Source organism: Mycolicibacterium sphagni, from assembly GCF_002250655.1.
In the GTDB taxonomy this organism is placed as follows: domain Bacteria; phylum Actinomycetota; class Actinomycetes; order Mycobacteriales; family Mycobacteriaceae; genus Mycobacterium; species Mycobacterium sphagni.
Genome location: NZ_NOZR01000014.1, coordinates 1 through 114,708 on the forward strand (window position 1 = coordinate 1; position 114,708 = coordinate 114,708).

Consider the following 114,708-nt stretch of genomic DNA (forward strand, 5'->3'; position numbering starts at 1 on the left):
CCGGAAGCTAAGCCTGCCAGCGCCGATGATACTACCCAACACGGGTGGAAAAGTAGGACACCGCCGAACACAATTTAGTGAAACGCCCCCCGAGAAATCGGGGGGCGTTTCCATTTCTCAATCCGAATGCAATTCCTTTTAATATTGAATTGGCCGAATTGTGGCCGTCTCGGTGATGCCCGTATCCTTTACAGGTGGTCGATGACAGGCAAGGCAATTCCGGCGGGCGTCCGCCGCGTCGTCCTGCGGGAGCCGGCGGCGCGAGCCGCGACCGTCGGGGTTCCAATGCCCCGCACCAGTCGGGTCCGGGACGTGCCCGTCGGGCGCAGCCTGAGCATGCGGGCGACGGGCAGGAAAGCACGTCGACCCAGAGCGGCCCGACGATCCCGTCGACCATCGAGGCCAAGCAGCTCTCGCCCGAGATCCGTGGCGAGCTTTCAACTTTGGATCGTTCGACCGCCGACACTGTGGCCCGCCACCTTGTCGCGGCCGGTGAACTTCTCGATGACGATCCACAAGCCGCACTCGAGCATGCCCAAGCCGCCCGGGCCCGCTCGGGCCGCATCGCGGCCGTACGGGAGGCTGTCGGTATCGCCGCCTACCAGTGCGGGGACTGGGCCCAGGCCCTCTCGGAATTCCGGGCCGCCCGCCGGATGGGTAGTAAGTCGCAACTGTTGCCGCTGATCGCCGACTGCGAGCGCGGCGTCGGCCGGCCCGAACGCGCCATCGAGCTGGCTCGCAGCCCTGAGGCTGCGCAGCTCACCGGCGACGACGCCGACGAGCTGCGGATCGTCGCTGCCGGCGCCCGCGTCGACCTTGGACAGCTCGAACAGGCGCTGGCCGTCCTGTCCAGCCCCGCGCTCGATCCGTCGCGCACTGGTTCCACGGCCGCAAGGCTGTTCTACGCCTACGCCGAGACCCTGCTCGCACTGGATCGTGGTGACGAGGCGGTGCAGTGGTTCATCCATGCCGCCGCTGCCGACGTCGACGCCGTGACCGACGCCGAAGAGCGCGTCAGCGATTTGGCCTGACGTGACAACGCTTGCCCGGCAGCATGATTGCCTGCTGCTCGATTTGGACGGCACTGTGTTCCGCGGCCACGAGCCGACCGAGGGCGCCATCGCCGCGCTCGACGCAGCGCACACCCGCAAGCTGTTCGTCACCAACAACGCCTCCCGTGCTGCCGACGACGTGGCCGCCCACCTGCGTGAACTCGGTTTCACCGCGCACGCCGACGATGTGGTGACCAGTGCCCAGAGTGCGGCCCGGCTGCTCGCCGAACAGCTCGAACCCGGGTCGAAGGTGCTGATCGTCGGCACCGATGCGCTGGCGGGTGAAATCGAGGCGGTGGGACTGCGTGCGGTGCGTCAGTTTGATGACCACCCCGTCGCCGTGGTGCAGGGGCATTCCATCGCAACCGGCTGGGCTGACCTCGCCGAGGCGGCCTTGGCGATCCGCGCCGGCGCCCTGTGGGTGGCCGCGAACGTCGACCGTACGTTGCCCACCGAGCGGGGGCTGTTGCCCGGGAACGGCTCGATGGTCGCCGCACTGCGAACCGCGACCGACGCCGAACCACAAGTGGCCGGCAAGCCGGCGCCCGCACTGATGCGAGATGCGTTGGGCCGTGGCTCATTTGACGATCCGCTTGTCGTCGGTGACCGTCTGGATACCGACATCGCGGGCGCGAACGCCGCAGATCTGCCCAGCCTCATGGTGCTGTGCGGGGTCAGCACCGCAGCCGAGGCAGTGCACGCCGTGCCGGAGCAGCGGCCCACCTACATCGGTGCCGATCTCCGGGATCTGCACGAAAGCGCCGACACCTTGAAGGTGGCCGAGCAGCCGGCCTGGCGGGTGGAGGTTCGCGACGGTGTCATCACCGTGGCGGCTGCCGGCGGCGACCCGGGTGCCGACGGGCTCTCGGTGGTCCGAGCCACCGCCAGGGCGGTGTGGAACACCAAGACCGACGGCAGGCCAGTGGCGGTGCACGCCGGCGACGACACCGCACGCGCCGCGCTGCAGCGCTGGTCCCTGCTGACGGCGCCTGATCGGCTAGCGTGAGCGGTGACATGAGTACCGACCCCGAACAGATCCGCGCCGATATCGACGCCGTGCTGGCACAACTGCCCAGCGTCGACCCGGAGAGCGCCGACGTCACCGGTGTCGACATCGACGCCGTCGGACGACAGCTCGAGGAAGCGCACCAGATCCTGGTCAATGCGCTGGAATCGGTGGAGAAGGGCTGAGTTCGCGCATGACGCGGCGTGCCCGGGTTGACGCTGAGCTGGTCCGTCGAGGATTGGCACGGTCGCGCCAGCAAGCCGCTGAACTCATCGACGCCGGCCGCGTCAGCATTGACGGGATGCGGGCGGTCAAACCGGCGACCGCGGTGGCGGTTACCGCGAACCTCACGGTCGAGGTCAGCGAGGAGCGCACCTGGGTGTCCCGCGGCGCCCACAAGCTGATCGGCGCCCTGGACGCCTTCGGTATCGACGTGACCGCCCGGCGCTGCCTGGACGCCGGCGCCTCGACGGGCGGCTTCACCGAGGTGCTCTTGGACCGCGGCGCCTCCGAAGTCGTGGCCGTGGACGTCGGCTACGGGCAGCTGGCCTGGTCGCTGCGGTCTGATCCCCGAGTGGTTGTCATCGAGCGCACCAATGTGCGTGACCTCACCGCCGACACGATCGGCGCGCCCGCCGACGTCGTGGTCGCCGACCTGTCGTTCATCTCCCTGGGCACCGTGCTGCCCGCACTGACCGCATGCGCGTCGGCGGGCGCCGATATCGTTCCCATGGTGAAGCCACAGTTCGAGGTCGGGCGAGACCACGTCGGCGCCGGCGGCGTGGTTTCCGATCCGCAGCTGCGCACGGCTGCGGTGCTGGCTGTCGCCGGCCGAGCCGCGGATCTGGGTTGGCAGACCGTCGGCGCCACCGCGAGCCCGCTGCCCGGTCCGTCGGGCAACGTCGAATACTTCCTATGGCTGCGGGCCGAGACCGACCGCGGCCTGCTTGGAGACGATTTGGACGCCGCGGTTCGCCGCGCCGTCGCGGAAGGACCGCAATGACTTCTGAGCGGGTGATCCTGCTCGTCGTGCACACTGGCCGCGACGAGGCCACCGAGACGGCTCGCCGGGTAGAGAAAGTGCTGGGGCACAACGGGATCGGCTTGCGGTTGCTGTCCGCCGAGGCGGTCGACCGCGTGTCCTTGAATGCGGGTTCGACCATCGAAGTGGTCGACGCCGACGCCGACGCCAACGCCGCCGAGGGCTGCGAACTGGTGCTGGTGCTCGGCGGCGATGGCACCTTTCTCCGGGCCGCCGAACTGGCCCGCAATGCCGAGATCCCGGTGCTCGGAATCAACCTGGGCCGCATCGGCTTTCTGGCCGAGGCCGAGGCCGAGGCTATCGACACCGTCCTGGAACACGTGGTCGCTCGCGACTACCGCGTGGAGGAGCGGATGACGCTGGACATCGCTGTGCGCGCTGACGGGGACGTCATCGCCCGGGGATGGGCGCTCAATGAGGCCAGCCTGGAGAAGGGTGCGCGCCTGGGGGTGATCGGCGTCGTGCTGGAGATCGACGGCAGGCCGGTGTCGTCCTTCGGCTGCGACGGCGTGCTGGTGTCGAGCCCGACCGGCTCCACGGCCTACGCCTTCTCGGCGGGCGGTCCGGTGGTCTGGCCGGACCTGGAGGCAATGATCGTAGTGCCCAACAACGCTCACGCCTTGTTCGCCCGGCCGATGGTCACCAGCCCGACCGCGCTGATCGCCATCGAGATCGAGAACGACAGCCACGAGGCGCTGGTGTTCTGCGACGGCCGTCGCGAGATGCGGGTGCCGGCCGGAGGGCGGCTCGAGGTCACCAAGTGCACGACGCCGCTGAAGTGGGTGCGGCTGGACAGTGCTCCGTTCACTGACCGCCTGGTGCGCAAGTTCCGCCTGCCGGTCACCGGCTGGCGGGGGCAGTGAGCTGGCGATGCTGGCTGAGATCCGGATCGAGGCACTGGGCGCGATCAGCGCGGCAACCGCGGAGTTCGACCGCGGCCTGACCGTGCTCACCGGCGAGACGGGCACGGGTAAGACCATGGTGGTCACCGGGCTGCATCTGCTGGGTGGGGCGCGGGCCGACGCCACCAGGGTGCGCTCGGGTGCCGAGCGGGCTGTCGTCGAAGGCCGGTTTGCCACGGCCGAACTCGACGACGCGACCGCCGCCCAGATCGACGAGATCCTCGATTCCTCCGGCGCCGACCGCGACGACGACGGCAGCATCATCGCCCTGCGCACGGTCAGCCGCGAAGGCCCGTCGCGCGCCTACCTCGGTGGACGCAGCGTGCCGGCCAAGTCACTGACCACGTTCACCACCGGCCTGCTCACTTTGCACGGCCAAAATGACCAGCTGCGGCTGATGCGCCCCGAAGAGCAGCGGGCCGCACTGGATCGGTTCGCCGGGGTCGACGCCAAACTCGAGCGCTACCGGAAGCTGCGTGACCAGTGGCTACTGGCCCGGCGCGATCTGGTCGACCGCACCAACCGGGCCCGCGAGCTGGCTCAGGAGGCCGACCGGCTGAAGTTCGCGCTCACCGAGATCGACCGCGTCGATCCTGCTCCGGGCGAGGACGAGTCGCTGGTGGCCGACATTCGCCGGCTCTCCGAGCTGGACGCGCTGCGCGAGGCGGTCGCCGGCGCCCGCGCGAACCTGTCGGTAGACGACCTTGGTGACGGCGAACCCCGTTCGGCAACAGACACTTTGGGCCGTGCGATGTCGATGCTGCAGTCCACCGACGACCCCGCGCTCGGCGCGCTGGCCCGCCAGCTCGCCGACACCTTAACCGTCGTCGGCGACGTTGCGCGTGAGCTGGGTGACTTCCTTGGTGACCTGCCCGATGATGCCAGCGCGCTGGAGACCAAACTTGCCCGTCAAGCCGAGCTGCGCAGCCTCACCCGCAAGTACGCCGCCGACGTCGACGGAGTGCTGGCCTGGGCCAAGCAGTCCCGAGAGCGGCTCGCGCAGCTCGATGTGTCCGAGGATGCGCTGGCCGGGCTGGCCCGGCGGGTCGAGGAGTTCGCCGCGCAGGTGGCTACCGCCGCACTCGACCTGTCGAAGGTCAGGACCAAAGCGGCCAAGGGGTTGGCGAAGGCGATCACCGCCGAGCTCACCGGGCTGGCCATGACACACGCCGACTTCACCGTCGCGGTGTCGCCGATGCCGGCCCGCGACGATGACAGCGCACCGTTGCGGTTGCCGTCCGGGGAGACCGTGCACGCCGGCGGCGAAGGCATCGACCTGGTCGAGTTCGGTTTCACCGCGCATCGCGGCACCGATGTGCTGCCACTGAACAAGAGCGCATCCGGCGGCGAGCTGTCCCGGGTGATGCTGGCGCTGGAAGTGGTGCTGGCGGCCTCGGCGGAGGGCACCACGATGGTCTTCGACGAAGTCGATGCCGGAGTAGGCGGCCGCGCCGCGGTGCAGATCGGGCGGCGGCTGGCGCGGCTGGCCCGCAGCCACCAGGTCATCGTCGTCACCCACCTGCCCCAGGTCGCCGCCTACGCCGACAGTCATCTGGTGGTCGACAGCGCCGGGAATGGGGCAAGCGAGGTGCGCCGGCTCGACACCGAGGAGCGGGTCGCCGAGCTGGCTCGGATGCTGGCCGGGCTGGGGGAGTCGGACACCGGCCGCGCGCACGCCCGCGAGTTGTTGGAGGCGGCGCGGGAGGACCGGGTCAGCTGAGCCGGATGACTACGGCGTAGCCGGAAGGTGTTGGGGGAGTTGGGCGCCGTGGCTTCTTGGCCGCGCGCATCGCGGCCGGGAGCGGCCCGGCGACGAGCCGGGGCGGCGACCAAACCGTGTTACTCCTGTGACAAAATGTGACTTGTGGGGCAGTTGTTACGGCGCGCCTCCACTGATATGGGCCTGCACGCCGACAGAATCGGCCCATGAAGATGTCAGCACTTCTCTCGCGTAATACCGGTGCACGACCTGGCGTCGCGGGCACGGCCCGCGTCGACCGCGACATCGACCGCCTGCTGCGCCGGGTCGGCGCGGGCGACATTGTCGTGCTCGACATCCTCGACCTGGACCGGATGACCGCTGACGCTCTGGTCGACGCGAACATCGCCGGCGTTGTCAACGCCTCCCCGTCGATCTCGGGTCGCTACCCGAACCTGGGCCCGGAGGTGTTGGTAGCCAACAACATCACGCTGATCGACAGTGTCGGCACGGACGCCTTCAAGAAGATCAAGGACGGCGCGAAGATTCGGCTGCACAACGGTGGGGTGTACGCGGGTGACCGCCGCTTGGTGCACGGTGTGGAGCGCAGCGACGAAGAGATCGCCGACCTCATGCAGGACGCCAAGACCGGGCTCGTCGCCCATCTGGAGGCCTTCGCCGGCAATACTATCGAGTTCATCCGTAGCGAGAGCCCGCTGCTGATCGACGGGATCGGCATTCCGGAGATCGATGTCGACGTCTATCGCCGCCACGTGTTGGTGGTGGCCGACGGCCCGGGCGCAGAGGATGACCTCAAGGCACTCAAGCCCTTCATCAAGGAGTATCAGCCGGTCCTGGTCGGTGTGGAGGGTGGCGCTGACGTCCTGCAGAAGTGCGGTTACCGGCCGCAGTTGATCGTCGGCAACCCCGATCAGATGAGCGCCGACGTGCTCAAGAGCGGCGCACAGGTGGTGCTTCCCGCCGACTCCGACGGACACGCCAACGGGCTGGAGCGCATCCAGGACCTGGGTATCGGGGCGATGACGTTCCCGGCCGCGGGTTCGGCCGCCGACCTGGCGCTGCTGCTCGTCGACCATCACGGTGCCGCGCTGATCGTCACCGCCGGTCATTCAGCGAGCATCGAGGAGTTCTTCGACCGGTCCCGACAGCAGAGCAATCCGTCGACGTTCCTCACGCGGCTGAAGGTGGGCGAAAAGCTGGTCGACGCGAAAGCCGTTGCCACGCTGTACCGCAACCACATCTCCGGCGGCGCGATCGCCATGCTGATCCTTGCGGTGCTGATCGCGATCATCGCCGCGCTGTGGGTGTCGCGAGCAGACACCTTCGTCATCGACTGGATCGTGACCTATTGGAACCGCTTCTCGCTGTGGGTGCAGAGCTGGGTGACCTAACCACCAGCCGCTCGTCGAACTCAAGTCGGAAGGGGTCACCGCTGTGATTTCGCTACGCCAACATGCCATTTCACTGGCCGCGGTGTTCCTCGCGCTTGCCGTTGGAGTGTTCCTGGGCTCGGGGGTGCTCTCCGACACGCTGCTGTCCGGGCTGCGCAGCGAGAAGCAGGATCTCAACAAGCAGATCATTGCGCTCACCGACCAGCGCAATGCGCTGAACGTAAAGCTCGGTGCCGCTGACGATTTCGATAATCAGATGTCGAACAGGATCGTGCATGACGCGTTGGCCGGGAAGTCGGTGGTGCTCTTCCGGACCCCTGACGCCGACGATGACGACCTGGTGGCGATGAGCCGCATCATCGGCCAGGCCGGCGGCACCGTGACCGGCACGGTCGCGCTGACCCAGCAGTTCGTGGACGCGAATTCGGCGGAGAAGCTGCGCTCGGTGGTCAACTCGTCGATCGTGCCCGCCGGGGCTCAGCTGAGCACCACGCTCGTCGACCAGGGCTCCCAGGCCGGAGACCTGCTCGGCATCGCGCTTCTGATCAACCGCAACCCGGAGGTCAAACCGGCCGATGACGGCCAGCGCGACACTGTGCTCGCGGCGCTGCGCGACACCGGCTTCCTGACCTACCAGGGTGACCACCTCAGCGCGGCGAACACCGCCGTCGTCGTCACCGGGGGAGCGCTCGGCGACGACGCCGGCAACCAGGGCTCCACGGTCGCGCGCTTCGCGGCGGGCATGGCTCCGCACGGGTCGGGAACGGTGCTGGCCGGCCGCGACGGCTCGGCCACTGGGACCTCCGCGCTGGCAGTCACGCGATCCGACGCCGGCATGGCCGCCGACGTGACCACCGTCGACGACATCAACCTCGAGTCCGGCCGGATCACCACGGTGCTGGCATTGCAGAACATGATCAACGGCGCATCGACGGGCAAGTTCGGCGTCGGCCCCGGCGCGGCATCCGTCACCGTCCCGCAGTAGGGCTCAGCAGCAACTCGGCCGCGAGTAACCCAGAGGTAACCAAGCCCACGGGCGTGTTAGCGCCACCTTGTCGGCGTCGGTGTTAGGGTGAGATTCCGTGGGTCGGCAGGCCCCAGCTAGCTCACAGCGATCCCCTGCCCGTCGTCACGGAGGCCGCTCTTGCCACCACTGCGTAAGCATCCGCAGACCGCTACCAAGCATCTCTTCGTCAGCGGTGGGGTCGTTTCGTCCCTCGGCAAGGGGCTTACCGCAAGCAGTCTCGGTCAGTTGCTGACCGCGCGCGGCCTGCAGGTGACGATGCAGAAACTCGACCCGTACCTCAATGTCGACCCGGGAACGATGAACCCGTTCCAGCACGGCGAGGTGTTCGTCACCGAGGACGGTGCCGAAACCGATCTCGACGTCGGCCACTACGAACGCTTCCTGGACCGCAACCTGTCCGGGTCGGCCAATGTGACCACCGGTCAGGTGTATTCGACGGTCATCGCCAAGGAGCGCCGCGGCGAGTATCTCGGTGACACCGTGCAGGTGATCCCGCACATCACCGACGAGATCAAACGGCGCATTCTGGCGATGGCCGAACCCGACGCGACCGGCAACCGCCCCGACGTGGTTATCACCGAGATCGGCGGCACAGTTGGCGACATCGAATCGCTGCCCTTCCTGGAAGCCGCCCGGCAGGTCCGCCACGAGGTCGGCCGGGAGAACTGCTTCTTCCTGCATGTGTCGCTGATTCCGTATCTGGCGCCGTCGGGTGAGCTCAAGACCAAGCCCACCCAGCACTCGGTGGCCGCGCTGCGCAGCATCGGTATCAGCCCCGACGCGTTGATCCTGCGCTGCGACCGTGACGTGCCCGAGCCGTTGAAGAACAAGATCGCCCTGATGTGCGACGTCGACATCGACGGGGTGATCTCCACTCCCGACGCGCCGTCGATCTACGACATTCCCAAGGTGCTGCACCGTGAGGAACTCGACGCCTACGTGGTGCGCCGCCTCAATCTGCCCTTCCGTGACGTCGACTGGACGCAGTGGAACGACCTGCTGGGCCGGGTGCACGATCCCAAGGAGACCGTGCGAATCGCCTTGGTGGGCAAATACGTCGACCTCTCCGATGCCTACCTGTCGGTGGCCGAGGCGCTGCGCGCCGGTGGATTCGCCCACCGCGCCAAGGTGGAGATGCGCTGGGTAGCCTCCGACGACTGCGAGACTGACAGCGGTGCGGCCACGGCGCTCGGCGACGTGCATGCGGTACTCATCCCGGGCGGGTTCGGCATCCGCGGTATCGAAGGCAAGATCGGGGCTATCCGCCACGCCCGCCAGCGCGGGCTACCCGTCCTCGGATTGTGCCTAGGGCTGCAGTGCATCGTGATCGAGGCGGCCCGCTCGGTGGGGCTCAGTGAGGCCAACTCGGCCGAATTCGACCCTGCCACACCAGATCCGGTCATCTCCACGATGGCGGACCAGGAGCAGATCGTGGCCGGTGAGGCGGATCTGGGCGGCACCATGCGACTGGGCGCTTACCCGGCGACGCTGGACGCGGGATCGATTGTCGCCGAGGCGTATCAATCCACGCACGTGTCCGAGCGGCACCGGCACCGCTACGAGGTCAACAACGAGTACCGCAACACGATCGCGGAGAGCGGTCTGCGGTTCTCGGGGACCTCACCCGACGGTCACCTGGTGGAATTCGTCGAATACCCCCGCGAAGTTCACCCGTTCCTGGTCGGCACGCAAGCCCACCCGGAACTGAAGAGCCGTCCCACCCGTCCGCATCCACTGTTCGTCGCGTTCGTCGGTGCCGCGATCGATTACAAGGCGGCAGAGCGGCTGCCGGTGGAAATTCCCGAACAGCACCCCAACGGTAAGGAACATACGGACAAGGCGGCCCAGCCGCTGGCCGAGCAGTCGTCTCGTGGGTAGCCACGATTTCGAGACAGTCTCCTCCGAAAAGATCTATCGCGGAAATATTCTCGCCCTGCGGGCCGACCAGGTTCGCATGCCTGGCGGCAACATCGCCAAGCGCGAAGTCGTCGAACACTACGGCGCGGTGGCTGTCGCCGCCGTCGACGACACTGACCGGGTGGCCATGGTCTACCAGTACCGCCATCCGATCGGGCGGCGACTGTGGGAGCTACCCGCCGGGCTGCTCGACGAACCGGGCGAGGCTCCGGCGGCTGCCGCAGCCCGCGAACTGCGGGAGGAGACCGGGCTCACCGCCAGCCACTGGAGCGTGTTGCTCGATCTGATCTCCTCCCCGGGTTTCAGCGACGAGGCGTTGCGGGTGTATCTGGCCCGCGGCCTGACCGATGTCGGTCGGCCCGACGGCCACGACGAAGAAGCCGACATGACGGTGGAGTGGGTGCCCATCGCCGACGCCGTGCAGCGGGTGCTAGCCGGTGAGATTGTGAATTCCACTGCGGCAGCAGGCATTCTGGCCGCGCACGCGGTGATCGTTGGCGGTAAGCCCAACCGCCACGTCGATGCGCCGTGGGCCGATCGCCCGACCGCGTTCGCCGCGGGGAAGGCCCGCTCATGACGACCTTCTCAGCCGATGTCCCCGGTCACTCCGCTCCTGTCCTCCGCGCCGCACTGGACGGCCAGCTGCAGGGCTACCTCGACCACCTCACCATCGAACGCGGGGTGGCGGCCAATACGATCAGCTCCTATCGGCGCGATCTGCGCCGTTACGTCGAGCACCTGACTCAGCGCGGCATCGACGATCTGACCAACGTCTCCGAGAACGACGTCAGCGACTTCCTGGTGGCGCTGCGCCGCGGCGACCCGGACGCCGGCTCGGTGCCGCTGTCGGCGGTGTCGGCGGCACGGGCGCTGATCGCGGTGCGCGGATTTCACCGGTTCGCCGCCGCCGAGGGGATCATCGGTGTCGATGTGGCCAGGGCGGTCAAGCCACCCACCCCGAGCCGTCGACTGCCCAAGAGTCTGACCCTCGACGACGTGCTGGCCCTGCTCGACGGCGCTGGCGGCGACAGCCCGTCGGACGGGCCGTTGACGTTGCGCAACCGGGCGATGCTGGAGTTGCTGTACTCCACCGGCGCGCGGATCTCCGAAGCGGTCGGGCTGGATGTCGACGACGTCGACACCGAGGCTCGCTCGGTACTGCTGCGCGGCAAGGGCGGCAAGCAGCGGCTGGTACCGGTGGGCCGGCCGGCGATCGCGGCGCTGGACGCGTACCTGGTGCGGGGCCGTCCCGAATTGGCGCGCCGAGGGCGCGGGGGGCCGGCGATTTTCTTGAACGCCCGAGGCGGACGGTTATCACGGCAGAGCGCCTGGCAGGTGCTGCAGGACGCGGCCGAGCGCGCCGGTATCTCCGCGGCGGTGTCACCGCACACTCTGCGACACTCTTTTGCCACCCACCTGCTGGACGGCGGCGCCGACGTCCGCGTGGTCCAGGAACTGCTTGGGCACGCGTCGGTCACCACGACGCAGATATACACCCTGGTCACGGTGCATGCGCTGCGCGAGGTGTGGGCCGGCGCACATCCGCGGGCATGATGTCGCGGGTCTGCCATTCGCAGCGCCGACACACCGTTAGACTTTCGCGGATGTCCGCCACGCCGCCGAATCGCCTGATGACGGGGGGCACGGCGTGACCGACGAGGTAGACGGCGACGTCCCCATCGGTCTCACCGGCCGCCCACCCCGACACATTCCCGAACCACAGCCGCTGACTTCGCATGGGCCGGCCAAGGTCATCTCGATGTGTAACCAGAAGGGCGGCGTCGGCAAGACCACCTCCACGATCAACTTGGGCGCGGCGCTGGCCGAGTACGGCCGTCGAGTGCTGCTGGTGGACCTCGATCCCCAGGGTGCGTTGTCCGCGGGACTGGGTGTGCCGCACTACGAGCTGGCCAACACGGTGCACAACCTGATGATCGAGCCGCGGGTGAGCATCGACGAGGTACTGATCAACACCCGGGTCAAGAACCTGGATCTGGTGCCCAGCAATATCGACCTGTCGGCCGCCGAGATCCAGCTTGTCAACGAGGTCGGCCGCGAGCAGACCCTGGCCCGCGCGCTGCACCCGGTGCTCGACCGCTATGACTACGTGTTGATCGACTGCCAGCCGTCGCTGGGCCTGCTGACCGTCAACGCGCTGGCCTGCTCCGACGGCGTGGTCATTCCGACGGAATGCGAATACTTCTCCCTGCGTGGCCTGGCGCTGCTCACCGACACCGTCGAGAAGGTGCGCGAGCGGCTCAACCCGCGGCTGTCGATCAGCGGGATTCTGATCACCCGGTTCGACAACCGCACGGTCAACGCCCGCGAGGTGATGGCCCGCGTGCTGGAACGCTTCGGCGATCTGGTGTTCGACACCGTCATCACCCGCACCGTGCGCTTCCCCGAGACCAGTGTCGCCGGCGAGCCCATCACCACCTGGGCACCGAAATCGGCTGGCGCACAGGCATACCGATCGTTGGCCCGCGAGGTCATCGACCGCTTCGGCAAGTGACCGAACAGCCGGCGCCTACGAAGGGCTTTCGTGTCACGCTGACCAACTTCGAGGGTCCGTTCGACCTTCTGTTGCAGTTGATCTTCGCCCACCGCCTGGATGTCACCGAGGTCGCGCTGCATCAGGTGACCGACGAATTCATCGCCTACACCCGCGCGATCGGCCCCGAACTCGAGCTCGACGAGACCACGACGTTTTTGGTGATTGCCGCCACGTTGCTGGACCTCAAAGCCGCACGGCTGCTGCCCGCCGGTGAGGTCCACGACGAGGAGGATTTGGCGCTGCTGGAGGTGCGCGATCTGTTGTTCGCGCGGCTGCTGCAGTACCGCGCGTTCAAGCATGTCGCCGAGATGTTCGCCGAATTGGAGGCCGCGGCGCTGCGAAGTTATCCGCGGGCTGTCGCGCTCGAGGACCGCTTCGCCGACCTGCTTCCCGAGGTCATGCTGGGTGTCGACGCGATCACCTTCGCCGATATCGCCGCCGCCGCGTTCACTCCGCGCCCGGTGCCCACTGTCGGTACCGATCACCTGCACGCGTCGCAGGTGTCGGTACCCGAGCAGGCCGAGCGGCTGCTGGAATTTCTCTCGGCTCGCGGGGTGGGGCAGTGGGCGTCGTTCAAGGAGCTGGTGGCCGACTGCGACGAGCCGATACAGATCGTCGGGCGCTTCCTGGCGCTGCTCGAACTGTATCGGGCCAGGACGGTAGCATTTGAGCAGGCAGAACCGCTTGGTGTGCTCCAGGTTTCGTGGACCGGGGACCGGCAGGTAGACGAAGAGCTGGTCAGATCCGAGTGGGAAGAAGAGCAGAACCAACCATGACCGATGACGCAGGCGATGCACCCGACTTGGATCTTGGGGTCGAGCTGGACATCGACGTCGCCCATTCCGATCTGGATGACGACGAACTGGGCCGTGTGCTGGAGGCGCTGCTACTGGTGGTGGACACCCCGGTCAGTGCCGAGACGCTGGCCACAGTGACTGAGCAGCCGGTGTACCGCATCACCGCCAAGCTGGAGTTGATGGCCGGGGAGTTGGCGGCCCGCGACAGTGGCATCGACCTACGTGAGGCCGGCGGCGGCTGGCGCATGTACACCCGCGCTCGGCTCGCACCGTATGTGGAGCGGTTGCTGCTGGACGGGTCGCGTTCGAAGCTGACCCGGGCAGCGTTGGAGACGCTCGCCGTGGTGGCCTATCGCCAGCCAGTGACCCGGGCACGCGTCAGCGCGGTGCGTGGCGTCAACGTCGATGCGGTGATCCGGACGTTGGTGGCGCGCGGGCTGATCACCGAGGCGGGTGCCGACGAGGACACCGGAGCCACGATGTTCGCCACCACCGAGTTGTTCCTCGAGCGGCTCGGGTTGTCGTCGTTGACGGATCTTCCCGACATCGCCCCGCTATTGCCCGGCGTCGACGTGATCGACGACCTCAGCGAAAACCTGGACTCTGAGCCACGTTTCGCCAAGCTTTCCGCCGGCGCGGGTGCCGATGCGGCCATCGCCTTCGATGTGGACACCGATGCCTGAGCCAGAAGGGGTACGTCTTCAGAAGGTCCTGTCGCAGGCCGGAATCGCCTCGCGGCGGGTGGCCGAGCGCATGATCCACGACGGCCGGGTCGAAGTCGACGGGCGCATCGTCACCGAAATGGGCACCCGAGTGGACCCGGACACCGCTGACATCCGGGTGGACGGATCGCGAATCATCCTGGACGACACGATGATGTACCTGGCGATCAACAAGCCCATCGGCATGCATTCCACGATGTCCGATGACCGGGGCCGGCCGTGCGTCGGCGATCTCGTGGAGCATCGGGTGCGGGGCAACAAAAACCTTTTTCACGTCGGGCGGCTGGACGCCGACACCGAGGGCTTGCTGCTGCTGACCAACGACGGAGAGCTGGCGCACCGGCTGATGCATCCGTCGTACGAGGTGCCGAAAACGTACCTGGCGACGGTAACCGGCTCGGTGCCAAAGGGTTTGGGTAAGACGCTGCGGGCTGGTATCGAACTCGACGACGGGCCGGTCGCGCTCGACGATTTCGCGGTGGTCGACGCGGTGCCGGGCAAAACCCTCGTCCGCGTGACGTTGCACGAGGGCCGCAAACGGATCGTGCGCAGGCTACTGGCCGCGGCGGGCTTCCCAGTGGAGTCGTTGGTAAGAGTCAGTATCGGCGAGGTGACACTGGGCGAGCAGCGGCCGGGCAGCATCCGGGTGCTGAGCCGCAAGGAAGTTGGGGAACTGTACAAGGCGGTAGGTCTGTGAGTGGTCTGGTGGTGGCGGTCGACGGTCCCGCTGGGACTGGAAAGTCTTCGGTCTCAAGGTCATTGGCGCGTGCACTGGACGCCCACTACCTGGATACCGGGGCGATGTACCGGATCGCCACGCTGTCGATGCTGCGCGCCCACGTCGACCTGACCGATCCCGACGCGATCGCGGCGGCCTCCGATGTGCCGCTGTCGGTGGGCCACGACCCTGATGTCGATCGTGCTTACCTTGGCGGAGAGGACGTTTCGGCCGAGATCCGCGGTGACGAGGTGACTCGCGCGGTCTCGGCGGTGTCGGCCGTTCCGCAGGTACGCACCCGGCTGGTGGCCCTGCAGCGGGAATTGGCTTCCGGGCCGGACAATGTCGTCGTCGAAGGGCGTGACATCGGCACCGTCGTGCTGCCGGACGCCGACGTGAAGATCTTCCTGACCGCGTCGGCGGAAACCCGGGCGCGCCGGCGCAACGATCAGAATGTCGCGGTGGGCTTGGTCGACGACTACGAGACGGTGCTGGCTGATGTGCGTCGCCGCGATCACCTGGACTCCACGCGCGCGCTGTCACCGCTGCGCCCCGCCGAGGACGCGGTGATCGTGGATACCAGCGATATGAACGAAGCAGAAGTGGTGGCCCACCTGCTGCAATTGGTCGAGCAGCGAAGCGGGGCAGTGCGATGACCGACGACGGCACATGGTCGGACGAAAGCGACTGGGAACTCGGCGAGGAAGGCTTCGAGGACGAGGGTGAGGCGTTCGCGCCACCGCCGGTAGTCGCCATCGTCGGCCGGCCCAACGTCGGCAAGTCCACATTGGTGAACCGGATCCTTGGGCGACGTGAAGCCGTCGTGCAGGACCTGCCGGGTGTGACCCGCGATCGAGTGTCCTACGACGCGTCCTGGACCGGGCGGCGGTTCGTGGTGCAGGACACCGGCGGGTGGGAGCCCGATGCGAAAGGCCTGCAGCAATTGGTGGCCGAACAGGCGTCGGTGGCAATGAAGACGGCGGACGCGATCATCCTCGTGGTCGACGCCACGGTCGGCGCCACCTCCGGGGACGAGGCCGCGGCGCGGATCCTGCGCCGATCGGGTAAGCCAGTGTTCTTGGCGGCCAACAAGGTTGACAACGAGAAGGGCGAATCGGACGCGGCGGCACTGTGGTCGCTGGGGCTGGGGGAGCCGCACCCCGTCAGCGCCATGCACGGGCGCGGCGTGGCCGACCTGCTGGACGAACTGATCGCCGTGTTGCCCGAGGCGTCGGAGGTGGCCCCGGCACCCGGCGGTCCACGTCGGGTGGCGTTGGTGGGCAAGCCGAACGTCGGCAAGAGCTCGCTGCTGAACCGGCTGGCCGGCGCCGAGCGATCGGTCGTGCACGATGTCGCGGGCACTACGGTGGACCCAGTTGACTCGCTGATCGAATTGGGCGGCAAGACTTGGCGTTTCGTCGATACCGCCGGATTGCGCAGACGGGTCGGACAGGCCAGCGGGCATGAGTTCTACGCCTCGGTGCGCACGCATAGCGCGATCGACGCCGCCGAGGTGGTGGTGGTGTTGATCGACGCCTCGCAGTCGCTGACCGAGCAGGACCAGCGCGTGCTGACGATGGTGATTGAGGCTGGCCGGGCGCTGGTGCTGGCGTTCAACAAGTGGGATCTGGTCGACGAGGACCGGCGGTATCTGCTGGAGAAGGAGATCGACCGCGAGCTGGCACAGCTGCAGTGGGCGCCGCGGGTGAATATCTCGGCCAAGAGCGGGCGTGCGGTGCAGAAGCTGGTGCCGGCGATGGAGACCGCGCTGGCGTCGTGGGATGCCCGGATCTCCACCGGCCAGCTGAATACCTGGATCAAGGAAGTCGTCGCCGCCACACCGCCGCCAGTGCGTGGCGGTAAGCAGCCGCGGATCCTGTTCGCCACTCAGGCCACCGCGCGTCCGCCGACGTTCGTGCTGTTCACCAGTGGTTTCCTGGAGGCCGGCTACCGCCGCTTCCTAGAGCGCCGGCTGCGCGAGACGTTCGGTTTCGAGGGTTCGCCGATCCGGATCAACGTCCGGGTGCGCGAGAAACGCAAACTCAAGCCACGCTGAATCGGCGGGTTTGAAGCTCGTGAAGGGCTTGTGGCCAGTAGATTGCCAGGTATGGAGTTTGCCGCCTCGCTCGTGCCCACTCGCCGCCTGATCTACGGCGTTGCTGGCTTGATGATCGCCACGGCGCCCGCGATCGCCGTGTTCTCGGGTGCCTTCGATGGCGCCGCGCCGCGGGTGCTGGCCTGCTCGGAGACTGACACCGAGGATAGTTTCTCGATGGACTGCGCACCGACCGTCATCCCCGACACCAGCGACAACCTGACCGAGGCTGAGGTCGCGGAGCCGGGATTCAACGGCGGCGACCACGGTCCTGGCCCCACCGGCGGCCACCATTAGTCCTTGACCCACCGCTTTCCGTACGAGTCGAGGTGGACGACGTCCTCGACGGGCTTACGGGTGGTTGGCCCGTAGCGCCCCTTCGGCCACCCCAGGGGAATCACGCAGATCGGCGTCACCGACAGCGGTAGGCCGAGAGTCTTACGAGCCGAGGTGACGCTCCATAGCGGCATGGTGATCAGCGATGCGCCCAGGCCCATGGCGCGGGCGGCGAGCAGCAGGTTCTGCACGCTGGGGTAGATCGACCCGAAGTAGGACGATTCGCCGACGAAGGGTGTCGGCAGGTAGGGCAGGCGCATGCCGCCGCGCAGGCACGGGATGACCAGCACGGGGATCTCGCTGAAGTGCTCAACCTGCCACTTCACGGATCGCAGGATCTTGAGCATCGATTCGTCGCCGGCAGCTGCTCGCTCGCCGAGAGCCCCGTAGGCCGCCCAGCCTTGGCGGTAGCGCTTGCCGAGCTTGTCTTTGACGCGCTGGTCCTTGACGACGATGAACTCCCAGTTCTGGCCGTTGGATCCGGTGGGGGCGCGAAGTCCGAGTTCGATGCATTTGGCGACGAGGGCGTCGTCGACGGGGTCGGGTTTCACGCGGCGGATGGCCCGCTGGGTCATCATCGCGTCGAGCAGGGGCATGGACAGGGCGGCCAGCGCCTCGTCGGTACTCGGTATCTCGCTCATAGCGTCCGACAGTATTGGTCGCGGTAGCGGTCCGCGCCTGTGTCGTGGAACACATTGAGCGTCAGGATGTTTCGGGTCTTCCCGCCCGGGTGTGATGGGTTGTCGACATCCGGTTAGGGTTTTTTGGTGCCTGTTTCCCACATGATTGTGATCGCCTTGGCCGGCCTGGGAGCGGGGGCGATCAATTCGCTGGTCGGCTCGGGCACGCTGATCACGTTCCCGACGCTGGTGGCGCTGGGATTTCCGCCGGTGACGGCGACGATGTCGAACGCGATCGGTCTGGTGGCCGGCGGTGTGTCTGGGACGTGGGGGTATCGCAAGGAGCTCGGCGGGCAGGGGGATCGGCTGCGCTGGCAGATCCCGGCGTCACTGGTCGGGGCGGCCATCGGGGCGTTTCTGCTGCTACATCTGCCGGAGAAGGTGTTCACCGAGGTCGTTCCGGTGCTGTTGATCTTGGCGCTCGTGCTGGTGGTGATCGGGCCGCGGATCCAGGCATACGCGCGCGCTCGAGCTGAGGCGACGGGGCGGTCGGCTGAGCACGTGTCGCCGAAGCGGATGGCTGCGCTGGTGCTGGGCACGTTCGCGGTCGGGATCTACGGCGGGTACTTCACCGCCGCGCAGGGCATCCTGCTGATCGGTGTGATGGGGGCGTTGCTGCCCGAGGATATGCAGCGGATGAATGCGGCCAAGAATCTGCTATCGCTGCTGGTGAACATCGTCGCGGCGGTGGGCTACACGCTGGTGGCGTTCGACCGGGTGAGTTGGGAGGCGGCGGGGCTCATCGCGGCCGGGTCGCTCATCGGCGGGTGGCTCGGCGCGCACTACGGGCGACGGCTATCGCCGAACGTGCTGCGTGCCGTGATCGTCGTGGTGGGGCTGATCGGGCTGTACCGGTTGGTGACGGTGTGACGGGTGTGGCCGATTCGGGTGTCGGCGGGGGCCTACGGTAGGCTTTCGATCTGCTGCCGGGGATCCCGGACAGCGCCGCGGGCTGTGGCGCAGCTTGGTAGCGCACTTGACTGGGGGTCAAGTGGTCGCAGGTTCAAATCCTGTCAGCCCGACTGAGGTTCTTGCAGGTAAAGGGCGGTTTCCGGAAAATCCGGAGCCGCCTTTCCTATACCTGGTAGGGGTGCCGAGATCAGGGCTCCCGGCCCGGCGCCGTGTTCATCTCATCGCCTCGGCCCACTCAATGTGGCCCTCGAAACCCAAGTAGCTGGCCATGGTCCGGTAGCGATCCCGATAGTCCCGGTACCTATCCTCGTCGCCGTGGGCGCGTGCCAGGAGAGCGCGGAGTCGCAGCAGCCATATGTCGCGGATGGCCAGTCCGTCATCGGCTTGCGCGTCGGCCAAGCAGGTGATCGCAGCCTCGGCTTCGGCCACGTCGGCGTCGGTCCCGCGGTCGAGCAGGGTCTTCACCAGGACACCCGTCGCAGGAATGCCCCACCCCAGCAGCTGTCCGGCGCAGATCAGGTGGTCGAGGGCGGCGCGCATGATGGAGATGGCGTCATCGCGATCTCCACGCCGAGCATTCTCACGTGCCGAATAGGCCTTGACGCTGGGTAAATCGCACAGATTGTGTCCCCGCTGTTCGAACGCCTCGCCGACATCCGCAAGCAGCTGCCGTCCGCGCTCACGTTCCGCACCCGTTGGGCGGTGCACCAACGCAAAGCCCAGCGTCATCTGGGCGTGAGCCACCGCCAGGTCATCGCCGCATCGTTCTGCAATCCGTAGAGAATCCTCGATCTCACGAATCGCGCGATCGTCGGCCTTCAGCGCGCCAGCCGGAATGCCCAGGCCGTAGACATAGGTAACGGCCCTGGCATAGGAAGGAGCGTCAGCGCTATGGGCCATCACCAGGCCGTGGCGCAAGTCGTCGTGCCATCCGGAATGACCCATGCAGTACCGGGCAATACCCCGCGTCGCGAAGGCGACCGCTAGCGGAGACCCGATGATGAAGTTGCCTTTAGAGGGATCGCCGTCGGCCAGGTCGATGACCCGCTGTGACCACCGCAGCAGGGCAGGCCATTCGGCGATCTGAGCCTTGGCGTAGACCACTGGCACGGATAGCCCCACAGTCAGGGTCGGATCGCCTACCGATTCCATGAGGGCCATGGCTTCCGACGCCAGCTGCGACGCCTCGCGCACCTCGGCCTGGAAGGCGTGATCGGTCGCCAGCCCTGCCGTCGCGATGGCCAGCGACGCCATGTCTCCGGCGGCGACGCACAACTCCCGCAATTCCTCAAAGCGGTCACCGGTCAGATGTTCATGGACTCGCCAGGCGCTGCCGCACAACATGGTGCGGGGGGCGATACGCATGGCTGCCTGGTCGGGGTCATCGGCGGGGCGGCAATCAGCGATCGTTTGGGCACGCGCCCAACTCCGTCGCGCCGCGTTGATGTCGCGGTTGGTGGCCCACGTGGCGGCGCGCATGTGCCAGCTGTAGGCGATGTGCAGATCGCCGGCGGCCTCGAGGTGCTCAGCGATCAAGGTGGCATTCTCATCAGCAGCGCCCGGCTCACGGGTTTCGATCGCGGCGACCACCCGCCGGTGCAGTTCGGCGCGATCGGATTTCAGTTGGGATTCGTAAGCGACGTTACGGATCAGCGGATGGTGAAACACGTATTCGGGGTCTTGCGTGAAGCTGATTTGTTCGATGAACTCCCCGCCCACCAAGTCCGCCACGACGGGTTCGACGCCCAGTGTTTCCAGGAGGCCCCGGCTGAACTTCGAGCCGATGACCGCCGCCGCCCTCAGAGTGCGCTTAGCCGCCGCGTCGAGCCGGTCGATACGGGCAGCAATGGTGGCCTGCACCGTGGCGGGCATGCTGACCTCGGCCACGTCTGCCGTCGAGACGTAGCCGCCCGGCTGTCCCTGCAGCACACCGCGCTCGGCCAGGTCTCGCGCCATCTCCTCGGCGAAAAATGGGTTCCCAGCGGACCTTTCGACAATCACGGTGGCCACGGCAGTGACGGAGGGGTCCGGGCCGACCAGTTCAGTCACCAATGCCGTGATCTCTGGATCGCTCAACGGGGCCAGGGCGATGCTCGGGGCACCCTGCACCCGTGTCAGTGCCCCCTCGTACTCCGGGCGGTAGGTGATCATCACCAGCGAGGGGGTCTGCGGGATCACCGTCAGGAACTCGGCGAGCATCGACTCGCTGACCTCGTCGATCCAGTGGGCGTCCTCAATGACATAGACCGCCGGGGACTTTCGGGCGACAGAGGCGGTGTTGACCAAGGCGGTCAGTCGCCGCCGCCGGGCGTCCGGGTCGATTTTCGGCAGTGTGATGTCGGGATCGGCGATACCCAGCAGGTCCTCGAACAGCAGCAGATCCTCGGGGTCAGCGTCGGGAGTCCTTGCCCGAACTCGCGCACGGGCAGCCGGACCGTCCAGGCCCCGCAAGCCGGTCACGTCGCGTAGCAGCCGTGACACCGCGTGGAATGGCACTTGGGTGGTGTGGGACTCGCAGAAGGAATTGAAGACGTCAACCCCACTATCGGCGGCTGCAGCGGTCACCTCGCGCACCAGGCGGCTCTTGCCGATCCCGGGCGAGCCCACCACGGTCACCACCGCACCGTGACCGCCGGCGGCAGCCTCTAACAGGGCCTCGGCGGCAGCCATCTGCCAACGTCGACCCACCAGAGTCGACTCAGCACTAGTGGCGCGGTGATCCCGGTCTGGCAGGCCTACCAGCTGCTGGGCGGCCACCGGCTGGTCCGCACCCTTGATGTGGACCAGCTCCGGGTTGCCCAGGGACGCCACGCCTTCGACCAGGCGAGCTGTGGAGGCGCTGAGCATCACGCCACCCGGCGGGGCAACCGACTCCATCCGCTGAGCCAGACCCACCTGCTCGCCGACCGCGGTGTACCCGGTTGCACCCGAGCCGATCTCTCCGGCGATCACCTGCCCGGAGTTCAGCCCTATCCGAAGCTGAAAATTCATACCATCCCGGCGGGACACCTCCTCGGCCAGATCACTGATGCCGCTCCGGATCTCGAGTGCGGCCCGACACGCTCGCAGGGCGTGGTCTTCCAGTGCCACAGGTGCACCGAAGACGGCCATGATGCCGTCGCCGGTGAACTTGTCCACGGTCCCGCCGTAGCGGACCACCACCGCAGCGGCTCGGTCAAGAAGCCCGGCCATGATCTCGCGCAGCCGCTCGGCACCGACAGCCTTCGCGATGTCCATCGAGTGGACCACGTCGGCGAACAAGACGGTCACCTGCTTGTACTCGGCTACCGGGGGTGAGGCGGTGATTGCCGTTCCGCACTCGTCACAGAACTTGGCATTCTCGCGCAGTTCGGTACCACAGGTCGCGCACGCCACGATTGCGCCCATCAGACCTTCCCGCCTGGTCCGCACTGCCCTCACGCCCAAGGATAGGGTTCCCAGGCCGCTGTAGCCCGATAACGGAAGTTGGGTCAGACCTTTACCCGGTGCTGGAAGGCAGTCGGTAATCGGCGCTCACGTTGAGATCGGCTCCTGCTGACTCAGCATCATCGAAAGTTGGAAACCGACGCTGCGGCTGATCCCGAAAATCGTCTCGAAAGAAAGATGGAGAAGATGGAATTGAAGTGCTCGTTTGCTCTTCGCAAATTGGGATGGGGTGCACCGTCCAGACGCCGTTTGTGTGCGAAGACGGGAATGGAAACCCGATCGACGAGTCGATAGGAATCGAGCAGTCAGTTCACGCTTTTGGTAGATGCTGCGCCATAGCCGCGTAGACCAAACCGGGTTCCACCAGGCCAGCGGGGGCACCAGTGCACCCATGATAGAAAATCGTCGGTGAAGCCGAGCGAGGGCAAATCCAGCAATTGACCAGACGCCGCCACGTCCGCGATCGCTACGATCCGGATGTGAGACTGACGTCGGGGGAGCAGTTCGCAGGATTTCGTGTCATCGAGTCGCTTGGGACCGGGGGCATGGGCGAGGTGTATCTGGTTGGGCATCCCCGGTTGCCGCGTCGCGAGGCGCTGAAGGTGCTCTCTGCGGACTTCACCACGAATGAGGAATTCCGTCAGAGGTTTCTGCGCGAGGCGGAGCTGGCCGCGGCACTGTGGCACCCAAATCTGGTCACCATTCACGACCGCGGCGAAGCCGAGGGGCGACTGTGGATCTCGATGGACTACGTCGACGGCGCAGACGCCGCAAACCTGGTTCGCGGGCGCTATCCCTCTGGCATACCGGTAGACCAGGTAATCGCCATTGTCACTGCCGTCGCGTCGGCATTGGACTCCATTCACACCGCCGGCATGCTGCACCGCGACGTCAAACCGGCCAACATCTTGTGCGCTGAACAAGGGATGGGCGCGCGCCGGATAGCGTTGGCGGACTTCGGGATTGCTCGCCAGATCAACGACTCAAGCGGCATCACCGCGACGAACACGACCATCGGAACAGTCTCATACGCGGCTCCTGAACAACTCATGGGTAAGAGGTCAGACGGTCGGGCGGATCAATACGCGTTGGCGGCCACTGCATTCCACTTACTGACGGGTGAAGCGCCGTTTGCGGACTCCAACCCAGCAGTCGTTATTGGCCAGCACCTCAGTGCGCCACCGCCGCGGCTTGCTGGCATTCGGCCAGAACTGTCACAGCTTGACACCGCGTTCGCGAGAGCGTTGGCGAAAGATCCGGCGCAGCGCTTTGCCTCCTGTAGTGATTTCGCTGAAGCGCTCGCCGGTGCGGTCGACATGGCGGTAGTACAGGGAGGCAACACGATGGCCACGCCGGGATCGGCGGCCGCGCTTCAGGCGCCACAGACCGAACCCAAGGCCGCACCAGCATCGCCCCCGAAGCGTGCCTTGAGCCCGCCCGCGTTGGTCTTGACGGTCTTAGGCCTTGGCCTGATTGCAGCCGTTGTGTTCGTGGGTTGGCAGCTAGCGAATCGGCAGGAGAGGTCTGCCTCGACTCCGGCAGCACCTCTGTCCGTTACGACTACGGCAGCCCCGATATCGCCCCAGGCCCCAGTGACCGTCACGGTGTCGGCGCCCCAAAGCGCCGTCGTCCCAACGCCGGCCAGCCAGTCCGTGACCGCGGCGCCGATGGTGCTTGCCGATGCCGATGTTCACGGATTCGTGGGCTTCGGCGATGACGCACGCTGCAGTGGATATGATCGCGCGGTTGTTGTCATGCGCACGCCGCAGTCGGCACTAGTTGTCTGCCGGTCCCCCGGAGGGGGTGCGTACTACCGTGGCTTACGGCTTAGCGACATGGCAACGATTGAACTCACCAACATCGCTGTGACCGACTCCGGCTCGACGGTCGTGGTAACCAATAACTCTGACGGCACCCGATATGAGATCAGCAAAACGGGCCTTCAGATTGTCAAGAATGGCGAGGTGCTCAGCAGCGAGTCGGCGATCGAGTTCGCCACGCCGTAGGCCAGACCCCTCAGCGAGGATGCGGACGAATCGACTCCGGCAGAAAACTGCCGTCGTTCGTGCCGACTTCAGTGGCTATCAGCTGGTTCAACAAGGCGTTCATCCGCATTATGAGATCCCCATTCTTCTGAGGATCCAGCGCCAGATTGTGCGTCTCCAGTGGATCGACTTTCAGATCGAAGAGCTGGATATCGTTGTCGCGCAGAATCTCTTCCAGCGTTGTCGGCGTGTTGAAATTGTTCGGTGCGTAGTAACGCGCGAACTTGTACTGACCGTCGAACGCAAAACTCAGGAATCCGCGCTTGTTCAGCTTGCTTGCCAGGTCGGTCAACGGAGGTGCCGGCTTGTTCTGAAGCAGTTCCTTCATCCCCGCCACGCAATAGTCCGCATCGATGGTGAGCGGTCCGACGTAATTGAACAACGCACCGCGACGCACGGCTTGTGGGCTCGCTGTGCCGGCCGTCGCAAGTACGCCGGAGAAGTCGTGGCCGGGCAGACCCTTGATCGTCTCGGCACGTTGACTCTCAGGTACCTTCGCGAGTCCGGGCAGCGACGGCATCAGGTCGAGGTGGCTGGTCACGACGTCCGACGACTGGCCTTGGGGATAATCGGGATGCACGACGATCAACGGAACGTGTGAGTTGCCTTCATAAGCCATCGGACCTTTGCCGCGAATACCGCCGTGGTCGCCAGCCATCTCACCGTGATCCGCGGTGAAGATCACCACGGTCTCGTCCCAGAGAGAAAGCTCGTCCAGTGCATCCTCGAGTTGTTGCAAGCTGAGGTCCGTGTCCCGGATCATGTTCAGGTAGTAGTCATTAAAGACTTCCCACATATCGGGGCGATTCGTCGGAATGGTGCCGAGAACACCTTCCCATCCAGTGTGGTATTCCGCCAAGGCCGCCGGCATCCCTGGCGCAGAGAGCGATTCGGTCAAGGTCGCTGACGCAGCGGTGTGCCAGCGGTGGTCGTACAGCGAATTCTTCGGCGGTGTGACGATCGCTTCCTTCGAGATGCCCTGCTGTACCTGGGGTGTTCCAGGGACATTGGCGTCGGCATACATGATGTCGTGCGGATTCAGGTAGCTCATGATCAAGAAAAACGGTTGCCCCGATTCGCGTAGCTTGGGCACATTGCCGCGCAGCCAGCGGACACCTTCGCCTGCTGTATACACATCGGTGTCGTAACCCTGGTTGGGTGCGCCGGGTTTGTCGCCGTCCGGCTGATAGATGTCAAAACCGTAGGGCTGCAGTGCTTCGCTGTAGTTGACCGTCGGCTTGGGCGGGATGAGGTCGGCTTCCATTTCCCACTTGCCGAAGAACGCGGTCTGGTAGCCGAGCTTTTTCATCATCGAGCCCATGTTGGGCTGGTCTTTGGACAAATTCGGCACCCAGCCCGTCTCCATCTGGTCGAAGACCCCGTTGACTTGTGGTGGATGGCCGCTGTAGAACGCTGCGCGGGAGGGGGTGCACATCGCCGAAGCAATGTAGTGGTTGCGGAACGTAATGCCTTGCTGTGCAAGGCGATCCAGAGCCGGCGTGTTGTAGCCGGCCGCAGCAGGAATATCGAACCGGGTTTGGTCGCGGATCACCAGGATGACGTTCAACGGCCGGTTCGTCTGCCGAGCTGTCGCCGGAGATGCGGGCCCGGTGACGTCGCGCGAGGGACTCTGCTGGTGTTTGGCAATATCCGAGCCGCGTACAGCGGTGGCGGCAGCCGCCCCCGCGGCGGCACCCAGACCGAGAAGCCCCGCACCACCGAGTAGGTTCCGTCTACTCACCCGCGCTGACGGCCGCCCGTCTGGCTCAGGCGGCGTCGATGGAACGTCGGGCTTTTCGGTCATCTGACGGCCACCTTCGCATCACGACGTGTACGTGCGATCACATTCATGGATACGTCCCCCCGACGAGGCAATCCCGATCCGTCGTGCAACAGCTTAGTTCGAATGATGGTCGCTTGATCAGCTGACGCAGGCCTAGTGCGTCATGTGTCGAGTACCTGCTTGCAATAGGCCGACCAGGAACGAAAGCTCTGAGCCATCAGCTCCCGAAGCAGTCATGGATTTGGCGGATGGCCATCGACCCTCCGCCGACCGCGGAGGCCACCCGCTTGACCGAGCCGCTGCGCACGTCTCCCGCCGCGAAAACGCCGGGTTGACTGGTCTCCAGCGTCATCGCCTGACGTGGTGTCCGAACCGGATTGCCATCGGTGCCCGGGTAAACCGCGGCTAGGCCCGTCGGGATGAACCCGCGGTCGTCGAGCCGAATGGCACCGGCGAGCCATGCGGTATTGGGATCCGCGCCGATGAAGACGAACAGGGCGCGGGTCTGGATCGTGTCCGCTCGCCCGTTCGTCTGTCCTCGGTCACCACCGCGCTGAGTGCACCGTTTCCATGCACCTGCCGGACTTCGGTGCACGACCGGACAGTCACGCGGGGGTTTTGGATGATCTGGTCGACGAGATATCGCGACGTATTTTTGTTCAGGTCGTCGCTGCGAATCACCACGTACACCCGGGAAACCTGCGTGGCTAGGAAAACCGCCGCCTGGCCCGCAGGTGCAATCTCGGTGGGCCGGTTCGGCCTCACAGGTCAAAGAGGACCCCGTGCAAGGTTTTTGCCGCAGGCCGGTATGAAGAGGGTGAAGGTGGTAGGGGTCCGGTTGCGGAGATACAGTCGGCCGCCCTCGGATTCGGCGATGTTGCGCGCCAGCGGAAGCCCAATTCCGTGGCCGCTGGCGGGGCCGCGGCAGAACGGGTCGGTGTGGTCGCTGGGGAGCGCCCCTTCATCGGATACGTCGATCGCAACGGCGGCGTTGGCGTCGCGCGCGTAGACGGTGACCCTGCCGGTGCCGTGCCGGGTGGCGTTGTCGATGAGCACTGCGAGTGTCTGGCGAACGGCCGCCGCTGATGCCGGTGAGCGGGGGAGGTCGCGGTCGGTGCGGATTCGAAGGTCGCGCCCGTTCTCGGCGAGCAGGGGATGCCAGGTCTCGGTCATCTCGTCGAGCAGCGCGTCAAGGTCCAGTGGCTCGGTGGCGTGGGTGGTGCCGCGTGCAAGAGCGATCAGATCGTCGATGGTGTGGTCGAGTCGTTCAGTGGTAGCGATCGCGTCAGCGATGGCTCGGCGGTGATCAGAGCTGGGCGAGTCCAGGGCCGCTTCCAGGCCGAGGCGCAGCCCTGTCAGGGGGGTGCGCAGTTGATGAGAGGCGCTTGCGGTGATGGTGCGTTCCCGGTCGATGAGGTCGCCGATGCGGACGGCTGTCCGATTGAGCGTCGTGCTGACCGCGTCGATCTCGGGGATACCGCTGGGCTGAGCGCGAACGCGAAAGTCGCTGTCCCCCAGAGTGCCGGCGGCGGTGGAGAGGTATTCGAGCGGGCGCGCCAGGCGCCGCGCCTGCCAGCGGGCCAGCTGCCAGGTCACCAGAAGGACAAGCGCTCCCAGGGCGATCATGAGTGCCCAGGTGAGGTGGATCCTGCGGTAGACCTCGGTATCGGAGGTCGTCGCGCGGATCGCGTACGCGGCGTGCGCGCCTTCGGCGACGGGTACCGCGGCAAGGAGCTGGTCGCGGTCCCTGTCGTAATGGACGGTGTTGTCCGCCAGGGTCGCGGTGACGACGGGATCGGCCGTGCCCGGCCCGTGACCGCCCAGGAGTCGGCCGCCGGCGTCGTAGATCGCGAGCTGGGCGCCCCGGGGGCCCTTGGGAAGGTCACCGGCGAAGCGGCCGTGGAACAAGTCGGCGGCCACGTCGACCGCGGCGGCGTCGGCGACGCGTTCGAGTTCGGCGGATTGCTGGGACCGGTAGTAGTGCGCCGCAAAGAGGGCCAAGGGGACGGCGAACATGCTGGTCGCCAGGGTCGCGGCCAGCATTGCGAGGGTTACGATGCGGTTCCGCATTCGTGGCTCTGCTCGCCGGACACAAATTTCGCGGGCGAGTTCACGGGCATTGATCGGGGGGAGTCGAGGCGATATCCGTAGCCGCGCAGGGTGGTGATTCGGGGTGCCCCCGCCGGGTCGGTGCGGTGGTCGGCAATCGCAGTGGCGAGTTTTCTGCGAAGTATTGCGATATGCACGTCGAGGGTTTTCGTGGAGCCGTACCAGTTTTGATCCCACACGTCGGCGATAAGAGTTTCGCGGGTGAGCGCGAAGTCGGCGTCGGCGGCCAGCCGTGCGAGTAGGTCGAATTCGCGTGCACGCAGGCTAATGGGGTGTCCGGCGAACGTGCACATCCGCGCGGCGGGTTCAACTACCAGCTCACCGATGACGTGGGATTCTGCTGGCGCGGCGGGAACGGGTCCGCGGCGGAGGTGGGCGCGAATGCGGGCGAGCAACTCGGCGTAGCGGAACGGTTTGGTCAGGTAGTCGTCGGCGCCGGCATCCAGACCGACCACGGCGTCGATCTCGGCGTCGCGCGCGGTGAGGATCACCAGGACACAGCCGGGCTGGGTGGCGCGCAGCTGGCGACACACCTCGACGCCGTCGAGGTCGGGAAGGCCGAGATCCAGTAGCCCCAGGTCGAAATTCCGTCGTTCGGCCTCACGCAATGCGGTCAATCCTGTGCGGCTCCACGTCACGTGGTGGCCGTTGGTCTGCAAGCCGTCGGCGAGCAACTTGCCGATCGTCTTGTCGTCCTCGACGAGCAGCAGCTGCGCCATCGTGGACCTCCTATCGATTACTGGTCGCCGGCTGCTGGGGTCGCAGTGCCGTCTCACAGGTCATGCGCTCCATCACCGCCGCCCTCGGATTTCGCCGGTTCGCCTCTCCTGCCAGGCATTTGACGTCAAATCGGACCACTTGCTCCGTATCAACACCGAACAGCTGCTACGGTCGTCGGCCCGTGATCGAACGCTTAGGCCCAGCGTTCGTAGGCAGCTTGCTGTGACATCCCGAGTTGGCGGCCGATGTCAGACCACGAGGCGCCAGCGATCCTGGCGCCGATAACCAGGTCGTCGATATTGCACCGAACCGCCTCGGCGACGTCGGTCAGCACAGCAAGGGCATGGAGTTGAGCATTGTCGCCGGGAAATCGCCGCAGCGTCGTAGCCACGCAGGCACCAACGAACTCGCCGACCCAGTCGTCGGCGCTCAGATCGCCGACAAGGCCTTCGACGCTCAAGGCACCGAGATCCGCAGCGGCGTTCTGTGCGCGGTCGGCCCGTGCACCTGCGATGCGAAGCACACATGCAGCATTCCTGATGAACATTTGGGCTCCCTGCATGAAGGGTTGGACGTGCCTGTGCAGTGTGTGATCGCGACGTCGGCGCGGGGTGCGAGAACACGCGCTTCAGAGAAGGGCCGAAACGGGCCGGCCGCCTTGAGGGATTCGTCGGGTCCTGGCCCCAACGCCGCGGCACTTCTCCTGGCGAACTGTGTTGCTCCAGAGCGCTTGCGCCCGGTCAACTCCACGGCGTCCGCGACGGCGAATGCGATGGTCGCCACGACGTCAAGCACTGCGAACAGACATGACCAAGTGATGACGGGACGAGATCCCGAAAAGCCTTGTCGTGCAGCGCTTCAGTCGTCTGCTGGAGAAAATTGTCGCCGGCCTTGACGTTGTACTGCTGATTCGTGAGCTGGCCCAGCCGAAACTGGTCAAAGCTGGCGCCTGGGTGGTGGGCAAAGCACTCCCGCGCCCCATTCGATCGGGAGGAATGCAGTGCAGCATTCGGCCGAAGTAATAGCCTGAGTCATGAACGTCTCCCTGACAGCGGCTACCCATGCCGACGTTACCGATTACCTGGTCGATGCCCGAGAGTCTTATTGTGCGAATCTTGTTGCGGCTGGCGTTCCTTCGTCAGTAGCCACCAGAACGGCGGACGAGACGTTCAGCCAGTCTTTTCCGGGCGGCCAACCGGCGGCAGGCCATCAGGTTTTTCGCGTGGAGCACGGCGGCGAGAAGGCCGGAGTGCTCTGGATCGGGCCGCAGCCCACCGAACCGCAACGCTGGTGGGTATTTGACATCGTCATCAGCAGTGCGTTGCGCGGACAAGGTCTCGGGAGGCGGGCGATGCTGCTCGCCGAAAACGAAGCTCGAGCTCAAGGCGCGGTTGAACTAGGACTGAATGTGTTCGGCCACAACACTGTTGCGGTCGCTCTGTATCAGTCTCTCGGCTACGAGATGACGTCGATGCGAATGCGGAAGCCGCTGTCGTAGGGCGCGGTGATAATCGACGACCCGCCTCGGCTGCCAGCGCAACCGACTCAGCCGGTGCACTGCCAGTTCGGGGGACTGGTGAGACTGATGACGGCGCGGCCGGCGTTGAGACGGCTGCACCAGGCGTCCGGGTCGACGGAAAGGTCGGCGATGATCCCGCCGTCCGGAGAGACCGAGACACGTTTGCACCGCCATGAGAATGCGTCGCGAGGCGCCACTAGGTAGGCCTGACCAGGTAGGAACTGGGCGTTACCGGGGTACTGGATGCGGCACTGTTCGGCCATGTCGACGATGAGGGCGTGCGTGGCCATGGCCGCCGGGGCGCCGAGCAACCCGGCTGTGGCGACGATGAGCAGCAACACGGCTCCGAGGGGTGTCCGGCCGTGCCGGACCCGCCCTGCGCTCACGTTGCTTCCCCCTCGGTTTCCAACCCGCACTGTCAGGCGTCTTATCGTATGACGTCATTACGACATTACAGCCCATGCGCGGGGTCGGTCCGTCGGCCCTTACGATGGCGCCGTGGGTTCCACGGGTGAGCAGCACGCTGCGGGAGGCGACGCGTACGACTCGATGCAGCGCCATCTCCTGCTGATCGTGGCAACCAACGCCTTACGGGGCGCGGCGGCGCCGGGGCAGTTCGACGCCGAGGTCGACTCTCAGGCCCTGGCCGAGGCGATGGCCGGGGCCTACTTGCAGGCCAAAGCCCGGACCGGTGTCGGGGAGAAGTTTGGCTACCAACTTGGCGCCTCTGCGGCGGTGATGCTGGTAGGGGACTTGAGGAGCATCTTTCCAGGCCGGATGCCCGAACCGGGGCCGCCGTTGAGCGCTTTCGCCTATCGGGGCTATCCAGCCGGTGCCGCGTTCAGCGTGGCCATGGCCGTCACCGAAGCCTTCGCCGACGTGATCTTGCCGGTCTGGTCCCAGCCGGAGAGCCGCGACCATTTCCTGGATCTGATCAGTGAGATCATCGCCGATCCCGAGTACCCGCCGCGCAGTGCGGTCACCTCGCTGGTGAACTGCCTGCGAGAGTTCCGGCAGGCCGACGAGCAGCTGGCGCCCGGCCCACAGGGGACAGCGGCGGCGGCGACGCCGCGGACGATCCCTTGGCGGCCGATCGGGATTGCGGCGGTGGCGACAGCGGCGGCGCTGGCCCTGCTGGCATGGATGATTCCGGCGATCCCGCACGCATTCACCGGCGCAGGTACCACGACGGCCGGGCAGTCACCGACCGACGACATCCCGCTGCCGCCTGGCGCTCCGACCAGCGTCGCGCTGGCGCAGCGGCTGCCCAACACGCTGGTGCAGCTGTTCGCCTTCGTAGAGGGCGAGGGCCCGGCTCGGGAGTCGCAGACCGCGCCGGGCGTGCTGCCTGCGGTGGCCCCCGCGGTGCTGCGGATCAACGGCCGCTTGGTCTTTGAGCTGTGGCTGTCGATCCGCGACAAGAACCTACCGCCCGATCAGCTGTCGCTGTCGGTTTACGGGACCGCCCCGACGGTGGTCACCGATTCGCGCCTGATGGACAACGGGCAGCCTGGCAACGCGGAGCCGCACCTGGATGCCGGTGACTTCATTCCCGTGCATGCCATCGACAAGGACGGGGCGCCGACGATCTACCGCTTCGTCCTCAGCGCACCGCCGGACCGCACCACGGTGGGGTATTGGTGCGGCTACACCCCCAAACCGGTGCAGATTCTCATCACGACCAGCGATAACGCCAGTGCGGCGACTACCACTTACCCGGTCTACGTACTGCGCGACAAGGACTGCTGAGCGTCAGCGGTCCCGTGTGCTCGCCTGATCCGCGCCAGCGTCGGTGTCGGCCGGTCGGGGAACCAGCACGTCGAGCTCAGCCAGCGCCTGCCTCTTGGCAGCTTCGTACTGCTCACGGACCTGGGCCTTGAGGGCGTCGATATCGCCCTCGGCCTCTGCGAGAACCTTGTCCGCGCCGACCTTGAGCAGCCCCGACTCGGTAAGGCCCCGGGCCCGGGCCACCGCCGCGAACCGCCGGGCATAGTCAGCATTCACCCTCAGTTGCAGCGTCTTGCCTTTTTCAGCCGCCATCAGACTTCCGATCTCGGTCTTTCGAGTTCGCCGTGTAGTGCGAAGTTACACCAATCGTGCCACAGCCAGCTTCTCTAGTCTTGTAGCCCCACCTGACAAGATTACCGGTTGCACTGCTTCGTGTCTTATGGCAATACTGTAATACACAATCCCGGGTAGGCCGGGGTTGGTCAGATGGGAGAGATCATGAAAGTCATGTTGGTCGCGGCCGGCACCTGCCTTGCCGGCGCGTTGGCGTTCCCGGTCGTCGCGTCCGCTGTCGCATCGGCTGCCGAGCAGGCACCAGTCACAGTCGGCTTCACCGACGGTGGGGCCGGCTGGAGCCAGGACTTCGTCCCGATGGGCTGGTATGACCCCCAGTGGGGCCCGGGATGGAATGACGGCTACCCCGCACCAGGCTGGGTTCCGCCACAGGGTTGGGCTCCACCGGTCGACTGGATCCCGCCGCAGGGGTGGTACCCGCCCCCGGGTTATGCCCTGCCGCCGAACTGGGCCGGGCCCTGCCATGGTCCGCTGTTCAACTTGTTCCATCCGCTTCGTTGCTGGTAGCGGGCGTCGATGCGCCCCGGCCGGCAGTGTGGTCCGGCTGGGGCGATCAGACCCCACCGATCAATGACAACGCCTCTGCGGGGCCGACAACGCGATCATGAAGGTCCCCGCCCACCTCGAGTCGACCCGACTGTTCGGTCCCGCCGATCTTCATCGGCTCGAAACCGGCCGTGCGGATCAACCGCTCGACGTCCTCGCCGGCACGGTCGTCGTCAGAGGCGTAGAACAGGACCGCCGGCTCCGGTGACCGGTGGGCGGAGGATTCGAACAGATCGGCCGACAGGGTTCCAAACGCCATGGCCAAGCGCGTCCCCGTCGGCAACCACCCGGCTACAACCTTGCCAGAGGATTGTTCGTTCGGCAGGAGACGCCTGAGGTTACCTTGCGCGTCGACGGCGAGCGGGTTGCTCGGAACGGCCAACAGTGTGTCGGTTAGCAGGTCGGCGATTTCGCCGATGACGCCTTTGAGAGCGGCGAAGCGCAGGGCAAGGATGACGGCATCGGCGCCTCGCAACGCATCGCGATTGTCGACGGCAACGACGGCAGCTCGACCGATCTGGGCAGCCAGCGTTTGTGCCGACTGGTGGTTGGCGCTTGAGAGCCGCAAGGTTTCGCCGCCCGCGGCGAGCTGGCGTGCGATGGCCGATCCGATCCCGCCAGCGCCGATGATCGCGGTGGTCATGGCAGTACCTCCGAAGGGATTGCCCTGGCAGTCTGGGCGTCTACTCGGACTGCTCGGCGGCCGTGCTCGACGGCCAGTGAGCGGGCGACCAGTCTCCCTGTGGGTCCGTGGTTTGCCCTACCTCGATCAGATGACCGTCGGGATCGCGTATGTAGCAACGGATTTCGTACTGGTGCTGTTTGGGTGGCGTCAGGAATTGGGCACCCCGGGCCCTCCATTCGGCGTATACGGCCGCGATGTCTTTGACCCGGATGTTGAGGAAGCTACTGACTCGGTCGGGATCGCGTGGGGCCTCCAAAGTGACCGTCGGCTTGTCGTCGGTCGGGCCTCCGCCGACATTGATGATGATCCACGTGTTAGCGAGCGCGACGTAGGTCACGTCTCCTTCGAACACGACCCTGCCGCCGAGTACTTCGGTGTAGAAGCGTCGAGAGCGTTCGACATCGTTCGAGACGATGAAGTGGGCCAACGCAATTCCCTCTGGGCGCGGGGGTAGCTCGGTCATCTCGTATCTCCATTTCCACTGGTTAGCCGTTCATGTGAGCTACGCCCCCGGGAAGCCAAACATCAGCCACGACTGATTGGCTACCCAATCGGGGTATAGCGCCGTCATCTGATCGAACAGTTCCTCATCGGACCTCGCGGTTTTTTGCACCCGATCGAAGTCCTCGAGGTATCGCTTGGTGTCCTGGATCGCCGTGGGAGAGTCGGGCGCGCCAGGCTTCTTGTGACCGGCGACGACCATCGTCGGGTTCAGCGCCGCCAACCGATCGAGGTCGGCGATCCAGTGCTTTCGGCTTTCGGGGGTGGTGTCGCCGACATACATTCGACATTGGTTGTACACAACGTCGCCAGCGACGATCAGCCCGATCGAAGGAACGTAGAGAGAGGTCGAATCGGCCGTGTCGGTGTGACCTTGTTCGATGATGTGTAATTCGTGGCCTTCGAGGGTGAACGTCTCGTGTTCGTACGGCTCAGGGGCAACCAATTTGGTGGGCACTTGGCCAGGAAACATGCTGCGGGCCAACCGCTCGATGGGCGGAGCAAAGGAACTTTGCATGGCGTCGAGCGCGTTGGGCGTTGTGATCGCCCGAGCGCCGGGGAAACGCTCGAGCAGAATGCCCAGACCATAGAAGTGGTCGAAATGGGCGTGGGTTATATAGATGGTCTCCAGGTTGCGGTTGTGCAGGGCAACCCAATCCGCGAGTGCTTCGGCCTCAGCCACCGTCAGCATCGCGTCGACCAACACCGCGTCGTGTTCGCCGAAGATTAACGTCGACGTGATCGGGTCAAAAGCGAGCGCTTCGCCGAAAGGCTTTGGCCGCTCGCCGACCATCGCTTTTCCCGGCGCAGTAAAGACGTTCACACTCAGTGCGCTCGACGCAACAGGCGCGGTCACCCGGAGGCCACTTTCGGTCCATTGCTGCTGTCCATTGGTCACTCAATTCCCTATGAGCGCGGTGGAAGCTTGGTCGTCTGGTATTCACATCTCCACTGGCGCGGAGTGCTGAGATCAAGTTATCGGAACCAGAAGGGGTTTTGGGGGCCATCCAGGGACCTCACATCATGCGCGATGCTGAACACGCCCCGGTGGCGGTGGTGGCGAATTCGTTGAGTGCAGTGACCGCGTGGGCGGCCATGGCACCGCCAGACTCGTGCCCCATCCCTGCCACGATGTGGAGCCGCGATGCCGGCCAGGCCTGGTGGAGTTGCCAGGCGATGTCGGGTGGACCGCTGACGTCGAGGCGTCCGTGGATCAGCACCGCGGGGATGCCGGCGATGACGGGGATGTTGTCGAGAAGTTCGGTCGGCCCGCGCCACGCAGCGTGTCGCCAATAGTGAGTGACTAACCGTGCAAAGCACATCCGGAAATCGGGGGCAGCGTTGACCAGGCGCGGCCGGGGCTCCGGCGCCAGATTGATGTGGGAGTCCTCCCAGCGACACCAGTCCAGGGCGGCCTGACGCCGCACGTCTGGCTTGGGATCGCTGAGCAGCCGGGAGTACGCCACGGCCAGGTTGCCGTCTCGGTCAGCCTCCGGTAACCCTTCGCGGAAGCGAGCCCACTCGGCGGGAAATAGTCGCCCGACGTCGCGGGTGATCCACCGCACCTCGCGCTCTGTTGTCGTTGTGACCGCCGTCAGCACGAGCGCTGCCACGTGATCTGGATGCCGCTGGGCGTACGCGAGCGCCAGGGTGGTGCCCCACGACCACGCCGCCACCACCCAACGACTGATTCCCAGGTGCTGACGCAAGTGTTCGATGTCGTCGATCAAGTGATCGGTCGTGTTCGTTTGCAGGTCGACGGTGGGGTCGCCGGCATGCGGGGTGCTGCGTCCGCAACCGCGCTGGTCGAACAGGATGATTCGATACTTGGCGGGATCGAATAGCCGCCGCATGCCAGGCACACAGCCTGAGCCCGGACCGCCGTGAACCGCAAGTGCGGCAACGCCTTCAGGGTTACCGCATGCCTCCCAGTAGACGCGGTTACCGTCCCCGACCGCTAGGAATCCCGAGTCATACGGCTCGCCGTCTGCATACAGTTGCGGTTCACAGGCCACGGTTGTCGACGGTATCCGAACCGTCAGTCAACGCGCATCACCGTGCAGTAATAGGCTCTGCGGGAGCATGTACGTGCCTCGTCACAGTGTCGCGAACGGATCGAAGAAGGCAACGCTTCCGAAGCCTGCAGAAGCGTCATATGTCGACCAGGTGGGAATGTCGCCGACCGGGGTCAGGATCTTGAAGGAGATTTTGTCGCCTGATGCCGAAGGCAAGTCCGCGTAGTAGGTGCCGAACCCGGTGTTGCCGAAGTAGGTGTAGTTGAACACGGAGCCGACCGGTGGGACGTCGCCGGCATCGGTTCCGGCAGTACCGCCGGTGACATTGGTTACCAGGATCGCCTGGCTGTAGGTGCCGTACATGTCCAACTGGGTCGCTACGTCGGCGTCGAAGCTTCCCTCCTCAATGCCGGCTGCATCGTAGATACCGAACTGCTGATAGCCCTGTAGCTGAATTTCTCTGGGAGGCAGACCGTTTACGCCACTCGGTACCAGATTCGAAGTGGGCAGCAGACTGGAGCCGCCGGGGCCGGGTAACCGTTTGACGGGCGGCAGCGCCGACGCGTCGAGAATGTTCAACGGGAAGGTGCCGATGTTGGACACCGTGCCGTCCTTCACCAGGATCGTCGAAACCTTGTCTCCGAACTGAGAAGGCAACGAAGAGTACAACGCGTACGTGGTGTCATTGGCCTCGTACATGACGTTGAACACCGACCCCACCGGTGGGACGTCACCGGCAGCTGTCCCGGCTGTGCCTGCTGAGACCTTGGTAACCAGTATTGCCTCGGTCTTGACTCCCATGACATCCGCAGTGGAGGTGAGGACACCCTCGAAACTCCCCACGGTGTTGCCGGACGGGTCGCGGATGTCAAAGACTTGTTGGCCTTGAACCGTTGTGTAGTACGGCAGGAATCCGCTTGTCCCGACGTATGTTTCGCCCGTGGGATCGGCGGGACTGATGGTGTATCCGTTTCCAAGGTTGACTGGCCTGCTGTCCACCGAGTGGTCAGCGATGCCTTTGGCCGCGTCGAAACCGAACGGAATCGGGATGTCGCCGAAAGGCGTCAGAATCTTGAACGTGACCACATCGTTGGTTGATGACGGCATGGCCGAGTAGGACCAGCCGAACCCTCCGATCAGGTCGAAGTTGGAGATCAACGAGCCGACCGGCGGAATCTGGCCCGGTCCGGTGCCGACGTTGGTTCCACTGTTCGTGGTGACCAGGAGTTCGACGTACTTGCTGCCCACGTTGAACGGACTGCCCGTACTCACAAGGGCGCCAAAGCTTCCCACGTTCTCATTGGTAACGGGATTCACAACGTTGTACTGCTGCTGCCCCTGAACCAACGTCGGCCCACCCGGCCAAAACGTCCACTGCCCGTAGAACGAGCTGACCAATTCGGTCGAGCTGGGCACCAGGTTGTAACCGTTGAAGGATAGCGTCTGGTTCAGCGTCGACACGGTCGGACCCACGTGGACGGCGATGGACACTGTGCGAAATGCTGCTTGGGCGATGCCGACCAAGGAAGAAGCAACGGCCACCCAGATCTCCTGAAGGGATGGTTTCGGCGGCAGCGCATAGGGATTCACCGCCGCATTCTGCGCCGCCGACACTGAAGCCAGCTTCGCCGACACGGCCGCGACCGGTCTGGCCGCGATGCTCGTTGCAGAGGCTCGGGGAATCTGCTTCGCGGTCGGGGTGCGGTTGGCGCCCTGAGCCGGTCGCGGGCGCACTGGGCTGTGAGCCGGCGAGCTGCTCACAGAGTGTCCGGACGAGTCTGGGGACCCGGAGTCAGCCGAGGCGATCGCGCATCCGGCAAAGGCCACGGTTCCCACGCCGAGAGCGACCGCCAGGCCACCCACACGACCGATCCAGGTCGACGTCCGCTGTGGAGAGCTCATTACTCGACACCCACACTTTCAGTTCAGCTGGTGCGGTCCGCGAGGCCATACGCCTCATACACATACGTGAGGTCGGCTCGGATACGTTCGGGATCGAGGCCGAACTGGTCGGGGGAGTGCTCATGACGACTCTTGTAGGCGCGTTGGCGTTGCGCCTGGACCCGGACCTCTTCGCGGAATTGTGCCGTGGGCTCGATTTCGATGAAGTCAAGAATCCGCTCGATCGTCGGTTCGAGGTTCTGCAGCAGGTCGGTGTAGCGCACGACGCAGAGATTCCGTTCCGGGATGAGGCCCGTTGTCTGCGCCTCGTAGAACGTGTCGAGCATGGCGCGGGAAGCCTGGTAGAGGTTTTCGATCCAGCGCTCCTGGTCCTCTGTGTGGGTGCGGTTCCACACGTCGTAGCCGTTCTCCAGCACTCCGGCCAGCAACGACATTCCAGAGGGGATGACCTCGACCGGGTCGCGGATGATGTAAACGAGCTTGCAGTCCGGGTAGCGCTCCAGCACCTCCTGCAGCCGGAAGCCCAGCATGCTGGTTTTCGCCAGGATGCGCTGACGCCGCTTGTAGACCAGGTTCCGTCGCCAGCATGCCTCGTAATAGCGGAAGAAGCGCTCCCGCTCATGGTCGGGCACACCGGCGATGCCGAAGTTGCGCCGGGACAGTTCGCTGCCCCACTGGTCTTGCCAGGCAAGGAAATACGCCCAGGCAAACGGGCCGTCGAGGGTGCGGAAGAACCACGCCACGTCGTCAGTCTCGATACCCCGCAGGCTCGTGTCGTGCACATCGGAGGGGTGATAACGCGCAGGTGAGAGTCGGTCCATGCGGGGGACGATGCGGCCGAGCAGCTTTCGCGCCGTAATGGCCGGAAAGAGCATCTCCCACAGCTCGAAGGAGGCCATCCCGCCCGCGCCGAGCAAGAGTCGGTGCAGGAACGTGGTGCCGCTGCGCGGGTTGCCCACGATGAAGATCGGCCGATCGATCGGCTGCTTGCGGTGGCCAGGGTAGACGAGATGGTCCAAACCCAGGGTTGCCGCCGAGATCGCCTGGCGCACCTGCAGAAGCAGGAACGCGCCGATCGGGCGCGCTCTGAACCCGAAGGTCTTCCTGATGACCCGGTAGAGCCGCAGGTAGTGGCTCACCGGTCCTCCCATACCGCGGCGGCCCCTACGATGGTGAAACCGGCGGCAGCGCTCGCGAGGACCATCTTGTGGCCGGCTTGCACCGAGCCTTGTTTAAGGCGGTAGTCCAATGCCAGGGCCCACGACGTACTGGCGGTGTTGCCGAACAACGAGTGCGTGAAGATTCCGGCTCGCGGACGTGCGCCGAGTCCGTTCAGCACTTGCTCCACCATCGATTCGCTGGGCTGGTGAAACACGTAATGGTCGACGTCCTCGGGCATCCATCCCACCGTGGACAACAGGCGCCGTATCTCGCCCGGCACGTGGACGCCGAGCGCGAACAACTCGTTGGACCTGGAGACGAAGTGCCCGTCCACCGGCGCCCGGCATAGGTCATAGTGCTCTGAAAATGTCTTGTGTTGTAGCGCCAACACCCGTGCGCCGCCCGCAGGCAGCAGGTCCCTGGTGACCAGTAGCGCTGCGGCGGCGTTGCCGAGTGTCAGTCCGGCCACCTCGAGTGCGACGTCTTCGATGGTCTGAAAGTCGTAGCTGACCCGGTCCCGGGTGATTTCCCCGGCGCAGATGAGTGCCGTGTCGATGTCGTCGTGGAGGGCGAAGTAACCGGCGACAACGTGGAGCGCTTCGATGAGTCCGGCGCAGGCGCATGTGACGTCCATGGCGTGCAGGGGCGTCGCGCCAAGCTGTCCAGCCACCTCGGTGGCTGTTGCGGGCTCGAAAGCGTCTCGGGCGATCCCGCCGTAGACCAGGAGGTCGACATCGGTGGCTGCCACTCCGTTCTGCTCGAGGCAGGCGGTCGCCGCGCGCGTAGCGAACTCCCCGGGCGACACGGTGGCGTCCTCTTCGAGGTACCGCATCTTGCTGTTACATCGGTCGAAGGCATACCGAATGCCGAGCTCGATAGGCGCCCATTCGGCGGTGGTCCCGCGAAACGATTTCCGCACTCGTCCCAGCAACTCCTCGTTGTCCACCGCGGCATCGGGAAGCACCACCGCGGGCCGCGAGAGATGCAGTTGGGGAATCATCATGAGGAGAACCGTTCTCGTGCGCTTGGTCGTGTGCTTGCTGCATCACAGTAATAGCTTGCTGCATCACAGTAATAGGAAGAGCCCTCCGCCACGGGACCCTTCGCCTCTCATTGTCGGCAGGTGTCGTCACAGACGGGAACAGGCTCGTGTCGGCCCGATTCGTACCCGCACGCTAAGAGCCCTTGACCGCGGGCATTTAGCCCGAACGGCCCGACGAATCTCCCAGTGAAGTGCGGAAATGCCAGTGCGAGAACGGAAACAACCCGGTCCCGCCGGTGAGGTCGGCGCTCCCGTGCGTGTCGCCTGGTCACTGGCGGCCGCGGCTACACCGACATGCCACAGTGAACGACGTCGTCGACGCCAGGCATCGTTGACCGTGTTTGCAGTGATTGCCGCACCGCGGGCTGCGAGTTGGCGATAATCCGTGCATGAACGATGCAGTTGGCGAACCGACGCAGCCCTCCCAGAGCGGCCATCGTTCGGGCGAACACCACGAGCGGCTCCCCACATGGCTGCGACCGGGCAACCCGGAGAGCCGTTGGCCGGTGTTCATCGCTTTGATCACCGCAATGGTCCTGCAGTACGCGATTCCGCTGCAGTACACCGTGGTTCCGCGGTGGCCACTGATCTCGTTGGAAGCCTTGCTGCTGGTGATCCTGACGGTCATCAATCCGGTCCGGCTGACTCGCTCCACCCAGCTGGGCAAAGCCGCCACCCTGGTGCTGCTCATCGCGATCACCCTCGACAACACCGCCTCGGCCGTGATCCTGGACTACCGAATCCTGACCGGGCAGGTGAGCAATAACGCCGCGGTGCTGCTGGGCAGCGGTGGGGCGGTCTTCTTGACCAACATCATCGCGTTCGGCATCTGGTATTGGGAAACCGATCTGGGTGGTCCTTTCGGGCGATCCGGCGTCGATGAACGCCATCCCAAGCGGTGCTATCCCGATTTCATGTTCCCTCAGACTGACAAGCCTGAACTGGCGCCGAAAGACTGGGAACCGCGTTTCTTGGACTACCTCTACGTCAGCTTCACCAATGTGGTGGCCTTCTCGCCGACGGACACGATGCCGCTGACGCGCCGTGCCAAGGCCATGATGGCGCTGCAGTCCCTGGTGGCAGTGTCAACACTGGCCCTGGTGATAGCCCGCGCCATCAACGTTCTGAAATAACGATGCGAACGGTGCGCGAGAATCGGGCTGGGGTTGTTGAGCTGATCGATGTAGGTGCTCGCATCGTGGTCGTTGACAGGCTTGATCCTCAGAACGCGGGCACGCCGTCCCGGTGGGGGTGAAGTGCACCGAGTGGCGACGTGAGTGGCAGATGCAGCGCATCGACAATCCCCGCGGGTGCCTCACACACCCACGGGATGGCGTTGACTGCGCGCATGCCGGTCGCAAGCAGGCCGTGGTCGTTGGCGCTCTCACCGTCGCGGTAACCCACTTCGAATTCACCGTCGAAGGACGGCTCGCCATCGATGATGACCCGCCAGATACCGTCGGTCCCGCCGGTGCGCCCCGTCGGCCATTCTGGTGCGAGATCGTCGGCCATCCGGTCGACGTGTTCGATCGTGATGACTTCTTGGCCGTCCACAACCCCGACGCAGCGGGCGTAGGTCGCGCCGACTGTTCCCGCTTCGATAACTCCGCAGGCGGTATCGAGTCGCCGAGGAGTGGGCAGGAACTCGCAGGTCTCTCGGATCTCGTCGAGCTCTACGCCCAACGCGTCGGCCACCATCGTGACCGCGGCGCCCCATCCCCACTTGAGCACTCCGGGGCGTTTGAGGCCGCCCTGGTAGTCCAGCGGTTGGCCGAAACCGAACAACTCTCGCACGTCGAACTCGACCGGGTACTGCGAGTAGTTGGTGATCTCGATGCCGCGCACTGAGTACACGCGGTGTGACATCGACAGAAGGGCGATGGGGAAGAGGTCACATCCAAAGCCCGGCTCGATACCGGACGAATAGATCGAGCTGTTGCCGGCGCGGCAGGCTTCGCGGATGGGCTCGAGAAAGCGTTCGGAGAGCGAGCCTCTCTCGTACACCAGGCCGGGCAGAGAGGTCGTCACGATGTTCTTGCCGGCGGCCAGGATCTGGCAGAAGTCGGCGAGCGCCTCTTTGGGCCGGGGTCCGGCGGGTGCGGCGTACATGATGCAGTCGGCGTCTCCGCCGAGCAGGGCGTCGATGTCGCGGGTAGCCGTGACGCCCAGGGGATCGATACCAGCCAGGGTCCCGATATCCTGACCGTCCTTGGCGGCCGAGTGAACCCAGGCGCCAACGAGTTCGAGGTTGGGGCGGTCGGCTGCCGTGCGGATGGCATAACGCCCGACGCCGCCCGTTGCCCAGACCACGACCTTGTATGTCTTGCCCGTCGTCGACCTCATGGTGAATCCTTCCCGGGGATGCTGGCTTAGTTAAACGATAAAGTGTGTAATGTTTTTATGTCCGAAAATTCGAACGAATCGAGCCGAGCGAACAGCGTTCATCACGTGGTGTTTGCGGTGCCGCAGGAGCAGCTCTCGGATACCGCACAGTTCTTCTCGGAGTTGGGTTTTCGTTTCCAGACCATCGAGCTCGAAGACGTGGGACTGCGGGTGCTGCTGGACTGGGACGGTGGGGTTGAATTGGTGACTCCACTGCCCTCGGCAGCGGACGGCGAAAATGCGGTGGCGAATTTTCTGCAGCAGAACGGCCCCGGTGTGTATTCGGTGGTGATCCGTGTCGGCGACGCTCCGGCCGCTGAGCAGGTGGCGCAGCGATACGGCGCGCAGACTCTGTTCCATCAACATCGTGGCGGTGACGGGTACGAGCTCGACGAGATCGAGATGTCGGTCCTCGGGCTACCACTGACGTTCCTGTCCACCGATCTGCCGTAATCTCGCTCAGCCGCCGTGTGATTCGACATAGGCGGTGATCACGTCGATGAGCGCCCTGCGGTCTCGGGAGGAGTCCACGGGTTCCGGCCACACCATCTGTGCGACCACCAGGCCGCGCAACGTTGCCCAGATCAGGTTGCCGATCCGGCCGGCGTGCGGCGCGGACAGCCCCTCCCCGAGGTGGCGCCCAAGGCTGGTCAACGTGGACATCAGGTCGGTGAGGTGGGTGTTGGCGACGGCGTCGCGAAGGCCGCGGGTCGAGATCAGGATTTCCAGCGCAGCCATCGATGTCGGACTCGAGAATGCGTCCCAGATCGTATCGATGACGAACTCGGTTCGCGCTCGCACGTCGCCTGCCCGCACGGTCGGCGGTGGTAACTCGTCTAGGGCATCGAGCAGTTCGCCGAAACCCTTGTCCACCAACGCCATCAGCAAGCCGTCCAAATCGCCGAAGTGGTATTGGACGACACCCCAGGTCACACCGGCGCGTTCGGTGATGTGTCGGACGCTGGGTGGGGCAAATCCCTCGTCGAGGATGCAACGCACCGTCTCATCGATGACGGCAGCGCGGGTGCGGTCGGCCCGGGCTTGACTGCCGGTGGCCGGCCGACGAGGTGCGGTCATGAGATCGGAGTTACCGCAGCACGCCACGCACCGACACCTCTGCTGCTCCCTGTGCCGATCGCGACCTCGTCGTCGAGCACATCCATGGTCAACGTCCCTTGCCGTTCGATCGCGTCGCCCGATAAGCCTGTCGCAAAAAAATTACACGTGTAATCATTACAGGACAAGAGCGAGAGGAGTCGCAACGATGCGGCAGGAACCCTTGGATAACCCGGAGCAGTCGTACAAGGTCGTGGTGTGGGCGACCGGGAGGGTCGGACGATTGGCCATCCGCGCGGTGGCCGACCGACCGAACCTCGAACTCGTGGGTGTGTGGGTGCACTCAGAATCCAAGGATGGCAAGGATGCCGGCATCATTGCCGGCATCGATCCACTGGGCGTGGCTGCGACCCGCGATGCCGCGGCCATTCTGGCCGGCGACGCGGACTGCATCATCTACACGGGGCCCGCGACCAGCCGCCCTCGCGAAGCGATCACCGACTTCTGCCACATCCTGGAGTCGGGCAAGAACATTGTCACCACCTCCGTTCCCGGTCTGGTCTACCCGCGAGGATCCATCAAGGAGTCGACCGTGCAGCGCATCGTCGACTCGGCGATCAAGGGCGGCAGCTCGATCTATTCATCGGGCATCGAACCCGGATTCGGATGCGATCTGCTGGCTGTTGCGATGGCGTCGATGTCGAATCGGATCTACTCGATCCGAGGCTTGGAGATCACCGATTACTCGCGTGACAACACCGTGTACGAAATGCGGGAGCTGTTCGGCTTCGGTCAGCCGATGGACTATCAAGGCGGAATCATGATGCCCGGCGTGATCAGGTACGGCTGGGGCGCTGCGGTCACCATGGTCGCCGAAGCGCTCGGCGTACAGCTGGACGAGATACGCGAAACGTGCGAGTTCGCACCGTCACCGCGCAGACTCGAGACTCTCTCCGGGGTAATCGAACCTGGCACGGTCGCGGCGGTCTGGTTCCGCTGCATCGGCGTGATCGAGGGCCGGGAAGTAATCACGATCGAGCACGTCGATCGGATGGCAGAAGACGTAGCACCGGACTGGCCGAAGAGCCGTGCCGGCGGCATCGATGGCGTGTGGCGCGTGATTATCGAAGGTGAGCCCAGCTTCGACGCCGAATTCGAAACCGGCTTCAACTCCGATGAGGACTCCACCGATCACGGGCTGCTCGCGACCGGTATGCGTGCTATCAACGCCATTCCGTGGGTCTGTCACGCGGCACCGGGTCTCGTTGATGCACTGCACATCCCGCTAACGCCGGCGATCGGATCGCTGCGCCCACGCCGAGACGGAATCACCACGATCGAGGGTCACCACGACGCTCGGACAAAGGTCTAGGACAGCGTCCACACGTATGTAAGCAAACTCTTTGCCATATGCTCAAACAGTTGTGCAAACACACAAAGCAGCAGCGCTCCTACGGGATGAGGCATACGACAGCAAACCCCTGATCGTCTCCAGGGATCGGCTCACGATGCGCGGTCAGAACTAGCCGCGTGTCATGGGCGTCTGACTCCCGCTGTCGGGGTAGGCCGAGGCCTGTTGGAAGGCAGTTTGACCGGTTACCCTGTGTCCGCTCAAGTCAGTGTGGCTGCTCAAACATAGGGGCGATCACCCGGTGCGGGCGCCGATGAGGCCTGCCGTTCTGCGGCCCTCGTCACGCCGGTACACGCCCCTGAATGCGCTCAGTCGCGACCTACGGCGGGGGGTTTCGGCCATGGACACATCCACAGCGTTACGTCGTCAAACGATTCACCTTGCCCACGGCTCGGGGGCGATCCCGGTTGTCGGGTTCGGCACGTTGATTCCGGATTTGGCCGAGACCACGCAGGCGGTCAAAACCGCGCTGGGGGTGGGGTTCCGACATTTTGATTGCGCGGAACGCTACCGCAACGAAGAAGCGGTCGGTGCCGCATTGCACGACGCATTCCAGGCCGGGGCGGTTGCGCGGGCCGACGTATTCATCACCACGAAGTTGTGGAATACCAACCACCGCCCCGAGCGGGTTGGACCTGCGTTCGAGGCGAGCCGGCGTCGGCTGCAGATCGACTATGTCGATTGCTATTTGATCCATACCCCATTTGCATTTGCCCCTGGTGACGACCAGGACCCGAGAGATGCTCGCGGTGAGGTGATCTACGACGACGGGGTCACCCTGGTGCAAACGTGGCAGGCGTTGGAGCGCTTAGTCGACGACGGAGCCTGCCGGTCAATTGGCCTGTCGAATGTGTCGTTGGAGAAGCTGCGTGAGATCGTCTCCGCCGCAAGGATTTTGCCCGCGGTGGTGGAGGTCGAGTCCCATCCTTACCTACCCGAATGGGAACTGCTCGACTTCTGCCGCGATCATGGGATCGTACTGCTGGCATTCGCCCCGCTCGGGCACTCCATGGAACCAAAGCTGGTGGACGACCCGGTGATCACAGCGATTGCGGAGCGCGTGCACCTGTCGCCAGCCCAGGTACTGCTGTCCTGGGCCGCGCAGCGAGGCACTGCATTTCTCACCACTTCGACCAAACCCCAACGGATTCAAGAAAACTACGAGATTTCATTGCTGCCCGACGATGCTATGGACGACATCCGGTACCGCATCACCTCCGCCATCAGGTTCAACGCGGTAGTGAACAGCGGACAGCCTGGCTTCATCCCCCGCAAGGAATAACCCGAAGATGCAAGACGGAAGGGCAATCGTGGATTTTGCTAGCCGGGCCAACGTGAACAGTCGAAATATTGCGTCGCGCAGACTATTTCAGCGGATAGTCACTGATGGCGGGCACTCCCAGTGAGTCGCGTTGCGGTGATCACCGGCGCCAGCAGGGGGATCGGTGCGGCAACCGCACAGGTGCTTGCCCAGCAGGGCTTTCGGGTGGTCGTCAACTACCGATCGAGCGCTGAGGAGGCAGACGAAGTGGTCGCGGCGGTGAGCGCCAGCGGCGGGCAGGCTGTGGCGATCCGGGCCGACGTCACCGTACCCGGGGATGTCGCCGCGATGGTCGATGAAACCATTGGCAAGTGGGGCCGAGTCGATGTGCTGGTACACAACGCGTTGATACCGTACGACGTCACTTCGTTTGTCGATCTGCGCTGGGAGCAGCTTGGCGACAAGCTTGAACGTGAGCTTCGTGCAGCGTTCCTGGTGACAAAGGCGGTTGTGCCAGACATGATGTCGCGCAACTATGGTCGGCTCATATATTTGACGACGGTGTTGTCGCGCCAGCCCCGTCAAGGAATGATCACACTGGGTACGGCCAAGGCGGCGATGGACCAGTTTGTCCGGTACGTCGCTCTGGAACTGGCACCGCATGGCATCACCGCCAACCTCGTTTCGCCCGCCACGGTGGCCGACACCACGGCCAACGCACTGCTGGAAGCCACAGAGATACATCAACTCGGCGCAACCAATCCAATGGGCCGCCTTGTCCGTCCCGAGGAGGTGGCCAAGTCGGTGGCGTTCTTGGCCAGCGCGGACTCCGCGTTCACCACCGGTCATTGCCTCGAGGTCAACGGTGGCCTCGCCATGAATTGAGCCGTGGGTCTGGCCGCAGCTGGACTCATCAGTGGGAGAGGGGTTTTGGGCGTGGAGACGATTGATCTCGCCTATGTGGGGCGAGGTATCCACGAGGAGTTGGTCGCCTTTGTTGCCGACCAGGAGGGCTACTTCGCCGACGAGGGGATCCACGTCGCCATCCGCGACGGGGTGAGCTGGCCCGCGGAGCGTCTGCGCCACGGAGCGGTGATCGGCTTGGGCCGGGGACTGTTTTCGCGGCTGACCGACGGGATCGGTTGGACGGCTCTGAGTGTGAGCACCACGCACCCGCTGTTCTGGTTCCTCGGTAACGCCGACGTGGCGACCATGGCGGATCTTCGTGGCCGACGGCTAGCCGTCCACGCCCCGGACACCCCGCCCGGGGTGTTCGCTCGGATCGTGCTGCGCCAGTACGGCCTCGATCCTGACCGGGATCTGCAGTGTGTGGTGCGCCATCCCGGTGACTATCAGATGGATCTGCGGCGCCTTCGCGACGGCTCGATCGACGCGGCCTACGTCGGCAGCACACTCTCACCTGAGCAGGTCGCCGACGAGGAAGGTTTCCATGTGTTGGCCTGGGTTGGCGATCACTTCCAGATTCCCACTGTGGGTGTGGTCGTGGACCCTGCCCATATTCCGCTGGACAGCCCCGCGCTAGGCGCACTGGTACGGGCCAACCAGCGGGCGCTGCGGACTCTTGCCGCACAACCCAGCCGCGCTGTCGATTACGTCGCGTGGTTCCTCGATCGGCTCACCCGTGAGGAAGCCCAACGCTATTACGACCATTACATCGGACCGCACTTCATCGCCGAGCACGCCGTGAACCTCACCGTCGCACAACAGGCGATCGACGCGGTTGCCGCCGAATTGGGCGTCGCGCCGATCGCCCCCGACGATATCTACGGGCCGGCGGTATGAGCGTCGTGATCGCCGGAGCCGGCCCGAACGGTTTGATGCTGGCCAGCGAACTGGGATTGGCCGGAATCCGGCCGGTGGTCGTGGATCCCATGTCGGGGCCTGACCCGCAGCCACGGGTCAACCGCATCGTGGGTCAAGCTGCCCGCATCCTTGATCACCGGGGCCTCTACAGCGCACTCACCGGGACGACGGAGCCGCCAAAACCCGCTGCGCGGTCCATGTTCGCGGGCTTTCCGTTGGATTTGGCGGACGTGACCGGTTCTCAATTGTTTACGGTTCCCGTTCAACAGCGGGGATTGGTGCACTTGCTGGCCGAGCGGGCCGGCGGATACGGTGCGGATCTGCGGTGGGGTCACGCTGTGGCCGGGTTCGACCAGCACGACGGCGATATCACCGTGCACGTACTCGGCCCGGACGGTGCCTACGACGTAAGCGCGCAGTACCTTGTCGGTGCCGACGGCGGCACGAGCAAGACACGTCACCTGGCCGGCATCGACTTTCCTGGGATGTCGTCGTATGACTTGGTCATCCGGATCGGGTTTGATGTAGTGCCGCCGGACGCGTGGATCACTGCCGCCGGCGCCGGGACGGTCAGCGGCCTGCCACCCCTGCGGTTTTACCGAACGGAACACGGCGTTTTCAGCTACGGCGCGGTGGGTGACCGGGTGGCGGTGATGACTTACGAACTGAACAGCGCACCGAGCGATCAACGCAGCGGCGAAGCCGCCGACGAGCCCGCGATGAGCGTCGGCGAACTGGAGGCCAGCGCCACGCGGATACTGGGCACCGATGTTCCGTTGCGGCCTGTGTCTGCGGGTAGGCCACTGGATCTGCGTCGAATCCGCGGCATCAACTCCAGGATCGCGGCGCACTACCGCCTGGGCCGGGTCTTTTTGCTCGGTGATGCCGCCCACGTTCACTCGCCCATCGGTGGGCCGGGTCTCAATCTAGGTTTGCAGGACGCGGTGAACCTCGGCTGGAAGCTGGCGGCCGTCCTCGCTGGGTGCGTCGCGCCCGGGCTGCTCGACACCTATGAGACCGAGCGGCGCCCGGCCGCCGAACGAGTCATCATGCAGAGCCGCGCCCAACTCGCGCTGTTGCGGCCGGGACTTGAAATCGCGTCATTGCGTGATTTGTTCGGCGAACTGCTCACCGATTCCGACACAGTTCGTCGCCTCGGTGATCTGCTGTCCGGGGCGGACAACCGCTACGCACCTGGCGTAGGGCGGCACCCGCTGGTCGGGCGCTGGGTACCCGACTTCGCGGTGGCCACCGCGCGTGGATCACACCGGGTCGCTGAATTGGCTCGCGATGGTCGCCCACAGCTGGTCGATCTGACTGAGAACAGTGCCGTCGCAGACTCACTTGGCGAGATCGACGACCGGCTCACTGTCACCGCCGGATCACTCGTCGGTGCGCTGAGCGCAACTGCGGTGCTGATACGTCCTGATGGTTACGTGGCCTGGGCGTCGTCGGACGAGCACCCCGCGGCTGACGAATTGACTGACCTGCGTGACGTTCTGAAACAGTGGTTCGGTATCTGATCAATACGTGCCGGTCCTGATATCGGATCGGACCGTCGACAGGCTAGACGAACTGCTGTCGTGACGACATCTGAATCGACCGCGATGTGGAACAAAGGCCTCGAATGCGTTGGTGCTCTGGGGCCCGGCTCTTTGTCGGCGCGATGCTAAGTGGGCTCGCCCCACTGTCCGTCGCCGTGGTCGCGCTGGAGTGTGTCCGGGGTCGGTAGCCCCTTATCCGGCGCGAAACCAGCTTGCCTGAGCATCCGGCGCAGATCGACAATCATCTGCTCATCGATGTCTTTGCCTCGCGGAGCTTCGACAACCTCTGTTTCGGGCCCCAATGTCACGCTGAACTTCCCGTTATGTTCTTCGGTGACGGTTGCGATGCCTTCGAGGAGCGACAGGACCTGGCGCCACTCGATGTTGCCGCTGGCCGGGTGATGGAAGATCTTCTCGATCGTCTGGCGATGGTGACTGCTCACGTGACCGCTCATCGGCTGAACCTTTCGTTGTTGTCCCACATACTGATTGGTTTGCTACCGAGGTCGCTCACTGGGTTTGGAGGAGACACATCACGCTGGCGATCCGGGGAAGGATTGCGCAGGTGCCGGTTTCGGCATCTGCGTCGTGACTGCGGCGGTCATGGTGGTCCCGGGGTTGATCACGGACGTGTTCGGCCGTGAGCGACTGCTCGGTGAGAGGCGGCGGCGGACAGCCGCCCTCATGCCGGACTTGTTGAGCTTCCCAACATCGTTGACGCTACACCCCACGGCCGAGGTGCTCGTCGTCGTCGGCGGTGGTGATTGTGTCGAGGATCCGGCGTGCGGCGCTGTGTCGATCGGTTCGGCTCTTGTCTCCTTGGCTGTCGAGTTGCCACTCGGCTTGTTGTGGTGTGTAGCCGCGCCCGATGAGTACGCCGATGGCCTGATTGATGTCTGACACAGCTTGGAGTTGGCGTACGGCGTCGGGTTCTGGAGTGATGGTGAGGTGCTGGTCCAGCGCGAAGTCGGTTGTCGGCCGTCCGGTGAGCCAGGCCAGGTCGGCGGCGAGGTCGACAAAGGCGCCCGGTGCCGCCGCGTACAAGATGACTGCCACCGGATGGCCGTCGCCGGTTCCAGTGGTTGGCAGCAGCACCCGCAGCGAAGTGCGGATGTCGCGGTCGCTTGCCCCCAGGGCCAGGCTGGTGATGGTCAACGGGGAATCGGTCTGCGGGACAAGCACACTCAGGCCGAGATAGGTTGGGATGGCGCCGGCGGTCTCGAGTGCCAACTGCTGCACGCTGTCGGCGATGTCGGCGCTGGGGTCGTCTAGTGCCGCGGTGAGAATCTTCAAGCTGGCGGCCATCGCCGCAGTGGTCGTCACGAGTTGGTGCTCCGCTGGGCGCTCCCGAGCGCCGATCACGCGTGCCGAGGCCGAACAGGGCGAGTCGCCGCGCACGGTGGAGGGTCCGGGATTTCGGTCAGGACCGGCCCCGGGTTTGTGCCGCCGTTGTCAACGCTACGCGGGTCGGGCGTGTACCGACACCTCCGCCGCGGTGGTGCTGGCTCAGGTGGGGTTATGCCGGGCGCGGGCGCGGCGGACAGCCTCGTCGACGATGCGTTGCGCCACGTCCCCCAATTTGCGGTGCTCGGTCTGGCTGATCGACCGGAGCTGGGCGAACGCCTCCTCGGCGCTGCGCCCGGTGCGCCCGCGCAGGAGTCCGATAGCTTGATCGATGACCGGGCGCGTGGACAGCGCGGTCTGCAACTGCGCGGCCAGGGCCGTTGCCTTGGCCAGGATCTGGGCATTGTGCACGGCGACCGCTGCCGGTTTGGCGAACAGTTCTCCTAGTTCAGCGGCACGCTCGTCGAAGACATCTTTGTCGTGGGCATAGACGTTGATCGCCCCGACCACCTGGTCTTGCAGTAAGAGCGGTAACGACAGCGCGCTGTGTACGCCCAGCCTGCCTACCCGCGGGCCGAAGCGCGGCCACAGCTTTTCCCCTCCCAACGACCCAGACCGCACCGTTCGGCGCTCCAGCGCTGCGGTGATACAAGGTCCCTCGTTGAGCGCGACGTATTGAATTTCGTCGATTTCGGCGACGAACGGCGCACTTGCGGCGAGCGCTTCGATCATGTTGTCGACGCGGTCGACCCGTAGCAGGGTCACCCCGGCACCGTCGGCGCCCGGAATCGCATGAACTGCGAAGGCCGCGACCTCGGCCAGTAGCTCAGGCAGGCCGCGACCATCTGCGACCAGCCCCGCCAACTCGCCGATGGCGGCTTTCAGGTCGGCGGCATCGGCGCTGGCTTGCTCTGGGGTCACTAAGCCGATTGACGGGTTTTCGGTACCTTCGGTCAGTTCTGTCATCGCTATGCCACCTGGCTCGCTTTATCCCGCTCCGGGCCCCAAATACTGACGCGAACCAGACGGCAGACCCATGCGGCTCAACGGCCGCGACGTGGACTGCCAACCCAAGAGTACCAAGGCCATAGGCGCTGAGGACCCGGTGAAATCCATTCGTCGCGGTGCCCGACCGCGCGGCTGCGCCCCAAACGGGTGTAGCGTTGCGATTGCTGAGAATTTCAGCTGGTTCGGGATGAGTTCGGCTGTCCGCTGCAGAACTTGAGGAGCGTTGGCTCCGAGGCCCTTCGTGTGTCGGTGATCGTTTGCGTCAGGATCACTATGACTGTCCCCCAGAATTTCTCCATTCGATCGGCCCTGTTGCAGCAGCCCAGAACGACGACTCTCGCCGCCGATGATGTCGCGGCCAGTCCCCAGCGCGGCGCGCCGCGGGATGGCCTGCGATGAAGCTGCTCGGCATGGTGGTCGTTGTTGTCTGCATCCTTGTGCTGTTGGCCGTGGCGATGTCGGTGCGGATCGTGAAGCAGTATGAGGATGGGGTGTTGTTCCGGTTGGGCCGGGTGGTCGGGGAACGGGCGCCCGGGTTGCGGTTGATCATCCCCTTCGTGGATGTGTTGCATAGGATTTCGTTGCGGATCGTGACGATGCCGATCCAGTCCCAGGGCATCATTACCCGCGACAACGTCAGCGTTGATGTGTCGGCGGTGGCTTACTTCAAGGTGGTCGACGCGGTGAAGTCGGTGATCGCCATCGAGAACGTCCGCGCGGCGATCGACCAGATCGCGCAAACCACGTTGCGCAAGGTGGTGGGCCAGCACACGCTTGATGAAACCCTGTCTGAAACGGACAAGATCAACCTCGATATCCGCGCGATCCTGGATGTCACCACGATCGAGTGGGGCGTGCAGGTCACCCTGGTCGAGCTCAAGGACATTCAGCTGCCCGAGACGATGAAGCGGGCGATGGCGCGCCAGGCGGAAGCCGAGCGGGAGAAACGCGCGAAAATCATTGCTGCCGAGGGGGAATCGCTGGCGGCGGCCGCTTTGGGTGATGCCTCGGACACCATGATGGCCCACCCGCTCGCGTTGCAGCTACGCAATCTGCAGACCTTGGTCGAGCTTGGGGTGGATAAGAACACCACCGTCGTGTTCCCGGCGCCGTTGATGTCGACCATCGCCGAACTGGGAGCCTTCCTCGCCCGGGAGGGCGCCGCGGCAGTCGACCCCCAGCCGCAACCACCGATCCCTGTTCCCGCGCTGGCGTCCAACGGAACCCCGACTGCCGGGGACCGGCCATGATCGCCGGGGTGATCCTCATCGCGGTAATCGGGTGGAGTTGCTGGTTGATGCACCGCGCCGGGCGTTCGTCCCAGGGGACGACTCCCACGGCCGAGCCACCCAGCAGCCGGCATTAACCATCTGGGATGGCAGGGACGCGAATATGATTGGCGCACAGAGTGCTTTCGCCCGCGGGGCGCAGAACAATCGAGACGCCCGCCGCGGTCAGTACGCGCCCGCCGCCGTCCCGGCTCCCGCATGACGGCTAGCCAGGAACCCGCACCGGCCATGGTTGTCTCCGCATCAGCCCACGATCTTCCGCACATGCCCAGCACCCCCGCGGATCACCTCTTCCACGACAGCGCTGACTGCCCTTTCGGTGCGGAGAGGGTCGCGCCCTACGGCGACTACCTAGTCCCGCTGTACCCCCGCCGATGCAACTGGTGTAACGAGCACAACCAGCTGACGCCGTCGTGAAACTGGTTATTATCCGCCACGGCGGCACCGAATGGACGATGTCCGGACGCTACACCGGCACTACGGATCTGGCTCTGACACCCCACGGGCGCAGGCAGGCCACATCACTGGTGCCGCTGCTCGAACGCCTGCTGGCCGGCCAGGATTGCCTGGTGTTCTCCAGCCCTCGCCGGCGCGCCTCCGCGACCGCCGCCCTCGCTCTGCCAGGATGGTCGGTCACGGTGGATCCGCTTGTCGCGGAATATGACTACGGCGACTACGAGGGCATGACCGTTCGTCAGATCCGCCTGGAGGCGCCTGGCTGGGACATCTGGCGTGACGGCTGCCCCCACGGCGAATCAACCCAGACGGTCGGCGCGCGGGCGGACGCCTTCCTCGCTGCGCACGCGCTCCACGGCAGTGAGACGCTCGTCGTTGTCACGCACGGGCACTTCTCCCGCATCCTGGCCGCACGTGCGTTGGGACTGCCCGCCGAGAGCGGGCGCCTGCTCGCCAGCACCACCGCCTCGATCGCGGTGATCGAGGACTACCACGGCGAACGCTGCATCGGACGATGGAACGTCGACCCGGAGCTCCTCGGCGACGGGGGCGGCCAGACTGAATCCGCCGAGAACACCTGGCCCACCGGACAGCGCAGCAAGGAGCGACTATGACGATCGACTCGACGCATTTTCGGGTGGCGGCCGGTCCCCACGTTGACCTCGCCGACGCGCCGACAGCGGTGACAGCCCTGTACAAGTCGCACAAGAACTATAAGAAGCAGCTGACGAAACACGTCAAGAAACTGGCCGCACTGCAGCAACTGCACTACGCGTCCGACCAGTGGGCGCTGCTGGTGATCTTTCAAGGCATGGATGCCGCCGGCAAAGACGGCGCGATCCGCCACGTGATGTCGGGGGTGAATCCTCAAGGCTGCCAGGTCTTCAGCTTCAAACAACCCACTGATCAGGACCTCGAGCATGACTTTCTGTGGCGCACCACCTGCAACCTGCCCGAACGTGGACGGATCGGCATCTTCAACCGCTCCTACTACGAGGATGTCCTCATTGCCCGCGTCCACCCCGACATCCTGCACGGACACGGGTTGCCCGATCAGCTCATCGATCTGAAGAGCCTGTGGAAGCAGCGTTATCAGTCGATCCGCGACCTCGAGACCCACCTGCACCGCAATGGCACTCAGGTCGTCAAGATTTTCCTGCACCTGTCGAAAGACGAACAGGCGCGACGGTTCCGTGCCCGCATCGACGCACCCGAGAAGAACTGGAAGTTCAGTCTCGCCGACATCCACGAGCGGTCCTTCTGGGCTACTTACCAGCAGGTGTATGGCGAGTGCCTGCACGCAACCAGCACCGAGCAGGCGCCCTGGTACATCGTGCCGGCTGATGACAAAGACAACGCCCGCCTCATCGTCTCGCAGATCGTCCTCGACACCCTCGACAGCCTCAAGATGGCCTACCCCGAAACCACCCCCGAACGGCACCAGGAGTTGGAGTCGTTCCGCAGCCAGCTCTGATCCGTTCTCAAGGAGGCTGTACAGCTTGTGCAACGCGCCTCGCGGTGCCGTCGTCTACTTACTGATGTTGCCGCAGACGATGGGCTGGAAGTAGAGGGTGGGCTGCCCGTTTTGTTCGATCTGGCTGGCCGATCCGAGGTGAACGTTGATGTACCAGCCCGAGACCGGTGGAGCTTGATCGACGTTCTGGATGAGGGTGTTCGCTGCAGCGCTACCATTCGGCGAGGCCAGCAGATCGGTGAGTGGATATTTGACGGCACCCTGAGAGTCGCACGAGCCGAGATGGATATGTACTGCGTGGCCGCTGCCGGGGACGAGACCGCTCACGGTGGCGGACACGGACAATGTTTTCTTCGCCGGATCGTAGGTCAGCGTCGCCGAACCCTGTGGATGCTGGCCGGGCTGTGGCAGCGGCGCCATAGTCAGTGTCGTCGACGCGGCAGGGGTGATGTCGGCACACGAGATGGGCGTGTATCCAAGTGAATCTGGGCTGCCGAGTTGGTCGGCCGGAGCCAGATGGATGTTGAGTAGCGTGCCAGCGGCAAGCCCGGACGCGGAGGGTTGCGAGCTGACGACGGTGGTGTGGATCGCTCCAACGTTGTCGGCGGTCACATCGGGAAATGGCACCAAGACGTTCCCCTGAGCTTCGCAGCTGCCCTGATGGATGTGCATCGCGTGACTGCTGCCCGGGGTAAACCCGGACATCTGCAGCTTGGCGGTGACGTTCTTGGTCTGCGGGTCCCAGCTCAGTGACACCGTGCCGGACGGCTGGCTGGTGAGCGACACGCTGATCGGCGGCCCGGCAGCCACCGCGGAGGCGGGTGCAGTCGAGGTCGAGGTCGAGGATGGGGTGGAACTGGAGCTGCAGGAGGCGACGGTCGCGGTGGCAGTGGTGACCACAGCGATGACCCGTACCGATTTCGACACCCATGTGATGGCTTTCATGACCCTGCTCCCATGTTGGACTGGCGCCGCCGAGGGGAAGGATGGTGTCCATTGTTCGAGCGTGCGCTCAGAAGTGCTATCCAGCAACATGTTTCGCTTACTGATTCCGGTTTGGGATCGTCGGTAAATGGGGGAATGAGGGAAGTGCGCATGATGCCTCGACCGCGGCGGGTGGAACATCGGCATGTGCGGCTCGAGCGAAAGCTCCTCGAATTCGGCGGCGGACGGCCAAACTCGTTCCGGACTGGCTGTAAGGACTCAGCAACAGGGAACGCTACGCCGTTATGAAGCCGCCCGCTAGATCTTCCAGCCGATGCGAACAGGCAGGAAGGGGCGAGATGTCCCCAAGGGCTAACTAAAAACGCACGACATAATTGGCCGTTACCGTGCATGCGCGTTCCCGGTACCCAACTGTGCCGGCAGCGCATACTGAGCACATGACCCTTACTGGACAATCAAATTCGGAGTCGCTGCCTGTTACCGAAGGGCCCCATGAGAGCGGACGGCTCGTGGTCGGCGTCGATGCTTCGCAGGGGTCGTTGGAGGCGCTCCTGTGGGCATTCGGAGATGCCAGGGCCCGCCAGATCCCCATCCATGCAATCCTTGCTTGGCAGTATCACCCACCGTGGGTCGATCCGGGAATGGGCAGCATGTTCCCGTTGGGGTATCAGCCAGAAGGCGGCGTACCCGAGGACGCGTTCGCGAAAACGTCTACCGCTGTGGACAATCTGCTGGACGCAGCCATCCGTAGAGCCACCGCAGCCGACCCGGACAGCGCGACCGATCCTGTCGCGATCACGCAGGAGACGGTGGAAGGACACCCCGCGCAAGTGCTGCTCGAAAGTGTTGGCACATGCGACATCATGGTGGTCGGCTCACATGGACACGGGGGCTTCGTCGGGGCGGTACTCGGTTCTATCAGCCAACATGTGGTGTCCCATGCCCGGTGTCCGGTCGTCGTCGTCCCCGCCCCCAGCGGTCAACGAAGAACTGAGCGGTCGCGCGAGTGCTGACTCGCCCCGCGCGGCTCGGTGCGATGATCCGCCGCGGTTCGACGGCTCGGATCCGTGTACATACGTTGGCGCGGCCTTGGCGCCCGCGAAGCCTGAAGGCATCCACATTCCATATCGGCGCCCGGTGACCGGTCCGATACGAATCGCCGTGCTCGCGCCCATCGCGTGGCGCACACCGCCCCGGCACTACGGGCCTTGGGAACAGTTCGCGTCGTTGCTCACCGAGGGACTGGTGGCCGCTGGGCATCATGTAACGCTTTTTGCCACCCAAGATTCCATCACGACGGCCAACCTGCACGCGGTCGTGCCATGCGGCTGGTCGGAGGATGCGACGATCGACGCGAAAGTCGCCGAGTGCTTGCATATCGCGTCGGTGTTCGAACGTGCTGGTGAGTTCGACATCATCCACAACGGTTTCGACTTCTTGCCACTCACCTACAGCGACCTAGTCTCGACTCCGGTCGTTACCACGATCCACGGGTTTTCATCCGAACGGATCGTTCCCGTCTACGAGCGCTACGACAGGACAACCGCTTACGTGTCGATCAGCGACACTGATCGACACCCGGATCTGCAGTACGCCGCCACCATTCACCACGGGATCGACATCGACGGGTTCGCGGTCCATCCTGACCCCGGCGACCATCTGTTGTTCTTCGGACGGATCCACCCCGATAAAGGCACCGCGCATGCAATCGAGGTCGCGCGCAGGTGTGGTCGCCGGCTCGTCATCGCCGGGATCATCCAGGATGCAAACTACTTTCGTACCGAAGTCGAGCCACACGTCGACGGTGAGCAGGTGCGCTATGTCGGCGCCGTTGACGCCGCTATGCGTGCCGAGGTACTCGGTGGTGCGCACGCGCTGCTGCACTTGATCGATTTCGACGAGCCCTTCGGTTACAGCGTCGTAGAGGCGATGGCCTGTGGTACACCCGTCATCGCCTACGCGAGAGGGTCGATGCAAGAGCTCATCGAGCACGGTGTGACCGGCTTTCTGGTCGGGGACGTCGAATCAGCGCTCGCCGCAGTCGATTCCGCTGGTGAGCTCAAACGGCACGAGATTGCCTCGCTCGCCGCCGAGCGATTTTCGGTCAGCTCCATGATCGACAATTACGTCACCGTCTACCGCCAGATCCTCGGCAATCGGAGATGACGCCGCAGGACGCTACGTGGTGGAAGTCTGCCGTCGTCTACCAGATCTATCCGCGCAGCTTCGCCGATTCGAATGGCGACGGGTTCGGCGACCTGGGTGGCATCATCGAGCGGCTCGGCTATCTACAGGCGCTGGGGGTTGATGTCATCTGGTTGTCACCGATCTACCCTTCACCTCAGGCCGACAACGGCTATGACGTCAGCGACTACCGCGACATCGACCCACTGTTCGGCACGCTTGCTGAATTCGATGTGCTCCTAGCAGAAATCCACGAACGCGGGATGAAGCTGGTGATGGACCTTGTGGTCAATCACACTTCCGACGAGCACCCGTGGTTCATCGAGTCACGCTCGTCTCGGCATAATCCGAAGAGGGACTGGTACATCTGGCGCGACTCTCGTGCGGCTGCCGAACCCAACAACTGGGGCTCGTTCTTCTCCGGACCGGCGTGGACGTGGGATCAGGTGACCGGGCAGTACTACCTGCACCTGTTCGACCGTAAGCAACCGGACTTGAACTGGGAGAATCCTGCGGTACGAAAGGCCATGCAGGACATCATGGTTTGGTGGCTCGACCGTGGCGTCGACGGCTTCCGAATGGATGTCGTCAATTTCATCTCCAAAGCCCGGGGGCTTCCAGACGCGCCCACGATCCCGGGGCATCAGTTCGTTATCGCCGTGGACGAGTTCGTCGACGGGCCGCACGTGCACGAGTACCTGGCCGAGACGACTCGCGAGGTGTTCGGGAGCCGCGACGGACAGTTCATCACGGTGGGGGAGATGCCGGGGGTAACTCCTGATCAAGCACGCTTGTATACCGATCCGGCTCGGGGCGAGCTCAACATGGTTTTTCAATTCGAGCACGTGTCCGTGGATCAGAGCCCGGCGAACAAGTTCGAGTACCTGGGACTCGACTTGGTTGTCCTCAAGGAATCGCTTTACCGATGGCAGGGCGCATTGGCCGACATCGGCTGGAATAGTTTGTATTGGGAAAACCACGACCAGCCTCGCGTCGTTTCCCGGTTCGGCGATGACGATCCGGATTACTGGGCCGCCTCGGCGAAAGCGCTGGCAACGATTCTGCACGGCATGCGCGGCACACCGTTCGTCTATCAAGGCGAAGAACTCGGAATGACGAACTACCCGTTCAGCAGTGCGCGAGACCATCAGGATCTCGAGGCGGTGAATTACTACACGAGTGTGGTCGAACTGAGCGGCGACGAGATTGCTGCCCTGGCCGGCTTGGGAGCGATGAGCCGCGACAACGCCCGCACACCGATGCAATGGGGCCCGGGACACAACGCAGGATTCACATCCGGCGAACCGTGGATGCCGGTCAACCCTAATCACACCTGGCTTAATGCGGAATCACAGTTCACTGCACCAGATTCCGTATTCGCCCATTACCAAGAGCTCATTCGCCTTCGTCATGAACTGCCGATCCTCGTGCACGGGGACTTGACGCCGCTGATGGCGGCGGACCCGCAGATCTGGGCGTACAGCAGACGCGCGCCGGAGAGCGCAATCCTGGTGATCGCCAACTGCGGTCGCGAGCCCAGAGCCGTCGATGTCGGCGCCGAGTGGATCGGCGCCGGCCTGTTGCTGGGCAACCTCCCCGACACTCCGGGCGCGCTGACCTCGACGTCCTTACAGTTGGCAGGCTGGGATGCGCGCATCTACGCCGCCGGCTGATCAGCGGTTCATTCTCGAGCGGCTCGCGGTCGACCACGACTTTCACCCGGTATGGGTGTAGCGTGAGAGGAGTTGGTAACCCCAGCCAGTCTGGATTGGCTCAGCTTCTGACGCTGATCTGCCCGAGCAACCGCTCACGCCGGACGCACCGTATTACCGCTTAGTCGGGACAATTTTGAACTCGTTATCGTTGTTACCGCAGTTGTTTTCTCCCCGTAGAGTGCACCGCTTTTCCCGCATTCCGAGTTTCGGGATCCTCGGCACCCACCCACCGACACCGTGCGGGATCGCGACGTTCAGCGCTGCGCTCTCCGACGGACTGGAAGCCAAGGGCGCCAGCGTCACTGTGGTGCGGGTGGCCGACGAGTTTCCTTCTGCGCGAATCAACGTCATCGGTGAACTCGTGAATGGTTCCCCCAAGTCAGTCGCGGCATGCTCGGAACTGCTGAACCAGAACGACATTGCAGTCATTCAGCACGAATACGGCATCTACGGTGGGCTGGATGGCGAAGAAGTCGTCCAAATAATGGCCGGTTTGCACGTCCCGTCGATCGTCATCGCTCATACGGTCCTCAAAGATCCGACGCCGCATCAGCGTTCGGTACTCGAAGCGGTCGCGGAGAGCGCAGACCAAGTGGTGGTCATGTCTGAGGCGGCCAGGCTCCGACTGGGCCTCAGCTACGCGATCGACCGCAACAAGGTGGTCACCATCCCACATGGCGCGACGGTGCCCCACAGCGCCACCCAGAGGCGTCCGAGGCGACCCATCATTTTGACCTGGGGCCTCTTGGGCCCTGGTAAGGGCATCGAGCGGGTGATCGACGCGATGGCGTCGCTCAAGGACCTGCCAGGTCAGCCGCGGTATCTGATCGCCGGCCGAACCCACCCGAAGGTGCTCGCCGCCGAGGGCGAGGCGTATCGCGAATCCCTCATAGAGCAAGCGCGGTGCCTCGGCATCGCCGCCTCGGTGTCTTTCGATCCGGTCTACCGGAGCGCTGCCGATGTGATCGCGCTCGTCCAGTCCGCCGCCGTCGTCGTACTTCCGTACGACTCCAGGGACCAAGTGACCTCCGGTGTGCTGGTCGACTCCGTCGCAAGCGGACGACCGATCGTCGCCACTGCCTTTCCGCACGCGATCGAAATGCTTGGTAGCGGTGCGGGCACCGTTGTCTCTCACGACGATCCCGATGCACTGGTCAGTGCCCTGCGCCGACTGTTGACCGATCCCCGTATCGCAGGCTCGATGGCCGCGGAATCTCGGGAGCTGGCCCCGACGGTGGCCTGGCCTGTCGTCGCCAATACCTATGTCGCACTGGCCCAACGGCTGGTCGGCGCACGATTGGCACTGACATGACCGGCACTGTGCCCACGCCGTCGTTCGCTCACCTGTTGCGGATGACGGACCACCAAGCCACATTCGAGCACGCCCTCCTGACCGAACCCCGTCGCGATCACGGTTACTGCACTGATGACATGGCCAGGGTTCTCGTGGTCACAACCCGCGAGCCTGAGTCGCCCGGCCCCGTGAACGGTCTCGCAGGCAAGGCCCTGCAGTTCCTCAACGATGCGCAGTCCTATAGCGGCGCCTGCCGCAACCGGATGGACAAAGCAGGACGTTGGCTCGATCAACCTACGGTGGAGGATCATTGGGGCCGGTGCATCTGGGGGCTCGGCACCGCCGCCGCCAACAGCGACGTGAGCCTGGTGCGCAAGCTGGCTGTGATTCAGTTCGAGCGCGCCGCCAAGGCCAGATCGCAGTGGCCGCGGGCCATGGCATTCGCCGCAGTCGGAGCCGCCGAGGTCCTCAGTGTCGAGCCACGTAATGTCTTGGCGCGCAAGCTGCTGGTCGACTATGCCTGTACCGTCGCCAGAGGCAACGGTGACGCCGACTGGCCATGGCCGGAACCACGACTTACCTATGCGAACGCGATTCTCCCTGAGGCGATGATCGCGACGGGCGTCGCGCTCGGCGACGCGGGTCTGCGGCAGTGTGGGTTGGATCTGTTGGAGTGGCTGCTCGCCTACGAGACAGCCGACGGCCACCTTTCACCTACCCCCGTAGCGGGGCGTGGGCCGGGAGACCCCCGTCCTGCGTTCGACCAGCAGCCGATCGAAGTGTCCACCCTGGCCGACGCCTGTGCGCGCGCAGCAACCATCGATGCGCGGTCGCTCTGGACCGAGGGGATCCGCTCCGCCGCAGCCTGGTTCGACGGCGCCAATGATGGGGGACAACCAATGTGGGATCCGGCGACCGGTGGTGGCTTCGACGGTCTGCATGCAGACGGTGTGAACCTCAACCAAGGCACCGAATCGACACTGGCGGTCATCTCGACCTTGCAGCGCGCACGCCGCTTCTCGCCTGCTCTGCAATGACGTCTACCCGAACCGACTTCGTCACACGCAGTGCGCAGCGGGTCGCCGCTGACTCGGCGCGGGTGATCACTCGGCTCTTCGTCCCAGGCCAGGAGGGTTTCGAGCTGCAGGAGTCTCGAGCGGGGGTTGTGCTCGCGCGCATCCTCGCTCTCGCCGACGACGACGTCCAATCGTCCCTGGATGATGTCATGACTCGCTTCGACAGCCGTCACCGTGACCTCGCGGGCACTTTCCGTCGGCACGCCCGCGAACTCGCCGACCGATTGGATCCCGACGGCGAGATTTCTGATGCCCGGATGTTGTTGCTTGGTGCGGCATTCACCAACGAGTACGCCATCGAAGGGGCTGCGCTGTGCAACCCCAGTATCGTGGCCCACCACGATCAAACGGGTATCCCGACGGGAAGCCTGCGATTCGTGCTCAGCGTCAGGGGAATTGGCGAAGGACACCGGTCCTCTATCGGGTTCCGCACCGGCATCGTCGACGCGACGGGCCGCGCCACGATCGACGACCCGTCCCCCTTCGTCACGACCGGACGCATCGGACCCACGCTCCTCGACAAGGCCATATTCCGTGGTGAGCTCGACCGGCACGCGCACGTCGGCGAGGCCACCGACTACGTGCTCAACGCACTCGGTGACCGCTTCACCAGGTCCGACCTCGACGGGCGGCTCAACGATCTGAGTGCCAACCTCAACACGCGCGGCCACGCGCAGGACGCGATCGCCTTGATACGGAGCATCGCCGGACGCTCTTACTCCATCGAATTCAGCGACCAAGTACCACTTTCCGAGCGCGTCCTGTGGCCTGCGATGGCGGCCGAGCAGGCCGGCATCGAGGACGCACGCTTCGTTCGTTTCGTCGAGGCCGACAGCTCGGTGACCTACTACGCCACCTACACGGCCTACGACGGATCCCACATCAGTCAACAGCTACTGGAGACCAAGGACTTCCAGAGCTTCACCTCGTCGCCGCTGGTCGGGCGTGCCGCGGCAAACAAGGGACTGGCGTTGTTTCCCCGCCGGATCCGCGGGAAGTACGTCGCGATGTCACGATCCGACCGCGAGACCAACACCGTGGCCTTCGCCGATCACCTGTCGGTCTGGCCGAATGCATCGCCCTGCCAGCAGCCGACCGAGGTGTGGGAGGCCTTGCAGCTCGGAAATTGCGGCCCGCCAATCGAAACCGACGCGGGGTGGCTGGTGCTGACTCACGGGGTCGGGCCGATGCGGACTTACAGCATCGGGGCGATACTGCTCGACCTCGACGACCCAACCCGGGTGATCGGTCGGCTGCGACGGCCGCTCCTGACCCCCACGCCCGACGAGCAGAACGGCTACGTCCCCAACGTCGTCTACTCGTGCGGCGCGCTCGCGCACGCTGACACCCTGGTACTCCCGTACGGGATCGCAGACGGTGCCATCGGGATCGCTACCGTGCCGCTGCCTGAGTTGCTAGATGCACTCGGCCCGTCCCGGTCGCCAGCGCAGGCGGGCTGAGACGGCCGGCCAGGCGGGCAGTCTTTGACTATTCGGTCTCGGGGTTTCTTGCATTCATCTCGCGAAAGGGAATTCGACCGACTTGCGGTGATGGTTCGGCCGCAGTGCGCGCACCTACCGCACCACCATGCGCCACGGCCCGACCCGCGATTAGCTATCGCCACTTACGCTGACGCGTCAGTCGCTGATCGCCTGCGCCGCAAACCCAGTCGCCGTCGCATCGATTCCGGGGGATGGCCCGTACGGGTGATCTTGCCCCGGGCGATCAGTTCCAGCGTCACCGCGACCGCGCACGTTTGTGACAGCAGTATCGACAGCAGGATCAGTATCTGGACCGCGCCGGCCTGCATGGCCGACCCGGTGCTCAGCAGCACACCGACGAAGGCGCCGGGAAGCGTCACGATACCTACCGTCCGGGTCTGGTCGAGGTTGGGCAGGAGTGCGTCGGTGGCAGTAGGGCCGATGATTTCCATCCGTGCGAGCCGGTCGCGGAATCCCAGGCTGAGTAGTGCCTCGACCTCGCCTGCCCGGGTTCGGAGTGTGTCGAGTGCACGTCGCGCAGCGACGGCGGTGGCAGTCATGGTGCTTCCCAAAAGGATGCCGGCGATGGGCACGATAGCGATACCGGTAATCGGCACGAGTCCGGTCGCAAGCAGCAGCGGCAATACCGAAAGCATGCCTGTTGCGAGCGCCAGAGCGAGGAGCCAAGAACGGTTGGATTGGCTGCGGTGGGCAGCGGTGACTGTGGCGGCCGCGAACATGACTGCCAGCACGATCAGTGATGTCCGCAGGCTGCTCAGTGCGGCGGTCAGAATGGCGGCGACGGCGACGAGCTGGAGCACTGCGCGCACCGCGGCCCGTGGCACTGTCCAGGCCGATCCAAGCGCCGTTGACCAGTAGACGCCCGCGGAGGCTAGCACCATCGCCGCACATACCCAGACCAGCGTCGGGCCTACGAGGTGTTGCGACAGCTGCACTCTGCCGATTCTCCGGCAAGCGATGCTGGCACCCGTGCCATTTTCGGCCGTGCCCCTGAATGCGCCCGATCTCGACGATGCCGACGCCGCCCACCTTCATGTTTCGTGTAACTGCCGCCCGACGGCACAACACGCTTACGCGGTGTCGTCGGCTGGTGCTTCACGGGAAGGCAGGGCTGTGTCGAGCAGTGCCGTGACCGCTGCGCGAGCAGCGACGGCGATCGAGGGTTCGTGGTCCATCTGTGCGCTGATGATCGCTCCGTCGTAGATGAGGTGGAGTTGGCGCCCCAGGGTCGCAGGGTCTGTTGTCCCGGTGTCTTCAGCGAGGTGATTGAAAAATCCGCGGAGGTCGCTGCGGTAGGAGTCTGCTGCGTGTTCGACTAGGCCACCCTTCGGCGCTTCTGCGCTGGCCGACATGAATGCACACCCCCGGAAGTTGGGTTGCTCGAGGATCACGGCTTGGGCGTCGAAAACCGCATATATCCGAGCGACGGGGTCGGTGTGTTGTTCGACCGCACTATTGAGACGTGCGAGGGTGCGGGCGTGGCGTCCCTCGAGATACGCCCCTATCAGCTCCTCTTTGCTCCCAAAGGTGTTGTACAGCGACCCTTTTGCTACGCCGGCGTGTTCGATGATGCGGTCGATACCAACCGTTTGAACACCTTCGTCGTAGAACAGCTCGTCGGCGGCAGCGAGAAGGCGTTGGCGAGCGGAGCGGCGCGAACGACCGGGCGCCGACGCCGCGGTGGTCATTCGTTCTCCTGATCCGGCTCCAGCAGCATGATCGGAATCTCTCGATTCCCGGCGCGGGCCCGGTACTCGGGGAAGTGCGGCCAAAAGCTCTCTGCCACAGTCCACCAGTGGGCTTTATCCACTCCGTGGACTTCCCGGGCCCGCAACCGGTGGATGCTGGCGCCGTCCTGGAGTGACACTTCTGGATGGGCGATCAGGTTGCGGTACCAGGCCGGGTGGTTTGCGGCACCGGCGTTGGAGGCCACCGCCACGTAGGTGTCGCCCTCCTCGATCCGCATTACCGGGTTTTTGCGGACGTTGCCCGTCTTGGCCCCAATCGTCGTCAAGATGACCACCGGGCGGCCCTCCAGGGTGCCGCCCTCTTGTCCATCTGTGGCTTCATAGAGCGCGACCTGATCGCGGATGCGATCCGCCGGGCTAGGTTCATAGTTAGTGGTCATGGGTCAGACCGCCGTTCTTCCGCCGTCGACAGCAATGACGGCACCGGTGATGTAGCTAGCCTTGTCTGAAGCCAGAAATGCGACGACTTCGGAAATCTCTTCGGGCTGTGCGCCCCGATTGAGCAGCGTCGTGCTGGCCAGGCTCTCAATCAATTCACGCTTGGACTCGGCGGTGAACACCGGCCCTGGTGCCACGGTGTTCACCCGAACGCCAGACGGGCTGAACTCAGCCGCCCAAGCCCGGGACATTGCCGTCAACGCAGCCTTGGTCGCGCCGTACGCGGCGCCACCGGCAATGCCGATATGCCCGGCCATGCTGTCGATGCTCACGATGCTGCCGTGGCCCCGCTTGGCCATGCCCGGCGCCAGCGCCGCAACCAGCTGGTAGGCGGCGCGCACGTTGCTGTCGAAGAGGTGATCGAACGTGTCGGTGTCCAGCTCGGCGCTCGGCCCGAACCACGAGATGCCGCCGTTGTTAATCAACACCTCGACATCGCCGACCTGTTCGGCCAGCGCACTGACGGCGTCGGCATCAGCCAGATCCGCCGAGACGAACCGAGCGTGTCCGCCCTTCGCTTCGATCTCGGTCACCGTGGCGGCACCGCGAGCCGCGTCACGGCCGTGGACGATCACATCGAACCCGTCTCTCGCCAGGTTCAGGGCGACCGCTCGGCCTATGCCCGATGTCGCTCCGGTAACCAGCGCCACGGGTGCCTGGCCGTCGAATTGTGCCGCCATGGAGGCTCCTAATTGAGTAGACCTGTCTGTCTAATTTCTCGGACAAATGTTTGAACAGGTCTGTCCATCGAGTAATTCCCGGCGGCGACTCTGGGCGGATCATGATCGATCGCCCCGTCATCCTCGGAGCTAGGAGGGCGTGTCACTCTGTGCTTTGCGCCCAGACGAAGGCGATGGTCGCGAACCAGCTCGCGGTGCGGACGTCGCGCGGCCCGCTGGGGGTTGCGATGTAAGGGTTCATCTTCACCGGAACGTTGATGACGGCGATGAGTTCGCTTGGAGTACTTCAGGCTTCGGATGAGAAGCCGGGTGCGTTGCCCGGCATCAGCAACGCCGGCTACGGCATCGGCACCTCGACCGGATACGCATGGGTGGGACCGATCGTGGGGCTCCGGCACCGTGTCGAGTTTCGCCCACGCCCTGTGGGTCTGTATCGGCATCGGGGTGGCGGCTCTGATCTGTGCATTGATCCTGAAGCCGAAACAATCTTCTGTGGCCCTCGGCACACTCGCCGGTCACGGTTGACGGGTTTAAAGACGCGTCAAATAGGGAAAATTGGGCCAGGTTCAACTCCGAGCCGGACGTCTTGACGAAGCCACTCAGCGAGGATATTGAATTGACGAGCCAGCCTGCCGCCGAACGCGAGTCCGAATACTCCGACGTTCTGGTGATGTTCCGCCATCTGGCGACATTGGACTCAGAGAGCGCTGCCTATCAGCGCCAACGCGACGCCATCATTGCGCGATGCTTGCCGCTGGCCGACCACATCGCCCGCCGCTTCGCCAACCGCGGAGAGCCCCTCGAAGACCTCGTCCAGGTGGCACGCGTCGGCCTGGTTCAAGCAGTGAAGCGGTTCGATGTCGAGACCGGCTCGGACTTCCTCTCGTTCGCCGTCCCCACGATGATGGGCGAGGTACGCAGATATTTCCGCGATCACAGCTGGTCACTGAAGGTGCCGCGACGACTCAAAGATCTCACCCTGCAGCTCAACCGGGGCAGGGCAGAACTCTCCCAGACGCTGGGACGCGCGCCGACAGCCACCGAACTCGCCGAGCACCTCGGAATGGATCGCCAAGAGGTCGTCGACGGTCTGATCGCCTCGAGCGCCTACGCCACGCAGTCCACTGATGTCCCGGTTCGGGCCGATGACGAACAGCGTCCGCTCTCCGAACGATTGGGGAGCGTTGACGTGAACATCGACAGGGTGCTGGACGTGGAGACGGTCCGACCGCTGCTCGCCGCATTGCCGGAACGCGAACGAACCATCCTGCTACTGCGGTTCTTTGAGAACATGACGCAGTCACAGATCGCCGAGCAGATCGGTGTTTCGCAGATGCACGTCTCCCGTATCTTGAGCCGGGCGATCGCCGGCATCCGGCAACGTATGGAAGATGCCGAGGCCGCCTCACCGACGCTGCCGATCTCGCCGCGACGGGCAGCGATGGTGTCGCGGGACCTGCCGCGCACGGGTGCAGCCGAAAAAGCCCGACGAGGTCTGCGGTCCCAAGCGAGCTAGCCGAGCGATTTCACAGCCGATTGTTAACGAGGACCAATCTGGCTGCTAAGCGCGGGGCGCTTGATGAGCAGCATGACAAGCAAGCCATCAAACAACGGCCGGGTCGTGCGGGCGATATGTGGCGGGGCGGTGGCCATCGCGGCGGCAACGCTGTGCGGCATCGTCTCACCCCATAGCGTCGCAACCGCGGCTGCGGCGTCAGGGCCGAACAGCGCAAAGATCGTCGTCGTCGATGACAGTGACAACGGCAACAGTGTCAACGACCAAGGCCAGAACTCGGGCGACATCTTCACCCAGAACGCGCAGGATCAGAGCACCGCCTGAGGCGGTGGAAGCTCAACGTCCCGTCGCTGGTCGATTCAAACGGTTGCCACTGTTGTTGCCACTGAGGGCAATCGGCCACCGTCCTGACGGCAAGTGCCACTCAACCCGTCAGCGCCAAGACGAAGACGCTCGCCCAAAAGCGCAGTCAGACAGAACCATCGAACCCTGCCAAGCGCGGTGTGGCGGGCTCGCACCGAGCCGCGTGATTGGCCGAACGTGCGGGTTGTCGGTGCTCGGCGCCTTGAATGGCCGACGAAAACCCCCGCTGTCGGCGCGGATTGGGGGCTACAGTCGTCCGGTGAACCCGAGACTCCCCGCGTGGGCGGCCAGCGTGGTGACCGCAGCTGCCCTGATCGTTTCGGCAGCGCCGACAGCAGCAGCCGAACCCGCTTGTGCGCCTGATTCACTGAGCTTGAGCACCAGCTCCCCAGGTTCCCCCGGGGACGGCACCCAGATCCACTTCGACGTAATCTTCACGAACACGTCGGCGCAGACGTGCTCGTTGCAGGGCTACCCCGGCGTGAACCTCATCGGACCGGATGACCCGACGTGGGGTCCGGACTATCAGCTTCCGCAGCAAGCCGGCGATCCCCAGCCGGTCACATTGGCGCCCGGCGCCGCCGCGACCAGCCGGTTGACCTTCCTGCCGAACCCCAACGGCTGGGTCCCGCAGACCATCGCGGTGACCCTGCCGAACAATCCGGGACTGATACAGATCCCCTGGATTCCCGGCGGCATTCCCGTCGCACGGCAAGACGCCGCATCCCATCCCGGCACCTACATCGGGCCGCTGCAGTCGGCTGAGTGACACCCTGCGAGGGGGTCTCACTGACGAGCACGATCTCGCTCGAGAATTGGTCCAGCAGGGCTAACCCAGCGGGATGCTCTGCTCGTAGCAGAAGACATTGTCCGGGTCGTAGAAGGCCTTGATCGTGCGTAGCCGCTCGGCATTGGCGCCCCAGTAGGCCCGTTCCCAGTCCGGCATACCGGCGTTGGGCACGTTGACGTACGCGCCGTTGACGTAAGGGGCCATGGCCTCGGAGAACTCTGCAACCCACCCGAGGACCGCGGCCGTCTCCTCGTCGGAAGCCGGCGCCCCGCCGCGAACGCCCCAACCGGCACCGGGTTCGGCGTAATACAGCGCATCGCGGTGCGCGAAAGCAGACCCGCCCGACGGCTCGCTGCTCGCAACCGCGCCGCCGAAAGCGTTGGTGAAGTAGTTGCACCCAGCCGGCGCGTTCGCCATGAACGCGCCGATGATGCGTATCGCCTCGGTTGGCAGCGGCTCAGTGATCAACTGTGAGTTGAACTTCCAGTTCGCCGGCTCTTCTTCGATGGGAATCTGAAAATCAGCGTAGATGTCGGCCCAGCTCGCATCCTGTATCACGGTATCGGGGCTTCCTATCGACAGCACCGGCGAAAGCAGTTGCAACGCTTCGGATTCAGATCCACCGGCGAGAGCCGCATGAAGTGCGAGCCTGTCACGCTCGATCTCCAGCTGACTGGTGAGCCGGTCGTCGACAAACGGAGCTGAGCGCTGCCAGGCCTCCAAGACCGCCGCGAGGTCGTCGAGCCCGGACCAGGTCGCGACAAGGAAAATCGCCTGATCCAGCGGATGAATCCGGTACGTCAGCGAGGTGACGATCCCGAAGTTTCCGTTGCCGGCACCCCGTAGCGCCCACAGCAGATCCGGATTGGTCTGCTCGTCGGCGATCACCACGTTGGCACCGCTGTCCGCTGGCGCCACGACCACCTCGGCCGCAATCAGGTTGTCCGACGCCATCCCGAATTTGCGCGTCAGCAGGCCAAACCCGCCGCCCAATGTCGCACCGACCAATCCGACGCTGCCTTCGGTTCCGGTCGGCGCCGCGACACCGGCCGCACCAAGGGCGGTGACCGTCTCCAACTGATTGAGGCCCGCACCGACGGTCGCCGTCTGTGCTGCCGTGTCGATCGCCACCGACTTCAACCCGCTGACGTCGATGATCACGCCGCCGTCCACACCGGACCACCCCTCCAGGGCGTGCCCGCCACTGCGGACCCGGACCGGGAGACCCTGCTGCCGAGCCCACGCCAGCGCATTCACCACATCGGCGGTGTCGTCGGCGAACACCACCGCAGCGGGGAGATGTGTGAAGAAGTGGTTCCAGCCTCGGCTGGCGTCCGGGTAGTCGGTATCGCCGGGAGTGACGACCCGTCCGGTGAGCGCATGCGAGTTCATGGTCACTGCACCTCGGCGAACATATTGGGATCGCCGGGTTCGTGCTCGAGGACCTCACGGTTGAACTTCCACATGTAGCCGAAGTACAGCAAGCCTGCCGCGGACAGACCGAAGGCGATCACGATGGGCGTCAGCGTTGCCGATGAGGCGATCACGACGAACAGCGAAATGACCACCCAGGCAAGCGCGCCGATCGCGACCGGCCACTCCCAGCGACCCAGGTCGAACCCGGCCGCCGTGCGGTCGAGCTTATGGCGTGTTGCCATGTATAGGACGATTGTCATCAGATACGGCAGGATCGTGACGATCGCGCCGGCCAAAATCAGTTGCAGCAGTGCATCACCGGGCATCAGGGCCATCAGAATGATGCCGACGGCAAGCACAACCAGGGTCGCTGGAATCGGCGTCCTGGTGCGCGGATTGACCCGGCGCATCACCTTATGCGCGGGGAATCGCCCGTCGCGTGACATCGCGTAGATGTAGCGGGCGCCGGAGACCATGGCGACCAGAGCCGCACCGAAGAAGGCGAGCGTGATCGCCGCGAGCAGTGGCCGTTCGAAACCCGGCCCGAATCGTTCGGTCATGATTTCCGCGACCGGCGATTCAGTGGTGGAAACCTTGGTCATGTCGGTGATCGACACGGTGAGGATGATGACGAACAACATCCCGAGGACCGATGCCGCCGTCACCGATCCGATGATCGCCCGCGGCACGCTCCGGGTCGGATTCTTGGCTTCCTCAGCCATATTCGACGCCGTCTCGAAGCCGACGAGGGTGGACAGTCCCATGATCGAAGCGGCCATCAAGCCACCGCCGACAACGAAATAATTGGGGTCGCCTGAGGTGATGCCGCGCGAGAAGAGGTTCCCGGACGAACCATTGCCGGTGACCACCAACGCCACGGTCAGCGCCACTCCGATCACCAACAAGATGCCCAGTTCGACACCCACCGACAGGGAGTTGACCCAGCCGACAATGCGTGTCGCGGCGATCGCCAGGATCGCTTGAATGACCAAGACAATCACCGTGATCACCCGTGCGGTGGTCTCGTTGGGCTCCATGCCGAGCAACGGCATCAGACATTGGCTGGCCAACGCGTTGTCGATGGTCACCGGAGCGGCGACGGCGCTCAGCACGGCGAGCCACCCGAAGGCCCAGCCGATCTTGGGACTGGCCAGTCGCGAGGCCCACGCATACGAGGACCCGCTAAGCGGTATGCGAGCCGCGAACTGCGCGTAGACCAAAGCCACCAGAATCTGTCCGATCGCTACGATCGGGAAGAGCCAGATCCCCACTGGACCGGAGTTGCGCAACACATCGTCGTAGGTGGCGAAGATGCCCACCGCGACAGACAGCGACGCGAACGAAATTGCAAACACCTGAAAGCCATTCAGCGTTCGCTTCAGTTCCGGCTCGTAGCCGCAATCTTCGCAGAATTCGTCGGCGGCCTCATTGGCCGCGAGCGCCTCGGTCACTTTCCCATCCTTGTGGCTCCGGCGGCCGCGGGGGAGTGATTGACAGATCTCGGGTGTTCGTCATCGCCGTGGATCGGGATGACGGTGCCGCGCCGGACGACGTCCTGGTCACCCCGGTCGTACGACGAGACGTGATGACTGCTCGTGGAGGGCACTCCGGATTCGGCCTGCGCCAGCCCTGTGCCGACGCCGAGGGCGGCAGCGCAGAGGCCGCCGAAGACTGCGCCGTAAACGATCGACTTCTTGATGCCGGTGATGATGTTCATGGGGTCAACGTATGGCGCGCACCAGACGCAGGACTTCGGGCGAAAGATGTGTTCCTTGGCCGCCGCTGTGGGGCAAATGATGTAGATGAACGGTGAGTGACGCTTCGACGAGCCACACGGCGATTCGCCGTTTCCGTCCGCCCGGCACAGGCTATGAATCAACAGTGAGCAACCACCACGTGAACCTGACCCCGCAGGAAAACTCGTTGATCGCCGAGAGTGATCCAGCAGCTCTGGCCCGCATGGACGAGAAGCAGTTGAAGGAACTGCAGAGCCGCCTGCGGCAGGCGCGGGAGAAAAACTTCAGCCTCTTGCGGCGCCAGGGCGCAGCCCGAGTCGAGGCCGAGGGTGGGCGCGGCGGCGCGCAGCCGGCCAACGAAAAGCGCAGCGAGAAAGTCGACGTCTTCGACGAGGCGCTGGCTCGGGTCAGCCAGCACCTCGACGCCGAATAGCCGCCGCCAAGGGCGGGATCTGGATCGGGTGTTTTCTGGTTGAACCGGAAAGCTCCGCGCCTCGTGTCATAGCCAGACGACGGTTCCTGGTCGCCGAGAGATAGGGGCATGCGATGTGGAGACCAGCAGAGTGAATCCCGAATGAGCTAGAGCGCTGCGCACGTGGAACAGAGCCTGATGGGCCTAGCCTTCGGCGCCGGATTGGTAGCAGTACTGAATCCGTGCGGCTTCGCGATGCTGCCTGTCTATATGACCCTGGTTGTGCGCGGTGACGCCGCCGGTGAGCTGAGTGCGCTACGGCGCGCACTGGTAGCCACTCTGGAGATGGTGTTGGGCTTCATGGCGGTGTTCGGCGCGTTCGGGCTGCTCACGGTGTCCGCCGCCGCGGCCGTCCAGCAGTACCTCCCGTACGTCACGGTCGCGATTGGCGTAGCCCTCGTCGGCCTCGGCATCTGGTCATTGGCCGGCCGCCACCTGCCTGGGCTCAACCCGGTGGTGACTCGAAGCAGCCGATGGGCGCCGACGGTGCGGGGCGGCTCGATGTTCGGCTACGGCATCGGATACGCGATCGCGTCGCTATCGTGCACGGTCGGTCCCTTCCTGGCCGTCACCGCTGCAAGTTTCCGCAGCGGGCTGATCATCGACGGTCTGGTCACCTACCTGATCTACGCCGCCGGCATGTCACTGATCGTGGGTGTTCTGGCGATCGCCGCGGCGTTCGCCAACCCCATCGGGATGTATCGGATGCGCCGAATTCTGCCGTATACAAACAGGATTGGCGGCGCTCTGGTGTTGATGGTCGGACTTTACGTCGCGTACTACGGCGTCTACGAAGTGCGGATCTTCGACGGCGCCGCGGCTCCGGACGATCCGGTGATCTCCGCCGCGGGGCGCCTCCAGAGCGCTCTGGTCGTGTGGGTGCACGGGCACGGCGGCTATCCGTGGCTGGTGGCGTTGGTCGTGCTGGTGTTGGTCTCGTTCGCGGTGGCGTGGGGCAGGGCGCTGCATCGGAGCGCGAAGGTGCGGCGGGTGCTCAAGCTGCACTCGGGCGAGCTCACCGCGTCGTCGTCCTGACTCAGCCCCGGTCGTTTGGAACGAAATGTGCCAATCCCCGGCGAACTTGTGAATTTCCTGGTCTCCTGCTGAACCAGCCCGTGTGGCCAGTCGTGTCTCACATGGGGAATGCACTGACTGAGCGATCAGGGAGACGGCCATCGACGAGCAACGAGCGCCGATGTTGACATCAACGGCTGCGGCCGACGAGCGTGTCGGGGTGGCTGAGGTGACGGCCGGCGACGCCCGGCAGCGGATCCTTCAGGCGACCGTCCAGTGTTTCCGCGCCTACGGGTACGAGAAATCGTCGATGCGCCTGATCGCGACCACAGCCGGGGTGTCGCAGACACTGCTGCACTATCACTTCGAGACCAAAGAGAAGCTGTTCGACGCGGCCATCAACGACGTCGCCAAGACATTGTTCGCGACGGCGTCGGCCCAGCTGACCCACGCCGCGTCCGTGCCCGATGGCCTGGCCGACGCCGCCGGCCTGCTGTACACCCTGTTCATCGACAATCTCGACACGGTCACCTTCGTCGTCGAGTTCGGGGCCGCGGCCAACCACAACGACTTTCTGCGGTCTGCATACCTCGAGTTCCGCGATGCGCAGCGCCAGCAGTTCGCCTCACTGCTCCAGACGATCACGGGAACCGACGCGCAAGACGACATGATCGACGAATCGGTGCGCCTCATGGAAATCGTGCTGCTCGGCATGTCGATGCAGCGTCCGTTCGTAACCGACGCTCCGCGCTTCCGCGCCGACTTCGACCGCTTCGTCCTCATGCTCATCACCCAGCTGATCGAGGGCATGACTTCGAGGTGACGTAATGACCACTCTTGACGGCCCGACGCCGTCCGGCGGCACCCATCCATACGCCCTGTGGGACGCGGCTTACGTGCTGGGCTCCCTGTCGGCTGCCGAGCGGCGTGAATTCGAAGCTCACCTGCGCGGCTGCCCGTCGTGCGCCGACGCGGTCAGCGACCTCAGCGGTATGCCCGCGCTGCTGTCCCAGATCGACCGCGGCTACATCAACACGCTCGACGAGATCGGTGCGCCTGCCGCACTGCCGCCGATGCGAGACGAGCTCCTTGCTCGCGTCAACTCACGGCGGCGACAGTCCCGTGCGCTGACGTGGACGTTGACGGCAGCTGCCGCGGTGGCGGTCGGCGTGTTCGTGGCCATCGCCTCGAACCCGATGGCCGTGACAACTTCTCAGGAGCAAGTCCAGGCCGCGGCGCTCACCATGACTCCGGTCAAACCAATACCGCTGGCGGCCACCGTGACCCTCAGCAGCCGGACGTGGGGCACCCGCATCGACGTGCACTGCACCTCCACCGAGGGGCCGGGGGGCGTCGAGTACGACGGTGGCGACGACCGGCTGGCGGTGGTCGCGATCGGACGCGACGGTAGCCGGGTTCAGTTGGCAACGTGGACAGCGCAACCCGGAATGACGGCGACGTTAGGCGGCAGCACATCGATCCCGCTCGACCAAATCGCTTCTGTGCAAATCGTTTCCGCCAACGTAGGAGATGTGCTTCTGCGGCGCGACCTTTGATCTAGAGTGAACCGTGGCTGGGAGTTGGCTGTATTTGACACACGACGAAGTGCCGGACCGTAGCGTCGGTCGCGCTGATTGAGCCGACCAGAGATATGGGGTGGTCCCTGTGGGCCAAGCAAAACGCCGGCGCCAACCCTATCTGTGGCTTGGTGCCGGGGCGATCACCTTCGGTGTCGGAGCGGCACTGGCCAGTGGATCCGGCGTTGCCCACGCCGATAGCGCCCAGGCCGGTCCCGCGCCGCAAAATGCCGGCGCGGTCCACACCACCACCAAGCCCGGCTCCGGCGTCGCGGCACCCAGGGTTGCGTTGAGCAGTGTCACCACGCTCAAGGCGGCGGCTCTCACATCGAGCATCAAACGGGCGGCGGTCGCCGTCCCCGCCACCCCCTCGGCCGCGGAGCAAGCGTTGTCCGGCGGCATCAACGGCTTCGTCCAGACGCTGACTGGGCGTCCACTGGTGGGCAACGGTGCCAACGGAACGACCAATGCCGAAGGGGTGGGCACCGCCGGAGCTCCCGGCGGATGGTTGTACGGCAACGGTGGCGACGGTGGCGATAGCACGGCGGCCGGAGTAGCCGGCGGCAATGGCGGCTCGGCCGGATTGATCGGTACGGGCGGCGTCGGTGGGACAGGCGGCTGGGGCGCCTCCGGTGGGGTAGGTGGCGCCGGAGGACTGGTGTACGGCAACGGCGGTGCGGGTGGTGTCGGCGGGCCGGTGGGTGCCGGCGGTGCCGGCGGCAACGCGCTGTTCCTCGGAGCCGGTGGTGCCGGCGGGCTGGGCGGGGAAACAGCGCAAGGCGGTAACGGTGGCCGGGGCGGCCTGTTCGGTGGCAGCGGTGGAAGTGGCGGCGCCGGTGGGGTTTTGGGCGCCGGCGGGACCGGAGGCTTCGGCGGTTTGTTGGGTCATCGGGGAGCGGCTGGTGCCGCGGGCGGCGCGCCCACCGTCGCCTTGACCTACACGACGACCAACCAATACACGACTGTCGGTCTTTCCATCGGTGGAGGACCCGTGACCCAGGTCGAAGTCGACACTGGTTCAAGCCCTTTGATCATCCCGATCACCGACGTCAATGCTGACAACATCGGCCAGCCCACCGGCAAGACGGGCATGATCCAATACGGGGACTGGGGGCGGTTCTACTACAGCGTGTACGACACATCGGTGAATTTCGGCGATGGAATAATTACTGAACCCACTGATATCGGCGTGGTCACGAGCGTTTCGGAATCGACTGACAACGGCGCGACCTGGCACGACATCCCCCAATCCGAGTGGTCGGACCCGAAATACGCGGTGTCGGCTGATATGGGTGTCTGCTGGGGCACGTCCGACGGGGTGGGCAGCGTCGTGCACGCATTGCCTACGGGCCTCAATCAAGGCCTGTTGATCAATGAACCCGCGGGCCAGCTCACATTCGGAGCCAACCCCCTCACACCTGTCACCTCGGCTACCGGCTGGTACGACGCAACCCTGGACGTGCAGGTCAGTTACAAGGGAACTTCGACTCCGATCCAGCAGATCGTCAACAACGTGACCATCGACAGCGGTGGGCTGGGCGGAAATGTTCCGATCGATGTACTCCCATCCACCTTGTCGGACTTGAAAGTCGACGACTACCTTCCGGTGGGAACCACCGTCTCTGTCTACACCAGCGACGGACTGACTCTGCTCTACACGACGACGATCACGCAGGATGACTACGACGATGGCCCCAGTGCCTCTGTGTCGTCGAAGGACTATGGATTCAATAGCGGGATCACACCATTCCTGCAGGGGCCGATCTACTTCTCCTACGACCCCGCGGATGTCGGGACGACCACCTTCGACTACGCGCCGAGTACGCCGGTCTAGTCGCCTAATTCGTCGCGGGCCTCCGCGACAGTATCGCCGTCGCACAGCAGGAGACTGTGTGCCAGCTCGGCTGCCTCACTGGGGTCGGCCACCAGATGGAGTGGAATGCCCTCGCCCTGAAGTGCTTCGGCGTGCTCCCGCAGCAGAGCGTTGCGCTCCTCTTCGTCACTGCCGACCTGCCTGATGATCGCCAGTAGCACCCGATCGGGAAACTCGCGGGCCATCTCCTCATAGATCAGCGGGTCGCGCTGGCCGCTGTCGCCGATCAACACGAAACGCATTCCTGGATACGCGTCGAACAGCCGCCGTACAGCGGCGCGCTTGTGTTCGGCCCCGCTGCGCCTCAGGTAGCGCTCGGTTGGCCCCCAATCGGTGAGGAACATCGGGCCCGGAGGGAAGGCACGAAGTTCGATGAACTGCTCCAGCATCGAATAGAACGACCAGCTTCCCGTCGACACATAGAAGAACGCGGGCTCCGGGCGGAGCTTCCCGCTTCGCCCGGCAACACCCCGCGCCAGTCCTCGGTAGAGCGCGGACATGCCGGGAATCGCGTTGCGCTGCTCCACTTCTCGCAACAGTGTTCTGGCCACCATCGCCAAGCCTTCGGTCAGTCCCGTGAGCAGGATGGTGTCGTCGATGTCGGAGATCACCAGAAACGGCGCGGCCAGAGAGGGTTTGACCACCCATCCGCTGCCGACGGCGGGCTCGTCGTCACCGATCCCCGCGGCGACCGCTTCGGCGGCGTGCCAGCCGACCTTCAATTTCGGCACGGGCAGCGAGAAATTGGCGAAGCCGTGACTGTCGGTGACCTCCGTTGCCCGATGTCTGCCGACCCGCAATTCGACCTCGGCTCCGACGATGGACAGGGCCGCATGTCGACGCAAATTGCTCTGGGCCACCTCCCAATACGGGATGCGGCTATCGCCGGGCAGTTCGGGAGTCTCGATCACCCGAACCCGCACCTTGGCCACGTCGTCGGCCGCGAATCCGCGGTAGACCACCACCCGCACGCCCCGGAACGCCCCTGATTGCAGCTTGTAGTCACGGCGACGTTCGGTGAGCTTGCTCTCCAGCCCGGCGACCACGGCCGCGGTCTCGGGGCTGCGCAATCTCGCATTCAGATCCGATGCGATCCGGCGGGGCAGTCGGGGCATGAGAACAGCATGGCAGCAGAACGTCCCCCGATCGGTGGACACGCGATTCATCCCGCACATCCGCCAGCCACCCGATGCCGCTCAAGGCCGTGAACCAGGAGAGTCAGTGCCAACAACAGAGGAGGTCAATCATGAAGGCTCGGATCACACGCTGGCTGGAGCGGGCCGGCAACAGCCTGAGCGGCGCGGCACCGCTGACCCCGATCGATGCGTCCTACGGCGCGACGTGGTGGGGCCGGGTTCCCGCCCTGGACGAAGGTCGCACCCGAAGCGCCGGGCGTCTGCCACTGGTGGCCGCAGCGCACCTGCCGGTCTTCTGAGCGCGTTACCTCAGGCCAGTAGCGGGTCGATGGCCGCGCGCGGAACCAGTACCTGGGTTGCGCCGGCTGCTTCGGGCAGCAGCTGGCCCTGGCTGAAGAAGAAGATCACGCCGTCGTTGGTGATCGCGAAGTCCTGATAGCTGGCGGGGTCCATGCCGGTGGTCGGGTCGACGATGACCGGCTGGCCGGTTTGCTTCTGCAATTCGGAGACCACGATGGGGAAGACGACCTTCAGCGGGTCGGCGCCCGGTTGCCACAGCGTGTCGTAGGTGATGGGCTTGCGGTAGGTCTGATCCCAGTTGAACGCCTTGAACGACGTCTCCGGGTGCGCGCCGCCGATGTTCTCGTAGTTCTGCAGCACGACGGACTGGGTGCCGCGCGGCGGGACCGATGAGCTGTAGCTGGTCGCGGTGATGTCCAGCTCGTAGGGCACGTTGAGCGGGTTGGAACTCTTGGCCACATTGAGGAAGCCGTCCCGGGTCTGGCTGACGTAGTCCGAGATCGACTTCAGGTCGGGGTAGTCGCTGGGGAAGCCGATGCTGACCTGGTAGGCCGGATTGGACTGCTGGATCTGGCAGGTCTGGCCGTTGTCGACGCCTTTGAGGTCGGCGCAGTAGTTCTTCGGCGCCGCCACGGCGATACCGGGAGCACTCGCGACTGCGATCGCCGTGACCAGCGTCGCCATCTTCAGCGTGCGCATATCCAGATCCTCCTCAGTGCCGGCGGCACGAACACCGCGGACACAGACTAGGTCATGATTGCGCCGTGAAGTGGTGCGCCGTGATTTGCCGACGATTCCGCATATAACGCCGATGAGCGGCGGCCCGGTCGGCGCCCACCCCGGAATCCAGCTGAATCTCATCGCAATCCAGTAACCGAGTCTCCGTCCGGCCGGCATCTGAATTTTCACTTGACGAGCAGTGATTCGATTCCGCCGCGGGTGAAGTAGAGAACGAAGCCGGCCGCGACGATCCACAACAACGGACTGATCTCCCTGGCCTTGCCGGCCGCGGACCGCACCACCACCCACGTCACGAACCCGACACCGATGCCGTTGGCGATGGAATAGCTGAACGGCATCACCGCGACTGTCAGCACCACGGGCAGCGCGACCGAGAACTCCGAGACGTCGACGTGGCGCAGTTGGGAGAACATCATGGTGCCGACGATGACCAGCGCGGCCGCGGCGACCTCGGTCGGCACGATCTGGGCCAGCGGCCCGACGAACATCGCGGCCAGGAAGAGCGTGCCGGTCACCAGGTTGGCCAGTCCGGTGCGGGCACCTTCCTCGATGCCTGCGCCGGACTCGATGAACACGGTGTTCGACGACGCCGAGGTGGCACCACCGACTACCGCGCCGGCGCCTTCCACGATGAGCGCCGAGCGCAGCCGGGGGAAGTTCCCGCGGTCGTCGGCGAGACCGGCTTCCCGCGACAGCCCGGTGAATGTGCCCATCGCGTCGAAGAAGTTGGCGAACACCAACGTGAACACCAGCATCGTGGCGGCCAGGATGCCGATCCGCCCGAAGCTGTCGAAACTGAGGGCGCCCACCAGGGACAGGTCGGGCAGGGCGAACGGTGACCCGGACAGCGTCGGAACCGACAATGTCCAGCCACCGGGCCGGTGGGCCGCTGAGCCCAGATGCCAGATCGCCTCGATGGCGACCGCGACCACGGTGCCGGCCACCAGCCCGATAAGAATGCCCCCGCGGACCCGGCGCACCACGAGGATTCCGGTGACCATCAGCGTGAACACGAACACCAGCGTCGGGATGGTGTTGATCGATCCGTGGCCGCCGCCACCGAGTCCGACTGGGGGAGAAGGCAATCCGGTGGCGGAGATGAACCCGGCGTCAACCAGCCCGATGAACATGATGAACAACCCGATGCCGGCCGTGATCGCCAGCTTGAGTTGCATTGGTACGGCGTCGAATACGAGTCTGCGCAGCCCGGTGACGGCCAGCGCGACGATGATCAGGCCGTTGATGACCACCAGACCCATCGCCTCGGGCCAACTGACCGTACCGACAACGGTGGTCGCCAGGAATGAGTTGATCCCCAGCCCCGCGGCGAATGCGAACGGGAGCCGCGCGAAAACACCGAACAGGATGGTCATCACCCCGGCGGCCAGTGATGTGGTGGCCGAGACCTGGGCGAAACCAAGCTTGTTGCCCGCCACGTCGGCGGCACCGGACAAGATGATCGGATTCAGCACGACGATGTAGGCCATCGCGATGAACGTGACCACGCCGCCTCGAAGCTCGGCGCCGATCGTGGTGCCGCGAGCGGTGATCTCGAAGAAGCGATCGAGACGATTCATCCTTGGCACCCTAGGGGTCGAGGCTAGGCGGACGGGACCGCGGTCACCGGGATGACGACGGTCCCTTGGCAGGCGCCGCTGTCGATCGTGGTCTGGAAGGTGCCGGCCAGCGATCCGTCTGGCTGTGGCGTGTAGGCGGTCACCGAGTTGGCCGGGTCGTAGGTGATCGTGCCGTCGGGCAGCGTGCAATCCCATCGCCAGCTGTTCGACCGCGACCATTGCGAACCGGTCCACGCGAATGTCGTGGATTGCGCGACGTTGTCCTTGGGCGTCGGCCCGTCGAGAGCCGAGGCGATGCAGGTGCCCGACGAACAGTCCGTCGTGATCTTGTACGAAGCGGTGTAGGGCGTTTCCTGCTGCGTGGCCGCGATACTGGTGCCCGACTTCTGGTCGGTATGGAAGGTGATCTTGTACCAGCCGCCCCAGAACGGCTCGTCCGCGTGCGCGACCGGGACTGCGATGACCAGTGCTGCAGCGGATACCAGCAGACTTCGGCGCGCTAACCGGCGCTGGGCGCCTGAATTCGCGCCGAAATCAGCCAAAGTATGTCTCGCCGCCGGTGGGATAGCCGCCGCCGTCTGTGGCGATGTGCACGTGGGTGTAGTGGTTCGCGTCATCGCCCCCGAGATTAGGCATCAGGGACGGCTTGCCGTTGTGGTCATACATGACACGCCGCCAGATCACGTGATTCAGCGAGAGCCGGTCAGCGTTGGCGAGCGCGAAGGACGCGATTCGGTCGCCGAGCTCTTTGCCTTCCGGGCTCTGATAATTCGGGATCATTACATCGATGGCCATGCCCATGGGATGCCATTTCAACGCGTCCGGCCGTACTCCGCCGATGGTGCGGATCTCCGGGAAGTAGGCGCTGACGAGACGCTCGGCCAGGATCGTCTTGATCTGCAAACCCTTTTCGATACCGACGCCCGCGGGAAGTGCACGCAAGATCGTGCGGTTGACGGCGCTTCTGCTGGCCACCAGTTCGGCCTGGGTCATTACGACGTAATGTCCGCTGATCAATTCGGCCTTCAGATCCAAGGGGCCCGCGGCCACCAGTTCGGCGCAGCACCGCGGGTGGCTCTGGGTCAGCTTGGCGGGCAGCGCGCCGCTACTGGCGGAGAGCATGGCGGCCACCGGCAGTACGGCGAACACAACCACGGCGACAGACCACCGGCGCCGTGGCTTGGCTAACCGATGTCTGCCCACGGACGGCACTCTATCTGGACAATTCCGGCGGTTGAACTCGCTTCGCTATCTTCTGTCCGGCGCCAGAGGGGGGCTTAAACCCGCCATCGACGGTACGTGAGGTTGCTGCCGATTCCGCATCCGGCCCCAGTGAAAATGTCGAAGCCCACCGCCGATTGAGCCGTTGAACTGTGTGTTCATCTTCTGTTCGCCGAACCGAATCCGGACCGATACTGTTGGGTATTCAGTTCGCTCCTGGGCGCATCAGCGAACGCCCATTCGGGGCGTTACTTTTTGAATCGGCCGGCGAATCCGCGCAATGGCAGGTCCGCACTCGTGATGAGCCCCGGCGGGGCAGCCACCACCGCACGGATCGCGTTGAGGGCCGGCAAGCCGGTGACCGTCATGCCGATGGACGCGAACGAGTCCGGGTTGGACAGATCGACGCCGGGCTTCGGGAAGATCATGTGCTTGTTGTAGACGTGTGGATCGCCGGTGATCTGGGTGATGTAGCAGCCCCGGATGTTCCAGCTTGGATCGGTGTGCGGGGTCATCTGCCACTCGAGGTGCGTCTCCACCCGGGGCACCCCGTCCACCATGCCTTGGTATTTCAGGTAGTTGCCGCCCAGCGAGCCCTTGGGCATCTGTATCCACCCGAGGTCGACGTCCTTGGTGCAGGCGCCGAGCTCGTAAGTGAACTTGACCTCGTCGAGTTCGAGGTCGAAACAGTCGGCCATCATCAGCACGCTGTCGGCGAAAACGCGGGTGTACTTCTCGAGCTTGCCCGGCAATGACGGGTCGTCGACTGGCAGGCCGTAGCCGACCTCCTTCCAGGTCTCCTGCGAGTGGTGGCAGGACACGTCGACGGACTCGATGGTGGTGATGTTCTCGATCTCGGCGACGTCGGCGGAACAGACCACCCCGAGAATCTGGTTGACGCCGGGGTTCATGCCGGTGCCGTAGAACGTGGAACCACCCTTCTCGCAGGCCTCTTGGAGGAGTTGCGACACCTTCTTGCCGGAGGGATGCGGGTGGTTGGTGTCGCGGTGCCAGCCGGTGATCCAGTCGGCGGTGGTGACGATGTCGATACCTGCCTCGAGCACCTTGACGTAGAGATCCTCGTCGGGAAACACACCGTGAAAGGTCAGCACATCGGGCTTGGCCGCGATGATCTCGTCGACCGAACCTGTTGCGGTGACACCGATCGGCGCCAAGCCCACGATTTCACCGGCGTCGCGGCCGATCTTGTCCGTGGAGTAGCAGTGCAGACCGATCAGCTCCAGATCGCGGTGCTCTCCGATCCGCTTGATCATCTCGGTGCCGACGTTTCCGGTCGCCACCTGGAACACCCGAATCGGCTTATTGGCTGACACTTTGTGGTTCTCCTTGGTGATCGGGTTGGTAGAACTGGTTGGCCCACTTGCGGATTGCAGTGAAGCCGTCGAATTCTGCGGCGGCCAATCCCGGCCGGTGGGTGTAGCGCTGGTGTTGCCAGATCTCGATATCGGCGGCGAATTGGTCGATCACCGCCTGCCCGAACGCCTGCGCCTTGGCCTCGGCTTTCGGGCTGTCGTCGCCAGGCACACGGCCGATGTAGACCATGAACCGGACATCGGAGGTGTTCTCGTCAACGGGGGTGACCGCCGAGATGGTGCGGTTGTCGACCATGCCCCAACTCTTGGTGACCGCGACGCCGAGCCCGCCGTTGATCGCCTCGACGCCGCTGTTGATGTCGTCGATGATCTGGCCCTCATCACCTTCGAAGGTGATGGTGAAATCCACATACGAGACCGGCTCGTCGAAGTCGTGCCGGGTGAAGAGCGGCACGATCGGCGTCTGGTGGACGAACTTGAAATGTGCGAAGTCGACGCCGTTTTCGAGAACGTACTGCGGATGCAACTCAAGCTGGGTTCGGTACAGCCGGGCCTGCGGGTAGTAGTCGGCGGCGGTGCTGTCGTCGCCGAAGTCGCCGAAGATGTCCGGCACGTCGAAATACGGCTCACGGCCGGCGGTGTCGTACCAGAGGTACACCGACGAATTGCGTTCGACCGTCGGATAGGTCGGGATGCGGCGACCGCGATTCGGCCTGTCCTGGTAGGGGATACAGACGTTTCGCCCTTCGTTGTTCCACTGCCACCCGTGGAACGGGCACTGAATGACCTCGCCGACCACCGTGCCGCCGTAGCCGAGGTGGGCGCCCAGATGTTCGCAGTAGGCGTCCATCACGGTCACCATGCCCGACTCTGCGCGCCAGGCCACCATATCGGTGTCGAAGTACTTCATCCGATGGACCTCGCCCACCGCGATCTCGTCGGACCACGCCACTTGGAACCAGCCGGTGGGCTTCATCGACAGAGACGGTTTTGCCACGCAGGCGAGTCTAGAAATAGTTCATAGAAGTGTCAATGAATCTGGGATACGATCCCGGGATGGCGGAAGCGGACAGTGCGCGGCGACGGCCGAACAAGCGCGGTTCGGCCACGCGCGAGAGCCTGCTCGAGGCCGCGCTGACCGCACTCGCGTCCGGTCATCCGGGGGCTGTCTCGGCCAACCGCATCGCCAAGGAGGCCGGCGCGACGTGGGGCACCGTGCAGTATCAATTCGGCGACACCGACGGCTTTTGGGCAGCCGTGCTGCGCTATACCGCGGAGCGGCGGGCCAACATCTTCACTCCGCCCGACACATCGGCGAGCCTTCGCGACCGCGTGGCCGGCATCATCGACACGCTCTACGACGGCCTGACCAACCGGGACTCCCGTGCGATCGAGAACCTGCGCGCAGCGCTGCCCCGAGAACATGCCGATCTGGAACGGGAGTACCCGCAGACTGCCGCCGAACTGTTCTCGTGGGGGCAGGGGTGGCAGGAGACCTGCCAGAAAGCCTTCGCGGATCTGCACGTGGACCCGCAGCGCATCCGTGAGATGGCCTGGCTGATTCCCGGCGCGATGCGCGGGATCGCGTCGGAGAAGCAACTCGGCAGCTATGGAGATCTTGACGAGGCCCGTCGCGGGCTGACCAACGCGATCGTCGCCTACCTCGACGACGGGCGCCGGTAGCCGCTCGGCAATTGGGCATGCTTACCGTAATACTTCCAGTACGGTATCGGGTGGTCGCCGACGAGAGGGTGCTGGAATGAACATGCCGGATCCGCGCGAGCTGTTCTCGCTGACCGGACGGGTCGCCATCGTGACGGGTTCGACGCGCGGTCTAGGGCGGGCGATGGCCGAGGGATTCGCGCACGCCGGCGCCTCCGTCGTGGTCACCGGGCGCGATCCGGATCGGTCTAGCGTTGCGGCAGAACAGATTCGGTCGGCCACCGGGCGGGACGTGATCGGCCTCGGCTGCCACATGGGGGATTGGGACGCGATCCCCGGCTGCGTCGAACGCGTCGTCGGGCATTTCGGCCGGGTCGACGTCCTGGTGAACAACGCCGGCATCAATCCCGGTATCCAGTCGCTCGACGACGTCTCGCTGGAGCTGTGGCGCAAGGTGTTCAGTGTCAACCTCGAGGGCGTGCTCCGCATGAGTCAGTGCGTCGCGCCGGTCATGCGGGACGCCGGCGGCGGCAGCATCATCAATATCGGCAGCACCCAGGGCTACGAGGGCAGCCCGGAGGCAGTCGCCTATGGCGCCTCCAAAGCCGCCTTGCGCCACTTGACGGTGATGATGTCGAAAGTGTGGGCGCCGTGGAAGATTCGCGCGAACATACTCAGCCCCGGCTCGTTCCTGACCGACATCCTCGAACGCGCCGAAGAGTTTCAGCCGGGAGCGCTGGCCTGGCTGGCCAGTCTCAACTCCCAGAACCGGATCGCCAACACCCACGAGATCGTCGGCCCGGCGCTCTATCTCGCGAGCGCGGCGTCATCGTTCGTCACCGGCGACGACATCACCGCCAGTGGCGGCATGCACAAGTAGGCGGGTTCAGTCCTCTTTTGCGATCAGCCGCTTGAGTGCCGCCTGGTCAGGCTCGAGCAGCTCGGCGATCCGGTCGTGGTTGACATCGGCGACGATGATTTCGCCGACGTCCTTGTGGACGTCGCTGAAGATGCCGTGCGCCTTCATTTTGTCGGCCTGATAGATGTTGTCCTCGGTCGGCGTCACGTAGTACACGGCGTCGGCCTTGAACCGGTGCACCATCCACAAGTGGATCAGCGTCATCAGGCGCTTCTGCCGCAGCTTCTCGGCAAAGGTGTTCTGGTCGCGCACCGTCAGGATGCTGCGGCCGTGCCGGTCCTTGATCGGGTCGACGAGGACGTTGGCGAGCAGCTCTTCCTCGCCGCCGTCATCTCGGGTACCCCAGATGCCGAGCTCGAGGACCTCGCCACCGGCCCGGCGGGGCCGCAACGTCACCCGCAGCTTCTCACCGAGCTGGTAGTGCTCGCTCCACAGCGCCAGCCACTCCTCGAGGAGCTTCTTGGGCACCTCGGTCTGCACCAGATGCTGATGCTGCGTGGATCCCTTGCCCATCGACTTCGTGGTCGCGGTGCGACCCGATGACGCGGCGAGCGCGGCATCGCTTCGCGGCCCACCGACGAGCGTCTGCGGTGTGCGGTAGGGCGATTCGACCAATCGCATCTTGCGCTGCAACCGAGCCAGCGCCAGCATGCCGTCCTGGCGCAGGGCCGTCGCGAACTCCTCGGCGGCGACACCGTCGATCTGGTGACCGCCGTAGGTCATGAAGTTGAAGACGAAGCCCATCTTGGCCAGCTCTTCGGGGAAGGCGCGCATCTCCTCGTCGCTCATGCCGGTGGTGTCCCAGTTGAACGAGGGGGACAGGTTGTAGGCCAGCATCTTCTCCGGGTACACCGCGTGCACGGCTTCGGCGAACTCGCGGGCGTCAGCCAGGTCGGCCGTCTTGGTCTCCATCCAGAGAATATCCGCAAACGGTGCTGCGGCAAGCGATTTCGCGATCGCATACGGGATTCCGCCGCGCACCTGGTAGTAGCCCTCGGGGGTCTTGGCGCGCTCGGGATCCCACGGCGCATCCACACCGAGTTCGCGGGCCTTCTCCCTGGCGGCGTACAGCGACGCCGTATTGGCGAACGCGAGCCACTCCGCCGGGTTCATCTCGTGCGTCTCGCCCTCGCCCTCGCGGAACTTCAGAAGTTCGGCCACCGCGTCGGCGTACGTGTCCAGCCCTGCGTCGTCCTGCCACGCGTCGACGAACTTGGACTCGACCTTGTCGAACAGCGCATCAAGCGAGCGTTCCCGGCCGTCGCGCCAGGCGGCGGCCTGTTCGGCGACCAGGTCGACGATGCCCTGGCGCCGCAGCCACGCATCGGCCACCGCGTACTCGCCGTCCGGCAGGGCGTAGAGCAGGTGCCCGTTTAGCTCGGTGACTCCGGCCTCGTAGAACGAGCGCACCATCGCCAGGAAGCAGGACTTGTACGGCGGAACCTTGAGGTTGGTCGCGCCGAGCAGGAATGGCTGGTCGCGCTCGTCGGCACGGCTGTCGATCAGGTTGGCCGCCTCGGCGTCGGTGCGAGCCACGATGATGCCCGGCACATTCATGATGTCGAGCTGGAAGCGGGCGGTGTTGAGCCGCTTGAGCTGCTCGTCGGACGGCACCAGCACCTTGCCGCCCTGATGGCCGCACTTCTTGGTGCCCGGACGCTGATCCTCGATGTGATAGCCGGGCACGCCCGCTTCAACAAAGCGCCGAATCAGGTTGCGCACGTGCGGATCTCCGCCGTGGCCGGTGTCCGCGTCGGCGACGATGAACGGCCGATAGTCGACGGCTGGAGTTGCCGCGCGTTGTTCGGGGGTCATCTGCAGGCGCAGGTACTGCTGGTTGCGGTCGGCGGTCAGCAGTGCACGCACCAGCCCGGCGGCCTCGTCGGGAACCTGGCTCAGCGGGTAGCTGGCGAGGTCGGGGCCGGGATCCTCGGTGGTCGAGCCCTTGGCCGACGTCGCCCAGCCGCCGAGGTAGATGCCTTCGATGCCCATCCGCTTCATGGTCACGGCCTGGCCCGGCGAGTACGGGCCGAAGGTGGTGATGCTCTTCTTGGCGGAGAAGAGTTCGCGCAGGCGTTTGTAGAACGCGGCGGCGGCTTCCCGCGCGACGGTGTGGTCGACCGGGATCGTGCCGCGCTGTTCGACGACCTGCCGCGCGGTGTAGAGCCGGGTGATTCCCTCGAACCGCGGACTGTCGATGTAGCGCTGCGTCTCGGCGACCTCGCGCTCGAATGGGGACTCGGTGGTGGCATCCGCTTCGATGATGGACATTGCGTCTCACGCTCCTCGCTGAGCTGGTTCCCGCACCGGCGACAACCCCGGGCGGCGATTTCGATTATCCCGACTCCACCGGCAACCGGTGTGGCTTTGGCACCAGTTCGGGAGAGCCTGATGTTCCCGCGCTGCTGGGCCGGGGCCCAGCAAATTCGACGGATTGCACAATTCGGTGTTTACGGCGGCAGTTGCGATAATGCACATCCCGCATGGAATCGGTTGTGTCCCGCGATGTTCCGAGGCGATCCGTGACCTATTCGACTATTGACGATGGCGAAAGCTGAATTGTTCGTCTGGTCGTCGCGGCGAATTGTGTCGATGCTGTTCATTCGGTGTACAAGATCAGGTACATTCCTTTGGTCCGTCTCACCGACCAGGGGTTGGGGAGGCGGGTGCCTTTTCTCGTTGGGGTCGGGGTCAGGGAGGCAGCATGTCCGGCGGTTGCCCGCGGGATGACGGCCCCTACGGATGGACCGTGCGGTGAGCTGGCGCGACCGGCCTCCGCTGAAGACCGCCGGTCTGGTGTTCCTTGTTGTCATCGCCGCCGTCGTCACGCTGATCTTTCTGCAGTTTCGCGGTGACCTCACCCCGAGCGCAGCGTTGACCATGGTTTCCAGCCGTGCCGGCCTGGTGATGGACGCCGGCTCGAAGGTCACCTACAACGGGGTGGTCATCGGACGGGTTACCAAGGTCGCTTCGGCCGAGCGCGACGGGAAGACGATCGCGAAGGTGTCGTTGGAGGTCAACCCCCGCTATCTGGCCAGCATGCCGGCCAACGTCAACGCCGACATCAAAGCCAGCACCGTATTCGGTAACAAGTACGTGGCACTCACGACACCGAAGAACCCGTCGGCCGCCCGCATCAGCAATTCCCGGGCGATCGACGCATCGTCGGTCACCACTGAGTTCAATACGCTCTTCGAGACCGTCACGTCGATCGCGGAGAAAGTCGACCCGGTCAAGCTCAACGTGACGCTCTCGGCGACTGCCGAAGCGCTCAACGGGCTGGGCAGCAAGTTCGGGCAGTCCATCGTCAACGGCAACGCGGTTCTCGATGACGTCAACCCGCAGATGCCGCAGATCCGCCGGGACATCCAGCGGCTGTCCGATCTTGCCGACGTCTACATCAAGGCCAGCCCGGACCTGTGGAGCGCACTCGACAACGTGGTCACCACCGCGCGCTCGCTGAACGCCCAGCAGAAGGACATCGACGCCGCGCTGCTGGCTTCCATCGGTTTCGGCAACACCGGCACCGATATCTTCGAACGCGGCAAGCCGTACTTCATTCGCGCCATGTCGGACTTGGTGCCCAGCGCGCGGCTTCTGGACACATACAGCCCGGAGCTGTTCTGCAGCTTGCGAAATATTGCAGAGGTGTCACCCGCTGCGCTGGATGCCTTCGGCGGCAATGGGTACTCGCTGAGCACGATGACCGAGATCTTGGGCGCACCCAATCCATACGTCTATCCCGATAATCTGCCGCGGACCAATGGTCAGGGCGGCCCGGGTGGGGCGCCGGGCTGCTGGCAAAAGGTCGACCGCAATTTCTGGCCGGCGCCCTACTTGGTGGTCGACGACGGAGCCTCGATCGCCCCCTACAATCACTTCGGACTCGGCCAGCCATTGCTCACCGAATACGTGTGGGGTCGCCAGGTCGGCGAGAACACCATCAACCCCTGACGATTGTGGTTAGCCTGAGCCGATGCGGGTTCGTCTCGAAAGGTCCCGATGCGTGGGCCATGCGCAGTGCTACGCCGTCGATCCTGAGCTGTTCCCCATCGATGATTTGGGTTATTCGATCCTCGAGGACCATGAGGTTGCGTCCGAGGATGAACAGATCACCCGCGCGGGAGTGGCGTCCTGCCCGGAGGAAGCGTTGATACTCGACGACGACGGCTGAGAAACCCGCTGCGCGGCAGCGGATTTAATGCCTGCGTATCAATCAGCCACACTGCCGGGGGAAGCAGTGCGGCTGATTGATCGGACTTTCTAAGCGGGTTGGGGAGCGAGATCGCCTGTCGGCGGCGCCATTTCGGCGACAGCAGGCACGATGTCACCGGCGGGCGGCGGGGGAGCATCAGCGGCATCGGGCGCCGGCGGTGCCAGCGGGTCCTGCATGTCCTGAGCGGGCATCGGCAGATACATGTGGTGGGTGAACTGCGACTGATAGGCGCCGCCGCCGCCAATCCGCACGCCGCCGCCCTCACCGCTGGACACCGGGGTGCCGTCGGGCAGCGTGACGGCGGTGTGGCGGCCGTTCCAGCCGATCACGAGAGAGTTCGGCGCGGTTCCGTAGTGGAATCCGCGGGCGAGGAGGGCGGCTTCCTCATTGCCGGTGTTGAACCGGCTGCCGTATACGGGCCTGTCGGTTGCCACATTGGACACCCAGGAGGCCAGGCCTGAACAGTCCGTGCCAGCCGGACTGTCCCCACCGGGGATGTACGGCGTGCCCGACACCTGAGTTATCAGGCTCATCAACGTCGCGATAGCAAACATGCAGCCGAAACTAACAACAAACTTGTGCCCATACCAAAGTCTGTGTTTTCCAACACGTTTCGCGAATTGGTGTGTTCTACACCTCAATTTCTCTGAGGAATCAGAACTGAATCGGAATTTGCCGCTTTGCGCGATCTGCGAATTAAAGCCTATAGCAGGCATTTTCACCAATCCGATGCTGGCGGGCTCGGAAACGCCTGCCGTAGGACTCCTCAGGTGTTTTTGGGGTGCGTGACGGGTATGTAACCACTTGATCGATTCAGCTGAGCCACAAACGGTGCTTTGCCGTGATGGCCGGCGTGCGCACAAAACAACGCCGGCTGCACGGTCGAAACCGCGCAGCCGGCGTCAAATCAATGTGGGATCAGCCCTCGGCCCGGACCTGGTCCTTGACCGCCGGCACGATCGGCGGTGCGGTCCGCCAGTTCGGCAGGCCGTCTTCCTCGAGGCCCACCGGCCAGCCGTTCTCGTGCACCTGAGCCCAGTGTGAGTGGTTGAGCTGGTGCAGCGTGAAGCAGGCGTTCAGCGCGTTGTAGAAGCCCATGTTGTCGACGGTCTGGTTCACCGCTTCCTTGGCCAGCAGTGCGGCCATGGTCGGCACCTCGGCGATCCGCCGGGCGAACTCGAGAGTCTTGTCGGCGAGCTCGTCTTGAGGGAACACCTTCGAGATCATGCCCAGTGAATAAGCCTCGTCCACCGTCATCGCGTCGCCGGTGAGCATCAGCTCCTTGGTCTTGCGGGGGCCGAACTCCCACGGGTGGGCAAAGTACTCGACACCGCACATGCCCAGTCGGGCGCCCACGACGTCGGCGAAGCGGGTGCCTTCGGCGGCCACGATCAGGTCGCACGCCCACATCAACATGAGCGCGGCCGCGTAGACGTCGCCGTGCACCTGCGCGACGGTGATCTTGCGCAGGTCGCGCCAGCGGCGGGTGTTGGAGAAGAAGTGATGCCACTCTTGCAGCATCAGGCTTTCCGCACCCTCACGGGTGGCACCGTTGACCTGAAAGCTCGGATGCTGGTCTGGTCCCGGAGTGTGTTCGGCACGCGACACCGCGGACCCGAGGTCGTGGCCGGAGGAGAACATCGGGCCGTGACCGCCGAGGATGACCACCCGGACTTTGTCGTCGGCCTCGGCCCGCAGGAATGCCTCGTTGAGCTCCACCAGCAGGCCGCGGTTTTGCGCGTTGCGCGCCTCGGGCCGGTTGAGCATGATGCGCGCGATGCGGCCTTCATCGAGCTCTTCATAGGTGAGGAACGTGTAATCCTGGGGCATAGCGGCATTCTATGCAGAGGAGAATGTCGTTACCCGAGCCGGGCGCGCAATTCGCGTTTGAGCACCTTCCCATAGCTGTTCTTGGGCAGGTCGTCGACGAGAACATAACGCTTGGGGCGCTTGAACCGCGCGATCCGGTCCAGTAGGTGGGCATCGAGTTCAGCGTCGTCGGCCGAGCCCACGATGAAGGCCACGACCACTTCGCCCCACTCGGGATCCGGCGCACCCACCACGCAGGCCTCTGCCACGCCCGGATGCTCCAGCAGCGCCTCCTCGACCTCTCGCGGGTAGATATTGCTGCCGCCGCTGATGACAACGTCCTTGGAGCGATCCCGCAATGTCAGAAATCCCTGCTGATCGAAAGACCCCATGTCGCCGGTGTAGAGCCAGCCATGTTTCAACGTGTCGCGGGTCGCATCGGGGTTGTTCCAGTAGCCGGACATGACCACGTCGCCGCGGCAGACGATCTCGCCGATCTGGCCCGACTCGACGGGCGTACCGTCCTCGCCCAGCACAGCCACCTCGACCCCGGAACGTGCAGTGCCGACCGAGCCGAGGATCGCGTCGTCGTCGGACTCGTGGTCCGCGCGGCGCAAACCGGTGATCGTCATCGGTGATTCGCCCTGGCCGTAGATCTGGGCGAAGATCGGCCCGAATGCCGCCATCGCCTTCTTGAGGCCGTCGACGTACATCGGCCCCCCGCCGTAGACGATGGTCCGCAGGGCGGCCGGCGCATGTCGACCGGTGCCGACGAGGCGCTGAATCATGGTGGGCGCCAGGAAGGCTGACGATCCAGAATGGCTGGCGCACAGGTCCAGAAATTCATCAGGGTCGAATGCGCCCGACGCGGGGACGACCTGGCGGGCGCCGCGCAACACGTAGGGGGCGATGTAGAGCCCCGAGCCGTGTGACATCGGGGCGGCGTGCAGCAGGCTGCAGTTCTCGTCGGGGGAGTCGATATCAGCCAGGTGCGCCACGGTCATCGCGGTGAGATTGCGGTGCGACAACATCGCTCCCTTGGAGCGACCGGTGGTACCGCTCGTGTAGAACAACCAGGCCAGCGTCGACGGATCCGTCGAGGGCGGTGCCAGCGGTGATGCGGTGAAGAGCTGCTCGTAGTCCGGCCCGCCGATCAGCTCGACGACGACCGGCGACTGCGGTGTCAGTTCTGCTGCGATCTTCGGTGACGCGAATACCGTTGCGGCGCTCGAGTCTTCGATAATCTGCACCATCTCGCGGGGATGCAGTTTGAAATTCACCGGGACGACCACACATTCGGCTGCCCACACCGCATAGAACAGTTCGACGATCTCGGCCCGGTTCTCGCTGGCGATCGCGATCCGCTGACCAGGTGCGTAGGTGCGGCGAAGGGAGGCGGCCAGACGCAGTGCGCGGTCGCGTAGCTGGTTCCAGGTGTGCAGCTGCTCTTCGCCCCGGAAGACTGCACCGCGGTCGCCGAATCGGGCGGCGGCCTGATCGAGGGTGGCGAACAGGTTCACCGGGCGACCCACTCCGAGGACAGTGCGAAGTCCGACAGGTATTTGGTGGAGCTCCAGCCGCCGTCTACCACGATGGTCTGCCCGTTGATGAAACTGCCCGCGGGAGAACACAGGAACGCGACCGTGCCGGCGATGTCCTCGACCCGACCCAACCGGGTGTGCGGCGTCATCTCGGTCTGCATCTTCCGAAAGCCCGGGTCTTCGAGCCGATGTTCGACCATGGGCGTCACTGTCACGCCGGGGGCGACCGCGTTACTGCGGATTCCCTGCGCCCCGTACTGGCAGGCGATGTGGGTGGTCAGTGCGGTCAGGCCGCCCTTCGCAGCGGAGTAGGCGCCGCCACGCAGACCACCGACCACCGCGAACGTCGACGTGACGTTGATGATCGCCGAACCCGGCCGCATGTGCGGAATCACGTCCCGGGCCAGCCGGAACGGGGCGCGCAGCATGACCCCCAGAAAGTAATCCAGTGTCTCGTCGTCGGTTTCGTGCAGCGGCTTGGGGCTGCCGACACCGGCGTTGTTGATCAGGAAGTCGATGTGGCCCCACCGCGAGACCGCCAGATCGACGATCCGCTGCGGAGCGTCGTCCTCGGTCAGATCGACCGCCAGCGTGCCAACGCGGTCGGTATCGCCGATGGCCTCGGCCAGTCCGGCCAGCCGTTCGGGATCGCGCCCCGTGCCGACGACGGCCATCCCCATCTCGGCGAGCTGTGTGGCGCACGCGAATCCGATGCCGCTGCTCGCCCCGGTCACCACCGCTACCTGTATGTCACCCATCCGCCTCGACCAATCTCGCTCGGATCCGATGTTTGAGTACCTTGCCGGCGTCGTTCTTGGGCAAGGTGTCCCACACGACGACCTGTTCGGGCCACTTGAATTTCGCGACGCCCGTGGCCTGCAGGAAGTCGCGCAGGTCGGCGACGCCGAGACCCGATTCGGCGTCGGTGACCACCACCGCGCAGGCCCGCTCCCCGGTGCGGGGGTCGGGCAGCCCCACGATCGCGATCTCGCGGATGTCGGGATGGTCCAGCAGGACGTCCTCGACCTCCTTGGGTGAGATGTTCTCGCCGTTGCGGATCACGATGTCCTTGGCTCGGCCGGTGACTACGAGATAGTCGCCGTCGACCCAGTGACCGAGGTCGCCGGTGCGGAAGTAACCCTCGCTGTCGAAGGCATCCGCCTCATCCTCGGGATGCAGGTAGCCCAGTAGCATCTGCGGTCCGCGCGCCAGGATCTCCCCGTCGGCGATCACGACCTCGGCGATTCCCGGCTTGCCATCGGTATCCGCGGCGTGTTCGAGGTCGTTGTCTGCGCCGACCGTCATAACGGGCACCTCGGTGGAGCCGTACACGCGGGTGACGACCGCGTTTTCGAAATACCTTGCGGCGCTGTGGATCAGCGCAGGGGGGACCGAGGCGCCGCCGCAGATGAACACCCTGAGGTCAGGTAGCCGGGTATCGGCGCGTTGGGCGGCGGCCAGGAGGTGCTGCAGGAACGGTGTGGCGCCGGACATGTGGGTGCAGTGCTCGCGGAGCATCAGTGCGACCGCGGCGTCGGGATCCCATCGGTCCATCAGTACCGCGGTGGTGCTGAGCAGGATCGGGAATTCGAAGGCGTAGATCGAGCCGCCGATATGGGCGATGGGGGAGGGCACGAGGTACGTAGAACCCGGCACAACCCGCCAGTGCTCGCCGAGCTGGCGGATCAACGCGTGGATGGAATTCTGACTGTGCAGAACACCTTTGGGGCGACCTGTGGTGCCAGAGGTGTACAGAATCATCCGGACCGCGTCAGGGTCCAGCTTCGGCGGCGTCAGCGGCGCGTCGGCGTCGGCCAGCGACTCGAACCGGATCTGCCCCGGCTGCGGTTCGCCGCGGACGACGACCACAATCGGCGGGTCAGGCATCGACGCGGTGACTCGGTGCAGCATCACCGCGTAGTCATACCCGCCGAAGTCCGCAGGTATGAAGATCATTCGCACGTCGGCGTCGGCCAGGATGAAGGCCAGTTCGTGGTCGCGTAGCGACGGCAAGATCGGGTTGACCACCATGGCCGCCGCGGTCGCCGCGTGGTAGATCAGCGCCGCCTCGTGCCAGTTGGGGAGCATGAACGACACCACGCTGCCGGCGGGCATCCGGCGCAGCATCGCGGCGGCCAATTCGTTGGCCCGGTTGTGCAGGGTTTCGCAGTCCAACCGGACCGGGCCGTCGACGACGACCTCTCGCCGCGGGGTGTCGTGCGCGGCGGTCTGCAGCGCATCGACCAGCGTTTCGCGTACCCACAAGCCACTGGCGTAGGCCCGCGCGGCCAACTCGGAATCCCGCTGTGCGGTGCGCACTCCGGCTACCCCTTCACCCTTCGCATCGTCATCGAGTGGCGGAACCGGGTACCGGGATGGGTGTTCACGGTCACCTGTGCGATCTCGCCGTCCGAGGTCGTGTAGGTGCGCTGCATCTCCAGCGCGGGTGCGCCCGGCTCGACCTTGAGCCCGGCGGCCAGTTCCGCGCCGACTTGGACAGCGGAGATCTCCTGCCGTACTTCGACGACGCTGAGCCCGAAGAGGTCCTCGATCAGGGGGAAGATCGGGCCGGTGTGGTTCTGCAGCATCCGGCCGACCGCGGCGAAGGCACGGTTGATGTAGTACTCGGTACGGCAGACCGGAGCGTCTGAGCCCTCGGCGCGGCGGAACCCGCGCACCGCCAGCCACTGTTCGCCGACTTGCAGACCGGTGCGCTGAGCGAGATCGTCGTCGATGGTGGCCATGGTGATCGATTCGATGGCGAAGCGGGCGCCGGTCGCGAACGCCAGCAGGTCGTTGATCGACACGACATCTTGTACGTACGCGTGTGACGACGGCCGCGGCACCACCATGGTGCCTGCCCGTGGCCGCGACGACACCAGGTTGTCCTCCCGCAGCCGGCGAAGCGCCTCGCGAACGGTGTAGCGGCTCACCGAAAAGCGTTCGCACAGTTCATGTTCAGTCGGTAGCTGGGACCCGACCGGATATACCCCGTCGACGATCTCCTTGCGCAGCGTGCGGGCCACCTGGATGTAGCGGTGGTCGCGGGACTCGGTCTGCGGCATCTCAGGCCTGCCGGCGGATGGCCAACACGCTGCCGTCGGAATCCGCGGAGACATACAGGGTGCCGTCCAGCCCGGCGGCGATGCCGGCGAACGGCCCCTGAGGTCCGGAGAACGGCGGCATGCCGCGCAACGGCTTCGGGGTGACCCCGGGCGGAGCGCCGACCGGAAGACCGGACGCGATGGTCTGGCGTGATCCGCTGGACAGATTCACCGCGATCAGCGACTTGGCGTCCGTGTCGACGATGTACAGCAGGTCGCCGTCGACCAGAATGCCTTGCGGGCAGCCCAATCCGTCCACCACCGGCTCCGCGGTGCTGCCGTCGACCTTGACCACACGGCCACGCTCGGAAACCAGCGGGTTGCCGTCCGGCCCGATCGCCACCCCGACGGGGGTGTCGAGCCCGGAGGCCAGCACCTCGGTGCGGCCGGCATCCACCGACAACAGCCGGCCGGTGCCCTGTTCGACGGCCACGATCCCGCGCGGGCCGATTGCGACGCCGTAGAGCTGATCCAATCCGTCTGCCAGGAAATCACTTTCGCCGTCCGACGGACGAAATCGTGCCACCTGTCCACCCGATGTCGTCACCACGAACTCGCCCGGTCCGGTCGCGGTCACCCCGCGCACAAAGCCGGGGTAGCCCGGACTGAACAGCATGCCGAGGGCATGGAGGGTGCCGTCGGCGCGCACGTGATAGAAGTACGTGCCGTCGGCGACGTACAGCTCGCCGTCGGATCCGACCGTGAGATCCAGTGGCCAGTTCAGGCCGCCAGGCAGCACCGCACGCGTCCGCAGGCCGTCGAGAACCTCGGAGATCTCGCCGGTGAAGTTCGAGACGAACAGCCTCTTCCCGACGAAGGCCAGGTTGTCCAGGCCGGGGTTCAGATTGGCCAGCACCGTCTGCTCACCAGTGCGCGGATCGATCCGCAGAACCTGTCCGCTGTGCACCTGGGTAGAGACCAGCTGCCCCTGGGAGTCAAACTTGACGGCGTCGGGCACACCGAGACCAGTCGCCACCACTTCGGGGGTGCCGCCATCGGGGTCGATGCGCCAGATTTCGTTGGCGCCCATCACCGGGAAATACAGCAGCCCGTCGGGCCCGACCTCCATGGCGTTGGGAGAGGGCACGTTCTCCAGCAGGATGCGTTGCCCGCCGGTGGCCGGATCCAGTTCCATCAGCCGGCCGCCCTCACGGCACTCGCCGATGAACAACCGGCCGTGGTGCACGGTGATCCCGTTGGCGCATGGCAGGTCGTCGCGCAAGACGCGCGTGGTGCCGTCGCCGGCGCGGACGCTCACCCGGCCGTCCATCACCTCGGTGGCGTAGAGGTTTCCGGCGTCATCGAATGCGACATCGTCGGGGGCGATGATGTCACCGCCCTTGGCGCTGACGGTATCGACTTCGCCGGTGCCGATGTTCAGTGCGCTGATCTGGCTGCCGGTCACCTGGGCGATGTAGACGCGGCCGTCGGGACCGGTGCGCAGGCCGTTGGCGCCGAAGAGCCGGCTGGGCGCGGTGCGGCGCTCGACGGTCCAGCCCTCGGCCACGACCGGCGGCTGGGCGAGGGTGAAGCGCGCATCCTGCGGAGTCATCGGCGTGACGGTATCAAGCGAAGTTAGTCCAGACAATAGTTCCCGCCTATCTTCGGCGACCCCCTTGACGGTGCTATAACTGCTGCGGAATCATGTTCTCCAGTCAGCAGAGTCCCATGTTTTGTCCGTACAAATAGGCGAAGCTCCGGACAAAACTGTGAACGAAAGTGAGTTATGGCGGATCTCCTGAGGCTCGACGGCCGCATCGTGGTGGTGTCGGGCGCCGGAGGCGGCGGCATTGGAACGACCGTGACAGAGATGGCCGCACGCGCCGGTGCGACCGTCGTCGCCGTCAGCCGCTCGCAGGACAACCTCGACCAACATATGGGGCCGCTGGTCGACGACGGACTGTCGATCGTGCCGGTGGCTGCCGACGCGTCCACCGACGCCGGGATCGCGACCGTTCTCGACGCGGTGCGCCGCACCGAGGGCCGTCTCTACGGACTGGTCAACATCGCCGGCGGCGCCGCGCCCTCGACCTGGATGCCGGCTACCCGGGTCAGCCGCGCCGACTGGCGCGAGCTGTTCACCGCCAACCTCGAGACCATGTTCTTCATGAGCCAGGCGGTGGCCGCCGAGATCCGGTCGGGCGGTGGGCCGGGCTCGATCGTGTCGGTGTCGTCGATCAGCGGGATGAATACCGCGCCCTTCCACATCGCCTATGGCACCGCCAAAGCGGCGATCGTGGCGGCCACCCGCACCATGGCCGTGGAACTGGCGCTCGACGGCATCCGTGTCAACGCTGTCGCGCCAGGCGTCACCGAGACGGCAGCGTCGCGGACATATGTCGACAACGACCCCGAACGCGACCGTGCCGCTATCGCGATGGGACGGCGGGGGCGTCCCGAAGAACAGGCCGGCGCGATCCTGTTCCTGCTTTCGGACCTCTCGAACTACGTCACCGGTCAAACCTTGCTCGTCGACGGCGGTTTGAATCTGCGATGGACTCACCTCGGCGCCGACAACACGTCGCTGTTTCTCTCCGACGACGACTTCCGCAACGAAATCAGCAGGCCCTGAAAGGATTTGATGATGGGCGAACTCAACGGCACGGAAGAACTGTCAGAACCGATGACCATCGGCGTAGATGCCTACATCTCGCCGGAGTACGCCCGCGCCGAACGCGACAAGCTGTGGCGCAAGGTGTGGCAGCAGGTCGGCCGGGTCGAGGAACTGCCAGAGGTCGGCAGCTACCTGACCTACGACATCTTGGACGACTCGATCATCGTCGTGCGGACAGGATCGAACTCATCCTCAGACAGTTTTGCTGCGCACCACAACGTCTGCATGCACCGAGGCCGCCGGCTCGTCGACACCCCGCCCGGCGCGAAACAGGCTGTGGGCCGGGCTCGTAAGTCGTTCGTCTGCGGATTCCACGGCTGGAGCTACGGCCTCGACGGTGCCTGCTCGCACATCCGCGAAGAGGCCGACTGGAAGGGGGCGCTGACCCCGGCCAGCACGCGTCTGCGGTCGGTCAACGTCGACACCTGGGGTGGCTGGCTCTGGATCAACATGGATCCCGACTGCGAACCACTGGCCGACTTCCTCTTTCCGGCAGCCAAGATCCTGGATCCGTTCGGGTTGGAGAACATGCGCGTCAAATGGCGCAAATGGGTCCATTTCGACTGCAACTGGAAGGTCGCCTTGGAGGCCTTCAACGAGACCTACCACGTCTTCACCACCCATCCGGAGTTCAACAAGTTCGGTGAGTTCAAGGGCTGGGCCAAGGCGCAGGGCCGGCACAGCAACATCGGCTACGACGCGCCCGAAGATCTCGCCGAGACCAAGTCCAAGATCCGGCTCGGCACCGGCGATCCGCGGATCTCCACCGCCGAAATGCAGGTGTACACAATGGAGGAGACCAACGCGACCACCACGCAGACGTTGGTGAACGCCGCCCTGCGGCTGGTCGACGAATTGCCCGAGGGCACACCCGCGGACAAGGTGCTCGACCATTGGCTGTCCTCCGCACGCCGCGACGACGAAGCCCGCGGGGTGGTGTGGCCGACGATCCCCGCCGAGATCCTCGGGCAGAGCGGAACCGCCTGGCAGCTGTTCCCGAACTTCCAGATCGGGCAAGGCCTGACCAGCGCGCTGTGCTACGGCGCACGCCCCGATCCGGGATACGACCCGGACAAGTGCATCTTCGAGGTTTCGGTGTTCGAGCTATACCCCAAAGGTGCTGAACCACAGGCAGATTGGGAGTACACCCCGGTGGGCGATCCGCGCTGGCGCAGCGTGCTGCCGCAGGACTTCTCCAACATGGCTGCTGTCCAGCAGGGGATGAAGTCGCTCGGTTTCCCCGGCACCCAGCCCAATCCGTATCGCGAGCGCAGCACCGTCAATCTGCACTACCAGCTGTCGAAGTACATGGGCACCGGGGAACCCCGCGCGCTCACGAAGGAGAACGATCAATGACCGCCGAGTGCGGACCGACTCAGACACCGGCCGATATCGACATCGACGCGCTGCGGGAGAAGTACCGCGTGGAGCGGGAGAAGCGTCTGCGCCCGGAGGGATCCGCGCAGTATTTGGAACTAGAGGGCGACTTCGCGGACTTCTACGAGATCGATCCCTACACCACCGTGACCGCGCGTGATCCGATCGTCGAAGACGCCGACGTCGTAGTCCTCGGTGGCGGCTTCGCCGGTCTGCTGGCCGGGGCCTATCTGAAGAAGGCAGGCGTCGAGGGTGTGCGGGTCATCGAGATGGCCGGCGACTTCGGTGGGGTCTGGTACTGGAACCGGTTTCCGGGGATTCAGTGCGACAACGACGCGTACTGCTACATCCCGCTGCTCGAAGAGCTCGATTTCATGCCGTCGAAGAAGTTCGCGGACGGTGCCGAGATCTTCCAGCACTGCCGAAACATCGGGAAGTACTTCGGGCTCTACGACGGCGCGTTGTTCTCCACCCAGGTCCGCGAACTGCGCTGGGACGACGCGCTCCAGCGCTGGCGGATCAGCACCGATCGCGGCGACGACATCCGGGCACGCTTCGTGGTGATGGCCCAGGGGTCCTACAACCGGCCCAAGCTGCCGAACATTCCGGGCATCAAGGACTTTCGCGATGCCGGCGGGCATGTGTTCCACTCCGCCCGCTGGGATTACGACTACACCGGCGGCGACGCGAACGGCGGTCTGGACAAGCTGGCCGACAAGCGGGTCGCACTGGTCGGCACTGGTGCCACCGGCGTGCAGCTGGTGCCACATCTAGGCCGGGACGCCAAGCAGCTCTTCGTTTTCCAGCGAACCCCATCCTCGGTGGACGAGCGGGCCAATACGCCGACCGATCCGGCGTGGGCCGGCTCCCTGAAGCCGGGTTGGCAGGAGGAGCGCAAGCGCAACTTCCACAACTGGTCGCCGTTCGTCGGTGTGGTGTTCGGCGAGCCGGACCTGGTCTGTGACTTCTGGACCGAGCTCGGCCGCAACCTGACTGCGCGGATCGCGGGTAGCGAGGATCCCGCGTCGGTGAGCATCGAGCAGATCATGGCGTTCCGGGAAGAGGAGGACTACAAGATCATGGAGCGGCTGCGACGCCGCATCGAAGGCCTTGTCACCGACCCGGACACCGCCGAGGCGCTCAAGCCGTACTACCGTTTCATGTGCAAGCGGCCATGTTCGAGCGAGGAGTACCTGACCGCGTTCAACCGGCCCAACGTGACCCTGATCGACGTGGCCGAATCTAAGGGCGTGGAACGGCTGACCGCGAAGGGCATCGTCGCCAACGGCGTTGAGTACGAGGTCGATTGCGTGATATTCGCCAGCGGCTTCGAGATCTCCACCGAGATCAGCAGGCGCTATGCGATCGACACCATCGAGGGCCGCAACGGGCTGTCGCTCTTCGAATACTGGAAGGACAACTACCAGACGCTGCACGGGATAACCAGCCGTGGCTTCCCCAACCAGTTCTTCACGGGGTTCATCCAGGGTGGCGTCTCGGCGAATACCACCGCGATGTTCGAGCAGCAGGCCAAGCACATCGCCTACATCATCGCCGAGGCGCAGAAGCGCGGCGCGAAGGTCGTCGAGCCCAGCCAGGAGGGCCAGGACGCCTGGGTGGCGACCATCCGCGAACTGGCGATCGACAATTCGGCATTCGAACTGTCGTGCACACCCGGCTACTACAACAACGAGGGCCGCGGCGGCGCGGAAGGCAACGGCTCGTTCCTGGGCGACTTCTATTCGCCCGGCTTCTACGCCTTCGAGGACCTCATCGCCGAATGGCGGGCCAAAGGCGATCTCGACGGCTTGGAGCTCGGAACCTAGATGGCGACAGCACGATTCGACGATCGGGTCGCCGTTGTCACCGGCGCCGGCCGGGGGCTGGGGCGCGAGTACGCACTGTTGCTCGCCCGGCTCGGGGCCAAGGTTGTGGTGAACGACTCCGGTGGCGCGTTGACCGGCGAGGGTGACGACAGCGGGCCGGCTCAGCAGGTCGTCGACGAGATCGTCGCCGCAGGCGGGGAGGCGATCGCTTCGACGGAGTCGGTGGCCACCGCGGTCGGCGGGCAGGCCATCGTCGGAGCGGCGGTGCAGCGATACGGTCGGATCGATGTCCTGATCCACAATGCCGGAATCGTACGGAGTGCGCCGCTGTGCGAGATGGCGGGCGAGGATTTCGACGCCGTGCTCGACGTCCATCTGCGGGGCGCGTTCCACGTTGTGCGGTCGGCCTTTCCGGTGATGTGCCGGGCCGGCTACGGCCGCGTCGTACTCACGTCATCGATCGGCGGCCTGTATGGCAACCACGCGGTGGCCAACTATGCGGCCGCCAAAGCCGGGGTGATCGGGTTGTCCGATGTCGTGGCGCTCGAAGGCGCCGACCACGGCGTGCGGTGCAACGTCATCGTCCCGGCCGCGGTGACCAGAATGGCTGAGGGGCTGGACACTTCCGCCTACCCGCCGATGGGGCCCGACCTCGTCGCTCCGGTGGTCGGCTGGCTGGCGCACGAATCGTGTTCGGTCACCGGCGAGATCCTGACCGCTATCGCGGGCCGGGTGGCCAGGGTCGTGGTCGCGGAGTCCATCGGGGTGTACCAGCCGGAGTGGAGCATTGACCAGGTGGCTGCCCGCATCGAAGAGATTCGCGATATCAACGACCCGCTGGTGTTCCCGGTGGTGCCCGACGGGCACAGCGCTCACATCGGCCACAGCTTCGGGATGGCAAGGGGCACAGATGACTAGCACCGGCCCGCTGGCGGGAATCCGGGTGATCGACCTCACCGCGATGGTGATGGGCCCCTATTGCACGCAGATCATGGCCGATATGGGTGCCGACGTCATCAAGGTCGAGCCGCCCGCCGGCGACGACACCCGCTACGTCTCGGTCGGTCCGGCACCGGGACTGAGCGGGGTGTTCGTCAATGTCAATCGTGGTAAACGCAGTGTGGTGCTGGATCTTCGGTCTGAAGAAGGCAAGGCGGCGCTGCGCGCGCTGATTGCGGGTGCCGACGTGTTCATCCACTCGATGCGCGCGAAGGCCATCACCCGGCTCGGGTTCGGCTACGACGACGTCGTCGCCATCAACCCGGCGATCGTCTACACCAACTGCTACGGGTATGGCCGCCGTGGACCCGAACGGGACCGCCCCGCCTACGACGACACCATCCAGGCCGAGTGCGGATTGCCCGCCGTGCAGGCCGAATTAACCGGTGAGGCCAATTACGTCGCCACGATCGTGGCCGACAAGGTCGCCGGCCTGACCGCCGTCTACGCGACGACGATGGCGCTGTTCCACCGCGAACGCACCGGTGAAGGCCAGGAAGTCGAAGTCGCGATGTTCGAGACGATGGCCTCGTTCATGCTCGTCGAGCATGCCAACGGCGCGATGTTCGACCCACCGCTCGGGCCCGCCCTGTACCACCGGACGGTCGCACCTAACCGCAAGCCGTACAAGACAAAAGACGGCTACATCTCGGCGCTGATCTACAACGACAAGCATTGGGCCGGTTTCATCAACGCGGTGCGGCCGGCGTGGAACACCGAACGCTACGCCACGCTCAGTGCGCGAGCCGCGGAAATCGACACCGTGTATTCGCTGGTCGCCCAGACCATGGCCGAACGGACCACCGAGGAGTGGCTGACATTGTTCGTGGAGTTGGAGATCCCGGCGGCGCCGCTGAACTCCCCGCAAGCGCTGTTCGACAATGAACAGCTCAATGCCGTCGGATTCTTCGAGACGGTGCCCACCCCGCACGGCCCGGTCCGGATGCCGGGCGTGCCGACCTGGTTTTCCCGAACCCCGGGGCGCATCGGGGGACCGGCCCCCGAACTCGGTGCCGACACCGCTGACGTGCTGGCCGAATTGGGCCTGGCCGGGGTGGAGAGCGCATGAGCCTGCAGTTCGAGTTCGGGCCGCAGGCCAGTGCGCTGCGCGGACAACTACGTGCGCTGGTTGGTGATCACGTGCCCGAGGGCTACCTCGGTGCGTTCACCGACGATCCGGCCGACCTCGAAGTGGCCCAACAGTTCTGTCACACGCTCGCCGAGCAGAACCTGCTCTGTATGGCATGGCCCGCCGAGTTCGGTGGCCGCGATGCATCGGTGTGGGAACAGACCGTTGTACGCGAGGAGATGTGGGCACACCACGAGCCCCGCGGCGCGCAGTACATGGGCGTGAACTGGGTGGGTCCCATCATCATGCGCCACGGCACCGACGAGCAGAAGCGACAACACTTGCCACCCATCGCCGATGGTGACGTCATCTGGTGCCAAGGCTTCTCCGAGCCGGAAGCCGGCTCCGACCTTGCGTCGTTGCGGACCACCGCACGTCCCGATGCGGACGGGTGGCTGGTGAACGGGCAGAAGATCTGGACCTCCTACGCGACGATGGCGCAGTGGTGCTTCCTGCTGGCGCGAACCAGCAAGCGGGAGAAAAAACAGCAGGGACTGACCATTTTCCTGGTGTCGATGGATGATCCCGCGATCGAGGTTCGGCCGCTTCGCACCATGCTCGGGCCGCACCACCTCAACGAGGTCTTCTTCGACAACCTGCGGGTGACCGAGGCGAACGTCCTCGGGACTGTCGACGACGGCTGGTCGATCGTGCAGGACGTGATGTCGTTCGAGCGGGTCGGCATCGCACGTTACGCGCGGTGCGAACGATTGCTGGCGGCGAGTCCGAAAGTTCTCGGCGATCGTTGGGAGACATTGCCCGGCGAGTTGCGCGGCCGTTGGATCCGGATGCTCACCCAATGCCGGCGTGCTCGGCTGATGGCCTATCGGGTCGTCGAGCTTCAGAGCAGTGGGCAGATCAAACCCGGCGACGCGGCCGCGTACCGGATCGCCGTGACCAAACTGGATCAGGACAGCGCTGAGGTGCTCAGCGATATCGCCGCCGAGGTCTCCCACGACGACCCGAGGGCCGCCTGGTTCCTCGGCGAGGTCGAGGACCACTGGAGGTATTCGCAGGCCTCGACGGTGTCGTCGGGGAGCATCGAGATGCAACGCATCCTGTTGTCCCGGGCAATGTTGGCGGCAGCGAAATGACAGACATGATCCTTGACCTCGGATCCGACGCCAGGGAGTACGGCAGACAGGCGCTGCGGGCCTTCGAGGCCGCCGGCGGTGACGAGCTCATCCAGCAAGCTGAAGCGAAGCCGGAGGCTCGTGAAGGTCTGGTGGCTCCCGTGCTGGCCGAGCTCGGCGCGTGGGATCTCGATCACCGCACCGACGCCGACGGGCTCGAGGCTGCGGCGGCTCTGTGCCGCAGCGCCGGCTACTGGGCGGTGCCGTATCCGATCGCCGAGCGGCTGTCGGCTCCCGATGGCCTCGACGCCGACGGCCTGGTGGTGGTGTCGTCGAATCGTCCCTGCGCCCCCTTGGTCGGGCTCGAAAACCGTTGGGCTGCGGTAACACTGGATGGACGACGCAGTATGGTCACCGGGCTGGGCGCGGCCGGACCTGCCTTCGTCACCGAGTTGCAGCTGTCCGAAGTCGATGCCTCGGGCAACGCGGACCTCGCTCTGGGGCTGATGCTGCCGTGCTGGACCCTGCTGGGCATGCTCGACCGCGCTATCGAGTTGACCGTGTCGCACGTGACTCTGCGTAAGCAATTCGGTCAGCCGTTGTCGGCATTCCAGGGCGTGCAGTTTCAACTGACCGACGCCGAGGTCGGACGGAGCGGGGTCGACATCCTCGCCAAGTACGCGGTGTGGAGCGTCGCCACCGGACGCCGGGAGGCAGTGGACGACGCGCTGGCGCTGCGGCTTGCAGCGCTGGAAGCCGCCGAGGTCGTGTTCCGGGTGTGCCATCAACTGCACGGCGCTGTCGGGTTCTGCGACGAGACCACGTTGTCCTGGCTCTCGCGCTACAGCCAGCCACTGCGCAGGCTGCCGTTCGGGCTGTCGGCGACCCGGGATCATCTCGTCCGCAGCGTGGGCAGCCGAGGACTGACGGGGCTGTTCGCGTGAGCCTGGACAACTTTCGGGGCGAAGTCCGCGCGTGGTGCGAGAGGCACGTGCCGACGGACTGGCGCGCCAGCCAAACCGGTGCCAGCGAGGCCGAATTCGCGGCCTTCCAGAAGGCTTGGTTCGCCGAACTGCACGGCGCCGGATTCGCCGTGCCGCACTGGCCGGCGCAGTGGGGTGGCGGCATGCCTGTCGATGAGCAGATCGTGCTGTATTCCGAACTGGCCGCCCACGATGCTCCTCGGCTGGTGCTGGCGTTCGTCGGCATCCATCACGCCGCGTCGACTCTGCTGGTCGCCGGCACCGACGAGCAGCGCCGCCGCCACCTACCCGCGATCCTCGACGGCGAGATCTGGGTGCAAGGATTCTCCGAGCCCGAAGCGGGATCCGACCTGGCCAGCCTGCGTACCACCGCGCGCCGTGTCGGCGACAACTACCTCGTCGACGGTCAAAAGCTCTGGGCCAGTGGTGGTTTACACGCCGACTGGTGTCTGCTGCTGGCGCGTACCGACCCCGACGCCCCAAAGCGGCGCGGAATCTCGTACTTCCTGCTGGATATGACCACCCCCGGCGTCGAGGTACGCCCGATCCGCAACGCCATCGGCGACTCGCACTTCTGTGAGATCTTCCTCGACGGTGTGGAGATCCCGGCAGCCAATCTGATCGGCGTCGAGAACCAGGGCTGGCAAGTCGCGCAGGCCACGCTGGGCGCCGAGCGCGGCATGACCATGCTCGAGCTCGCAGAGCGGCTCGGCAATGCCGGTTTCCGCTGGCTGGTGCAGGCCTGCCAGCCGATCGAGGATGGGCTTGTCGCCGACCGGCTGGCGCGGTTCGAGATCGAGATCGCCGGCCTTCGCGGATTGTGCCGTGACTTGGTGCAGCAGCACGACGCCGGCGCTGTCGGGCCGGCGGACGCGTCCGTGGTGAAGCTGTACTACAGCGAACTGCTGCAACGGATGACCGATTTCGGCGCCGAGGTCGCCGGGATGGCCGCCCAAACCCAGCTCACCAAACCCGCCTCGAGCGGCTGGGAGTCGGGATCGTGGATGTTGGACTTCATCGGCTCCTGGGAATGGACGATTCCGGGCGGAGCCAGCGAGATCCAACGCACCATCATCGCCGAACGGGGTCTCGGGCTGCCGCGAGAGCCGAGCGCTGTGTGATGACAGGCCAATTCGAGGAGTTTCACGCCGAGCTGCGATCGGTGGCCGGCGACCTGCTGGCCAAGGACCGCGCCGTGGAGTGGTCGGTGCTGGCCGACGCGGGATGGACGGGGCTCGAAGTGCCCGAGCATCTCGGCGGTGCCGGTGCGACGTTCTCCGAGGTGGCCGTCATCTGCGAGGAGATGGGCCGCGCGGCGAGCGCCAACAGCTTTCTCGGTAGCGCGGTGCTGGCCGCTGGCGTCGTGAATGCGTTGGCGCCCAGCGACACCCGTGACACGCTGCTGACGGAGATCGCGGCGGGGTCGACCAGGGTGGCCGTCGCCTTCGAGCCGTTCGAGTTCGTGCCGGACGCCGAAGGCGCCGACCGGATCCTGATAGTCACCGACGACGGGGTCGTCGAGACCGACGTGACTGTGACCCCGCAACCCGTCCTGGACGAGACGCGCCGGCTGGCCATCGTGACCGCGAAGGGCGGGTCCGTCGCATGCGTGCATCACTTCGACGGGTACCCGCAAGCACAGATCCGCCGTGTGCGTGACCGTGCGGCGACCGCGGTGGCCTGCGACAGTCTCGGGTTGTCCGAGGCGATGCTCGCCGCGACGGTCGCGTATGCGAAGGTGCGCCGGCAGTTCGACCGGCCGATCGGCTCGTTCCAGGCCGTCAAGCATGCGTGTGCCGATATGTACGTCGCCATTTCGGTCTCCCGGCAACTGGTCAACGCCGCGGTCCGCGCCGTCGCCGAGGATCAGCCTGACGCCGGTGTCAAGGCGGCGATGGCGAAGTCGTACGCCTGCAGCGCCGCCGTTGACGTTGCCGGTAAGGCGATGCAACTGCATGGCGGCATCGGCTACACGTGGGAGAGCGGTATCCATGTCTATCTCAAACGCGCGGCGCTGAATCGCTCGCTGTTCGGCTCTCCCACGACATATCGCAAAGAACTCGCTCAACGCTATCTATAGAGAAATCAAGGAGTTTCGCATGGGTGTACCGGTCTATAAGCGCATTCTCGACCTCTTCGAGGCCGAGGGCGTCAACACGCTGTTCGGGATTCCGGATCCCAACTTCGTGCACATGTTCACCGAAGCCGACGCGCGCGGCTGGTCGGTGGTGGCCCCGCACCACGAGCTGAGCGCGGGCTTCATGGCCGAGGCGGCATCGCGGATGACCGGCAAGCCCGGTCTCTGCATCGGCACGCTCGGCCCCGGTATGGCGAATATCGCCGGCGCCATCCAATGCGCGCTCGTCGAGAACTCACCGGTGATCTTCCTCGGTGGACAACGGGCCCGGGTCACCGAGCGTCGCGTGCGCCGTGGGCGTATCCAATTCGTCCAGCAGGAGCCACTTTTCGCCGCGTCGGTCAAGTACAGCAGCTCCATTGAGTACGCCGACCAGACCGACGAGATCATCCACGAGGCCATCCGCAGGGCGATGTCGGGCACCCCGGGCCCGACCTACGTCGAGTTCCCCTCGCACGTCATACTCGAGGAACTCGATGTCGCGGCTGCGCCGGCACCGTCCAGCTACCGGCTGGTCAACCAGGGCGCTGGTGCCCGCGAGGTAGCCGAGGCCGTGAAGCTCATCCGGGAGGCCAAGAGTCCGGTGCTGCTTGTCGGGCACGGTGTGCACACCTCCCGCACTCAGCAGGAAGTCAAGGAACTGGCCGAGCTGATGGCCTGCCCGGTGATTCAGACTTCGGGCGGCACGTCGTACATCCCTGGCCTGCAGGACCGCACGTTCCCCTACCTGTTCTCCCCGGCAGCCAACGAGGCGGTCGAGGAGTCCGACCTGTGCGTCGCGCTGGGCACTGAACTCGGTGAGCCCATGCACTACGGCCGGACCCAGCATTGGGCCGGCAACAACGCCAACCGCAAATGGGTGTACGTGGAGCAGGACCCCACCGCCATCGGCGTCAACCGCCCGATGGACGTCGCTCTCGTCGGCGACCTGCGCGGCGTTGTCCCGCAGCTGGTCGACGCGCTCAGGGACTCTCCGCGCACGGCCGCACCGTCGCTGGAGATCCTGATCGAGAAGGATGCGAAAGAGCTTGCGGACATGGCGGAATCGGCACCGTCGGGACGGTCGCCGATCCACCCCGCCCGCTATGTCGTCGAAGCCACCAAGGCGTTCAACGAACTCGAGGACGGCATCATGGTCCGCGACGGCGGCGCGACCGTGATCTTCCAGTGGACCTACTCGCAGTCCAAGCCCCGCGACGTGATCTGGAACCAGAACTTCGGCCACCTGGGTACGGGCTTGCCGTACGCGGTCGGTGCCTCGGTCGCCGAGGGCGGCAAACGTCCGGTGATGCTGCTGACCAGTGACTCGGCCTTTCTGTTCCACATCGCCGAACTCGAGACGGCAGCCCGGCAGAACCTGCCGCTGGTCTGCGTGGTGGGCGTCGATCACCAGTGGGGCTTGGAAGTGGGCGTATACAAGCGCACTTTCGAACAGCCGTCGCCGCAGCCCGGCGTGCACTGGAGCAAGGACGTCCGGATGGACAAGGTGGCCGAGGGCTTCGGTTGTCACGGCGAGTACGTCGAGAAGGAAGAAGAGATCGGCCCCGCGATCGCCCGCGCCTACGCCAGTGGCAAGGTCGGTGTGGTGCACGTGTGCATCGATCCGAAGGCCAACTCCGAGGAGATGCCGAAGTACGACCGATTCCGGACCTGGTACGCCGAAGGCACCCAATAACGCCCACGGGCGAGCCTGGATTTTAGGAGGATGACAACCATGCGCGAATACCTGAAGTTCTACATCGATGGCCAGTGGGTGGACCCGGTCAAGCTGACGACCCTCGACGTCGACAACCCGACACTCGAGCAGGTCGGCGGCACGATCGCCCTTGGATCCGACGCGGACGTGGACAAGGCGGTCAAGGCCGCCCGCAAAGCCTTCAACGCCTGGTCGCAGACCACCCGCGAAGAGCGCCTGGATGTTCTGCAGGCGTTGCTGGCCGAGTATCAGAAGCGCGCCGGCGACCTGGCCGACGCGGTCCACGAGGAAATGGGTGCGCCGCCGTCGCTGGCGGCCGGATCGCAGGTCATGATGGGCCTGGCCCACCTGTCCACCGCGATCGACGTCCTGAAGAACTACTCCTTCGAGGAGCAGAAGGGCGCCACCATGGTGGTCAAGGAGCCGATCGGGGTCTGCGGGCTGATCACACCGTGGAACTGGCCGATCAACCAGATCGCCTGCAAGGTGTTCCCGGCCCTGGCCGCCGGCTGCACGATGGTGCTCAAGCCCTCGGAGGTCGCCCCGTACTCCGGGCAGATCTTCACCGAGGTCGTCGATGCGGCGGGCGTGCCCGCCGGCGTGTACAACATGGTGTTCGGCGATGGCCCGGGTGTGGGAGCGGCCCTGTCGAGCCATCCCGGCATAGACATGGTGTCGTTCACCGGTTCGACCCGGGCCGGTATCGAGGTGGCCCGCAACGCCGCGCCGACCGTCAAGCGGGTGGCCCAGGAACTAGGCGGCAAAAGCCCCAACATCGTGCTCGACGACGAGGCGTTCTCCCAGAGCGTGGCATCCGGCATCGCGGTGATGATGCTGAACTCGGGCCAGAGCTGTAATGCCCCCTCGCGCATGTTGGTGCCCAACTCGCGCCTCGACGAGGCCGTCACCGTCGCCCGTGCGACTGCTGAGGGCGTCAAGGTTGGTGACCTGTCGGACAATTCGGCGATCGGGCCGGTAGCCTCCCGTGCACAGTTCGAGAAGGTCCAGGGGCTGATCCAGAAGGGTATCGACGAGGGCGCGACGGTGGTCGCCGGCGGTCCCGGCCGGCCCGAGGGAGTGTCCACCGGTTACTACGTACGCCCGACGGTCTTCGCCGACGTCAACAACGACATGACGATCGCTCGCGAGGAGATCTTCGGGCCGGTGGTGTGCATCCTCGGCTACGACGACTTGGACCAGGCCGTCGAAATCGGCAACGACACCGACTACGGGCTCTACGGCTACGTCTCGGGCGCCGATCTCGACCAGGCGCGCGCCCTGGCCCGCCGGATCCGCGCCGGCGCGGTGACCATCAACCACGCGTTCGACATCAGCGCGCCGTTCGGTGGCTACAAGCAGAGCGGCAACGGACGCGAATGGGGCGCAGAGGGCCTCGATGAATTCCTCGAGTCCAAGGCCGTCCTGGGCTTCGCGCCGGCAGGTGCGGGCGAATAGGGGCTAGCATCGGCGCTCATGCGAGTGCTGGTGCAGCGGGTCACCTCGGCGTCGGTGTCGGTGAGTGGCGAGGTGGTCGGCGAGATCCGGCCACCGAGCCAGGGTCTGCTGGCCCTGGTCGGCGTCACCCATTCCGATACCGACGCCGTCGCCCGTCGACTGGGTGAAAAGCTGTGGCAGTTACGGATTCTCGATTACGAACGGTCGGCGGCCGATGTCGGTGCGCCGATCCTGGTGGTCAGTCAGTTCACGCTGTACGCCAACACCGTGAAGGGGCGCAGACCGACCTGGAATGCCGCGGCACCGGGCGCGGTCGCCGAACCGCTCGTCACGGTGTTCGCCGATACCCTGCGTGAGATGGGTGCCCAGGTCGAGACCGGCGTGTTCGGGGCCGATATGCAGGTCGAGTTGGTCAACGATGGGCCGGTGACGGTGCTGCTGGAGCTGTAACGAGTTGTGTAATAAGGACTTTCCGAAGGCGACAGACACTGGAGGCGCGATGACCGGCACACAAAATCTGGCGCAGTTTCCGATACAGGTTCCCGACTCGGCCCTCGCTGATGTGCGCCGCCGCCTGGAGAACGCGCGGTGGCCGGCGGAGCTGCCAGGTTCGGACTGGGATTACGGAACCGAACAGGCTTTCCTGCGAACCGTCGTGGAGCGTTGGCGTGACGGATATGACTGGCGGGCAACCGAAGCTGAGCTCAACCGGTGGGGATCACATGTCACAACCGCCGCGGGCCAGCGAGTCCACCTATTGCACGCGCGCTCCGGAAATGCCGGGGCGATTCCCTTGGTGCTGGTGCACGGCTGGCCCGGATCGATCGTTGAATTCCTCGATGTACTGCCGCTTCTGAGTGAGCAGTTCCATGTGGTCGTCGTCTCAATGCCTGGCTACGGGTTCTCCGGTCCGACGTCACAACGTGGTGTCGACGTCGCGGCCGTCGGCGCGGCCGTGGACGATGTGATGTCCCAACTCGGCTATGACCGTTACGCCGCGCAAGGAGGCGACTGGGGTGCACTCGTGGTCCGTCATCTCGGACAGCACTATTCGCCCAGGGTGGCGGCTATCCACACGAACATGCTGTTCGCGCCCTTCGACGGCGATCCTGCCGAGGCGATGAACGGGGTGACCGAAAGTGAACTCGCAGCAATTGTTTCGTCGGCCGAGCGGATTGCGGATGGAACTGCCTACATGCAGATCCAATCGACGCGGCCGCACTCGCTGGGTTACGGACTCGACGACTCGCCGCTGGGACTGGCCGGCTGGATCCTGGAGAAGTTTCATTCCTGGTGCGATATCCGCGACGGCATGCCTATCCGCATCGATCGCCTCATCGACAACCTGATGATGTATTGGCTCACCGGCACGGCGACGTCGGCGGCCCGGCTGTATTACGAAGCGAGCCGGGCAGGCACGTCGGCACTGAGCGATTGGGATGGGCGCGTCGATGTGCCGACGGGGTATGCGGTGTATCCCTTCGAACTGTTGCAGACACCACGGGTGTGGGCCGAAGCCCGTTACAACCTGGTGCATTACACCGTCCAGAACAGTGGGGGACACTTCGCGGCGTTCGAGCAACCGGGACTGTTTGCCGCAGACGTCAACAGCTACGGCGACAAGCTTCGGGAACTCGGGGTGTTCTGAGCGGAAACGGAAAGACAACGGGCTCGGGGGTTTGACTCAGTCGATTCCCGGCAAGACGGGACACGCGCGTACCAGCTCAGGCTGCGTTCCCGGAGTGTTGGGTGGGCGCGAGTGGTTGACTAGTGCAAGTCTGTCGCGGATTGGAGGTTGCGCGATCGGAACCGAATCGGATTACGTGGATCCGGATGTTCCCGAAGAGGTCCGCCGGACGGTGCTCGCCGCCGCCTACGAAGAGCTCAGCCGGTGGGGACTCGAGCGTTTCGACATCCCGACGATGTGTGCTCGCCACAAGATCGACGAGTCGCTGGTGAGCCGCTATTGGGGTGATAGCCGCCGGCTTTCCCTTGACACGCTCCTGTACTGGAGCGACGAGATCCTGAACCCCGCCGACACTGGCTCCCTTCGCACCGACCTGC

110 protein-coding genes, 1 tRNA gene and 1 pseudogene (1 of these 112 only partly in view) are annotated in these 114,708 nt (G+C 65.0%); 68 read left to right on the top strand and 44 right to left on the bottom strand.

The genetic code is table 11. The features are described 5' to 3' along the window. Positions 1-194: 194 nt before the first annotated feature. From CG716_RS16705 to CG716_RS16790, 18 genes are all read left to right on the top strand, one after another. Entirely contained in the window at positions 195-1,031 is an 837-nt protein-coding gene (locus tag CG716_RS16705; protein ID WP_094481564.1) for a tetratricopeptide repeat protein, read from the top strand. A 1-nt stretch (position 1,032) separates the two neighbouring features. Then, on the top strand, positions 1,033-2,058 hold the full coding sequence (locus tag CG716_RS16710) for an HAD-IIA family hydrolase (protein WP_094481566.1): 1,026 nt from the start codon (positions 1,033-1,035) through the stop codon (positions 2,056-2,058). Between the two features lie 8 nt (positions 2,059-2,066). Further along, positions 2,067-2,243 (top strand): hypothetical protein, encoded by a 177-nt coding sequence (locus tag CG716_RS30235; RefSeq protein ID WP_094481796.1) that lies wholly within the window; start codon positions 2,067-2,069, stop codon positions 2,241-2,243. An 8-nt stretch (positions 2,244-2,251) separates the two neighbouring features. After that, positions 2,252-3,061, top strand: coding sequence for a TlyA family RNA methyltransferase (locus tag CG716_RS16720; protein ID WP_094481568.1), 810 nt, complete (start codon positions 2,252-2,254; stop codon positions 3,059-3,061). Continuing rightward, positions 3,058-3,963 (top strand): NAD kinase, encoded by a 906-nt coding sequence (locus tag CG716_RS16725; RefSeq protein WP_094481570.1) that lies wholly within the window; start codon positions 3,058-3,060, stop codon positions 3,961-3,963. The genes CG716_RS16720 and CG716_RS16725 overlap by 4 nt, the downstream gene beginning before the upstream one ends. Before the next feature lie 7 nt (positions 3,964-3,970). Next, complete coding sequence (gene recN, locus CG716_RS16730; protein ID WP_094481572.1) at positions 3,971-5,722, top strand: DNA repair protein RecN; 1,752 nt, start codon at positions 3,971-3,973, stop codon at positions 5,720-5,722. 206 nt (positions 5,723-5,928) lie between these two features. Beyond that, positions 5,929-7,113: a putative cytokinetic ring protein SteA gene (steA, locus tag CG716_RS16735; RefSeq protein WP_094481574.1), complete on the top strand. Its 1,185-nt coding sequence runs from the start codon at positions 5,929-5,931 to the stop codon at positions 7,111-7,113. Between the two features lie 43 nt (positions 7,114-7,156). After that, entirely contained in the window at positions 7,157-8,098 is a 942-nt protein-coding gene (locus tag CG716_RS16740; protein WP_094481576.1) for a copper transporter, read from the top strand. Positions 8,099-8,266: 168 nt separating this feature from the next. Continuing rightward, the gene (locus CG716_RS16745) at positions 8,267-10,018 is read left to right on the top strand and encodes a CTP synthase (RefSeq protein ID WP_165774189.1); all 1,752 of its coding nucleotides are present in this window, start codon (positions 8,267-8,269) and stop codon (positions 10,016-10,018) included. Beyond that, positions 10,011-10,634, top strand: coding sequence for an NUDIX domain-containing protein (locus CG716_RS16750; protein WP_094481580.1), 624 nt, complete (start codon positions 10,011-10,013; stop codon positions 10,632-10,634). The genes CG716_RS16745 and CG716_RS16750 overlap by 8 nt, the downstream gene beginning before the upstream one ends. Beyond that, entirely contained in the window at positions 10,631-11,611 is a 981-nt protein-coding gene (xerD, locus tag CG716_RS16755; protein WP_094481582.1) for a site-specific tyrosine recombinase XerD, read from the top strand. Before CG716_RS16750 ends, xerD begins: the two co-directional genes overlap by 4 nt. A gap of 94 nt (positions 11,612-11,705) precedes the next feature. After that, positions 11,706-12,569 carry a ParA family protein gene (locus CG716_RS16760; protein WP_094481584.1) on the top strand — a complete coding sequence of 288 codons (864 nt, stop codon included), beginning with the start codon at positions 11,706-11,708 and terminating at the stop codon, positions 12,567-12,569. Then, complete coding sequence (locus tag CG716_RS16765; protein WP_094481586.1) at positions 12,566-13,387, top strand: segregation/condensation protein A; 822 nt, start codon at positions 12,566-12,568, stop codon at positions 13,385-13,387. Before CG716_RS16760 ends, CG716_RS16765 begins: the two co-directional genes overlap by 4 nt. Beyond that, positions 13,384-14,091: an SMC-Scp complex subunit ScpB gene (gene scpB, locus CG716_RS16770; RefSeq protein WP_094481588.1), complete on the top strand. Its 708-nt coding sequence runs from the start codon at positions 13,384-13,386 to the stop codon at positions 14,089-14,091. Before CG716_RS16765 ends, scpB begins: the two co-directional genes overlap by 4 nt. Further along, a complete protein-coding gene (locus CG716_RS16775; RefSeq protein ID WP_094481590.1) occupies positions 14,084-14,827 on the top strand; it encodes a pseudouridine synthase in 744 nt (247 codons plus the stop codon). The genes scpB and CG716_RS16775 overlap by 8 nt, the downstream gene beginning before the upstream one ends. Beyond that, positions 14,824-15,504: a (d)CMP kinase gene (gene cmk, locus CG716_RS16780; RefSeq protein ID WP_094481592.1), complete on the top strand. Its 681-nt coding sequence runs from the start codon at positions 14,824-14,826 to the stop codon at positions 15,502-15,504. The genes CG716_RS16775 and cmk overlap by 4 nt, the downstream gene beginning before the upstream one ends. After that, on the top strand, positions 15,501-16,904 hold the full coding sequence (der, locus tag CG716_RS16785; protein WP_094481594.1) for a ribosome biogenesis GTPase Der: 1,404 nt from the start codon (positions 15,501-15,503) through the stop codon (positions 16,902-16,904). Before cmk ends, der begins: the two co-directional genes overlap by 4 nt. A gap of 51 nt (positions 16,905-16,955) precedes the next feature. Continuing rightward, entirely contained in the window at positions 16,956-17,240 is a 285-nt protein-coding gene (locus CG716_RS16790; RefSeq protein WP_094481596.1) for a hypothetical protein, read from the top strand. On the opposite strand, the gene CG716_RS16795 is transcribed toward CG716_RS16790, so the two are convergent. Beyond that, entirely contained in the window at positions 17,237-17,920 is a 684-nt protein-coding gene (locus CG716_RS16795) for a nitroreductase family protein (protein WP_094481598.1), read from the bottom strand. The two genes, CG716_RS16790 and CG716_RS16795, sit on opposite strands and share 4 nt — an antisense overlap. Before the next feature lie 141 nt (positions 17,921-18,061). Between CG716_RS16795 and CG716_RS16800 the strand changes: the two genes are divergently transcribed. Both CG716_RS16800 and CG716_RS16805 read left to right on the top strand, forming a co-directional pair. Next, positions 18,062-18,829, top strand: coding sequence for a sulfite exporter TauE/SafE family protein (locus CG716_RS16800; RefSeq protein WP_420093200.1), 768 nt, complete (start codon positions 18,062-18,064; stop codon positions 18,827-18,829). A gap of 78 nt (positions 18,830-18,907) precedes the next feature. Continuing rightward, a tRNA-Pro gene (locus tag CG716_RS16805) sits at positions 18,908-18,981 on the top strand. A 103-nt stretch (positions 18,982-19,084) separates the two neighbouring features. Here CG716_RS16805 and CG716_RS16810 read toward each other — a convergent pair. Beyond that, complete coding sequence (locus tag CG716_RS16810; RefSeq protein WP_094481602.1) at positions 19,085-22,258, bottom strand: AAA family ATPase; 3,174 nt, start codon at positions 22,256-22,258, stop codon at positions 19,085-19,087. Positions 22,259-22,776: 518 nt separating this feature from the next. On the opposite strand from CG716_RS16810, the gene CG716_RS16815 reads away from it, so the two are divergent. Further along, the gene (locus tag CG716_RS16815; RefSeq protein WP_094481604.1) at positions 22,777-24,303 is read left to right on the top strand and encodes a serine/threonine-protein kinase; all 1,527 of its coding nucleotides are present in this window, start codon (positions 22,777-22,779) and stop codon (positions 24,301-24,303) included. Positions 24,304-24,313: 10 nt separating this feature from the next. Here the strand turns inward: CG716_RS16815 and CG716_RS16820 are convergent, their stop codons facing one another. The 5 genes from CG716_RS16820 to CG716_RS16840 all read right to left on the bottom strand — a co-directional run bounded on the left by CG716_RS16820 (position 24,314) and on the right by CG716_RS16840 (position 29,477). Next, the gene (locus tag CG716_RS16820) at positions 24,314-26,146 is read right to left on the bottom strand and encodes a sulfatase-like hydrolase/transferase (RefSeq protein WP_094481606.1); all 1,833 of its coding nucleotides are present in this window, start codon (positions 26,144-26,146) and stop codon (positions 24,314-24,316) included. Between the two features lie 196 nt (positions 26,147-26,342). Then, positions 26,343-26,720, bottom strand: a complete 378-nt coding sequence (locus CG716_RS16825; RefSeq protein ID WP_207760703.1) for an NAD(P)/FAD-dependent oxidoreductase — start codon at positions 26,718-26,720, stop codon at positions 26,343-26,345. 173 nt (positions 26,721-26,893) lie between these two features. Then, positions 26,894-28,195 carry a sensor histidine kinase gene (locus CG716_RS16830; protein WP_094481608.1) on the bottom strand — a complete coding sequence of 434 codons (1,302 nt, stop codon included), beginning with the start codon at positions 28,193-28,195 and terminating at the stop codon, positions 26,894-26,896. After that, positions 28,177-28,953 (bottom strand): response regulator transcription factor, encoded by a 777-nt coding sequence (locus tag CG716_RS16835; RefSeq protein WP_094481610.1) that lies wholly within the window; start codon positions 28,951-28,953, stop codon positions 28,177-28,179. The genes CG716_RS16830 and CG716_RS16835 overlap by 19 nt, the downstream gene beginning before the upstream one ends. Positions 28,954-29,147: 194 nt before the next feature. Then, positions 29,148-29,477 (bottom strand): hypothetical protein, encoded by a 330-nt coding sequence (locus tag CG716_RS16840; protein WP_094481612.1) that lies wholly within the window; start codon positions 29,475-29,477, stop codon positions 29,148-29,150. 510 nt (positions 29,478-29,987) lie between these two features. Here CG716_RS16840 and CG716_RS16845 point away from each other — a divergent pair. After that, positions 29,988-30,452, top strand: a complete 465-nt coding sequence (locus CG716_RS16845; protein WP_094481614.1) for a GNAT family N-acetyltransferase — start codon at positions 29,988-29,990, stop codon at positions 30,450-30,452. Positions 30,453-30,499: 47 nt separating this feature from the next. Here CG716_RS16845 and CG716_RS16850 read toward each other — a convergent pair whose 3' ends face one another. Continuing rightward, positions 30,500-30,859 (bottom strand): hypothetical protein, encoded by a 360-nt coding sequence (locus CG716_RS16850; RefSeq protein WP_133066957.1) that lies wholly within the window; start codon positions 30,857-30,859, stop codon positions 30,500-30,502. Between the two features lie 112 nt (positions 30,860-30,971). On the opposite strand from CG716_RS16850, the gene CG716_RS16855 reads away from it, so the two are divergent. Beyond that, the gene (locus tag CG716_RS16855; protein ID WP_094481618.1) at positions 30,972-32,222 is read left to right on the top strand and encodes a hypothetical protein; all 1,251 of its coding nucleotides are present in this window, start codon (positions 30,972-30,974) and stop codon (positions 32,220-32,222) included. 3 nt (positions 32,223-32,225) lie between these two features. On the opposite strand, the gene CG716_RS16860 is transcribed toward CG716_RS16855, so the two are convergent. After that, a complete protein-coding gene (locus CG716_RS16860) occupies positions 32,226-32,513 on the bottom strand; it encodes a hypothetical protein (RefSeq protein WP_207760704.1) in 288 nt (95 codons plus the stop codon). Positions 32,514-32,699: 186 nt separating this feature from the next. On the opposite strand from CG716_RS16860, the gene CG716_RS16865 reads away from it, so the two are divergent. Next, complete coding sequence (locus tag CG716_RS16865) at positions 32,700-33,062, top strand: hypothetical protein (RefSeq protein ID WP_133066958.1); 363 nt, start codon at positions 32,700-32,702, stop codon at positions 33,060-33,062. A gap of 46 nt (positions 33,063-33,108) precedes the next feature. Here the strand turns inward: CG716_RS16865 and CG716_RS16870 are convergent, their stop codons facing one another. The 7 genes from CG716_RS16870 to CG716_RS16900 all read right to left on the bottom strand — a co-directional run bounded on the left by CG716_RS16870 (position 33,109) and on the right by CG716_RS16900 (position 40,368). Then, the gene (locus CG716_RS16870) at positions 33,109-33,744 is read right to left on the bottom strand and encodes an NADPH-dependent F420 reductase (RefSeq protein WP_094481622.1); all 636 of its coding nucleotides are present in this window, start codon (positions 33,742-33,744) and stop codon (positions 33,109-33,111) included. 40 nt (positions 33,745-33,784) lie between these two features. After that, positions 33,785-34,249, bottom strand: a complete 465-nt coding sequence (locus CG716_RS16875; protein ID WP_094481624.1) for a VOC family protein — start codon at positions 34,247-34,249, stop codon at positions 33,785-33,787. 39 nt (positions 34,250-34,288) lie between these two features. After that, the gene (locus tag CG716_RS16880; RefSeq protein ID WP_207760705.1) at positions 34,289-35,185 is read right to left on the bottom strand and encodes an MBL fold metallo-hydrolase; all 897 of its coding nucleotides are present in this window, start codon (positions 35,183-35,185) and stop codon (positions 34,289-34,291) included. Positions 35,186-35,303: 118 nt separating this feature from the next. Continuing rightward, entirely contained in the window at positions 35,304-36,302 is a 999-nt protein-coding gene (pip, locus tag CG716_RS16885; RefSeq protein ID WP_234817876.1) for a prolyl aminopeptidase, read from the bottom strand. 81 nt (positions 36,303-36,383) lie between these two features. Continuing rightward, on the bottom strand, positions 36,384-37,916 hold the full coding sequence (locus tag CG716_RS16890; protein WP_133066959.1) for a hypothetical protein: 1,533 nt from the start codon (positions 37,914-37,916) through the stop codon (positions 36,384-36,386). A gap of 311 nt (positions 37,917-38,227) precedes the next feature. After that, positions 38,228-39,343: a sulfotransferase family protein gene (locus tag CG716_RS16895; RefSeq protein WP_165774182.1), complete on the bottom strand. Its 1,116-nt coding sequence runs from the start codon at positions 39,341-39,343 to the stop codon at positions 38,228-38,230. Then, positions 39,340-40,368 (bottom strand): 3-oxoacyl-ACP synthase III family protein, encoded by a 1,029-nt coding sequence (locus CG716_RS16900; protein ID WP_094481632.1) that lies wholly within the window; start codon positions 40,366-40,368, stop codon positions 39,340-39,342. Before CG716_RS16900 ends, CG716_RS16895 begins: the two co-directional genes overlap by 4 nt. A 428-nt stretch (positions 40,369-40,796) precedes the next feature. On the opposite strand from CG716_RS16900, the gene CG716_RS16905 reads away from it, so the two are divergent. Next, positions 40,797-41,540 carry a DUF1345 domain-containing protein gene (locus CG716_RS16905; RefSeq protein WP_234817877.1) on the top strand — a complete coding sequence of 248 codons (744 nt, stop codon included), beginning with the start codon at positions 40,797-40,799 and terminating at the stop codon, positions 41,538-41,540. Positions 41,541-41,628: 88 nt separating this feature from the next. Here the strand turns inward: CG716_RS16905 and CG716_RS16910 are convergent, their stop codons facing one another. Then, on the bottom strand, positions 41,629-42,750 hold the full coding sequence (locus tag CG716_RS16910) for an NAD(P)H-dependent amine dehydrogenase family protein (RefSeq protein WP_094481634.1): 1,122 nt from the start codon (positions 42,748-42,750) through the stop codon (positions 41,629-41,631). Between the two features lie 105 nt (positions 42,751-42,855). Here CG716_RS16910 and CG716_RS16915 point away from each other — a divergent pair, with 105 nt between their 5' ends. Further along, positions 42,856-43,242 (top strand): VOC family protein, encoded by a 387-nt coding sequence (locus CG716_RS16915; protein WP_308210443.1) that lies wholly within the window; start codon positions 42,856-42,858, stop codon positions 43,240-43,242. Positions 43,243-43,248: 6 nt separating this feature from the next. Here CG716_RS16915 and CG716_RS16920 read toward each other — a convergent pair whose 3' ends face one another. Beyond that, complete coding sequence (locus CG716_RS16920) at positions 43,249-43,866, bottom strand: TetR/AcrR family transcriptional regulator (protein ID WP_094481638.1); 618 nt, start codon at positions 43,864-43,866, stop codon at positions 43,249-43,251. A gap of 187 nt (positions 43,867-44,053) precedes the next feature. On the opposite strand from CG716_RS16920, the gene CG716_RS16925 reads away from it, so the two are divergent. The 5 genes from CG716_RS16925 to CG716_RS16945 all read left to right on the top strand — a co-directional run bounded on the left by CG716_RS16925 (position 44,054) and on the right by CG716_RS16945 (position 49,864). Further along, positions 44,054-45,217, top strand: a complete 1,164-nt coding sequence (locus CG716_RS16925) for an NAD(P)H-dependent amine dehydrogenase family protein (protein ID WP_165774183.1) — start codon at positions 44,054-44,056, stop codon at positions 45,215-45,217. 379 nt (positions 45,218-45,596) lie between these two features. Further along, the gene (locus tag CG716_RS16930) at positions 45,597-46,538 is read left to right on the top strand and encodes an aldo/keto reductase (RefSeq protein ID WP_094481642.1); all 942 of its coding nucleotides are present in this window, start codon (positions 45,597-45,599) and stop codon (positions 46,536-46,538) included. A gap of 120 nt (positions 46,539-46,658) precedes the next feature. Further along, positions 46,659-47,402 carry an SDR family NAD(P)-dependent oxidoreductase gene (locus CG716_RS16935; protein ID WP_094481644.1) on the top strand — a complete coding sequence of 248 codons (744 nt, stop codon included), beginning with the start codon at positions 46,659-46,661 and terminating at the stop codon, positions 47,400-47,402. 51 nt (positions 47,403-47,453) lie between these two features. After that, complete coding sequence (locus tag CG716_RS16940; RefSeq protein ID WP_094481646.1) at positions 47,454-48,320, top strand: ABC transporter substrate-binding protein; 867 nt, start codon at positions 47,454-47,456, stop codon at positions 48,318-48,320. Then, positions 48,317-49,864: an FAD-dependent monooxygenase gene (locus CG716_RS16945; protein WP_094481648.1), complete on the top strand. Its 1,548-nt coding sequence runs from the start codon at positions 48,317-48,319 to the stop codon at positions 49,862-49,864. The genes CG716_RS16940 and CG716_RS16945 overlap by 4 nt, the downstream gene beginning before the upstream one ends. A gap of 146 nt (positions 49,865-50,010) precedes the next feature. Here CG716_RS16945 and CG716_RS16950 read toward each other — a convergent pair whose 3' ends face one another. The 3 genes from CG716_RS16950 to CG716_RS16960 form a co-directional block, all read right to left on the bottom strand. Further along, the gene (locus CG716_RS16950; RefSeq protein ID WP_094481650.1) at positions 50,011-50,340 is read right to left on the bottom strand and encodes a hypothetical protein; all 330 of its coding nucleotides are present in this window, start codon (positions 50,338-50,340) and stop codon (positions 50,011-50,013) included. Between the two features lie 265 nt (positions 50,341-50,605). After that, positions 50,606-51,208, bottom strand: a complete 603-nt coding sequence (locus CG716_RS16955; protein WP_094481652.1) for a hypothetical protein — start codon at positions 51,206-51,208, stop codon at positions 50,606-50,608. A 183-nt stretch (positions 51,209-51,391) separates the two neighbouring features. Further along, positions 51,392-52,195, bottom strand: a complete 804-nt coding sequence (locus tag CG716_RS16960; protein WP_094481654.1) for a GAF and ANTAR domain-containing protein — start codon at positions 52,193-52,195, stop codon at positions 51,392-51,394. Positions 52,196-52,647: 452 nt separating this feature from the next. On the opposite strand from CG716_RS16960, the gene CG716_RS16965 reads away from it, so the two are divergent. The 4 genes from CG716_RS16965 (at position 52,648) to CG716_RS16975 (ending at position 55,456) form a co-directional block, all read left to right on the top strand. Further along, positions 52,648-53,487 (top strand): slipin family protein, encoded by an 840-nt coding sequence (locus CG716_RS16965; RefSeq protein ID WP_420093201.1) that lies wholly within the window; start codon positions 52,648-52,650, stop codon positions 53,485-53,487. A 31-nt stretch (positions 53,488-53,518) separates the two neighbouring features. Further along, positions 53,519-53,728, top strand: coding sequence for a class I fructose-bisphosphate aldolase (locus CG716_RS31350; RefSeq protein WP_165774184.1), 210 nt, complete (start codon positions 53,519-53,521; stop codon positions 53,726-53,728). 211 nt (positions 53,729-53,939) lie between these two features. Next, positions 53,940-54,596: a histidine phosphatase family protein gene (locus CG716_RS16970; protein ID WP_234817878.1), complete on the top strand. Its 657-nt coding sequence runs from the start codon at positions 53,940-53,942 to the stop codon at positions 54,594-54,596. After that, positions 54,593-55,456, top strand: a complete 864-nt coding sequence (locus tag CG716_RS16975) for an ADP-polyphosphate phosphotransferase (RefSeq protein ID WP_094481658.1) — start codon at positions 54,593-54,595, stop codon at positions 55,454-55,456. The genes CG716_RS16970 and CG716_RS16975 overlap by 4 nt, the downstream gene beginning before the upstream one ends. Positions 55,457-55,510: 54 nt before the next feature. On the opposite strand, the gene CG716_RS16980 is transcribed toward CG716_RS16975, so the two are convergent. Beyond that, positions 55,511-56,401, bottom strand: a complete 891-nt coding sequence (locus CG716_RS16980) for a CHRD domain-containing protein (RefSeq protein WP_133066961.1) — start codon at positions 56,399-56,401, stop codon at positions 55,511-55,513. 437 nt (positions 56,402-56,838) lie between these two features. On the opposite strand from CG716_RS16980, the gene CG716_RS16985 reads away from it, so the two are divergent. From CG716_RS16985 to CG716_RS17010, 6 genes are all read left to right on the top strand, one after another. Then, complete coding sequence (locus CG716_RS16985) at positions 56,839-57,414, top strand: universal stress protein (RefSeq protein WP_133066962.1); 576 nt, start codon at positions 56,839-56,841, stop codon at positions 57,412-57,414. 124 nt (positions 57,415-57,538) lie between these two features. Next, the gene (locus CG716_RS16990; protein ID WP_234817879.1) at positions 57,539-58,567 is read left to right on the top strand and encodes a glycosyltransferase family 4 protein; all 1,029 of its coding nucleotides are present in this window, start codon (positions 57,539-57,541) and stop codon (positions 58,565-58,567) included. Beyond that, the gene (locus CG716_RS16995) at positions 58,564-60,258 is read left to right on the top strand and encodes an alpha-glucosidase (protein WP_094481664.1); all 1,695 of its coding nucleotides are present in this window, start codon (positions 58,564-58,566) and stop codon (positions 60,256-60,258) included. Before CG716_RS16990 ends, CG716_RS16995 begins: the two co-directional genes overlap by 4 nt. Before the next feature lie 220 nt (positions 60,259-60,478). Then, positions 60,479-61,612, top strand: coding sequence for a glycosyltransferase (locus CG716_RS17000; RefSeq protein ID WP_094481666.1), 1,134 nt, complete (start codon positions 60,479-60,481; stop codon positions 61,610-61,612). Continuing rightward, positions 61,609-62,631, top strand: a complete 1,023-nt coding sequence (locus tag CG716_RS17005) for a glycosyltransferase (RefSeq protein WP_094481668.1) — start codon at positions 61,609-61,611, stop codon at positions 62,629-62,631. The genes CG716_RS17000 and CG716_RS17005 overlap by 4 nt, the downstream gene beginning before the upstream one ends. Then, positions 62,628-64,130 (top strand): glycoside hydrolase family 130 protein, encoded by a 1,503-nt coding sequence (locus CG716_RS17010; RefSeq protein WP_094481670.1) that lies wholly within the window; start codon positions 62,628-62,630, stop codon positions 64,128-64,130. Before CG716_RS17005 ends, CG716_RS17010 begins: the two co-directional genes overlap by 4 nt. Positions 64,131-64,294: 164 nt before the next feature. Here the strand turns inward: CG716_RS17010 and CG716_RS17015 are convergent, their stop codons facing one another. The 4 genes from CG716_RS17015 to CG716_RS17030 all read right to left on the bottom strand — a co-directional run bounded on the left by CG716_RS17015 (position 64,295) and on the right by CG716_RS17030 (position 67,038). Further along, on the bottom strand, positions 64,295-65,107 hold the full coding sequence (locus CG716_RS17015) for an ABC transporter permease (RefSeq protein WP_165774185.1): 813 nt from the start codon (positions 65,105-65,107) through the stop codon (positions 64,295-64,297). A 135-nt stretch (positions 65,108-65,242) separates the two neighbouring features. Beyond that, positions 65,243-65,860, bottom strand: a complete 618-nt coding sequence (locus CG716_RS17020; RefSeq protein ID WP_094481672.1) for a TetR/AcrR family transcriptional regulator — start codon at positions 65,858-65,860, stop codon at positions 65,243-65,245. Further along, positions 65,857-66,300, bottom strand: a complete 444-nt coding sequence (locus CG716_RS17025; protein ID WP_094481674.1) for a nitroreductase family deazaflavin-dependent oxidoreductase — start codon at positions 66,298-66,300, stop codon at positions 65,857-65,859. The genes CG716_RS17020 and CG716_RS17025 overlap by 4 nt, the downstream gene beginning before the upstream one ends. A gap of 3 nt (positions 66,301-66,303) precedes the next feature. Continuing rightward, complete coding sequence (locus tag CG716_RS17030) at positions 66,304-67,038, bottom strand: SDR family NAD(P)-dependent oxidoreductase (protein WP_094481676.1); 735 nt, start codon at positions 67,036-67,038, stop codon at positions 66,304-66,306. 616 nt (positions 67,039-67,654) lie between these two features. On the opposite strand from CG716_RS17030, the pseudogene CG716_RS17040 reads away from it, so the two are divergent. From CG716_RS17040 to CG716_RS30780, 3 genes and pseudogenes are all read left to right on the top strand, one after another. After that, positions 67,655-68,428, top strand: a pseudogene (locus tag CG716_RS17040) (SigB/SigF/SigG family RNA polymerase sigma factor); the annotation flags it as partial. Positions 68,429-68,617: 189 nt separating this feature from the next. Beyond that, positions 68,618-68,878, top strand: coding sequence for a hypothetical protein (locus CG716_RS29905; protein ID WP_133066963.1), 261 nt, complete (start codon positions 68,618-68,620; stop codon positions 68,876-68,878). A 298-nt stretch (positions 68,879-69,176) separates the two neighbouring features. Then, positions 69,177-69,686, top strand: a complete 510-nt coding sequence (locus CG716_RS30780; RefSeq protein WP_234817880.1) for a DUF4232 domain-containing protein — start codon at positions 69,177-69,179, stop codon at positions 69,684-69,686. Between the two features lie 60 nt (positions 69,687-69,746). On the opposite strand, the gene CG716_RS17050 is transcribed toward CG716_RS30780, so the two are convergent. Genes CG716_RS17050 through CG716_RS17060 form a run of 3 tightly spaced genes read right to left on the bottom strand, consistent with a single transcriptional unit; the run spans position 69,747 to position 72,840 of the window. Further along, entirely contained in the window at positions 69,747-71,099 is a 1,353-nt protein-coding gene (locus CG716_RS17050) for an FAD-binding oxidoreductase (protein ID WP_094481682.1), read from the bottom strand. A gap of 2 nt (positions 71,100-71,101) precedes the next feature. Beyond that, positions 71,102-72,574: an APC family permease gene (locus tag CG716_RS17055; protein WP_094481684.1), complete on the bottom strand. Its 1,473-nt coding sequence runs from the start codon at positions 72,572-72,574 to the stop codon at positions 71,102-71,104. Beyond that, on the bottom strand, positions 72,571-72,840 hold the full coding sequence (locus CG716_RS17060) for a hypothetical protein (RefSeq protein ID WP_094481686.1): 270 nt from the start codon (positions 72,838-72,840) through the stop codon (positions 72,571-72,573). The genes CG716_RS17055 and CG716_RS17060 overlap by 4 nt, the downstream gene beginning before the upstream one ends. A 164-nt stretch (positions 72,841-73,004) precedes the next feature. Between CG716_RS17060 and CG716_RS17065 the strand changes: the two genes are divergently transcribed. From CG716_RS17065 to CG716_RS31135, 5 genes are all read left to right on the top strand, one after another. Continuing rightward, complete coding sequence (locus CG716_RS17065; protein ID WP_094481688.1) at positions 73,005-73,292, top strand: hypothetical protein; 288 nt, start codon at positions 73,005-73,007, stop codon at positions 73,290-73,292. A gap of 162 nt (positions 73,293-73,454) precedes the next feature. Beyond that, positions 73,455-74,366, top strand: coding sequence for a cytochrome c biogenesis CcdA family protein (locus CG716_RS17070; RefSeq protein WP_094481690.1), 912 nt, complete (start codon positions 73,455-73,457; stop codon positions 74,364-74,366). Between the two features lie 160 nt (positions 74,367-74,526). After that, positions 74,527-75,168 carry a TetR/AcrR family transcriptional regulator gene (locus CG716_RS17075; RefSeq protein ID WP_094481692.1) on the top strand — a complete coding sequence of 214 codons (642 nt, stop codon included), beginning with the start codon at positions 74,527-74,529 and terminating at the stop codon, positions 75,166-75,168. Between the two features lie 4 nt (positions 75,169-75,172). Beyond that, entirely contained in the window at positions 75,173-75,901 is a 729-nt protein-coding gene (locus CG716_RS17080; protein ID WP_094481694.1) for an anti-sigma factor family protein, read from the top strand. A 109-nt stretch (positions 75,902-76,010) separates the two neighbouring features. After that, positions 76,011-77,756: a PecA family PE domain-processing aspartic protease gene (locus CG716_RS31135; RefSeq protein WP_133066964.1), complete on the top strand. Its 1,746-nt coding sequence runs from the start codon at positions 76,011-76,013 to the stop codon at positions 77,754-77,756. Here CG716_RS31135 and CG716_RS17090 read toward each other — a convergent pair. Beyond that, a complete protein-coding gene (locus CG716_RS17090; RefSeq protein WP_165774186.1) occupies positions 77,753-78,910 on the bottom strand; it encodes a phosphatase domain-containing protein in 1,158 nt (385 codons plus the stop codon). The two genes, CG716_RS31135 and CG716_RS17090, sit on opposite strands and share 4 nt — an antisense overlap. 131 nt (positions 78,911-79,041) lie before the next feature. Here CG716_RS17090 and CG716_RS17095 point away from each other — a divergent pair, with 131 nt between their 5' ends. After that, positions 79,042-79,230 carry a hypothetical protein gene (locus CG716_RS17095; protein ID WP_094481698.1) on the top strand — a complete coding sequence of 63 codons (189 nt, stop codon included), beginning with the start codon at positions 79,042-79,044 and terminating at the stop codon, positions 79,228-79,230. Positions 79,231-79,240: 10 nt separating this feature from the next. Here the strand turns inward: CG716_RS17095 and CG716_RS17100 are convergent, their stop codons facing one another. The 6 genes from CG716_RS17100 to CG716_RS17125 form a co-directional block, all read right to left on the bottom strand. Then, entirely contained in the window at positions 79,241-79,930 is a 690-nt protein-coding gene (locus tag CG716_RS17100; RefSeq protein WP_094481808.1) for an esterase, read from the bottom strand. 206 nt (positions 79,931-80,136) lie between these two features. Then, positions 80,137-81,549: an NCS2 family permease gene (locus tag CG716_RS17105; protein ID WP_094481700.1), complete on the bottom strand. Its 1,413-nt coding sequence runs from the start codon at positions 81,547-81,549 to the stop codon at positions 80,137-80,139. Positions 81,550-81,572: 23 nt separating this feature from the next. Next, entirely contained in the window at positions 81,573-82,091 is a 519-nt protein-coding gene (locus CG716_RS17110; protein WP_094481702.1) for an Rv2253 family sensor-like surface protein, read from the bottom strand. Further along, positions 82,084-82,752 (bottom strand): VldE C-terminal domain-containing protein, encoded by a 669-nt coding sequence (locus tag CG716_RS17115; RefSeq protein ID WP_094481704.1) that lies wholly within the window; start codon positions 82,750-82,752, stop codon positions 82,084-82,086. Before CG716_RS17115 ends, CG716_RS17110 begins: the two co-directional genes overlap by 8 nt. A gap of 266 nt (positions 82,753-83,018) precedes the next feature. Continuing rightward, entirely contained in the window at positions 83,019-84,044 is a 1,026-nt protein-coding gene (locus CG716_RS17120) for an NAD(P)H-dependent amine dehydrogenase family protein (protein WP_094481810.1), read from the bottom strand. Positions 84,045-84,090: 46 nt separating this feature from the next. Then, a complete protein-coding gene (locus tag CG716_RS17125; RefSeq protein WP_165774187.1) occupies positions 84,091-85,101 on the bottom strand; it encodes an aromatic ring-hydroxylating dioxygenase subunit alpha in 1,011 nt (336 codons plus the stop codon). Positions 85,102-85,160: 59 nt separating this feature from the next. On the opposite strand from CG716_RS17125, the gene CG716_RS17130 reads away from it, so the two are divergent. After that, the gene (locus CG716_RS17130; RefSeq protein ID WP_094481812.1) at positions 85,161-85,787 is read left to right on the top strand and encodes a TetR/AcrR family transcriptional regulator; all 627 of its coding nucleotides are present in this window, start codon (positions 85,161-85,163) and stop codon (positions 85,785-85,787) included. A 76-nt stretch (positions 85,788-85,863) separates the two neighbouring features. Further along, positions 85,864-86,646: an SDR family NAD(P)-dependent oxidoreductase gene (locus CG716_RS17135; RefSeq protein ID WP_234817881.1), complete on the top strand. Its 783-nt coding sequence runs from the start codon at positions 85,864-85,866 to the stop codon at positions 86,644-86,646. Between the two features lie 6 nt (positions 86,647-86,652). Here CG716_RS17135 and aceA read toward each other — a convergent pair whose 3' ends face one another. Beyond that, positions 86,653-88,956 carry an isocitrate lyase ICL2 gene (aceA, locus tag CG716_RS17140; RefSeq protein WP_094481708.1) on the bottom strand — a complete coding sequence of 768 codons (2,304 nt, stop codon included), beginning with the start codon at positions 88,954-88,956 and terminating at the stop codon, positions 86,653-86,655. Between the two features lie 471 nt (positions 88,957-89,427). Between aceA and CG716_RS17145 the strand changes: the two genes are divergently transcribed. Together CG716_RS17145 and CG716_RS17150 are read left to right on the top strand one after the other, a co-directional pair. After that, complete coding sequence (locus CG716_RS17145) at positions 89,428-90,639, top strand: MCE family protein (protein WP_094481710.1); 1,212 nt, start codon at positions 89,428-89,430, stop codon at positions 90,637-90,639. 22 nt (positions 90,640-90,661) lie between these two features. Further along, complete coding sequence (locus CG716_RS17150) at positions 90,662-90,859, top strand: ferredoxin FdxE (protein ID WP_094481712.1); 198 nt, start codon at positions 90,662-90,664, stop codon at positions 90,857-90,859. Between the two features lie 89 nt (positions 90,860-90,948). On the opposite strand, the gene CG716_RS17155 is transcribed toward CG716_RS17150, so the two are convergent. From CG716_RS17155 to CG716_RS17185, 7 genes are all read right to left on the bottom strand, one after another. After that, a complete protein-coding gene (locus CG716_RS17155) occupies positions 90,949-91,455 on the bottom strand; it encodes a peptidoglycan endopeptidase (RefSeq protein ID WP_420093199.1) in 507 nt (168 codons plus the stop codon). Between the two features lie 364 nt (positions 91,456-91,819). Beyond that, positions 91,820-92,731, bottom strand: a complete 912-nt coding sequence (locus CG716_RS17160; protein WP_094481714.1) for an enoyl-CoA hydratase — start codon at positions 92,729-92,731, stop codon at positions 91,820-91,822. 29 nt (positions 92,732-92,760) lie between these two features. Then, positions 92,761-94,242, bottom strand: coding sequence for an AMP-binding protein (locus CG716_RS17165; protein WP_094481716.1), 1,482 nt, complete (start codon positions 94,240-94,242; stop codon positions 92,761-92,763). Next, positions 94,227-95,009, bottom strand: coding sequence for an SDR family NAD(P)-dependent oxidoreductase (locus CG716_RS17170; protein ID WP_165774188.1), 783 nt, complete (start codon positions 95,007-95,009; stop codon positions 94,227-94,229). The genes CG716_RS17165 and CG716_RS17170 overlap by 16 nt, the downstream gene beginning before the upstream one ends. After that, positions 95,002-96,570, bottom strand: coding sequence for an AMP-binding protein (locus CG716_RS17175; protein WP_094481718.1), 1,569 nt, complete (start codon positions 96,568-96,570; stop codon positions 95,002-95,004). The genes CG716_RS17170 and CG716_RS17175 overlap by 8 nt, the downstream gene beginning before the upstream one ends. 5 nt (positions 96,571-96,575) lie before the next feature. Beyond that, positions 96,576-97,316 (bottom strand): GntR family transcriptional regulator, encoded by a 741-nt coding sequence (locus tag CG716_RS17180; RefSeq protein ID WP_094481720.1) that lies wholly within the window; start codon positions 97,314-97,316, stop codon positions 96,576-96,578. 1 nt (position 97,317) lies between these two features. Beyond that, complete coding sequence (locus tag CG716_RS17185) at positions 97,318-98,907, bottom strand: Vgb family protein (RefSeq protein ID WP_094481722.1); 1,590 nt, start codon at positions 98,905-98,907, stop codon at positions 97,318-97,320. A 174-nt stretch (positions 98,908-99,081) separates the two neighbouring features. On the opposite strand from CG716_RS17185, the gene CG716_RS17190 reads away from it, so the two are divergent. The 14 genes from CG716_RS17190 to CG716_RS17255 form a co-directional block, all read left to right on the top strand. Beyond that, a complete protein-coding gene (locus CG716_RS17190) occupies positions 99,082-99,927 on the top strand; it encodes an SDR family NAD(P)-dependent oxidoreductase (RefSeq protein ID WP_094481724.1) in 846 nt (281 codons plus the stop codon). Between the two features lie 12 nt (positions 99,928-99,939). Further along, a complete protein-coding gene (locus CG716_RS17195; RefSeq protein WP_094481726.1) occupies positions 99,940-101,325 on the top strand; it encodes an aromatic ring-hydroxylating oxygenase subunit alpha in 1,386 nt (461 codons plus the stop codon). Then, positions 101,322-103,172: a flavin-containing monooxygenase gene (locus tag CG716_RS17200; protein ID WP_094481728.1), complete on the top strand. Its 1,851-nt coding sequence runs from the start codon at positions 101,322-101,324 to the stop codon at positions 103,170-103,172. Before CG716_RS17195 ends, CG716_RS17200 begins: the two co-directional genes overlap by 4 nt. Next, on the top strand, positions 103,173-104,090 hold the full coding sequence (locus CG716_RS17205) for an SDR family NAD(P)-dependent oxidoreductase (protein WP_094481730.1): 918 nt from the start codon (positions 103,173-103,175) through the stop codon (positions 104,088-104,090). Next, a complete protein-coding gene (locus tag CG716_RS17210) occupies positions 104,083-105,240 on the top strand; it encodes a CaiB/BaiF CoA transferase family protein (RefSeq protein WP_094481732.1) in 1,158 nt (385 codons plus the stop codon). Before CG716_RS17205 ends, CG716_RS17210 begins: the two co-directional genes overlap by 8 nt. After that, a complete protein-coding gene (locus tag CG716_RS17215; RefSeq protein ID WP_094481734.1) occupies positions 105,237-106,394 on the top strand; it encodes an acyl-CoA dehydrogenase family protein in 1,158 nt (385 codons plus the stop codon). Before CG716_RS17210 ends, CG716_RS17215 begins: the two co-directional genes overlap by 4 nt. A gap of 5 nt (positions 106,395-106,399) precedes the next feature. Then, positions 106,400-107,317 carry an acyl-CoA dehydrogenase family protein gene (locus CG716_RS17220; RefSeq protein WP_094481818.1) on the top strand — a complete coding sequence of 306 codons (918 nt, stop codon included), beginning with the start codon at positions 106,400-106,402 and terminating at the stop codon, positions 107,315-107,317. Then, on the top strand, positions 107,314-108,477 hold the full coding sequence (locus CG716_RS17225) for an acyl-CoA dehydrogenase family protein (protein ID WP_094481736.1): 1,164 nt from the start codon (positions 107,314-107,316) through the stop codon (positions 108,475-108,477). The genes CG716_RS17220 and CG716_RS17225 overlap by 4 nt, the downstream gene beginning before the upstream one ends. Continuing rightward, complete coding sequence (locus CG716_RS17230; RefSeq protein ID WP_094481738.1) at positions 108,477-109,436, top strand: acyl-CoA dehydrogenase family protein; 960 nt, start codon at positions 108,477-108,479, stop codon at positions 109,434-109,436. Before CG716_RS17225 ends, CG716_RS17230 begins: the two co-directional genes overlap by 1 nt. 19 nt (positions 109,437-109,455) lie before the next feature. Further along, on the top strand, positions 109,456-111,168 hold the full coding sequence (locus CG716_RS17235) for a thiamine pyrophosphate-binding protein (protein WP_094481740.1): 1,713 nt from the start codon (positions 109,456-109,458) through the stop codon (positions 111,166-111,168). 39 nt (positions 111,169-111,207) lie between these two features. Next, positions 111,208-112,644, top strand: a complete 1,437-nt coding sequence (locus tag CG716_RS17240) for an aldehyde dehydrogenase family protein (protein ID WP_094481742.1) — start codon at positions 111,208-111,210, stop codon at positions 112,642-112,644. Between the two features lie 18 nt (positions 112,645-112,662). Beyond that, complete coding sequence (gene dtd / locus CG716_RS17245) at positions 112,663-113,094, top strand: D-aminoacyl-tRNA deacylase (protein WP_094481744.1); 432 nt, start codon at positions 112,663-112,665, stop codon at positions 113,092-113,094. Positions 113,095-113,143: 49 nt separating this feature from the next. Then, entirely contained in the window at positions 113,144-114,292 is a 1,149-nt protein-coding gene (locus CG716_RS17250; RefSeq protein ID WP_094481746.1) for an epoxide hydrolase family protein, read from the top strand. A 115-nt stretch (positions 114,293-114,407) separates the two neighbouring features. After that, a protein-coding gene (locus CG716_RS17255) for a TetR-like C-terminal domain-containing protein (protein ID WP_234817882.1) crosses the window boundary here: on the top strand, positions 114,408-114,708 show its 5' portion. Its footprint extends 323 nt past the window's final position; 301 of the gene's 624 nt are visible here — the first part of the coding sequence; the start codon lies at positions 114,408-114,410; its stop codon lies off the right edge, out of view.

Bases quoted from the DNA above. Each gene is read 5' to 3' on its own strand.
- CG716_RS30235 (WP_094481796.1), top strand. From the start codon at position 2,067: ATGAGTACCGACCCCGAACAGATCCGCGCCGATATCGACGCCGTGCTG.
- CG716_RS16720 (WP_094481568.1), top strand. From the start codon at position 2,252: ATGACGCGGCGTGCCCGGGTTGACGCTGAGCTGGTCCGTCGAGGATTG.
- CG716_RS16725 (WP_094481570.1), top strand. From the start codon at position 3,058: ATGACTTCTGAGCGGGTGATCCTGCTCGTCGTGCACACTGGCCGCGAC.
- recN (WP_094481572.1), top strand. From the start codon at position 3,971: ATGCTGGCTGAGATCCGGATCGAGGCACTGGGCGCGATCAGCGCGGCA.
- steA (WP_094481574.1), top strand. From the start codon at position 5,929: ATGAAGATGTCAGCACTTCTCTCGCGTAATACCGGTGCACGACCTGGC.
- xerD (WP_094481582.1), top strand. From the start codon at position 10,631: ATGACGACCTTCTCAGCCGATGTCCCCGGTCACTCCGCTCCTGTCCTC.
- scpB (WP_094481588.1), top strand. From the start codon at position 13,384: ATGACCGATGACGCAGGCGATGCACCCGACTTGGATCTTGGGGTCGAG.
- CG716_RS16775 (WP_094481590.1), top strand. From the start codon at position 14,084: ATGCCTGAGCCAGAAGGGGTACGTCTTCAGAAGGTCCTGTCGCAGGCC.
- der (WP_094481594.1), top strand. From the start codon at position 15,501: ATGACCGACGACGGCACATGGTCGGACGAAAGCGACTGGGAACTCGGC.
- CG716_RS16790 (WP_094481596.1), top strand. From the start codon at position 16,956: ATGGAGTTTGCCGCCTCGCTCGTGCCCACTCGCCGCCTGATCTACGGC.
- CG716_RS16795 (WP_094481598.1), bottom strand. From the start codon at position 17,920: ATGAGCGAGATACCGAGTACCGACGAGGCGCTGGCCGCCCTGTCCATG.
- CG716_RS16800 (WP_420093200.1), top strand. From the start codon at position 18,062: ATGATTGTGATCGCCTTGGCCGGCCTGGGAGCGGGGGCGATCAATTCG.
- CG716_RS16810 (WP_094481602.1), bottom strand. From the start codon at position 22,258: ATGGGCGCAATCGTGGCGTGCGCGACCTGTGGTACCGAACTGCGCGAG.
- CG716_RS16820 (WP_094481606.1), bottom strand. From the start codon at position 26,146: ATGACCGAAAAGCCCGACGTTCCATCGACGCCGCCTGAGCCAGACGGG.
- CG716_RS16830 (WP_094481608.1), bottom strand. From the start codon at position 28,195: ATGCGGAACCGCATCGTAACCCTCGCAATGCTGGCCGCGACCCTGGCG.
- CG716_RS16835 (WP_094481610.1), bottom strand. From the start codon at position 28,953: ATGGCGCAGCTGCTGCTCGTCGAGGACGACAAGACGATCGGCAAGTTG.
- CG716_RS16845 (WP_094481614.1), top strand. From the start codon at position 29,988: ATGAACGTCTCCCTGACAGCGGCTACCCATGCCGACGTTACCGATTAC.
- CG716_RS16860 (WP_207760704.1), bottom strand. From the start codon at position 32,513: ATGGCGGCTGAAAAAGGCAAGACGCTGCAACTGAGGGTGAATGCTGAC.
- CG716_RS16865 (WP_133066958.1), top strand. From the start codon at position 32,700: ATGAAAGTCATGTTGGTCGCGGCCGGCACCTGCCTTGCCGGCGCGTTG.
- CG716_RS16870 (WP_094481622.1), bottom strand. From the start codon at position 33,744: ATGACCACCGCGATCATCGGCGCTGGCGGGATCGGATCGGCCATCGCA.
- CG716_RS16875 (WP_094481624.1), bottom strand. From the start codon at position 34,249: ATGACCGAGCTACCCCCGCGCCCAGAGGGAATTGCGTTGGCCCACTTC.
- CG716_RS16900 (WP_094481632.1), bottom strand. From the start codon at position 40,368: ATGATGATTCCCCAACTGCATCTCTCGCGGCCCGCGGTGGTGCTTCCC.
- CG716_RS16905 (WP_234817877.1), top strand. From the start codon at position 40,797: ATGAACGATGCAGTTGGCGAACCGACGCAGCCCTCCCAGAGCGGCCAT.
- CG716_RS16910 (WP_094481634.1), bottom strand. From the start codon at position 42,750: ATGAGGTCGACGACGGGCAAGACATACAAGGTCGTGGTCTGGGCAACG.
- CG716_RS16920 (WP_094481638.1), bottom strand. From the start codon at position 43,866: ATGACCGCACCTCGTCGGCCGGCCACCGGCAGTCAAGCCCGGGCCGAC.
- CG716_RS16925 (WP_165774183.1), top strand. From the start codon at position 44,054: ATGCGGCAGGAACCCTTGGATAACCCGGAGCAGTCGTACAAGGTCGTG.
- CG716_RS16930 (WP_094481642.1), top strand. From the start codon at position 45,597: ATGGACACATCCACAGCGTTACGTCGTCAAACGATTCACCTTGCCCAC.
- CG716_RS16945 (WP_094481648.1), top strand. From the start codon at position 48,317: ATGAGCGTCGTGATCGCCGGAGCCGGCCCGAACGGTTTGATGCTGGCC.
- CG716_RS16950 (WP_094481650.1), bottom strand. From the start codon at position 50,340: ATGAGCGGTCACGTGAGCAGTCACCATCGCCAGACGATCGAGAAGATC.
- CG716_RS16960 (WP_094481654.1), bottom strand. From the start codon at position 52,195: ATGACAGAACTGACCGAAGGTACCGAAAACCCGTCAATCGGCTTAGTG.
- CG716_RS16965 (WP_420093201.1), top strand. From the start codon at position 52,648: ATGGTGGTCGTTGTTGTCTGCATCCTTGTGCTGTTGGCCGTGGCGATG.
- CG716_RS16975 (WP_094481658.1), top strand. From the start codon at position 54,593: ATGACGATCGACTCGACGCATTTTCGGGTGGCGGCCGGTCCCCACGTT.
- CG716_RS16980 (WP_133066961.1), bottom strand. From the start codon at position 56,401: ATGAAAGCCATCACATGGGTGTCGAAATCGGTACGGGTCATCGCTGTG.
- CG716_RS16985 (WP_133066962.1), top strand. From the start codon at position 56,839: ATGACCCTTACTGGACAATCAAATTCGGAGTCGCTGCCTGTTACCGAA.
- CG716_RS16995 (WP_094481664.1), top strand. From the start codon at position 58,564: ATGACGCCGCAGGACGCTACGTGGTGGAAGTCTGCCGTCGTCTACCAG.
- CG716_RS17005 (WP_094481668.1), top strand. From the start codon at position 61,609: ATGACCGGCACTGTGCCCACGCCGTCGTTCGCTCACCTGTTGCGGATG.
- CG716_RS17010 (WP_094481670.1), top strand. From the start codon at position 62,628: ATGACGTCTACCCGAACCGACTTCGTCACACGCAGTGCGCAGCGGGTC.
- CG716_RS17020 (WP_094481672.1), bottom strand. From the start codon at position 65,860: ATGACCACCGCGGCGTCGGCGCCCGGTCGTTCGCGCCGCTCCGCTCGC.
- CG716_RS17025 (WP_094481674.1), bottom strand. From the start codon at position 66,300: ATGACCACTAACTATGAACCTAGCCCGGCGGATCGCATCCGCGATCAG.
- CG716_RS17030 (WP_094481676.1), bottom strand. From the start codon at position 67,038: ATGGCGGCACAATTCGACGGCCAGGCACCCGTGGCGCTGGTTACCGGA.
- CG716_RS29905 (WP_133066963.1), top strand. From the start codon at position 68,618: ATGAGCAGCATGACAAGCAAGCCATCAAACAACGGCCGGGTCGTGCGG.
- CG716_RS17050 (WP_094481682.1), bottom strand. From the start codon at position 71,099: ATGAACTCGCATGCGCTCACCGGACGGGTCGTCACTCCCGGCGATACC.
- CG716_RS17060 (WP_094481686.1), bottom strand. From the start codon at position 72,840: ATGAACATCATCACCGGCATCAAGAAGTCGATCGTTTACGGCGCAGTC.
- CG716_RS17075 (WP_094481692.1), top strand. From the start codon at position 74,527: ATGTTGACATCAACGGCTGCGGCCGACGAGCGTGTCGGGGTGGCTGAG.
- CG716_RS17080 (WP_094481694.1), top strand. From the start codon at position 75,173: ATGACCACTCTTGACGGCCCGACGCCGTCCGGCGGCACCCATCCATAC.
- CG716_RS17090 (WP_165774186.1), bottom strand. From the start codon at position 78,910: ATGCCCCGACTGCCCCGCCGGATCGCATCGGATCTGAATGCGAGATTG.
- CG716_RS17095 (WP_094481698.1), top strand. From the start codon at position 79,042: ATGAAGGCTCGGATCACACGCTGGCTGGAGCGGGCCGGCAACAGCCTG.
- CG716_RS17100 (WP_094481808.1), bottom strand. From the start codon at position 79,930: ATGCGCACGCTGAAGATGGCGACGCTGGTCACGGCGATCGCAGTCGCG.
- CG716_RS17105 (WP_094481700.1), bottom strand. From the start codon at position 81,549: ATGAATCGTCTCGATCGCTTCTTCGAGATCACCGCTCGCGGCACCACG.
- CG716_RS17120 (WP_094481810.1), bottom strand. From the start codon at position 84,044: ATGATCAAGCGGATCGGAGAGCACCGCGATCTGGAGCTGATCGGTCTG.
- CG716_RS17130 (WP_094481812.1), top strand. From the start codon at position 85,161: ATGGCGGAAGCGGACAGTGCGCGGCGACGGCCGAACAAGCGCGGTTCG.
- CG716_RS17135 (WP_234817881.1), top strand. From the start codon at position 85,864: ATGAACATGCCGGATCCGCGCGAGCTGTTCTCGCTGACCGGACGGGTC.
- aceA (WP_094481708.1), bottom strand. From the start codon at position 88,956: ATGTCCATCATCGAAGCGGATGCCACCACCGAGTCCCCATTCGAGCGC.
- CG716_RS17145 (WP_094481710.1), top strand. From the start codon at position 89,428: ATGGACCGTGCGGTGAGCTGGCGCGACCGGCCTCCGCTGAAGACCGCC.
- CG716_RS17150 (WP_094481712.1), top strand. From the start codon at position 90,662: ATGCGGGTTCGTCTCGAAAGGTCCCGATGCGTGGGCCATGCGCAGTGC.
- CG716_RS17155 (WP_420093199.1), bottom strand. From the start codon at position 91,455: ATGTTTGCTATCGCGACGTTGATGAGCCTGATAACTCAGGTGTCGGGC.
- CG716_RS17160 (WP_094481714.1), bottom strand. From the start codon at position 92,731: ATGCCCCAGGATTACACGTTCCTCACCTATGAAGAGCTCGATGAAGGC.
- CG716_RS17170 (WP_165774188.1), bottom strand. From the start codon at position 95,009: ATGGGTGACATACAGGTAGCGGTGGTGACCGGGGCGAGCAGCGGCATC.
- CG716_RS17180 (WP_094481720.1), bottom strand. From the start codon at position 97,316: ATGCCGCAGACCGAGTCCCGCGACCACCGCTACATCCAGGTGGCCCGC.
- CG716_RS17185 (WP_094481722.1), bottom strand. From the start codon at position 98,907: ATGACTCCGCAGGATGCGCGCTTCACCCTCGCCCAGCCGCCGGTCGTG.
- CG716_RS17190 (WP_094481724.1), top strand. From the start codon at position 99,082: ATGGCGGATCTCCTGAGGCTCGACGGCCGCATCGTGGTGGTGTCGGGC.
- CG716_RS17195 (WP_094481726.1), top strand. From the start codon at position 99,940: ATGGGCGAACTCAACGGCACGGAAGAACTGTCAGAACCGATGACCATC.
- CG716_RS17200 (WP_094481728.1), top strand. From the start codon at position 101,322: ATGACCGCCGAGTGCGGACCGACTCAGACACCGGCCGATATCGACATC.
- CG716_RS17205 (WP_094481730.1), top strand. From the start codon at position 103,173: ATGGCGACAGCACGATTCGACGATCGGGTCGCCGTTGTCACCGGCGCC.
- CG716_RS17210 (WP_094481732.1), top strand. From the start codon at position 104,083: ATGACTAGCACCGGCCCGCTGGCGGGAATCCGGGTGATCGACCTCACC.
- CG716_RS17215 (WP_094481734.1), top strand. From the start codon at position 105,237: ATGAGCCTGCAGTTCGAGTTCGGGCCGCAGGCCAGTGCGCTGCGCGGA.
- CG716_RS17220 (WP_094481818.1), top strand. From the start codon at position 106,400: ATGATCCTTGACCTCGGATCCGACGCCAGGGAGTACGGCAGACAGGCG.
- CG716_RS17230 (WP_094481738.1), top strand. From the start codon at position 108,477: ATGACAGGCCAATTCGAGGAGTTTCACGCCGAGCTGCGATCGGTGGCC.
- CG716_RS17235 (WP_094481740.1), top strand. From the start codon at position 109,456: ATGGGTGTACCGGTCTATAAGCGCATTCTCGACCTCTTCGAGGCCGAG.
- CG716_RS17240 (WP_094481742.1), top strand. From the start codon at position 111,208: ATGCGCGAATACCTGAAGTTCTACATCGATGGCCAGTGGGTGGACCCG.
- dtd (WP_094481744.1), top strand. From the start codon at position 112,663: ATGCGAGTGCTGGTGCAGCGGGTCACCTCGGCGTCGGTGTCGGTGAGT.
- CG716_RS17250 (WP_094481746.1), top strand. From the start codon at position 113,144: ATGACCGGCACACAAAATCTGGCGCAGTTTCCGATACAGGTTCCCGAC.